We start from the raw sequence: 114,978 nt of genomic DNA on the forward strand, positions 1-114,978 counted from the left end.
AAAAAACCGAGTACGGGAAATATCTGGCCACGCTTTTGAAAGAAAAAGGGTTGGTGGAACATTTTAGCGAGTCTTGAAACAACCCGCACACACCTCACACGAGGCTTGCAACACTGTCCATCAATCATGCCGAGCAACCGCGGTGATTGCCTTTGGGCATCGTCCGCGTCTTGATGGCGCAAACGGAGGCACTCATGACCAATCCCCAAAAGACCATATCCGATCAGGTTGCGCCGCTCACGGATGCGCAATGGCCCAATGACATCGCCGATCTGCGGGGCGGTTTTGCTGGCGCACTTAATGTCTATCGCACGATGGCGCATCACCCGGCCCTCGTGCGCGCTTGGGCACCATTGCGGCAGCATATCGTCAAAGACACAGCGCTTGGGGTTGAGCGCTCCGAGGTGGTGATTTTGCGCACCGGCGTGCGGCTTGGGTCGGCCTATGAATGGGCGCATCATGTGTCGCGTGCGCGCGCCCTTGGGTTTTCTGACGAGAGGATTTTGGCGATCAAAGCCATGCCCGAGGGCGAAGACGGGATGATCGTGCGCGCCGTCGATGCACTGTTGGACGATCACCGTCTGCCCATCCCGCTTGAGCGGGAATTGGCAAAGTGTCTTGGCCGAGAAGCGGTGTTCGATTTGATCGCCACTGTGGGGTTTTATTCCGTTCTCGGGTCGATCTTGATGACCTATGAGACGCCGATTGACGACGACATCGCCGACCAGATGGCGCGAAACCCGCTTTAGGACTGGGCCATCAATCCGGCAAAGACCCGGCGATTTTATCGGCAAGCTCCGTCAAAGCTCCGGTAAAGGTTTCAAGTGCCTTACCGGTGCTCATGGCGCTGCGAATCCAGATGATGGAGACACAGCCCAAAACATTTCCACCCGACCTGACGGGAACCGCAAGCGATGCCGTTTGGGCGCGAAATTCGCCGCTGTCGCGAATGGCGATGCCACGCGCGCGGGTCTGTTCAAACAATTGGTCCAACCAGCGCTGTTCCAAAAACGGAACATCTTCGGGATCATTGAGCCGACGCAGGTGCTCTAGGATCACCCCCCGTTCCTCATCCGAACAAAAACTCAGATAGGCCCGCCCCGCAGAGGTGCGCAACACCGGCAGTTTATATCCCGTCATGCCTCTGTCGATCGACAGGGGAGACCGGCCATGGGTGGTTTCCTGAATCACCATCGCCGCATTGTTGTAAATGGTCAGATCGAGCGGCCAGACAAGCCGTTGGCCATATTGCGCAAACAAAGGCCCCGCCGCCTGTGACAGCTCAGAGGTCAGCGCATAGCCATCTCCCAAAGCGGCGGCAAACCGCGTCACACGTACGTAATTCGAGGTGGCGGAAAAGGCGACGTAGCCCAGTTCCTCCAGCGTCTCCAAAAGCCGGTACACGGTCGGACGCGGCAGATTCAGCGCTTTGGCAATTTCACCGGGGCGGGTTTCGCCCATCCGGTTCACATAGCGCAAAATGGCAAGCCCGCGCGCAAGGGCGCGCACGGACCCACCAGAAGCGGTCGCAGGTGTGTCGGAACCAGAGGCAATCATAGGTTTAGACTGTCACACTCCGCCCCCGCGCGTAAGCCTTAGACTTCGGCTTTGACCGAGTTTGACAAAATGCCAACACTCGACACTTCGACCTCACAAAGATCGCCGTCTTTCATGAACAAGGGTGGCGTGCGACGCGCGCCAACCCCACCCGGCGTGCCGGACACAATCACATCGCCGGGCAACAGCGGCAAGATGGTTGAACAATAGGCAATCAAACGCGGGATCGAACAGACCAGCATATCCAGCGTGGTGTCTTGCACCGTTTCGCCATTCAACCGGGTTTGGAGCCGCATTTTGGTGTGGTCTTCGATCTCATCCGCCGTCACCATCCAAGGGCCAAAACCGCCCGTCCCGGCAAATGTTTTGCCCGGCATGAATTGATGCGTGTGTTTTTGCCAATCGCGCACGGACCCATCGTTGTAACAGGCATAGCCCGCGACATAATCCATCGCATCCGCTTCTGAAATGCGACGGCCCTCTTTGCCGATGATCACGGCGACCTCGCCTCATAGTCGAATTTATCCGATTCAAGCGGTTTGATCAGCGGCGCATTGTGCCCAATCTGCGAACCCTGATAGCGCGCGAACAACACCGGGTTCGGGGTTTCTTCGCGGCCGGTTTCCTCGATATGGGCGTGATAGTTCAGGCCGACACAGATGATTTTATCCGGGTTCGGAATGACCGGATCATGGGTCACATCGTCAAAGCCATAATCCGCCTCGGCAGAGACCAAGGCTGCGGCAGCAGCCATGTCGCCTGTGGCCAAAAAATCGCGCAGCGTCGGCGCGTCAAAACGTTTGCCGAGATCGACGATGCCAACCTCATTGACGAGACCATATGAGGACGTACCGTCCTTGGTAAAAGAGCAAAGCTTCATTGTATCAGACCCGTTCAGGTTGTTGCGTTTCAATTGGATTTGGGAGCACGAGGGTCAAAAGCGCCTCAAGTTCCTCTTTGGTATTGGCCCCGCCCAGCGTGTAACGGTCGGGACGCAAAACAGTGGCGCGGGCACCAAGGCGCGCGAGGTGATCGGCGGCGTTTGATGTGTTCGTGGTGACCAAAGCGACACCATCGGGCAGGCTCAAACCCTGCGCCAAATCCGCCTCAGCGACGACGACAAACTGATGGCGATAGACATCATCCATCAGCCGCCCGTCGGTCAGGCGCGGCTGACCAAACAGACGCCCCGCGAGATCGCCAACACCAATCCCCTCGCCCAAAGGCGGCGCGATGCTTTCCATCCGTGCGGAGCCATCGGTGCTTGGCAAAGCGGCGCGCAGGGCCGCTTCGGTGCCCGCGGTGTTGATCAAGCCACCCAACCGCACGGCAGTTTGGATGTATTCGCGGGCATTGGGTTTGCGCTCGCTCTCGTAGCTGTCCAACAGCACCTCGGCGGCCTTGCCCGTCACCTTGCCCTGACAAGTCAGCGCCAATTTCCAGTACAGATTGGCAACATCTCGGGTGCCCGCGCACATACCCTGCCCCATGAATGGAGGGGTTTGGTGACAGGCATCACCGGCCAACAAAAGCCGCCCCTTGCGCCACTCATCCGCAACCAGAGAGTGGAACACATAGACCGCTGTGCGCTCCAAATCGGCGTCCTCGGGCGTCAACCAATCGGCAAGCAACGCCCACACCCGCTCCGGTTTGGAAATCTCATTTGTATCCTCATCGGGCTTGACCGTGATTTCCCACCGCCGCCGCATCCCCGGCACCCGCACATAGGTGGCGGGACGATCAGGGCGGCAATATTGGATCGAATGATCGCCGAGCTCGGGCTTGTCCTGTTTCAGGATCGCATCGACCACCAGCCAACGTTCGTGAAAGCCGTAATCCTCCATTCCGGTCTCAATATAGCGCCGCACCAGCGAGCGTGCGCCGTCACAACCGACCACATAGCTTGCGGTGACGCGCTCAACCTTGCCGCAGGACATGTCTTCGAACCGCAGTTCCACCACATCGCCTTGATCCTCAATGTTAAACACATCGCAGCGGGTGCGAATGGTGACCTCTTTGCGGACGGTCAGACTGGTGCGCAGCACCTCTTCGAGATCGGGTTGGTGAAAGCGGAAATTCGAGCGCCAGCCTTGCGGCCCTTCGCCCTGTGGGCGGGGCCAGTCCAGTAAAAGTTTGCCGTCAGCATCGACAAATTGCATCCCCGGATGCAGCGCCGTTTTGGGTTCCATTTCGTCGGCGATGCCGATCCACTGAAACACCCGCATCACTTCGGCGTCAAAATGCACCGCGCGCGGCAGGTGATAGGCTGCGCTTTCGCGCTCCAAAACCAGCGTTTTTACCCCGCATTGACCCAAAAGATGAGCCAAAGTTGCGCCCGCAGGGCCATAGCCCACGATGGCGACATCATAGTGTTCCATAGTTATTTTCCCTGTTTGGTCAGTTCGCCGAAAAGCCATGGGCAATCGGCCACGGGTGGCGCACGCCGGCCCCGTGCGGCAGCATCCAGACGCATATCGCGCAGGCGTTTGCGCCCACCTTCTTCGGTGAGATAAAGCCGTTCATGGCCCCAAAAACTCGGGCCATCATGGGTCTGATGCGGCTCCCATGTTTCCGGCTCAATCAAGCGCCCGCCCCAACCGTTTTCGACAAAAAAGCCGGAGGGCGAATGGGCGTAGTAGGAGGTCATGTAATCATTGGTGTGACGGCCCAGTGTGTAGGCGACACGGCCCTCCTCCATCTGCGCCAAATCATAGCCTTGGCCCAGATCATCAAGGTTTTGGAACTCGACCATGAAATGATGAAACCCAAGCTGTCCCGAGCCGACCATGGCAAAGGAATGGTGACGATTGTTGAGGTGGAAAAAGTACAGCCCGTAGGGTTCCAACCCGTAGTCCGAGACGTGAAAGTCCAACAGATCCCGGTAAAACGGCATCATCACGTCGATGTCTTTGACGTGAAGCACCGCGTGCCCCATGCCCAAAGGTCCGGTCATAAAGCCGTCAATCGGACGCCCCGGCACAAACGGATCGGTGGCGATCATCGGTTTGTAAAACAGCTCGACCCGGTTGCCCCCCGGATCTTTGAACCAAATCATGTCTTCGACAAACCGGCGATCCGCGAGCTCTTTTGTGGCCATGGTGACGGCCACGCCCGCGGCATCCAGACGAGCGGCGTAGGCTTGAAAATCCTCTTTGGCTGCGACCTCAAAGCCCAGAAACGCCAGCGTTTCACCGGGTTCGTCAGAAACCAAAAGCCGCTGAACCTTGTCATCCATGCGAAACGCCACGGCTTTGCCGCCACGGTCGATCTTTTGCATGCCCAGCAGTTTGCCGGCAAAATCTCCCCAGTCGTCGAGCTTGTCAGAGCGCACACCGAGATAGCCCAGAGCAATGATTGCCATGGTGTTCTCCATCATTTGTTCAGGAATGCCTCATTTTACAGGCCAAACGACCCAATCCCGAGGCGTCATCTCCGCCCGTCCGCAGTGTGGACAGACGGAGAGAAGATCAGCGCGCAGAAACCTCGCGCGCGCGGGTCAGCACGGTTTCGGCTGCTGCCGGATCGGCCTGCTCGGCCACCCATTTGGCCGGAGCCTCCGCCAATGCCGCATCCCATGCCGCATGGCCTGCCTCATCGAGTTCGACAAAGGTCACCTCACCTGCCGCGCGAAACGCCGCTTCGACTTCGGCATCGGTTTGATCGACAACGGAGGCGATCCATTCGGCAGTGGCCCGACCCGACATCTCATCCAGCACGGCCTTGTCCACCTCCGACAGGCTCTCATAGGTGCGTTTGTTCATCAAAACGGCCATGGGCGACGAGGTGAAACGCGTGGTGGTGATATAGGGGGCCACTTCATTGAGGCGGAAGGTGCGATAGGCATCCATCACCCACACCGCGCCCGAGACCACACCGCGTTCGAGGTTTTCATAGACCTGTGGTGCCGGAATAGACACGCCCGACGCGCCCAGAAGATCAAACAGGGTCGAGCCAAATTTCGACGGGGTGCGCAGTTTCAGACCGTTGAGATCGGTGGGCGTGGCGGCGGCAGCGTCCGTCATGAAAAAGCGGTAGCCCGGCGTGGTGAACAGGGCGATCACTTTGTAATCGGCATACTCCGCGTTCAACGCACCGTCCTCGGCCAACGTGTTGAGGATTTCGGTGCCTTGAGTGGAGGTTGCCACCAGACCCGGCACTTCGGCCACACCTGACATCGGGAACAGACCCGGCGTATAGGTCGGCACAATCAACGCGACATCGGCCACGCCCGCTTTGACCAATTCCGCCTGTGCGGGCGGTGCGCCAAGGATGGAGCCGGGGTAGAGTTTAAAGGACGCGCCTTTGGACAGCTTCGGGTTGACCTCGTCGATCCAGGCTTGCAGCACCTTCGACGAATAGAACCCTTGTGCAGGCTCAAAAGACGACACGCGCATTTCGCGCGCCTCTGCCATAGACGCGGTAAAAGACAGACCCAAGGCAAGCGCCACTGTGGTGGCTTTGAATAGAGTTTTGATCATAGTTTCCTCCCGTTTTTCTGATCAGATCGCATGGTAGGGCAGCCAAATGACAAGCGCGGGCAGAGCAATAATGATCCCCACGCGAATGAAATCGGCTATGACAAAAGGGGCCGCCCCTTTCCAAAGCTCAGTGAGCTTGACGTCCGGTGCGACGGTTTTAAGGACAAAAAGGTTCATGCCGACGGGCGGGGTAATCAGTCCCATTTCCACCACCATCACGGCGAAAATCCCGAACCACACAAGGTCGATCCCCGCCGCCTGCGCCACGGGCACAAACAGTGGCACGGTGAGCAACAACATCGCCAGACTGTCCATCAACGTGCCCAAGACCAGATAGATCGCCAGCATCAACAAGATCACCAAAAGCGGCTGATCCAGGATGCCGGAAAACAATCCGGTGAGGGAAAAGGGCAGACCCGAGAGGGCAAGGAAAAAGTTGAACAGGTTCGCGCCGATCAACACCAGATAGAGCGCGCCACAGGTCATCGCCGTGTCCATGATCGCGGACATGAAGCCCTCAAAGGACAACCGCCGCGCAAGCAATCCATAGGCCAGAACCACGGCGGCCCCGATGGCGGCGGTTTCGTTGGCGGTGAACACGCCCGAATAAAGCCCGCCCATGATCAGGCCAAAAATACCAACCGGGGGCAGCAATTCTTTGATCGCGCTGCGCCGTTCCGGCCCTTCGGCACGCATCCGTTGAGGTGCCACAGACCAACCCATCCAGATCGGCACCCAGATCGCCAGACAGTACAGCAGAACTGCCAAAAAGATCGGTCCGGCCGTGGCCAAAAGCAGGTCACGAATGGATTGCTCGGCGATGAAGGCATAGATCACTAGGACCGTTGACGGTGGGATCAGGATGCCAAGTGTGCCCCCCGCAGCCACAGAACCGGCGGAGAGCGACCGGGAATATCCGGCGGCTTTCATTTCCGGCAAGGCAATCCGGCCCATGGTCGCGGTGGTGGCCAAGGACGATCCGGAGATCATTCCAAACCCCGCCGACGCGCCAATAGTGGCCAGCGCAAGCCCGCCCCGGCGGTGACCGATCAGCACGGACATGGATTGATAGAGCTTGGTCGAAAGACCGCTGCGCGCGGCCAAATTGCCCATCATCACAAACAGCGGCAACATGGTCAGAGTGTAATTCGTCAGACTGTCCCATGTCGTCGTCGCGCCAATCGCCATGGCACCGGGCAGTCCGATGATCATCGCCGATCCAAGCACGCCGACAAGACCAAGGGCCACAGCCACAGGCACTTCGAGAAAGATCATTACGATCGCGGCAAAGAACCCCATGCCACCCAAAAGCATCCCACTCATCACCAATCCTTCTCATTTTTCACGGAGAACCAGAGCGCCGCGAGCGCCGCGATAAGAGCGGCCAAGAGGGTTGCGGTCACCACCATCAGCGCCATCGACACCGGCACGCCCAAATCGGCGGTGGTTTCGGGTGAGCCAAGTTTGGACAGGGTGTTTTCGGCCAAAATCCAAAACAAAAGCCCGGCAAAGATCAGCGAGGCGATGCTACCGAAAATGCCCAAAGGCCGGGTGAAGCGGTTTGGCGACAATTCGGACAAGAGCTTAGCCGTCACATGGGTCCGTTTCGCGTAGCAGACCGGCATCGACAACAGCGCACCCAAACCAATGGACAGGGATGTCAGTTCAATGGCGGCGGGCACATTCATACCCGCAACCGCCCGCAAAATCACATCCATCACGGTCACCCCGGCTCCAAACAGAAAGCAGGATGCAGCGGCAGCCAAGAAGAGGTTTGATATGCGTTTTTTATATTTTCCGTTGATCATGCTGCCCGCCCTTCAGAGCTTTTATATGCAGCAAAAACCCGCCCCCCACGCCGTCGCGCAAAGGGAAACCTGTGCGTTTCCATGGCGTTCCTCCCAACGCTAAGTCATCAAAAACTATATGGCGCGTGAATGTGATAAAACAGGCTCACCGAAGAGGTGTCCGTCAGTCGGACACCTCCAAGCCAACTCAAACAAGGGCCTGTCACCGCCCGTATCATCCAATACTGGCCACAGCATAGGCACATCGCACGCCAGGGGGGATACTCCAACCACTCTATGGGAGGAGAAAAAATGAAACCTACACCAGTGAACCGCCGTGGCTTTTTGCGCAGCGTGGGGGCGGCGGCCTCCGGTGCTGCGCTGTCGCAATTTCCCTTGCCTGCACTCGCCAAAACCAAAACCATCAAACTTGGTCTTGTTCAGCCCGTGACCGGACCGCTCGCGATTTTTGCCGAGCCAACGCAATTTGTGATCGACGCCGTGCGCGCTCAAATCGGCGACAGCGTGATGATCCAAGGCACCAAACATCCGGTCGAAATCATCCTGAAAGACAGTCAATCCAACTCCAACCGCGCCTCTTCCGTTGCTCAGGAATTGATCCTCAACGATGAGGTAGACATGCTCTTGGCCACATCGACGCCTGACACGACCAACCCGGTGGCGGATCAGGCCGAGTTGAACGGTGTGCCCTGCATTAGCAATGACACGCCATGGCAACCGCATTTCTTTGGCCGTCAGGGCGATCCGGCCAAGGGGTTTGATTACACGTTCCACTATTTCTGGGGCCTTGAAGACGTGATCGGCACGTTCATGTCGCAATGGGATCAAGTCGCCACCAATAAGGTGGTCGGTGCACTGTGGCCCAATGACCCGGACGGAAATGCCTGGGGCGACCCTGCGGTTGGCTTCCCAAAACCGATGGCGGACAAAGGCTATTCCTTGGTCGACACTGGTCGGTTTCAGTCCATGACCGACGATTTCTCGGCACAGATTTCGGCCTTCAAAGCAGCGGGGGTCGAGATCGTCACCGGCGTCGTGATCCCGCCAGATTTCACCACATTCCTCAGTCAATCGGCTCAGCAAGGCTTTGCGCCCAAGGTCATCAATGTCGCCAAGGCCAGCGAATTTCCTCAGGCCATGGCCGCCCTTGGCCCCCGCGCAGACGGCTTTCGGTCGAAGTGTGGTGGTCACCGCATCACCCGTTCAACTCTTCGCTGACCGGGCAAAGTTCGGCTGATCTTGCCAGCGCTTATGAGGCCGAGACCGGCAACCTCTGGACCATGCCGCTTGGTTTTAAACACTCGCTGTTTGAAGTGGCTTTGGATGCGTTATCCCGGACCGAGGACCCCACCGACCCCGACAGCATCGCCGCAGCGATCCGTGCCACCAATCTGAACACGATCACCGGCGCGCTCAACTTTGGCGCAGGCCCTGTGCCGAACATTGCCAAAACGCCGCTGGTTGGCGGCCAATGGTCGGTGCGCGATGGCAAACCGGTGCTCGACATCGTCGACAACACCAACGCACCGGACATCCCGCTGAGCGCACAAATGCGTCCAATCGGCTAAAGACAAGGGGCCTCCCCGTTTAAGGCGTCACGCCTTTAACCTGAGACAGGGGAAAGGCGTGACGCTGCCAGACATATCAATGGTGCGGGCGTTCTGCCATAAACCCGTGATTCAGGTTTGTGGCGGAACGCTTTAGCGAGGCCCCTTGTCCTCAGATCAGATGCGTTTTCGTGTGTATTTTTCAATGATGTCAAAGAATTGAAGCGCCTGCGGCTTGCGATTGTCGCGCCGGGCATGCACCGTCAAAGAGGTGCCGGGATTGTTGCCCTCATAAGAGCGATACAACACCCCCGCACGTGGCGAATTTGACACCGATTTGGGCACCATCGCCAAGCCGACCCCAACTGAGACAAGCGAAATGGCGGTTTGGTAATCTTGGGCAAAGATCTGATCCGCAGGTGTAAAGCCTTCGCCCTCACAGACTTTCAAAATATGATCGGCAAACGACGGGCGCGGGCGTCGCGGGTAGAGTACAAAGGTCTCTTTATCCAAATCCGCCAGCTTGATCGGTAGGCTCTGACCGGCCAGAGCCGAGTTGTCGGGCAGGGCAAGAATGAGAGGCTCGTGATGCAAGGCCATGGAGCGGAATTCATCGCCTTGAAGGCTTGGCCGCGCCACCGCGATGTCGATGTCGCGCTGGATCAGAGCGCGTTCCAATTCGGCGTTGTTCATCGAACTGAGTGACAGATCGACATGCGGATAATGCGAGCGATAGGATTTGATCAACGACGGCAAAACCCCATGGGTCGCAGAGCCAACAAAGGCCACGCGCAACCGCCCCGCACCACCGCGCCCGATGAGTTCCACTTCACGGTAGGCGCTGTCGAGATCGTCCAAAATATCGCGCGCCCGATCCAATAAAACCGCACCCGCCTCGGTGAGCCGGATTTGGCTTCGGGCGCGATCAAACAATTGCGCGCCGATCTCTTTTTCAAGCGTCGCGATTTGGCGCGACAAGGGTGGCTGGGCCATTTCCAAACGCGCCGCCGCGCGACCAAAATGCAATTCCTCGGCCACGGCAATAAAATATTTCAGACGTTTGAATTCCAAAGTGGCCCTCCCCAGCCCCTTTTTCATCACCCGATTTTACGCATTCACCCCATTTTTGCGAGGGCATCGACAAAATAGGGCCGGAATACATCGGGGTTCTCGCTCATCGGAAAATGCCCAATCCCATCCATCACCACAAGGCTGGCACCGGGAATGGCATCGGCGGTGCGTTTGGCGTCCTCCGGGGTACAGGTCATATCATATGTGCCCACCATGAGATGCACAGGCGCGCGCCTGTGTCAATGCGGCCAAGTTGCCCGATGAGACTGTCGTCTTGGGTATAAAAACTCAAATCCCCACGAAATACGCCGGGGCCAGATTGCATAAACATCCATTGGGTGTTCCAACGCTCGGACTCGGGGGATTGCGGCGCGATATTGGCGCTGACCAAAGCCGCACCCATTTCGCCGCCATGGGCATCCGGGCGGTGGAACCAGTCGATGTCATACCACGCGGGCTGAAAATCCGAGGCCTCGATGGCAATAAAACCTTTGAACGGATCCGGCGTCTTGAGTGCCAGTTGCAGCGCGATCCGTCCGCCCATGGAACATCCGGCATAGATCGGATTCTCCAGAGTGAGCGCCTCGACCAGTTTGAGCACCGTTTCCATGTAAGCTTCGGTGGTCAAAAGGTATTCTTCCTCATGAAACCCCTCAGGAGGCAAAGATTTGCCATGCCACGGCATGTCCGGTGCGATGAAACGATAGGCTTTGGTCAACTCGGGATCGTTCAGGATATGCCGCCACTGGCGGCTGTCTGCGCCCGCCGTGTGGAAACACAGGACCGGCTGCCCACTGCCCGCTTCTTCAAAATAAATGCGGTTTTTGCGGCCTTGGACCTCAATCGTCACATAGCGGCCAATGATCTGTTCAAGCGCCATTATGCCGCCTCCTTTTGACGGCCCAGCGCCATAAATTCTTTGAAAAACCTCAGGTTTTTGACAAGGGCAAGAATGTCGCCATCAATCCGCCCACGACCGGTTTTGACAAAACCGAAAATGTCGTGAAACCGTGGCGCTGGCATGGGGTGCCAAAAGGCATCCAGCGCCTCACCATCCACACGCAAGGCAAACCGCCACGGGATTTTACTGCTCGGGCCTTCTTCGACCCGCTCAAGCAGGCCGCGATGAAAGTACAGATAGATCTGCTGATCATCGACCTCGATCAAAACCGTCTCGGAAAACAACTGCCCGAGGCGTTTGAGATGCGGCTTTTGCGTGAGCGCCGTGCCCATCTCTTCAAAACGGGCGCGCAGAGATGCGGTTTGCATGGGAACTTCCTTTAGTCTTTGCGGGCATAACGATTGATACAGTCTGGGTCAGGCGTGACCCCAAGTCCCGGACCTGTCGGCAGATGCACTTCAAAATTCTCATAGCGCAGCCCGTCGGAACACAGATCCTCGACCAGAATTTTCGGACCGAAATGTTCGGTGCCCCAGTCCAAATTCGGCAAGGTGGCGAAAGCGTGCAAATGCCCCGCAGCACCCAAGGAGCTTTCCAAAAGACACCCGCCATAAAGCTGAACACCCGCCGCCTGCGCGATGCCCGCGACCCGTTTCAATTGATGCACCCCACCGTGTTTACACAGTTTGAGTGACAGGACTGAGCCCGCACCTGAGCCACAGCCGTCCATGCTTCGCCAAGGGTGGACACGCCCTCGTCCAGCATGATCGGGATCGGAGACCGCGTGGCAATGCGCGCCATGGCAGGCATTTGGGCGGCGGGAAGCGGTTGTTCGATCAAACTCACCCCAAGGTCCACAAGATGTGGCACATAACGGATAAAATCGGCCTCCGACCAGCCTTGATTCACATCCGCGATCATATCCGTGCCCTCGGGCAATGCCACTTTCAAGGCGGTCAGACGCGCCAGATCGGTCAACGGGTCAGCAAAGCCGAGTTTGATTTTAAAGCGGTTGAACCACCCCTTTTCGATCATGCCGTTGGCCTCTTCGACCTCCTGGCCCGCGTCGCCAGACGCCAAGGCCCAAATGGCGGAAAAAGACGCGCGCTGCGCCCCGCCCAAAAGCACATGGGCGGGCACGTTCAGCGTTTTCCCAACGGCGTCCAACATGGCCATGTCGAGAGCGGATTTGGCAGTGTAATTGCGCTTGGCCGCCTGCGCCATTTTGGTGGCGGCGGCCTCAAGGAAACAGGCGGGATGACCGATCAGCGCGGGCGCGAGGTAGGTGTCGATATTGACCTTCATCGCCTCAACACTTTCCTCGGCCCAGCGCGGCCCGCCCAGGGTGGAGCCCTCTCCAAAACCGACAACACCATTCTCCAACACAACCTCAACAAAAATATAGCCTTGGTGGCTCAAAGAGGTGTTCGAAAGCTTATGTTTGCGCCGGGTCGGGGCCTCGATAATGCGTGCAGAGACCGAACGGATCGCCGTCGCTTGGGCCAGATCCATCGTCGTTGCGTCGTCAGAGATGCGAGTCATTGTGGGCATTGCAGAGAAGGGGGTATTCATATCATTTCCGACGCCAGAAAGGGGGTGGAGCGACGGGACGCTGCGCTCCACCCTGTCAATGTTGTGCTTACTCTGCGGCAACAGCGCCGAGTTTGGCATTGTTGCGGATCACGAAATTGAACTCCATCGCGAGGTCCGTATCGGCCCCCTCAGGCGCTTTTTCCAAACGCCCCACGAGGTCTTCTTTCACGGCAAACACAGAGTCATTGTCGAGATATTCCGTCTCGCTGTCGTAGATTTGCGAGATGAGGGTTTTGTAGCCTTCTTTCATGATCATGAAATGGACATGACCGGGACGCCACGGGTGGTGCCCCATGTAGTTGAGCAACTCGCCCGCTGCCCCGTCATAGGGGATCGGGTAAGGCGCGGGGCGATAGCACACGAGATCATATTCGCCATTTTCATCGGTTTCAAACCGACCGCGAAAGTTCATGTCCGGCTGTTCCGGGTCCTGAAGGTCGTAGAGACCGTTCGGAGCATCGTGCCACACATCAAGGATGACATTGGGCACAGGTGCGCCATCGGTGTCGCGAATGGTCCCGGTGATGCGCAGGGTTTCTGTGCCCGGATATTCTTTTTGAATGATCGACGCGCCTTTGGGCAGAACCGGTGAATTTTCGCGGTAGAACGGCCCAAGCACAGTGGTGATCGTTTCGCCATGGGTCGGCTTTTTGTCGAGCATATCGACAAGCACTTCAACGCCGATGATGTCAGAAATCAGGATGAATTCGTTGCGCGCTTCATTGGAAATGTGACCGGCGCGGACAAACCATTTCATCGCCTCAAGCCATTCATCATAGCTCAGATCGACCTCTTTGCAGAAGGCATGGATGTGCTTGATGGCCGCCGACATGATTTCCCGGTTGCGTGCAGGTATATCCCCGCTCATCGCGTTGATGACGGCATCCGTGACGTTTTCCAGTGTGATATTGCGCATAACCTACTCCTCCATGTAATGGCAATTCTTGCGGCGAAACTCGCCCTTGAACAGGTTTCAATCAATGCCTGTGCTGGTATCCGCCAATACCAACAGAGTATCATCAGAAAAAATATGCGCCTTCAAAGGTATTGAAAAACACCCCATGCGGCATTGGCACCTACCCTCCGCCTTGCCACCCTGCCGCAAAAGGGGAGGACACCTTGACACAGATCGTTACGCTGAAGGGCGTGTCGAAATCTTTCGGCACGCTCACGGTCACCGATGCTGTCGATCTTGCCGTGGGGCGCGGCGAGGCGCTTGGCATCATTGGACCGAACGGAGCCGGAAAATCGACCTTGTTCAATTTAATTGGCGGTGCGCTCCAACCGTCTGAGGGGCGGATTTATTGGCAAGACCGCGACATCACCGACCTGCCCGCAGCCCAGCGCTGTCGTCTTGGCATCGGGCGCTCGTTTCAAATCCCACATCCCTTTGTCGGCATGACGGTCTATGAAAATCTCCTGACAGCGGCGATTTTTGGCGGCGATGCACAGAGCGCTCCGCAGACCTGTCGCAGGGTTTTGGAACTGACCGGATTGATGCCAAAAGCCAATCTTCAGGCCGGGACTCTGGGGCTTTTGGAACGCAAAAGACTTGAAATGGCGCGCGCTTTGGCCACCTCACCCAAGGTACTTTTGCTGGATGAGATCGCAGGCGGTTTGACGGAAGCCGAGTGTCGCGCATTGGTCGCCACCATACGCGACATTCACGCCAGCGGCATGGCCGTCATTTGGATCGAACATGTGGTTCACGCGCTTTTGGCCGTGGTCGAACGCTTGGTCGTGATTGATCGCGGCGCTTTGGTCGCGCAGGGCGATCCCAAAGCGGTGATGGCCGACCCGATGGTGCAACAACTCTATTTGGGGATTGATGCCGATGACGCCACATAACGCTTTTCTCGAAATCCGTAACCTCACCGCGTTTTATGGCGATTTCCAAGCGCTGTTTGGCATTGATCTGACTATGGATGAGGGCGACACGATGGCGGTGATCGGGGCCAACGGGGCCGGTAAATCCACCATGCTGCGCACGCTCACCGGGCTTTTGCCCTCGAAAGGCCAGAACATCCGCTTTGCAGGCGCGGCCATCGCCGGCCAGCCCGCGCATCTGATTCACAAGGCCGGCATCGCCATGGTGCCCGAGGGACGGCGGCTGTTTCCCTCTTTGACGGTCGAAGAAAATCTGAGCATCGGGGCAAGTGGCAAACGCAAAGGCCCGTGGTCACTTGCGGCGATCTATGAGTTGTTTCCCGACCTGCATGACAGACGCCACCATGGCGGAACCGCGCTTTCAGGCGGTCAGCAACAGATGGTCGCGATTGGTCGGGCCCTGATGTCCAACCCGAGGTTGCTTTTATGTGATGAAATCAGTCTGGGCCTGTCGCCAAAGGTGATCAAAGACATTTACACCGCCGTGCCGCTCATCCGTGCGCGGGGCACGTCGATGTTGGTGATCGAACAGGACATCGCCCAAGCCATGGCCGTGGCCACCCGCGTAATCTGTCTGCAAGAGGGCCGCGTGTCGCTGTCTGGACGCCCCGAGGACCTCAGTCGCGCGGAGATCACTCGCGCCTATTTCGGACTTGAATCCAACGAACCGGACACCAATGAACCGGCACAGGAGATGCTCTGATGGAATGGGTCAATGTACTGATTCAAGGCGTGCTTTTGGGCGGTCTCTACGCGCTGTTCGCGGCCGGATTATCGCTGATGTTCGGCGTCATGCGCTTTGTGAACATCGCCCATGGCGATTTCATCGTGTTGGCGGCCTATCTGATGTTGTCCTTTGTAACCTTTATGGGATGGCACCCGGCGCTTGGCATTGTGGCGGTGGTTTTGGTGATGGGAACGATCGGCTATCTGGGGCAACGCATCTTGCTCAACCGGGTGTTGGGCAAGGATATTCTGCCGCCCATTCTGGTCACCTTTGGTCTGTCGATCATCTTGCAAAACGGCATGATGGAGGTGTTCTCCGCCGACAGTCGCCGCGTTTCAAGCGGTGCGCTGGATGTCGCCTCCATCTCCCTTCCCGGTGATTTGGCGATTGGCGCCATGCCTTTGCTGATGTTCGTGGTCGCGCTTGGCGTTTTGGCAGGTCTGCATGTTTTGTTTTTCCACACCGCGCTGGGTCGCCTGTTGCGCGCCACGTCAGATGATGCGGAAATGGTGCCGCTTATGGGGGGCAACAAAGCCCATATCTTTGCCTTGGCCACGATGATTGCCTCCGGCGTTGTCGCGGTGGCGGGGATCATGTTGGCGATGAAGACCAATTTTGACCCGAGTGCAGGCCCATCGCGGCTTTTGTTTGCCTTTGAGGCGGTGATCATCGGCGGGCTTGGCTCGCTTTGGGGCACCTTGGCTGGCGGGGTCGTTTTGGGTGTGGCACAGGTCGTCGGCGCACAAATTGATGCGGGATTTCAAATCCTCGCAGGCCACCTGGTTTTCCTCTTGATCTTGGTCGTTCGGCCACAGGGCCTGTTTGCCCGCATGAAAGGATGATCCCATGACAACCGCACCTATGACCCGCCGCAAAGCCCCCGTCTCGCTCATCGCCATTTTTGTGACCATCGTCCTTTTGGCCGCCGCCCCGTTTTGGGCCTCACGCGGCACGCTCAATATGTTGATGGAAGCGTTGGCCTTTCTGGCGCTGGCGCAGATGTGGAACCTTTTGGCGGGATACACCGGGTTGATCTCGGTGGGGCAACAGGCTTGGGTCGGGCTTGGCGGCTACCTGTTCTTTGCGCTCGCCATGTTCTCCGGGTTGCCTTTACTGATCGCCCTGCCCGTCGCCGCCCTCCTGTCGGGCCTCATCGCCTTTCCCATCGGCTGGATCGCCTTTCGCCTGCAAGGCGCCTATTTTGCCATTGGCACATGGGTCATCGCCGAGGTGTTTCGCCTGATTGCAGCGCAGTTTTCGGCGCTTGGCGGCGGTTCGGGCATCTCGTTGCCGATTGATGTGGTCAAATCTCTCGCCGCCTCGCGCGGCGCACGCGACATGGTGATGTATTACATCGCTTTTGGCCTTGGCATTGGATCGGTGGTGATCGTCTGGCTGATGCTGCGCTCCAAATGGGGCCTCGCCTTTACCGCCATCCGCGATTCTGAACCGGCCTCTGAAAGCATCGGCATCCGCATTCGACGGGTCAAATTCATGGTCTATATCGCCACAGCCGCAAGCACGGCCCTGACCGGCGGGTTCATCTTTTTGCAAAAGCTGCGCATCACCCCGGACGCTGCGTTTTCGGTCAACGAATGGTCTGCTTTCATCATCTTTATCGTGGTGATCGGCGGGATTGGCTCCATCGAAGGGCCTATTTTGGGGGTCATTCTGTTCTTTACGCTGCGCAGCTTTGCCGCAGATTGGGGCAGCTGGTATCTGATCACTCTGGGCGCACTGGCGATTGGGGTGATGCTGGTGGATCGTCAGGGAATGTGGAGCATTCTTAAAAGTCGCGGCGTCCCGGTTCTGTTCAAAACAACACGCTGGTTTGAGCCCTGAACACGCGCCTGAACGGGCCGCCCCCCCTCTGATGCCCTCACATCACGCTTGGCAAGACCAAAACATCGCCACGGGTGAACCAAACCTCGGCCATATCCCCCGCGACCGGCAGGGTCGCATCGGCCCGGTTGAACATGTCGACGCTGACCTGCTGGCCTGCGACTTCGATCTGGGCACGGATCACGGAGCCCAAAAACGTGCTGTGCAGCACGCGCCCCGGCAGGGACAGATCATCCCCTGGACGCGGGCGCAGTGACAACGCCTCTGGCCGCAACGCGACGGTGATCGGCGCACCGGGCGTCAGGTCCGTGTGGCGCGGATCGTGGATGTTTTGCCCGGCAAAAAAGATTGACTGAGGGCTTTCGACCCGCGCCTCAAACGTGTTCAGCTTGCCGACAAAATCCGCCACGAACCGTGTCGTGGGCCGGTTATAAATCTGCGCGGGCGTGCCGATCTGATCCGCGCGCCCCTTGTGCATCACGACGACCCGGTCAGAGATCGATAGCGCCTCTTCCTGATCATGGGTCACAAAAACGGTGGTGATCCCCAGCTCTTGTTGGATGCGCCGAATGTCATCACGCAGCGAGGTGCGGATTTGCGCGTCAAGAGCGGAGAGGGGTTCGTCCAGCAACAAAAGATTCGGACGCGGCGCAAGAGCGCGCGCGAGGGCCACGCGCTGTTGCTGGCCACCCGACATTTGGTAGGGGTAGCGATCGGCCAGTGAGCCGAGCGAAATCAGGTCGAGCATCTCGGCCACGCGTGTGTCGATCTCGGCGCGTGGCATCCCCGCGATCTTCAGCCCAAAGGCCACGTTGTCACGCACCGACATGTTGGGAAACAGGGCGTAGGCCTGAAACACCATGCCGATCTTTCGGCGGCTCGCAGGCAAGGCGGTGACATCCATCCCGCCCACATGGATGCTGCCGCTGCTCGGGGTCTCGAAACCCGCGATCATCCGCAGCACGGTGGTTTTGCCACAGCCCGATGGCCCGAGGAAGGACACGAACTCGCCCGAAGCGACATTGAGGTCAAAATCGCGCACGACCGTGTTGGGGCCAAAGGATTTGGTGATGTTTTTCAGGGTGAGAAAGCTCATGACTTGGCCTTTGTGACAGAACGGGGAGCGCGCCATGGCAACAGGCGCTGACCAGGTTTGCGGGTGGCGAAGGCTTCCATCAGAACCATGCAGATCCATGTGAATGCAAAAGCCATGATCGCCAAAGCCGCCGGTTGATAGGCAAAATCCTGTCCCATCTGCACAAGGTAGGGACCAAAGGCTGGACGGTTGAGCAGACTGGTGATGACGAATTCGCCCAGCGAGATCGAGAAGGTCAGAAAGGCCCCCGACACGATGGCAGAACGGATGTTGGGGAAGATGACAAAAACGATGGTGCGTAGGCGCGACGCCCCAAGGCTTTCGGCCGCTTCGGTCAAAGTGGCAATATCGATGGCTGCCATGCCATTGTCGACAGCGCGATACATATACGGCACCGACAACACGACATAACCGATGACCAAGAGCACATTGGTGCCCGCCTCGGTCATGGTCAACGGCAGGATTGAGCTTGATCCATACAGTCGCACATAGCCGAAAACCAACACGACGGGCGGGATGATCAGCGGCATCAAGCTTAGAAATTCGATCACTGGCCGCGCTCGTGGCACGCGCAGGCGCACCCAGTAGGCGGTCGGCACCACGATCAAAACGCCCATAAGGATCGCCATCAAAGAGGCGGTGGCCGAAAAGCCAAGAACCCCAAGAAAAACATCGCTGTCAAACACCGAACGGTAGGCCTCAAAAGACAGCTCTCCGCGCTTCATCCGCAGGGAAAAGTTGAACGTCGCGATCAAGGGCACGATGAAAAAGGCCGCGCCGACCAAAGCGATCAGGGCCGACAGGATAGGGAAGCGACGGCTCATTTCTGCCACCGTTCCGCGCGACGGCGCAGGATGAAATAGAGCGTATTGGACAGGCCCATGATGAGGATCATACCCACGGCCAGCGCATAGCCGAGGTTGGGGTTATACAACACGTTGCCGCGGATTTGCTGGAACAGCACGATCGGCACCACCGGGTAATTGGCCGAGGTCAGTGCATAGATCGTGGCCAGTGTCCCAAAGGCATTAGCAAAGAGCAACAGGAAACACCCGAGCACCGAGGGTGCCAGCAGAGGCAGGGCGACGCGGGCGACATATTGCATACGAGAGGCCCCAAGGCTTTCGGCGGCTTCGCGCCATTCGGGGCGCAGCCCTTCAAGCGCAGGTGTGATCATCAAGACCATCAGCGGCAGTTGGAAATAGAGATAGGTGAGCGTCAGACCCCAAAAGGAAAACAGGCTGAACCCGGCGGCATAGATATTGATGCCCAACACATCGCGCAGCACCAAGGTCACCAAACCAAGCCGCCCCAGCGTGGCGATAAAGGCAAAGGCCAGAGGCACACCGGCAAAATTGGAGGCAACGCCCGAAAAGGTCATAAACGCGCGTCGGACCCAAGAGGGCAACCCGCCCAGCAACAAAGCATAGCCAAGGATAAGCCCGAACACCGTTCCCATGGCGGCTGAGGCAAAGCTGAGCTTGAGCGAGAGACCATAGGACCCGGCAATCTCGGGCGCAGACAGCGACAACATCGTTTCAAAGGAATACCGGCCATCAGGCGTCTGAAACGCGCCATTGACCAGATAAAAGACCGGCAGGATCAGGAACAACAGGGCAAAGCCCAGAAACGGCACAAGGCCCAGCCACGACAGATTGCGCCGCGCGGGTTTGCGCGGGGGTGTCGGGGGGGCGGCCTGTGGAACCGTTTCAGATTGGCTGATCGAAGGGGGAGCAGTGTAGATCAAAGGATATTCCGTCAAACACGTTGGGGGCGGCAGGCCGAAACCTGCCGCCTGGAAGCACGCGGATTGGCGTCAGTTGACGCCCATTTCCTTGCCCCAATTGTCAGCAATGGCGGACTTTGCGGCAGCCTGCTCGTCGAGCGTCGGGAACACAGCCTTGGCGTAGTTTTCAGCCGGCGGCAGCTTATCCATCAGGTCCTGCGGGATCACATCACGCGCCGCCATGTCGTTGAAACGGATCGGGTGGCAATAGCCTTTGAGCCAAAGGGTCTGACCCTCGTCGGAATAGATGTATTCCATCCAAAGTTTGGCGGCGTTGGGGTGCGGCGCATAGGCAGAAATCGCCTGAACATAGACACCGGCAACCACGGCATCGGAGGGTACAACCACCTCGACCGGCGGGTTGCCCGCCAAGGTGTCACGCATCGCGAGCAGGTTGTAATCCCAATCGAAATAGATCGGGGTGGTGCCCTGTGCGAGGTTCTGTGAATTGCCATTGACCGGAACGTAGTTGCCGTTTTCTTTCAGGTCTTTGAAATAGGTGATGCCCGCGTTCAGCGCGTCCCCACCGGCGGCGGCACCCTGTGCAACACCTGCGGCATAGACCGTCATCATCGTGCTGTTGCCGGTGCGTGGATCGCCCGGAATGGCGATGGAATTGGCATAGGCGCTGTCCATCAGATCGGCAAAGCTTGTGGGAGCGTCAGGGATGATGTCTTTGTTCACACCAAAAGCCAAAACGCCGTAATAATCGCCGTACCAATACCCTTCGGCATCTTTGGCGTCATCGGGAATGCTGTCCCAAACGGACACTTTGTAAGGCTGGATCAGGCCTTGGTCTTTTGCAGCGGGACCGAAGGACAGGCCCACGTCGATGACATCAGGTGCTTGCGGGCCGGTGTTGCCCATGTTGGCTTTGATCGCCTCAAGTTCGTCGGCAGACCCTGCGTTGGGGTTCAGTTCGTTGACGTCGAGGCCATATTTCGCCTTGAAGCCTGCGATCACGTCGCCATAGCCACACCAGTTGTGGGGCAATGCGATGGTGGTCAAAGTGCCTTCGGCCTTGGCAGCGTCAATCAGCTCTTGGGTCGGTTCGGCGTGGGCCGCGGTCATGGACAGGACTGAAACGCTGGCCAGCAATGGCAGTGCAAAACGCGTAAGGGATGTCATCTTAATCTCCGTATGGTGGGCACGCATGCCCCCGTGGACGAAAGGTCCACAGCGCGCGCACAGTGCACCCGACAGATTTCAAAAACTTAATATATTCACGACAGATTTGTGACTAAGCGGCTTGATGGCTGCTATGATCCAAAAACCATCACGAAGCGGTGCAATGGGTCCCACCAAAGTCTCCTCCCCAAAAGTGAAACACCCGTGTTACGCTAGGCGCAGGAGGACAACGCTTTGAGCGATCGCCAACATATCGAGGAAATCGAACAAGTTCTGGAAGGCACACAGACTGGGCGCGACACGTTCGTGTCCGCATCTTGGCGGCGTTGCGTTGAATTGTACGGCATGGACCCACTGCGGAACGATCCGGCGCATATTGTCACCGAGGCGGAGTTACGCGATCACCGCAAACAGGCGGAGTGGATGATCGCCGCCGCGCGCACCGGGTTACAAAGCCTGTTTCGTCAGGTGGCCGGACAAAATTACGTCCTTATCCTGACCGACGCGCAGGGTGTCTGCGTCGATTTTTTCGGGGACGAATTGTTTGCAGACGAACTGCGCGGCGCGGGGCTTTATCTTGGTTCGAACTGGGCTGAAGAACTGGCCGGGACCTGTGGCGTTGGCGCCTGTATTTTTACGCAGGAACCCGTAACGGTGCATCAGGACGACCATTTCGGCAATGCTCATACGACGCTCTCTTGCACCGCAGCGCCGATCTTTGACAGCCTTGGACAACTCACCGCCGTTTTGGATATTTCATTGCTGCGATCACCGACCACGAAAAGCAGTCAGAACCTTGCCATGAGCCTTGTGACCACCGCCGCGCGGCGGGTGGAGATGGCCAACCTCATGGCCGAGAGTCGTCAGGATTGGGTGTTGCGCTTCTCATCCAGCCCGGAGTTTTTGGATGTTGATCCAGAGGTCGCGGTGCGGCTGGATGGCTCTGGACAGATCATTGGCTATACGCGCGGCGCACGCCGGTTGTTCCCCGAGGGCGCGCCCATTCTGGGTCAACGGATCGACGAGGCATTGAATCTCTCCGTCGATGATCTTCCCGATCTGATGCGTGACCGCCCGACCGAAGAGCGGATTATCGAACTGCGTGACGGCGGCGCGCTTTTTGGTCATGCTATCGCGCCGCAAGCCCCGCGGACATTGCGGGCTGCACCCCGCCGTGGTGGGGTTTTGACCGGGTTGGCCGGCAGCGATCCCATCATAGCGCGACTGCTGACACAGGCCGAAAAACTGGCGCGGACCTCCGTGCCTTTGTTGATCTGCGGCGACACAGGAACAGGCAAAAACAAGCTGGCGCGGGCCATTCATATGGTGAGTCAGGTGAATGGGTTTGTCCCGCTGGATTGCGCCGGACTCACGCCCATGGCACTCCAAACGGCCTGCGGCGAGGGGGTCGGCCCGACAACGCTTTTGCTGCGCGGCATCGACGCGCTCACCCCAGAGACCGCCGCCGCGCTCACCGTGCTTTTGGATCAAAGACCCGATCTGCGCCCCCTCTCCACAACCTGTCTTGCGCCGGGACAGATGAACCTGTCCCGCCCGCTGTTTCACCGTTTGGCAGGCAGCACCCTGACCCTTCCGCCGCTGCGCCAGCGACAGGATCTTGGCTGGCTGATCGACCGAATGCTGCGGCGTCGGTCGCCCGAAACCATCCGCTTGTCGCCCTCCGCGCGGGCCGATCTGATGGGACGGTCGTGGCCGGGAAATCTGCGCGAACTGGAACAGGTGCTCGACGTGGCAATCGCGCTCTGTGAAGGACCGGTGATCGACCTGCCCGACCTACCACCTCCCGTTGAAGCGCATCAACCGGCCGAAGAAACGCTGGAGCAGGTCTTGGACGCCTGTGACTGGAATATGGCACAGGCCTCGCGACGATTGGGCGTCAATCGCTCGACCGTTTTGCGCCGGATCCGCAAAGCCGGATTACGCCCGCCCGGTTAAGATGTTGCGTGCTGTTGCGCGCGCAACATGCCGCAACGCAGCGCCTGTTTTTTGGTCGTAGTCGGAACGATTGAGCATAGCCCACGCCAAAGCCCTCCTGAAATACTCCTCTCACAAGAAACGCACTTAGGAGGAGATGTGATGCTTGATTCAACCGTGACGATCCGCACGCAGGACGTGCTGGACCGATTGAATGCCGCTTTGGAGGAAGGCGACATCAAAGCGGCCACGGCACTTTTTACCACCGACAGCTATTGGCGCGATTTGGTCGCTGTGACCTGGAACCTTAAAACGGTTGAAGGTCAGGACGCTGTGGGGGAAATGTTGCTTCACCAATTGGATAAAACCCAGCCCAACACGTTCCGTCTACAAGACGGCGAACTGCCGGTCGAGGAGGACGGGGTGACGACAGCTTGGGTGACATTTGAAACCAAGGCCGGACGGGGCTGGGGTCTGATGCGGTTGAAAGACGACCGGATCTGGACCCTGCTGACCGCCTTGCAGGAACTCAAAGGCTTTGAGGAAAACCGTGGCAAACGCCGCCCGATGGGCGCAGAACACGGCGCGCAGAAAAACCGCCTGAGCTGGAAAGAGCGGCGCGAGGCGGAGGAGGCCTCGCTTGGGTACGACACCCAACCCTACACGGTGATCATCGGTGGCGGACAGGGCGGCATCGCCTTGGGCGCGCGCCTGCGCCAACTTGGTGTGCCGACCATCGTTTTGGACAAACACGACCGCCCCGGCGATCAATGGCGCTCGCGCTACAAGTCGCTCTGCCTGCATGATCCGATCTGGTACGATCACCTACCCTACATCAAATTCCCCGACAACTGGCCGGTGTTCACGCCGAAAGACAAGGTCGGTGATTGGCTTGAGATGTACACGAAAGTCATGGAGATCAACTATTGGACCCGCTCCGAAGTGGTCAAAGCCGCCTATAATGAGAGCGCCGGAACATGGACGATTGAGGTCAATCGCGATGGCGAGACCGTCATCTTGAAACCGACACAGCTTGTGCTGGCCACCGGCATGTCGGGCAAGCCCAATGTGCCAAACTTCCCCGGTATGGACAGCTTTAAAGGCGAGATTCAGCATTCGTCCCAACACAAAGGCCCGGACGACTGGACCGGCAAAAAGGTCGTCGTGGTCGGGTCCAACAACTCCGCCCATGACATCTGTGCCGCGCTTTGGGAGGCCGAGGCCGATGTGACCATGGTGCAGCGCTCCTCGACCCATATCGTCAAATCCGACAGCCTGATGGATATTGGCCTTGGTGGTCTCTATTCCGAAGAGGCTCTGGCCAACGGCGTCACCACCGAGAAGGCGGATATGATTTTCGCTTCCCTGCCCTACAAGATCATGCATGAATTCCAAATCCCGCTCTATGACCAGATGCGCGAGCGCGATGCCGAGTTCTACGCCGGGCTGGAGAAGGCAGGATTTCAACTGGATTGGGGCGATGACGGCTCTGGCCTGTTCCTGAAATATCTGCGGCGCGGGTCGGGCTATTACATCGACGTGGGTGCCAGCCAGCTCATCATCGACGGCGAGGTCAAGCTTGTCCAAGGTCAGGTCGATCACTTCGAAGAAGACGCCGTGGTGCTGAGCGATGGCACCCGCCTTGAGGCCGATCTTGTGGTCATGGCCACGGGCTTTGGGTCAATGAATGGCTGGGCCGCCGATCTGATCAGCCAAGAGGTGGCCGATAAGGTTGGCAAGGTCTGGGGCCTTGGGTCTGACACCACCAAAGACCCCGGTCCGTGGGAAGGCGAACAGCGCAACATGTGGAAGCCGACGCAGCAGGAGAACCTGTGGTTCCACGGCGGCAACCTTCACCAATCGCGGCACTATTCTCTGTATCTCGCGCTGCAACTGAAAGCGCGGATGGAGGGCCTTGAGACCCCGGTCTACGGCCTTCAGCCGGTGCACCACCTGTCCTGATGATCGCCCTTTGTTTTGCATCCCTCCCATGATGCAAACCGCGCGCACCCGCTCTCTCCCCGTAGCGGGTGCGCGCCCAAACCTTCAAACGCATGAGGTGCACTATGACTCTCAACGGTAAAACTGCGCTCGTCACAGGTGGCGCGCGCGGCATCGGACTTGGCATCGCGCAACGGCTTGCCGCCGATGGGGCTGCGATCGCATTGGTCGATCTGAACGCCGCCGATCTCTCTGAGGCCGAAAGCCAGCTCTCCAAGAGCGGTGCAAAGGTCATCACCATCACCGCCGATGTCACCGACCGCCAACAGGTCATTGACGCCATCGACAGCACCGTCGATCAGCTCGGCGGCTTTGACATCATGATCAACAACGCTGGCATCGCACAGGTCCAACCCATTTCCGAGATCACCGAAGCGGAGATGGACAAGATCCACGCCGTCAACGTCAAAGGTGTGCTCTGGGGCATTCAGGCCGCCGCCGCCCGGTTCAAAAAGGACGGCACAAAAGGCAAGATCATCTCCGCCTCCTCAATCGCCGGACACGACGGCTTTCCGATGCTCGGGGCCTATTGTTCGACCAAATTCGCGGTGCGGGCCCTGACCCAGGTCGCGGCGAAAGAATTCGCCCCCGACGGCATCACGGTCAACGCCTACTGCCCCGGTGTCGTGGGCACCGACATGTGGACCGAAATCGACGCGCGGTTCTCCGATCTCACGGGCGCGAAAAAGGGTGCGACGTTTGACAAATTTGTCGACTCCATCGCGCTTGGCCGCGCGCAAACCACCGAAGACGTGGCCAGCCTCGTCTCTTATCTCGCGGGGCCGGATAGCGACTATATGACCGGTCAGGCGATCCTCATCGACGGTGGCATGGTCTATCGCTGACCCCACCCTATTCAAAGCAAAGGACATATTATGAAAGCAGCACGTTGGTATGGCGTGAAAGACATCCGGGTCGAAGAGGTGGCAGAGCCAACCACCGGCCCCGGTGACGTCAAGGTCAAGGTCGCCTGGACCGGCATCTGCGGCAGTGATCTACATGAATATCTCGCCGGGCCGATCTTTGTTCCCGTCGGCGAGGATCACCCGCTCAGCCACGATCAGGCCCCGATCACGATGGGTCATGAATACAGCGGCGTGGTGACCGAGGTCGGTGAAAATGTCACCCATGTGGTCAAAGGCGACCGTGTGGCCATCGAACCGATTTTTGCCTGTGGCGACTGTCCCGCCTGTTTGGAAGGCAAATACAATCTCTGCGACAGCTTGGGCTTTGTTGGCCTCTCCGGCGGTCACGGCGGGTTTGCCGCCTATTCCGTGGTGCCTGCGCGGATGGTTCACAAGATGCCCGACGCTCTGTCGATGGAACAAGGCGCGTTGGTTGAACCGGCCGCCGTGGCGCTGCATGCCGTGCGCATGTCTAAGATCAAAGCCGGTGATACGGCAGCGGTGTTTGGTGCCGGACCTATTGGGTTGCTCGTCGTCGAAGCGCTGCGTGTCGCCGGGGCGGCTCAAATCCATGTGGTTGAGCCCTCAGACGTGCGTCGCCAAAAGGCGCTGGACCTCGGCGCAACCTCAGCCATCGACCCGACGTCGACGGATGCCGTCACCGCAATCCGCGCGGCAACTGGCGGGGTTCATGTCGCGTTTGAAGTGACGGGCGTGCCGCAGGTTTTGCCACAATGCATCGACGCCACGCGCCACGAAGGACAGACCTTGATCGTCTCGATCTGGGAAAAAGAGGCGGCGTTTCACCCCAACACCGTCGTACTCAAAGAGCGGCAACTGCTTGGCACCATTGCGTACCGCAATGTCTATCCGGCGGTGATGGAATTGATGACGCAAGGCTATTTCAACGCCGATAAACTGGTCACCAAACGCATCGCGATTGATGACATCGTGCCGGAAGGATTCGAGGCGCTCGTGGCCGAAAAGTCCCACGTCAAGATCCTCGTCAAAGCCCCCGAGTGATCAAACGGGCGCGGGCATTCTTGCTCGCGCCCCTTCCTCATGCACTCGGCACATCGTTCACAAGCGCCTCAGCCAGTGCCAGATCCAGCACCGCATGGGTCACATAGCCCCCGCGCAACGCGGCGTGCGTAGCGGCATGTTTGTTCAATCCGTTGACCACCAAAAGCCCTGACATATTGCGCAACGTCTCCTGATCCGCGCCAATCATCCGCCGGTCCAGATCGCCCAAAACCGGCGCACCCTCCGCGTCGATGAACCGACCCGCAATGATCCCAACCGCACCCTTGACAACATAGTCGGCGATGTCGGTCTTTGTGGCGATGTTGAACTGCACCACATGGGTGTCTTCGGTGCAAGGGCTGAGCGAGTAAATCGCTTTGTTACAGTCTTTCAGGTGGGTCAGTTGTTCGGCGATGATCGGCTCGGCGCGCAACCTTTCGGCCAATCCAGCCTCCGAACAGACCGCCGGCGCATTCAGGTTGATACATTGCGCCGAAAGCCTACGTGCGATCTCTGTGGTACAGCTTTCACAGGTCGGCAAAAGCGGGTTGGCCAAGGAGCCAATGAGTTGACGCACCACCAGATTTTGGATCGGCCACCATGGCACCCGCTCAGACACGAAGGACACGGTCTGGCCCCAACTCACCCCAAGCGTATCACCCGGCGCGACAAAATCCGGCAAAAACTGCGCCGCCGCTTCGCAGACCTGCTGCATCGTCTCGGCTGCATTGATCTCTTCGGGCACCACGAAGGCACTCTCAAGACCAAATTTTTCACAGAGCGCATCGGCCAATTCATTGACCCGAAAATGCATCCCGGAAATTTTCACCCCCACGATCTGCCGCTCCCGCGCCAGCCGTAGATAGGTCACGACCGTGGGCCGCGACAGGTTCATTTTCTTGGCGATTTCGCCTGATTGAACCCTTTGATATAATAAAGCCACGCCGTTTCTGCGACGGTGCGGTCAGAGGGATGATTGGCGCGGGCCATGGGGGCGTGCTCCTGCGAAAATTGCGGGTCGGCGCAAATTAGACGGCCAAAGCGGCGGCGTCAAAGCGCAACACATCCGCCGTGATCTGAATGTCGTCCGCCAAGGGACGGTCTGGTCCTAACCCCAGCGTTTCCAAATCGCCGTGATAGCCTTTGACCGCCTCTTCGGGCGAGACCTCGCCATCGGCAACCACGCGCATCCATTGGATCAGGCGACATTGATCCTCGGCCTGATTGATCTTGCGCCCAAACAGCGCCAAGCGTGCGCCATATCGTTCGGATTGTGCAATCAATTCAAAGGTATCGCGATGGGTCGCGCCCGCCCCGCCCAACACACCAACCACCATAGAGGGATCATGCGCGGCCAGCTCTTCCATCGCTTTCGGACCATTATAGGCGACCTTCAAAAACTCGGGGCGCTCAGCGGAGGTCAGGCTCGACAACAGGCGAATGATGCAATCAGTGACATAGGCCCCAACCTCTGCCTCGCCCACCGCACCCGGCACATTGGGGTTAAACACCTCAAGAAAATGCGCCACACCCGCCGCACGGGCCTCCCGGCGAAAGGCAGCATAGGCCTCCAAGGCGCGCGCATCCGCTTCGGTGTCATTGTTGAAGGTCAGCGAATAAAGGCACAAATTCGCCGGAGCAAAGGCCAGATCGGCCCCCCGATACGGGCGCGACGGCGTTTGGGCATAGCCCGCATGGCGTACATTGGCCCAGACACAGGTGGTTTCATTGGCACGAAACGCCGGTTGAATGGCCCGCCCGTCAAAGGCGCCGCTGGTGGCCAAAATGTCCATATTCCCGGCGGAGGTCAGCATGATGTCAACCACATCCTGATCAATCACCTTGCGGATTTGATCGAGGAATTCTGGCCGGGTGCGCGCGCCAACGATCTTGCCGCTCGCATTGCGGCGCGGTCCGGTCGCGGGCACCCCGCCGGTCACATCGGTATCCTTGGCATCCGCGATCATGTAATCGCCTTTGCGGCCCATGCCCGCGCGCAGGCGGGCCAGTTTTTCACTATAGCGTGTCGTCATATGATCAGTCCTTGCGCAGGCTGCGACCCGTTTTCGGATCAAAAACGTGGATATGGTCGGGGCGAATGGCGAAATGGACCGTGTCACCGATCGACAGATCGCGAAACCTTTGGGTGACAAAGGAAATTTCGGCCCCGTCCACCTCAGTGATCACCTGGCCTTCGGCCCCCATATTTTCGACCAAAACCACCTCGCCGGTGAGTGCATTGGCACTGCCCGGCGCGCAGAGATCCATACGCGCGGGGCGCAGGCCCAATTCGACCTCTTGGCCTGGGTTCAGGCTGGGAAACTCCGCCTCGGACAGCTGCATGCGGATGCTGCCAGCGCAGGCAATCAGCCCCGCTTCGAGCTTGGCGGTGACAAAATTCATTGCCGGCGTTCCGATAAAATCCGCGACAAAGCGCGAGGCGGGCCGTTCAAAAATCTCGTCCGGCGTGCCCATTTGTTCGATCATCCCGTCACGCATCAACACGATGCGGTCGGCGATGGTCATGGCCTCAAGCTGATCATGGGTCACAAAAATCGTTGTGGTTTTGAGCTTGAGGTGCATCCGGCGAATTTCGGTCCGCAGTTTCTCACGCAGCTTGGCGTCGAGATTGGACAGAGGTTCGTCAAACAAAAACACTTTGGGTGTTTTGATCATGGCGCGGGCCATGGCGACCCGTTGTTGTTGCCCGCCCGATAGGTTTTTAGGCCGCCGGTCCAAGAACTGTTCAAGCCCCAAAACCTCCGCCACCTGTTTGAGACGCGGCGCGATGTCGGCCTTGGACACGCCCTGACGACGCAGGCCAAAAGTGATGTTGTCGGCTACGCTCATATGCGGATAAAGCGCGTAGCTTTGAAACACCATCGCCACGCCGCGCTCACCCGGCGGCAGGTCGGTGACATCGGTGCCGCCAATTTCAATGCGCCCGCCGGTGACCTCCTCCAACCCGGCAATCATCCGCAACATGGTGGATTTGCCACAGCCGGAGGGGCCGAGGAACACCACGAACTCATGGTTCGGGATATCAAGGTTGAGACCGCTGATGACGGGATGAGCGCCATAGGATTTTACGATGTCGGTACAGTGGATATGTGCCATTGAAGTGTCCTATTTCGGGCCGCTGCGGACCATGCTGTTGAGCAGACCCATGAGCAAGCCGATGAATACGAGGGGAGGCAAAACAAGCAGAACGGTCGCGGCGTTGATCACGCCCCACGGAACTTCTTTGCCAAGCGATGTGATCGAGGCGGCCACCACCGGAAGCGTGGCGTTTTGGGCGGCCAAAGTGAGCGCCAGCAACAGCTCATTCCAGACCAGCACAAAGGTGAACACCAGCGCGCCAAACAACGACGGTGCAGCCAGCGGCAAGGAAAAGCGCCAAAACACTTCGGCCGGACCACAGCCTTCCATGGCGGCGGCTTCTTCGATGTCATGCGGCACGCGTTCGAAGGCGGGCACGGCCAGCCAGATCACGGTCGAAATTGTGGTGATCAGATAGACCAAGATCAAGCCAAACAGCGTGTCGTAGATGCCCAGATCGAGGTAGATCACGATGAACGGGATCGCGATGGCGACGGGTGGCATGAAGCGCAATGAGAGTACAAAGAATTGCACATCATCGCCCCAGCGCCGCGCATGTCGTGCCAAACTATGCGCCGCCGGAATACCAAGCACCGCGCCGATCAACACAGAGGCCGAAACCACAATCACCGAATGCAGAAGACCGTCGCGGATGGTCGGGTTGCGCAGGATGGTGGCGAAATTGTCCAAGGTCGGTTCAAAGATCAGCTTTGGCACCGGGGTGACGATGTCGCGCAGTTCTTTGAACGCCCCCAAAACGGTCCACAGGATTGGCCCCAAGGCAACGATAATCAACAGCCCAAGTAGGGCCCGCGTCAGAGTGGTGGAAATCAGTTTGCCCATTTTTTCCCCGCTTTCCAGATGATGGTGAAGGCCACTGTCGTCACGATCAGCAACAGGATGGACATCGCTGAGGCATAGGAAATCCGGCCGCCCATATTGATCCCCATCTGATAGGCATAAAGGTCCAGCGTCTCGGTCGCCGTGCCGGGTCCGCCGCCTGTCATCACAAAGATCAAATCAAAGGAGCGCAGGCTTTCGACCGCTTTCACAAGCGCCAAACTGATCAGCGGACCTTTGAGCATCGGCAGAGTGATATAGGCATGGATTTCCCATGTCCGCGCATTGTCGAGCTTGGCGGCTTCAACCGGATCGCGCGGCAGGGTTTCCATCAATTTGAGCAGAATGACGGTGAAAAACAGCCCCCATTGCCAGATGTCGACGATGGCCACTGAGACAAGCGCCAAGGACGGATCGGCCAGGAATTCCACCGGGCCGATGCCCACCAGACTCAGCAGATAATTGATCGCCCCCAAGGAGGGGGAATAGAGAAATCGCCAGATGAACGCCGCCGCCACGCGCGGTAAAAGCACCGGCACAAGGAAGGCGAAACAGATCAAATTGCGCCAAAGCGGCTTTTTCACCGTCTCGAAAATCAACACCGCCAAAAGCACGGCCACAACCAATGTGCCGGTCACTGTCACCAGCTCCCAAAGTGCTGAGATTTCCAACGCATTGAAAAACCGATGATCGCGCAACAGGCGCAGAAAGTTATAGGCGCCGACAAATTCGTAATCGGGCGAGCGCAACGTGCGGTTCATAAGCGCGAACCACACCGCCCCGGCAATCGAGACCACTGCCAGCGTGGCCAACAGGCCGATGGCGGGCACGAGCGACAGGATGACGAACCTTTTTCGGGTCATGACATGTCCTTTAGAGCGTTTCGCGCGTTGCGACATTGATCCGTATCTCAGGGTTAGGTCGAAACGCTTTTGGAAATAAGGGAGCCGCCGCACAGATCGCATGTGCGGCGGCAAGAGACGGCGTTACTGGACGCGCATCAGGCTTTCTTCGGCGAAAAACGCAGCTTCATCCAAGGCCGCCTGAACATCGTCACGGGTGCCCGCAAAGAGTTCCTCAAGCGTCAGGCCAAGCGTGTCGCCAATTTCCGGCCACACCGGGCTTGCCATGATCAACAGGCTGGTTTTCGGGCCTGTGTCCAACAGCGCATCAATGTATTCTTGCGGCACCAGCGCTTTGAACCCATCGCTTTGCAGGGTGGACACACGGCCAATGTCGGAGGCAATCCCGGCGGCAAGCCGGTTTTGTTCCATCTCTTTCGAGGTGGCCCAGCCGACAAAATCGCCTGCGATTGTTTTGGCACAGTCTTCCGCTGCGCCGGATTTCGACACGGCCCAGCCATGCGACCAACCCGCCGACGGCAGCGGATCAGGCGGCGGAGCATAGCCGACTTTGCCAACGATGGACGACTTTTCCGGGTCTTCCATCCACGGGCCAAACACATCAGATTCGATCAAGATCGCCACCTGACCGCCGCGAAACGCCTCAACGGAATCGGACCAGTTGAACGTCGCCACGCCGGGAGGCGAGGACTGCATCATGTCCATGTAAACTTCGGTCGCTTTCACGCCCGTCGCAGAGTTGAACGCAGGCATATCACCGTCAAGCCATTCGCCACCTTCGGCGCGGAAAAACGGCGTCCAGCGCCACACGTTCATGCCGGAGCCGCGTTGTCCGCGTGCCGACCACCCATAGACACCGCCCTCGGGATCGTTGAGCGCCTTGACCGCAGCAACCAGCTCATCAAGCGTTTTCGGCACGGCAATGCCTTTGGCCTCCAACAGGTCTTTGCGGTACATCATGACGTCGCCGCCACCCACGAAAGGCGCGAAATATTGCACGCCATCGACCGTGGCGACATTGCTCAGGTCGGTACGGAAATCGGCCAAATCGTAGCTTTCAGGCACCACATCGGCGAGCGGATAAATCCAATCGGCGGAGACATATTCGGCCAGATTGGCCTCGTCGATATAGACCACCTGATAGGAGCCTGCGCCGGTGGAGGCATCCAAACGTGCTTTGGCGCGCCGCTCGTTTTCCCCCAACATGGTGATTTTCACCTCAGTGCCCCATTTGTCATTGAATTCAGACAGATGAGCATCAAGTGCGGTGACTGCGGGCATGCCCTGAGCAATCACATTGAGCGCTGGCAATGTGCCTTTACAGGCCATGGTATCCTGCGCGTAGCCTTGCGTGGCCAGCGCACAGAGCGCCGTTCCAAACAAAAGATGTGTCTTTCGCATTTTCTTTCCTCCCTGGTGTTTCTTTGTGAACGTCTGACCCGGGTTACGGGTTCTCCTCCTCCAACAGCGCTGCCAGCCCGTGATCGAGCCTGCAAAAGCTGTGAAACCTCTTTTCGTAAAACGACCCCAACGCCGGATCGGGTCGGTGTGTGCGGGCCACGCCAGTCATCTGCGCCGTGGCTTCGGCCAAATCGGCATAGGCGCCACAGGCGACAGCGGCACAGATCGCCGCGCCCAATGCGCCCACCTCAGAGGCGCGCACCGCCTCCACATTGCGTTGACACACATCGGCAAAGACTTGGGCCCAAACCGGCGATTTCGACGCCCCGCCCGCAAGGCGGATCGTCTCTGGAAACGGCAGACCCGCCACGGCAACGGCATCCTCCGCGTGACGCCGCGCCTGAAACACCACCCCTTCAAAGATCGCCCGTAGCATTGTCCCCAAATCATCGCTCGCGCCCAGATCGACAAAGGTCCCATGGCGCGGGTCTGGACCGAAAACATAGGGCAAAAACTGACAGCGCCGGGTTTCAACCGGGCTATTGGCAACCAATGTATTGGCCTCGGCAACGGACACGCGCCCCGCCATGGCGTGATCCAGAAACCAACCCAAATTGGCGGCGGAACAGGGGCTACCCTCGGCAATCAATCGACGATCCCCTCCGCGATAGAGCATATTCAGGATCGGCGTGGCCGTGCCTTTGGGGGGGCCACTTTCCAGACTGTTGATCGACCAAGTCCCTGAAATCATTGTCAAAATCGGCGCATCTACAGCCCCTGCCCCCAAAGAGCTGGCGGCCACATCCATCATCGACCCGGCCACCGGCGTGCCCTCGGGCAATCCGGTTTCCTCAGAGGCCCGGCGCGACACCCGCCCGGCCACGCCGTCGCTCGCCACGATGGGCGGCAAAAGATGCGCATGCGGCGCAAGCCCGAGCGCCTCAAAGACAGACTGCGCATAGGTCCCTGCAGCCACGTCCATCAACCCGCCACCGCTGGCCTCCGTTGGATCGGTCAAGGCCTCCCCGGTCAGGCGAAACCGGATCACATCTTTACACGCCAAAGCCCAGCGGGTGCGCGCCATGACCTCGGGTTCGGTCCGTGCCAGATACGCCAGTTGCATCAAGGTTTGACCACCCCACAACCGGTGCCCGGTCTGTGCGGAAATTTCGGTGGCGCGCCCGGAGGCGGCCAGTTCCTCCACCAAAGGTTGGGCGCGGTGATCGACAGACACGATGCCCGGACGTGTGCCACGCCCCTCCGCGTCCAGGAGGAAAATACCATTGCCAAATCCGGTGCAGCCGACGGCAAGAATCTCGCGCCCGGCGCAATGCGCCGTGAGCCGCCGAAGCGCCGAAGCGGTGCCGGCCCAAAAGGTGTCGACATCGCGCTCGACCCGCCCGTCCGGGTGGTGATCGGTCGGCACATCGGCGGTTTCAATTGCGATTTCAGCGCCCATCAGGTCATAGGCGACAACTTTGACTGCCGTGCCGCCCGCATCGATTGAAATCAGAATCTCACCGCTCATGCGACATTCTCCTGAAGCTGGGCGCGTGTGCCCATCAGACGTGGGTCCTCCAACACGGCTGTGATTTCCAGCGCCAAGTCTTTCGGGTCGCGCCCCGCTTCCTGTGCCAAAATTTCTGCGAGGTCATACAACGTCTCGCGCTGCAGCCCATGACCGAGGCTCAGTTGGGTCCGCCGCAACACCAAATCTTCGATGCAACAGGCGGCGCGGGCGCGAATGGCCCAGATGATTTCACCCCGGCAATAGTGGGGTGCCCCGGCCAAAGGTGTGCTTCCCGGTCCCATACAATGCGGCGCGACCTCTTGGGCCAAAGCGCCATAGCGGGCGATCAAACGTGTGGCGATCTCCCTTGGAACCGTCAGAGCATCACGCGCAAAAGGCGCGGCACCAGGATAGGTGCGCTGCGCGGTGGACATGGTGCGGACCCGACCAAGCCGTTTCAGCACACGATCCGCAGTCTCTTCGCCAAAGGCCCGAAAGGTCGTCCATTTGCCACCCACAAGCGACAAAACCGGAGCCGCACAGCCGGGAAAACGGTCCTCCTCAAGTGCATGGTCACGGGCCGCACTGGTGGCCGATCCACCGCCATCACGCAGCGGACGAATGCCGGTTGTCATCGACACGATATGGCTTCGATCCACCGAAATATCGGTGAAAAGCCCGTCGATGGCGCGCAACAGGTAGGCAATCTCAGTCTCTGAAATGCCGCGATCTTCGGCATCCTTGGTTTCCACTTCGGTGGTCCCGACAAGGATATTTTCGCCCACAGGAAGGGTGATGATCATCCGCCCGGTGCCATCGTCAAAATAAAAGGCGCGCCCGGCCATGCGGTGATGCAATGCGGAGTGATCCAACACCAAATGCGCGCCTTTGACACCGCGCAGATACTTCGTCTTGCCGCCAAGCTTTGCGTTTACATCGTCGATCCACGCGCCTGTGGCGTTGACGATCACCTTCGGCGTGAAGCGGTAGTGCGTGGCGTCAAACCGATCCGTGACAACAATCGCGTCACCGTCTTTATGCCAGTTCACATGGTTGAGCGCCGCAACCCGTGGCCCCTGCCCCATCGCCTCGCGGAGCATTTCAAACATCAACCCTTCGGGCTGGGTGATCTGACCGTCAAAATAGGCCGCCACGGCACGGGTTTGGGGGCGCAGGCCTTTCGGGAAATGGGCGCGGCGCAACACTGTTTTATGATTTGGCAGCGGGTGCTCGCGGCGGCCGAAGGCTTCGTAAAGCCGCAACGCACCCTCCAGAGCCGCCAAGGAGAGCGGCCCACCAAAGCGGGTAAAGCCCAAAAACCGCAGCACAGCGCGGGCGAAGCCGCCCAAAAGATGCTCAAGGGGCACGACAATTTCCAGTGGCTTCACAAGATGCCCGGCATGGGCGATCAGGCGGTTTCGTTCGCGCGCCGATTCCGCCACGAGCCGAAATTCGCGCCCCTCCAGATAGCGTAGCCCACCATGCGCCATGCGGCTTGATGCGCTGCTCGCGCCCTGACAGAAATCATACGTATCTATCAGCACACAGGACACCCCGTTGAGCGCCAAATCGCGCAGCGTGGCCACACCGTTTACTCCGCCGCCAAGAATCAAAACATCCGGCTCCTGCAACATAGCAAGCCGCTCCTTGCTGGTGGAACGCAAGGGTGGGGGAGGAGTGTATGTGGCGCTATTATGTTTCATGAGGAGAGAACAGCCTATTTTTTATTTTTTGTAAATACCGCTTTACAAAAAATAAACAAAATACTGCGCAGTGCATTGCTGAAACGCCGGGCATCAAAAAGACATCGACAGTTCAATCCGCGATCAGTTAAAGATACATTTTCTCAATAAATCAAATGCTTAAAATGACCACATGCGCACTCACATCCCGTGATACGGATGCTCAGAGGCAATTCAGCGGGCGAGCACATCAATCGGCATCAAAGACCGAGACACATCGCTTGACCCCACCTGAAAGCGTTTCAGGTTTACGCCGAGTCTCAACGGAAAGATCAAAAGCGTACCGCCGGGCTTGGTTATCCGCGTGTTTGCAGGAACTCGGTAGTGCTTTTGGTGATGTGCACCGCCGTCAAGCGCCCTGTGGCATAGGCGCCTGTGTCGATTGAAATCACGCCATTGCTCTCTTTCGGCATGTCGACAATGGTGTGGCCGTGCACGACCCAAAGCCCATCTTGGCGCGGGACCTGCCCAAACCGCACATGACCCCATCTGAGGGTTTGCGTTCTTTGGTCCGTTATCGGCTTGGCCGGATCGGCGCCGGCGTGAACCACGGCGACATTCCCACTTTGAAACAGGCCCGGACGTTCATTGAGCCAGGCCTCCAAACCCTCCGGCAGAAGCTCCAAAAGCTGATCTCTGGCCTGCCGCAAAGCCTCAGGGGCATTGTGTTCACTCAGGCGAAACGCGCCGTAGCTGGCCATAGTCTGCAAGCCACCGTGCCGCATCCATCGGTTGCCAGCGCCTTCTGGGTCCTGCAAAAAGGACAGCATCATTTCTTCGTGGTTGCCCATGATGAAAACCGTGTTTGGGCGGGCCACTTCAAGGGCGCGCAACCGCTCCAAAACCTCGGCGCTCTGCTCCCCCCGATCCACGAAATCACCGACAAACACCCAACGGGCGGAGGGTGTTTTTTCCATCAGCATGTCGATCATGGCATCTAGGCATTTCAACTGACCATGAATGTCCCCGACAACCACAAGACTTTCCTCCGGCGTCGGCGGAAGACCGTCAAAGCGGTGAACGGGCGGCACATCCACCGACCGGCGGCGAGGAAACAAACGCTTAAACATCAGCTGACCCTTTTACTGGTGGCGAGGACAAATCGCAGACCCAAAGGCGCGACCTGGTCAGAGGTTTAGCGTGTTTTCAATCCGATTTCCACGCCCGCCACCCCAAAAAATCTCACGATCGCGCCAGAAAGACCCGCAGATGCGCGATCAGATCTGGAAGGCCGTGTTTGCAGGTGCAACACCCATAGGGCGGAGGAGATCCCCCGCCCTTTGCCCCCATAGCGGAACGTCCTTACAGATCCGGAGAGACCTTCCATTCGCGTAGCTTGTAGACCGTACCGGGCCGCGGACGCGGCTTGTCTTCGGGTTCACGCATACGGCGCTTGAAGGAATGGATCGGTGTGGCACGATCATCGATGCGCACCTCGACAACCGAAGGCCCGTCATGGGCAAAGGCCTCGTCCAGCGCCTTGCCGATGTCGTCAGGCTTTTCGACATAGATGCCTTTCAACCCAAGGCCTGCTGCCGCTGCCGCGTATCCGGGAACGTAATCCTGCTTTTCCAAGGCGCAGGACTGCGGGTTCTTGAAAAAGATTTCCTGCCACAGCTTAATCCAGCCCAATGTGCCATTGTTGATGACGATGTTCACGATCGGCATGTTGTACTGCGCCTGCGTGGCCAGTTCGCCAATGGTGTAGGAAAATGCACCGTCACCCGCCAGTGTCACAACGCGCCCGCCCTCTTCGATGACCGACGCAACGCCGATGGCACCGGGAACCGAATAGCCAAGCCCCCCCTGGCCGCGGGCAAAGACGAATTTTCGCCCGGTTTGGCGGGCAGGCAGATAGCCGGAAATCCACCCGGCGGAGAAGGACGCGTCCGAGACCACGATGTCCTTTTCACCCAAGCGTTTGTCGAGTTCGGCCATGACGCGCGGCGGCAAAACCGGAATTTGATCCGATGCCATTTCAACCGCCTTGACCTTATCGCACTCGGCCTTGACCTCGGCGATGCGGGCCATCCATTCCGGGTTGGCGTCCGCGCGGCTTTCGCCAAGGGCGGCATCCAGCGCCTGAACCATGCTGCGCACATCGCCCAAAAGCGGCACCGTGGGCCGGAACGTGCGGCCATGTTCAAGCGGATCGAAGTCGATGGTGATGGTGGCCTGTTCCGGTGTCGGCAAAGACCAGTTCATGCCGGTGTTCTGGCTCACCTTGGACCCGCACCAGATCACCAGATCCGCCTCAGGCACCAGATCAATCGCCGCCTTGGACCCAAGCGGATTGAGCACGCCCGCCACATAGTCGCGGGTTTCGGGCACCGACCCTTTGCCGGACAGGCTGGTGACCACCAACGCGCCCAAACGGTCAGCGAATGCTGTCACCTCGTCGCAGGCATTGGCGCCATGCACACCGCCGCCACAGACCAATACAGGCCGCTTGGCCTTTTTGATCAGCTCAATCGCCTTGTCGATTTCACTGGGGGGCGCAACTGAGCGCAGGTAGGGCGTGCGCACGCTGCGATCATCGACATTGGTCAGCAGAGTTTCCATGTCCCAATCCGCATCAAAGATATCGTGAGGGATGATAAGCGCCACAGGGCCGGGACGCGGAGCGGTGGCGATACGCAACGAGGTGCGGATCAGTTCCGGCAGGGCGGCGATAGAAGGCACCAGAAATGCTTCTTTCGAACAGGTCTTGAAGAAAGAGAGCTGATCGTAGCCCTGGCTGGCGATGCCCTTTTCCTTGAGCGGCAACCAGTCCAGCGGCAATTCCCCAATGATGCCCAGCATCGGGATAGAGGCGTTCAGCGCCTCAAGAAATCCAGCGGGCAACAGATTGGAACCGGGGCCGACGGTCACGTCACACACGCCGGGCTTGCCGGTGATCCGGGCATAGCCGTCGGCGGCATAGGCGGCGTTGCGTTCGTCGCGCATCAGGATGTGTTTTATCCGGTCTTGGCGTCGGGAAATTCCGTCATGCAGGGCCGTCGTTTGCCCGCCCGGCATACCGAAAACATATTCGACGCCGGACTTAGCAAGCATTTCAGCCACGAGGTCGCCGATATGGGGCTTGGGATCAGTCATATGAGTTTCTCCAAAAGGTTCCGGTGCCACAGCGGCCAACCGGGTTTCAGGGTGGACCGACCCGGCGGCGCATAACCGCCGGGTCGCAGAGGTTATTTGCTCCAGGATTTGATCATCTCGTCATAGGCGACGGTCTTGGGTTCCTGACGCTCGTTTGCGAGTTTGGGCTTGGGTGCGCCCGGCTGTTCCAGCCAATACTCAGCACCTTGTTCGGGGTTCATCTTGGGACCGATGTCGCCCTGAATGCCCGCCCGTTCGATACGGGTCATGACCGATTCCATATCGCTGCAAAGACCGTCGAGGGCCGCTTGCGTGGATTTGGAGCCGGACATGGCGTCACCGATGTTCTGCCACCACAGCTGTGCCAACTTGGGATAGTCAGGCACGTTGGTGCCAGTCGGCGACCACTGGATGCGGGCCGGCGAACGGTAGAATTCCACCAGACCGCCAAGTTTGGGCGCGCGATCGGTGAAGCTCTGGTGCTGGATTGTGGATTCGCGGATAAAGGTCAGCCCTTCATGCGCTTTTTTCACATCCACGGTTTTCGAGGTGACAAACTGCGCATAAAGCCACGCGGCCTTGGCGCGATCCACAGGGGTGGATTTCATCAAAGTCCAGGACCCCACGTCCTGATAGCCGACCTTCATGCCGTCTTCCCAGTAGGCACCGTGTGGCGAGGGGGCCATACGCCATTTCGGCGTGCCATCCTCGTTCATCACGGGCAGGTCGGGTAGAACCGTCGCCGCAGTAAAAGCGGTGTACCAGAACATTTGCTGCGCCACATTGCCCTGCGCCGGGACCGGACCCGCCTCAGAGAATGTCATGCCTTGGGCTGAGGGCGGCGAGTAGTCCTTGAGCCACTTGATCGCCTTGTCCACGGCATAGACGGCCGCCGGGGAGTTGGTCGCCCCGCCGCGTGTCATACAGGCGCCGACGGGCTGGGACTGGTCATTCACACGAATGCCCCATTCGTCGACCGGCAAACCATTGGGTTCACCCACATCGCCCATACCCGCCATGGACATCCACGCATCGGTGTAGCGCCAGCCTAGGCTCGGGTCTTTCTTGCCGTAATCCATATTGCCAAAGACTTCGCCTTCGACACCCATATGGCTCAGATCGCGGCCAGTGAAGAATTCGGCGATGTCCTCATAGGCGGCCCAATTGACCGGAACACCCAGATCGTAGCCGTATTTCGCTTTGAAATCGGCCTTGTTCTTGTCGTCGTTGAACCAATCGTAGCGGAACCAATACAAGTTCGCGAACTGTTGGTCAGGCAATTGATAGAGTTCCCCATCAGGGCCAGTGGTGAACTGAGTCCCGATGAAATCGGCCAGATCCAGGCCGGGGTTGGTCACGTCCGCCCCCTCATTCGCCATCCAGTCGGTCAGGCTGCGCGCCTGTTGATAGCGCCAGTGCGTCCCGATCAGATCGGAGTCATTGATATAGGCGTCATAGATGTTTTCGCCCGACTGCATCTGGGTTTGCAGCTTTTCAACCACATCGCCTTCACCGATCAGATCATGGGTGATCTGGATGCCGGTGATCTTGGTGAACGCATCGGCCAGCACCTTGGATTCATAGCTGTGGGTGTCGATGGTTTCCGACACGACCTTGATGTCCATGCCGGCAAAAGGGGCGGCGGCGTCGATGAACCACTGCATTTCTTGTTCTTGTTCGGCACGGCTGAGACTGGACAGATCACCAATTTCGGCGTCTAGGAATGCCTTTGCCGCCTCCATGTCGGCGAAGGCCGGGCTTGCGAAACACGCCAGCGCCGCGACCACCGCCGTGGTGGATTTAAAGTTGAGTTTCATTTTCTTCCTCCCTGAAGATTGCTAGTTTGGCGGCATTGCCCACACATGGCGCGCAACACCTGTTCAGGCCGGATCAAAGCCAGCGGAACACCGCAAAGGCGTAGATCAGGCAGGGGACAACGGCGCCCCACTGAGCAAAGTCGCTCAGTCCCAGCCAGGCCAGATTGATAAAGGCCGAGCCAAGCAAAGTGATGAAAAGCCGGTCGCCGCGCGTCGTTTCGATCCGCAGCGCGCCAAGGCGTGGCGTTTCAGGAAACCGAACCGCCAAAACCGTGAACAGGATGAGCAAGCAGGCGATCGTCCAAAAGAACAGGGCTACGGGGAACGACCAGGCCATCCAGCCGCCCGCAATCATTTGCCCGGTCCAATCCAGTGCGCCATTCCTGCGCGGCACCGACAGGATCAGCGCCCCTAGGGCCCCGCCCATGACAACGGTCAGAATGGTATAAATCGTGATCCAACGGGTCGTGCGCATCACACCCTCCCCAGGGCAAAGCCCTTTGCGATGTAGTTGCGGACAAACCAGATCACCAAAGCGCCCGGAATGATGGTGAGAACCCCGGCGGCGGCCAGCACACCATAGTCAAGACCGGTGGCCGAGGACGTGCGCGTCATGGCGACGCCGATGGTTTTGACGTGGACCGAGGTCAGCGTGCGGCTGATCAGAAGATCGACCCAGGAGAACATGAAACAGAAGAACGCGGCGACGCCGATCCCGCTGGCAATCAAGGGCATGAAGATTTTGAGGAAAAAGCCGCCAAAGCTGTGACCGTCGATATAGGCGGTTTCGTCCACTTCCTTGGGCACACCCCGCATGAAGCCTTCAAGAATCCAGACCGCGAGCGGGACGTTGAACAGGCAATGCGCCAGCGCCACCGCGATATGCGTGTCAAACAGGCCGACACTGGAATAGAGCTGGAAGAACGGCAGGGCAAACACCGCAGCCGGGGCCATACGGTTGGTCAGCAACCAGAAGAACAGGTGCTTGTCGCCCATGAAGCTGTAGCGGCTGAACGCATAGGCCGCAGGCAGCGCCACCGTCACCGAAATCAGCGTGTTCAAAACCACGTAGATCAGCGAATTGACGTAGCCCATGTACCACGTGCTGTCGGAGAAGATGACAGCGTAGTTGTGCCAGGTGAAGTCTTGCGGCAACAGGGATACGCCCGACAGGATCTCGGCATTGGTCTTGAAGCTCATGTTGACCAGCCAGTAGATCGGCACCAGCAGGAACAGGATGTAAAGCATCAGCATCCCGCGCGACACGTTCTTGTGCAGTCTCGCATGATCGCGCGGCCGGCGCGCACGGGGCACCACGGTTAAGGTCGGGTCAATAGCGGTCATTCCGGCACCTCTTCTTTTTCTTGGTCGAGATTTGTCATGACGGTGTAGAACACCCATGAAATCAAAAGGATCACGAGGAAATACATCAGGCTGAAGGCGGCGGCTGGACCGAGGTCGAACTGACCAATTGCCATCTTCACCAGATCGACGGACAGGAATGTCGTGGTCGAACCGGGGCCACCGCCGGTGACGACGAAAGGCTCGGTGTAGATCATGAAACTGTCCATGAAGCGCAGCAGCACGGCGATCAGCAACACCCCCTGCATCTTCGGCAGTTCGATGTAACGGAACACGGCCCAGCGGCTGGCCTGATCGATGCGGCCCGCTTGGTAATAGGCTTCGGGAATGGATTGCAGACCGGCGTAGCACAGCAGCGTGACAAGCGAGGTCCAGTGCCAGACATCCATCACGATCAGCGTCGCCCAGGCGTCGATTGCATCGCGGCCAAGGTTGAAATCGACGCCAAGCGCAGCCAGCGTCGAGCCAAGCAAACCGATGTCGATGCGAGTGAACAATTGCCAGATCGTGCCCACCACGTTCCACGGGATCAGCAAGGGCAGCGCCAGCAAAACCAAGGTCAGGCTGGCCCAGACGCCGCGTTTCGGCAAGGTCAGAGCAATGGCGATGCCCAGCGGAATTTCAATCGCCAGGATGATTGCCGAAAAGATAAGCTGACGTTGCAGGGCATCGTGCATCCGTTCCGAGCGGATCACGTCGCGGAACCATTCCAGACCCACCCAGAAAAACGCGTTGTTGCCGAAAGTGTCGTTGAAGGCATAGTTCACCACCGTCATCAGTGGCAGGATCGCCGAAAATCCGACAAGCAGCAGCACTGGAAGCACTAGAAACCATGCCTTGTTGTTCTGTGTCTTGAGCATTACGAGCCACTCCTGTCTTTGGGATGTTCCGGGGCCATGCGCCAATCGTCGGCAAAGACGCCGATCTTTTCCGGCTGGAATATGAGGCGACAGCTGTCTGCGGGTAGCTCGGCGCCTTCGCGCAAAACGACGGCCACGGGCGCTCCGGCCACATCGGCGCGCAGGATGCGATGACGGCCCACATCATCGACGCGCAGAATGGTGGCGGGCAGTCCGCCGGTTCTGCCGACGGTCACATGCTCAGGACGAATGCCGATCTGCGTGCGCCCCGTCAGGAGGCCAAACGTGCCACCCAGCGGTGCCTCATGGTCGCCAATACGGGCGACATTCCCGTCGATGGCGGCATCCAATAGGTTCATCCCCGGCGAGCCGATGAAATACCCTACAAATGTGTGCGCAGGCCGTTCGAACAGTTCCTCGGGCGTCCCCACCTGAACGATACGTCCGTCATGCATGACCACCACTTTATCGGCAAAGGTCAGCGCCTCGGTCTGATCGTGGGTGACGTAGATCATCGTGTGACCAAAGTCCTGATGCAGTTTTTTCAACTGCGTGCGCAGTTCCCATTTCAGGTGAGGGTCGATCACGGTCAGAGGTTCGTCGAAGAGGATCGCATTCACATCCTCGCGGACCATGCCACGCCCAAGACTGATCTTTTGCTTGGCATCCGCCGTCAGGCACGCGCCTTGCGCGACAGCGTGTCCTCCATGCCGATCATCTGTGCCACCTGATCGACGCGCGACTGAATATAGTCCTTTTTCATGCCACGATTGCGCAGCGGAAAGGCCAGGTTTTCGCGCACCGTCATGGTGTCGTAGACCACTGGGAACTGGAACACCTGCGCGATATTGCGTTCTGCCGTTGGCGCGTCTGTCACATCGCCATCCCCGAACAGAATGCGCCCCTGGCTGGGCCGCCGCAGGCCCGAGATAAGGTTGAGAAGTGTGGATTTCCCACACCCAGACGCCCCCAAAAGCGCATAGGCACCGCCATCGTCCCAAGTCAGGTCAATGGTCTTGAGCGCGTAGTCCTGTTCGCCCCGAGGGTAGGGAAAGTAGGTGTGCGCCAGATTGGAAAGGGTAATTTTTGCCATGATGTCAGAACCTCAGGCTGCTGCGGCATAGGCGGCCTGAACCGCCAATTGCCCATGGGTGTCGAACAGGTGGAAATGCGCGGTGCTGAGCCACAGGCTGACGTCCGTCCCATCGGTTAAATGATGAATTCCGTGGACCAGTGCGACCCAGCGTGACGTACCTTGGCGCACATGCAAAAACGTCTCTGATCCGGTGATCTCGGATGCGACAAGCTGGCATTTCAGTTCCAGCGCCGGGCCGTTCGGTTTTTCGAACCGCAGGTGGTTGGCGCGGAACCCGGCAACGTAGTCTCCGTCCCTGATCGCTGACAGATTGCCACCTGCCGCGACCTTGGCTCCGACCTCGAATGTCAGCGTATCGCCCGCCTTGGTGCAGGCGCTGAAGTTCATCGGAGGGTCACTGAAAACGCGGGCGGTGGTGGTGTCGATCGGGTGGCGATAGACCTCTGTCGCCGGGCCGAACTGGGTCACGCGGCCTTCCCAAAGACAGGCGGTGTTGCCGCCCAAAAGCAAGGCCTCTTCCGGTTCGGTCGTGGCGTAGACAAAGATCGCGCCAGACTCGCGAAAGATCCGCGGAATCTCGTCGCGCAATTCTTCGCGCAGCTTGTAGTCAAGGTTGGCCAGCGGTTCGTCCAAAAGCACCAGCCCGGCGTCCTTGACCAAGGCGCGGGCCAGAGCACAGCGTTGTTGTTGTCCGCCCGACAACTCCAGAGGCATTCGGTCAAGCAGCGGCGTCAATTGCAGCATCGCGGCAGTCTCGCGCACGCGCCTGTCAATCTCGCTACGATCACGACCCGCCAACCGTAAGGGCGAAGCGATATTGTCGTACACGTTCATGGACGGGTAGTTGATGAACTGCTGATAGACCATCGCGATACGCCGATCCTGTACCCGTTGGCCGGTCACATCCTTGCCGTTCCAAAACACCTTTCCTGTGCTGGGGCGGTCCAGACCCGCCATCAGGCGCATCAGACTGGTTTTGCCCGCCGACGTTGGTCCAAGAAGGACGTTCATTGTGCCTTTTTGAAAGGTCAGATCGGTTGCGTTGATATGGGGCTTTCCGGCAACGATTTTGCTCACCCCCTGAAGTTCAAGCATGAAAGGTCTCCGTATCAGCGACCAACGGGGCCGCCGGGATTGCGGCCATTGCGCGTGTCATCGCTACGAACCGTGGGAATTTTGCGATATGGGCGACGTGACGATCTGTGTTGCAGTCGTGGCGGCGTGCGATGCCGGTCATCGCTGCGACCGCATCGGCCAAGGAGGGATAGGCGCCGATGGCCGACGCCGCGCAAATGGCCACACCAAGCGCGCCGAATTCCGATCCTTTGGGCACTTCGATCGGCAACCCCAGAATGTCAGAGAAAAGTTTGGACCAATACGGGCTGCGGGTTGCGCCGCCCGTCAGACGGATCAGATCGACGGGGGCGGCATCGTCGCCTGACAGCACCTTGTCGATGTCCAACTTGTGGGCAAAAACGATGCCCTCGAAGATCGCGATGGCCATGTCGTCAAAGTCCGATTGCGCCGTCATGCCCAACAATCCCGCCGGTGCGCCGTTTGGGCCACCGAACAGAAAAGGAAAGAACAAAGCCGGGCCGGGCTTTCCCAAACGCCGTGCAAGGGCTTCGTTCAGGCGCTCGTAGATGTCGGAAAACCCTTCGTCCGGAAGAGGCTGTCCATGGGCCAGAACGGTTTTGACGACCCATTCAAGATTGCTGGCCGAGGTCGGAGAGCCTTCGACCGCCATATATCCGCCAAGGGGGTAGGGAAATTGCAACATCGGCACATAACTGCGCCGTGGCGTTGTGTTGAGCGTGGCCGCGATGCTGAATGTGCCCGCAATGACGCTCATTTGTCCGGGCTGCGTGATATGCGAGGCCAGTGCGGCCGCGCTCATATCTACCGTGCCGCGCACAACCGGCGTTCCTTCTTGTAGGCCAGTCAGTGCCGCGGCCTTTGCCGTGACCCGACCCACAACCTCATCTGAGGGGCCAAGGTCTGGAAGCTTGTCGCGCAGGTGGGACAGGCCCAAAAGCTCGAAAAGCGCATCGCAATAAGTGTCGGTTTCCGGGTCCAGCAATCCGGCTGACCCGGCATCCGTCAGATCGGTCGACATGTCCCCGCACAGTTGAGCACGCAGGAAATCTTTGCAGAAGGACACGCGATGCGTCCGGTCAAACACGTCTGGCTCATTGCGGACCAGCCATGCCAGCAAAACGAATGTCTGACCGGGCCAGAGGTGTTGGCCGATCAATGCCTCGACCTGATCCGCAATGCCATTGCTCTGCCATTCGGTGATGATGTCGATGGTGCGCGCGTCCGTTGACATAATCCCGTGCCGCACCGGATGCCCGTCGCGGTCCATCAGGTATAGGCCTCCACCATACCCGGCCACGGACACCGCTTCGATGTCTGACGGCGAAACGCCGCTGCATTCTATCACCTGGCGTACGGCCAAGGTCGCAGCCTTCCACATCACATCCGGGTCCCGTTCGGTCCAGCCGGGGTGGGGGGCCTGCATTACGTTCCGGCTATGCGCGCAGGCGATTTCGGCACCGTCCAGATCAAACAGCGCGGCCTTCGTCATTGTGCCACCGGCATCAATGCCGATTACATACTGTCCCATAGTCTCCTCCCTTGGCGGGCGTCACTCCTCAACAACGCACCGCCAACTTGTCATTACATGCTTAACAATAGGGGGCAAAAATTGGCTGTCAATTGCCCTTGTGTTCGACAAGAAGGGAGACAAAGGTCGTATATAATACCCTTTTTGCGTTGTATTTGCACAATTGACGCGCGGTCAGGCGGGCTATATTCACTTGTTATTACATGCTATGCCTGTTGAGGCGTGTAGCAAGGCAATGCGAGAAGGAGAGGCGGATGCGCAGACGAGAAGAGATGATTGAAAGGCTTCGCACCGAAGCGTTGCCTGACATTCTGATCATTGGCGGGGGAATCAACGGCGTCGGGACTTTCCGAGATCTGGCGGCGCAGAACGTCCCCGCACTTCTGGTCGAGGCGGGGGATTTTTCATCCGGCACCAGCGCCGCGCCCTCGCGCCTTATCCATGGCGGCCTACGTTATCTGGAAACAGGCGAGGCCGCGCTGGTGCGTGAATCCCTGACTGAACGCAATCTGCTGCTGAAAAACGCGTGTCATATCGTGCAACCTCTGCCGGTCTGGGTGCCCTTGCGAAGTTGGCTTGGCGGCACGTTCGGGGCGATCGCCCGTTTTCTGAAACTGACACGGACGCCGGGCCGCAAGGGTGCGATCCCCGTCAAACTTGGCCTGATGCTATATGATGCCTTCGGCCGCACACAACAGACCATGCCCGACCACCGTTTGTTGACCAGACGACAGGCCCGCGCCGAAATGCCGGTGCTTGCGCCGGACATTCGTGCCGTGGCTGAGTATTACGATGCGCGCATCACCCATCCCGAACGACTTGTAATGGAACTTGTGGCCGATGCCGAAGCCGAGTGCCCCGAAAGCCTCGCGGTTCCCTACCTCAAGGCCATCGGTCAGGAAAACGGTCGTGTCACCCTGCGCGATATGGCGAGTGGTGAAACCTTTGATGTCGCGCCGCGCCTCGTCATCAACGCCTCTGGCGCATGGGTGGACGAGGTGCAATCCGGCCTTGGGTTTTCCGGTCGCTTGATGGGCGGCACCCGCGGGTCGCATTTGGTGCTGAAGCAGCCCGTTTTGGCGCAGAAGATGAACGGCAAGATGCTCTATTTCGAAACCGACGACCACCGCGCCTGTCTGATCTACCCGATGGGCGAGGATCGGGTGTTCCTTGGCACCACGGACATTCGCAGCGACGATCCGGGCGACAATTTCTGCACCGATGCCGAGATTGATTACCTGTTCAAAGTGTTGCGCCCGATTATGCCCAATGAGGAATTGCGGCGCGAAGACATCATTTTTACCATTGCCGGTGTGCGCCCCTTGCCCCTGCAAGAGGCCGGGGTCACGGGCGCGATCAGCCGCGATCACCGGCTTGATAGCTTTCCCGCAACGGCGGACCGCCCGTTTGACACGCTAACCCTGGTCGGCGGAAAGTGGACGACCTATCGCGCCTTTGCCGAGCAGGTGAGCGATGTCGTCTTGCAGCGGCAGAACCTGCCGCGCCAAGCCAGCACTGCGGATCGCGCGATTGGTGGGGCCGCCGGGTATCCCTTTGATGCCGCGGACCGTCAGGCATGGGCCAACCGCCTGGCCAGGGATACCGGCCTGACGCCTGAGCGGTGCGCCATGCTTGCGCAGCGCTATGGCGCGCGCGCAAGCGCCGTCGCAAAAGCAGAATGCGCCGACCCCCGTCAGTTCGTGTCTATCCGTGATTACAGCCCGGCGGAAATTTCCCTGATCTGCACGCAAGAGCGCGTCACGCGTCTTGATGATATCGTGCAGCGCCGGACGTTGATGGGGTTCGAAGGGGCCCTGAACGAGAACGGGATCAACGAACTTGCAGAAGTGGCTGCCGCAGCTCTGGGGTGGACTGATGACCACCGCACCGCAGAGATCAAGCAAACCACTCAACTGTTGCGGGATCGCCACCGCGCCACTATACGAGGTTCGCTGTGACCTGATGATCAATGGAGGCACGTGCCTTTGCCCGATAGCAAGACCGAGACATTGCAAGGTAGAATTGACCGCATCGAACGCGGCACTGCCATGCCGCTTTGGTCTCAGGTCAAGGCCACACTGACGACGCTGATCCGTGAGGACGGCCTGAAGGAACATGATCGCCTGCCTTCGGAAAGTGAGCTGTGCAAATCCTTTGGCGTGTCCCGCACGGTCGTCCGCGAAGCCCTTTCACAGATGGTGAACGAAGGTCTGATTTATCGCCTTCAGGGCAAGGGGGCCTTTGTGCGTGGTCGCCGCGATGAACAGAATTTCGTCGGAACCACCATGGGGTTCAGCGGCGAGATGGCGGAAAAGAAACAGGACGTCACCCGTAGGATATTGCGCCAGGAAGTCACCCACCCAACACCCCGGATCAGCCGGATGTTGCGGATCGACCCCACCCACCCGATCGTGGTGGTTGATCGCGTCATGTCGGTCGAATCCGTACCGCGCATGATCGTCAGGTGGGCAATGCTGCAGGAATCCGTTCCGGGGCTGGAACGAATTCAGCTTGAAAACCGGTCTTTGTACGACACGATCAACCGGCAGTTCGGGGTCCGCCTCGTGCGTGCAGACCGCTGGATTGAGGCCGTATCCCTATCGGCGGCAGACGCCGAATTGCTGGGAGTCGAGGCTGGCAAGGCGGCGCTTAAGGTCGAATCCGTCTGTGTGAACGAAGACGGGCATCCTATCGAATATTATGTGGCAACCTTCCTGACGGACCGATCCCGCCTGCACTTGTCGGTGTCTTCGGTCGGCTAAAAGTCAGAGGTGCTTTGCCCCTGCCAGCAGGACGGACACATCGGCAATCTTGCCGGGCGTTGTGATGTGCGAAATGCCCTACCCATAGGTGACGTCGAATGTCAGGTCCGCATCCGTCAACCTATCAGCGCCACTTGTCCCAAATCGCATTGGCCCCGGCATCGCTTGCGCCCCTGCACAGACTGCGATGCCTACCGGCGTGACGCTTTTCGGCGATTTACACGGTGTTCATCAAGGAAACCTGATCCTGACTGTTCAGTCCCGGCATTTGTGGGGCAGATTTAGAATGAAACGATCTGGCTCTGAAGCCAGATCTTGCGGATGTGTTCGCATCTGACCATGACCGACATAATAAATTCGCGTCACTGTCGCCTTCTGGATCGTGCGGTTCATTTGTTCGATCTGGCCATTGGTCCACGGATGGTTTGACCTGATCAGGGGCGGTGTCTGATTTTACTTGCCTCGCGGATCATGCCAAACCGCGTCGGCCGTGAATATGCTGTACCCCGGCTTTCGAACGGATCATGGAGCGTTTAGGCAGTAAAGAAGTGAGGTGCCCCCTAGTTTCCTAGACGCCTGCCTCGTTCATTCTCTGGTGTTTGATTTCATGGTCAACGGGCGACGGCATACCGTTGTTCGTGTGCTTGCGGTCTGGGTTATAGAATATCTCGATGTCGTCAAACACGTCCTGCCTTTTGGCATCACGCGCGATGTATCTGCGTCGCCTGAAGGCTGCAATATGCTGAATCAAGGCAACTTTCCCTCGGACTTGATCCAGCACGTCACGAAGATCGGCAGGTGCGCTGATGATCAACACCTTCAAAGTCACCATCTCCTGTGAACGTGATTTAACAGCTGTATCGCGTGCAATCTTCAAATTTGCATGGCGCGTATCGCTACTGACGATTTGGCCGCGTGACCTCAACCACATTGTGGCCTTGAGCCAACAAAGACCCCGAAATCCCAGGAGCCAGTCCCTTCGAGTCCAAATGCCAAAACCTTCACAAAGGGCACGACCAACGCGCCAACTCCAAATAGCCCTTCGGATTGGTCGGAATGGACAGCGCCGCCAAGCGGGCGCCTTGCATATCGATCGCAACAGCCACATGCGGTGCCTTATGCGCATCGATGCCGACAATAACCGGATTTGCGCTCTTCTGGATTTGCGCTCTTTATGATGCCCTCATTGCCAAGAATGCCCGGGCATCAATCCGAGAGGCCAGGACTGTGATCGGGCATCCCCGTCGGGATCCTGTGAGGTCACTCGCCCGTTTCCGGGGCGGCTTGACGGTCGGCACATCAACGCAATGACACACGGTCATCCGCCGTGAGGCGGAGCGGCGGCAGGACGATCTGGTCGAGCATCTTGAAGCGTTGCCCTCCCCGTGCAGGGCGCGCTCGATCAGATCCTCTGGCATTTCGGCAGTGATGCCGTGACCAGAACCGTCACGGCAATGTGTTCACATGGGTCACTTCTCAGCGGAATCAACAGATCAGTAGGCCCGAAGCCGTTCAACACGTTTGGTGGAGGGCAGATCTCCGTAAATTTTTCTATAGTAGGTCGAGAAGCGGCCCAGATGCCCGAAACCGCTTGCCAGGGCCAGTTGCGTCGTCGTGATCGTGCCACCCGACAACAACCTGTGTCCGATATCGAGCTTTCGTGCAATGAGCCACTCGCGCGGCGTCATCGACAGAAGTTCAGCAAAAGCGTTGCGCAAGGTGAGCTGATTGATAGCCAGCCCTTCGCATAGCGATTGGATGGTGATGTCCTCAGGCTCATTTTCAACAAAGAAGCTCTCGGCGCGCAACAGTATATCGGCGGCGGAAGTTCGGTCGCCTAAGAGGCGGCATTCGTTTTGTTTGAATTGATCGACCAAGTACTGCACCTTATCCATGAGGATTTCTACAATCTCCTGCTGCAGGATCGCCGGCGCGATCCGCATGGTCGTGGGCGCCGATTGCAGGATTTGCTCGAAGTAGCGTGAAATATCCAGAATCTGCCTGCTGGACGGGCATGTGACAATGGCTGCCCTCCTGAACAGCCCCGGTGGGAGATCAACGGCCGTCTCGTCGACCTCGATCATCATGCCTCTTTCGGGAAGCGAGGCGTTGCTGTGGCAGAGGATCTCACTCCCCCCGCGCTGCAACATCAGACAATCAGCGACGGCCATGCCATTGAAGCCAAGCTTCTGGTTCGAGGCGACAAAGGCGATGATGATCTTGCCGGGAGGTGGAGCACTCCATTGCAACATGCCGATGCTGCTGCGTTCTTCGGAAATGGTGACCGGCCCAAGGCTGACCTGCGCCACGCTGCCCTCAAAACTGCCGCCGTGGGTGCGCATGTAGCGCTGTTCCCAGCCCGGAAGCCCCGCTTCCTGTTCTGTCGCATCGAAAAAGGTTCTGACGGAATAGGTCAGGCAAGGCGCGGTCATTGCATTCATCCAATTTGGTAGAGCTGCGTTACCGTTGTTTGGGCGGTGCAGCTCAGCAAGATTGGACACCGCACAACAGGCCCGGAATATGGCCCCCTTTGCAAACTGCACAAAACGCAGGCGAAATTTACGGGAAAATCTGGCTTTCGCCGCGCTGCAGTGAAGATGCAAGGTCGAGCAACATTGATCTGCATGGAGATCTCAATGACTCAAAAACTTGCCTTTGGGCTTTTGCTGTTCACCAGCCTCGTTTCCCGCGCCGCCCTGGCCCAGGACGAGCCCAGCCATCCGCCCTTTGAATTCGAAACCCCGACCGCGCTCGCGGCCATCGCGCCCGGCCCGAATGTCTTTGTGAACAGCCAAGGCTGGGACAAGGCCAGCGCGATCAAGGTCTATGGGGCCGATGATCTGGCCTTTAAAGGCACGATGGCGGCGGGCCTTCAGGCCCATTCGGCGATCTCGCGCGATGGGCAGACCGCCTATTACGCCTCCAACTTTCAGGCCCGGATGGTGCGCGGTCCGCGCACGGATGTGCTGACCGTGTTCGATATTCCAACGCTCAGCGTGCGCGAGGAAATTGTTCTGCCCACGCAGATCGCACAATATACCACCAATCAGTCGCTGACGCGGCTGAGCGCGGACGAACGCTTTTTGTTCATCCAGAATTCGACCCCGGCGACATCGGTGACGGTGGTGGATCTGGCCGCCTCCAGTTTTGCGGTCGAGGTGCCGACGCCAGGTTGCTTTGGCATCTATCCGACATTGGAGGGGTCCGGCTTTTCAACCATTTGTGCCGATGGCGCGTTCATGAGTGTGACGCTGGACGAGACAGGCAAGACCTTTACCACAAGCCGTAGCACCCCCGTCTTCGATCCGAACAAAGACCCCCTTTATCTGACCTTCGACCGCTACGAAGGGGACCTTTATTTCATCACCTACAGCGGCGCGATCGTACATCTGTCAGATGAGGGCGGCACGGTAAAACTGGTCGAGACCATCCCCTCGTTCGGTGCCGATCTGAACTGGGCCCCTGGCGGTTACAACCCCTTCACGATCAATGAGGCGCATGGCGTCCTGTTCATGGCGATGAAGGAAATCGAAGAGCCGGGCGCGCATTATCACGCCTCGTCCGAGATCTGGGCCTATGACCTGAAGGCGCGCAAGCTTCTGTTCCGGTCACAGGGCAAGGGATTGTCGTCGGTTTTCGTCTCTGACGCCGAGACGCCGTTACTGTATTCGCTGAGCCTTCAAGAGGATGAGATCGTTCTCTACGAGGCTATCCCCGAAGCACAATTCGCACTGCGCCGCAAGGCGGCAACCACCGGCACGGGCTTCGCGGCAGTGATCGACATGGCGCCGGGGGCCGAGTGAGACACATGGAACAGTCTTTCTCACTGCTTGGCATGGCGGGGGCGACAAGCATTGCCCTGATCTTCGCCCGCGCGGCCTTTCACAAACTGACCGAGTTCACCGAGTTCACGGGCTTTGTCGCCGATTACCGCATCCTGCCCGTGGCACTGATCGGTCCTGCCGCCGCCGCATTGGTGCTGACCGAGGTGGCGGTGGTGATCGGAACGGTGACGCCGGGCGTCATGGCCCCCGCGCTTGCATTGGGAGCGGGGTTGTTCCTGCTTTACGCGCTGGCGATGGGCATCAATGTCCTTCGGGGTCGCACCACGGTGGAATGCGGCTGCGGAGGCGCGGCGCAACCACTTGGCACACCGCTGGTGCTGCGCAACATCGTTCTGGCAGTGATCGCGGGGCTTTCGGCGGTCGCACCAGTGGCCTCACGCGCACCCGGTGCCGCGCTTGCCGCGATTGCGGTGGGTGCAATGCTGACCCTCACCTTGCTTATCGTCGATCGCATCCTGTCCAACGCCGCGCTTGCGCAGCGTACGATCTGATGCTGCAACCATCTGAAAAGAGAATAAAATGACTGCACTCGTCTTTTTGAATGTGGCCATGTTCGTCATGATCCTTGGCCTCGCTTTCGGCCTGCTCGCCATGGGGCGGCAAATCGGCATCCTATTCGAACGGGTCGCCCCGATGGGGGCTTTGGTGAACGATGCCGGCCCACAGGTCGGCATGGCATCGCCGCAATTCACCCTTGAAAGCCGCACGGGCGGCATGGTCACCATCGGCCCGCGTGCCGACAGAAGTACGCTCGTCTTCTTCCTGTCGCCGACCTGCCCGGTCTGCAAGAAGCTGCTGCCGATCGTCAATCACATCCGCAAGGCCGAAGGGGCGTGGCTTGAGGTGGTGCTGGCCTCGGATGGCGGCGATCTGGCGCAGCATGACAGGTTCATCACATCGGCCAAGCTGCAGGACTATCCCTATGTGGTTTCGACCGAACTGGGGCTGGGCTACCGGGTGGCGCGGCTGCCCTATGCCGTGCTGCTGGATCAGCACGGGGTGATCCGCGCCAAGGGCCTGATCAACAGCCGCGAACAGTTCGACAGCCTGTTCAATGCGCTCGATCTCAAGACCCCCTCGATCCAGTCCTACCTGTCCACCCAAGATGTGCAGCCCGCACATTGATCGTCATCACGCAAAGGAGACACCCTGTGAAAAACCTCATCTCCCAATTCTCCGGCTGGCTCGACACGCGGGTCGAGAATACGTCACGCGGGATCGCCCATCGAGCCGGACGTCGGTCATTCCTCAGCCGCGCCGGATGGGCATTGGTCGGTGGCACCGTTTTGCCGATGCTGCCCTTTGATACGTTCGGCGGCGCCGCCATGGCGCGCGGCTTCGGCGAGCCCGAGGAATTGCCCGAGGACTGTGAATACTGGCGCTATTGTTCGCTGCACGGCGGGCTGTGCAGCCATTGCGGCGGCACCGTCACGCAATGCCCACCCGGATCTACCCCGTCCAAGGTTGCCTGGGTCGGCACCTGTCGCAACCCCAATGACAACAAGGATTATCTGGTCAGCTACAACGACTGCTGCGGCACCGGCGGCTGTGAGACCGACGGCTGCTCGCGTCAGGAAGGCGATATGCCGGGGTATCGTATGGGCCTTGCCTCGGAATCAAGCTGGTGTCTGGCAAATACCGACAACAGCATTCATTGTACGCTGGCCATTGTGGTGGGGCTTGCAGAATGATCAACGACGTCAGGGCAATGTTCGTCGTCTGCCTGAGCGCGCTTGCGGTTTCCGCCAGCGCACAGGACCAAAACGCGGGGGCAGCTCTCTTCGATACAAACTGCGCAGCCTGCCATCAGAAGGCAGGCGTCGGCGCCCCCGGACTGGCTCCTCCTCTGGCACATCGCGAGCTCTTCGCGCGCCTTGGCGAAGAGGCTCCCATCTATCTAAGCGGTGTACTGCTTTCGGGGCTGACCGGGCGCATTACCGCAAACGACATGGAATATGTTGGTCTTGTCATGCCATCGCATGTCTGGCTGACCGACGCAGAAGTCCTCGCCATCACGAATTACGTTCTGGGCGACCTAAACGATATAAACCCAAAGCTGTCTCCTGAGGAACTGGGGACCTTACGCGAAGCGCCGCCCGACCACGCGGCCTTAATCAAGATAAGAGAGAGGGTGGCACCGTGAAGTTCAGATCGTTCTTTTTGTGCGGTCTTCTGACCATTCTACCCGGTATCATCCTTGCCGACATCGACAAAACCATGCCGGGACCGCAACGTGGCACTGCCACCAACTATGTCCTGAAGTGCATTGGCTGCCACATGGCCGATGGCAGGGGCCTGCCACAGGCGGGGATTCCAGATTTCGTGGATTCGATCGGATATTTCGCCGGCTCGCCTGAGGGGCGGGCCTATCTGGTCAACGTCCCGAACGTGCGCGGCGATGGTCTGTCGGATGCCGATACAGCGGCGCTGCTGAACTTCATCATTGATGTCTGGGCCGGTCAATCCAAGCCAGCGGACTTTGTCCCTTTCGATGCGGACGAGCTCGTACAATTACGGCAGAAGACGACGAGTAATGTGGTTGATATCCGTCGCGATGTGGTGGAGCATCTTGCCACAGAGGGATACACACCGTCGGCCTACCCTTGGCCCTGACAGGGTGAGCCCTCTGCGCTGCATAAATGGTCCATTTTGTTGATTGCCACTCAGAACTGACGCATGTGCAAGCTTGCCCCGGCTGAATACGCTGGGGAGTATCGGAGGGTTTTGTTGCAGTTTTTCACACGGCTTGCGAGTAGCTTCGCTTCGGACAGAATTATGCTGCGAGCTGGGCGAATTGCCGAAAAGTGGCCAGATCGCGCCACACAGACAACATGAAATCAAGGGTTTGGCCACCCCAATCCGCAGCGCGTACAATGTTTGCCATCGGCGCACCACGTTTCCATCCCCTCCAAATCGGCGATGTCTTTTGCGCGTCCATCGGTAGCGGCTTGGCCATCAACACAGTCCCTTAAACCCAAAGTTCTACACTGTGTCGCAGTGACCGGCTGAAGCCGGTCACTATTATTCGCACGGCTATCAGAAGATCCTGCGCGAACACGGCTTTCAGGTTGCGATAAGCAGCAAGGGAAATTGCCATGATTGCGAATATGGTATTGTGGCTCGAGGGCCATCTGCGAATACATCAACGGCGTCTATAATCCGCGCCGCCGTCACTTGGCATTGGGCTGGAAAGCCCCGTCGCTTTCGAACGGAAAATGGCCTAAACGAGCCACTAGGCCGACACAAAACGCGACAGGTCCAATTCTCAAATTGTCCCGTCAAAGAGCTTCGCCCGCACCAGCTTTGCGACGTCGCGGAGGCTGGGGGAGCGGTCCGATCGCTTGCTGCCCTCCGACAAGCGCTTGATCCTGCGCAGCGAGGTTCCGAAGTATTGGGCAATCTCGTCGTCGCTCAGTCCAAGATCGTGAAAGGTTTCAACCGTCCGTTCGGGATACGGGCCGAGCAGATCGTCGGCAGCGTTTCGGTAATCCTGATATTCGGCTCCCTGCATTGGGTAAAGATGCCAAGGTGTGCTCTCAGGCGCGAGGACCAGTTGCTCGTCCACCTTAGGTGTTGCACCGTCATCGAATCTCGTCATCGCGTTGCCTCCTCTGAAAGCGGAATCCGGTGGAGTATGGAATTTCGTAGATTCGCGACATTGTCAGCCGTCAACTGGGATGGATTCCCGCCCAGTTGACCTTGCTGCATTGGCAAAATTCCACGCATCCGATGCACCAATGGCCAACGGATGATCCCCGTCAATGAAACCTCCCTGCAATGGCCACAGCCTCGGAAACGAACGTAACACAAAACAAGGTGTTTGCATGAAACCGACAAGCCGGATTCTGGCGTCATTGGCCGTCGCGAGTAGTCTGTTGGCCACAGGATTGGCCGCTGATGAGATCACACCGATCAACGGGTTGGTCTACTTGATCAACACCGATACCGAGGAACCCATCGATGGCTTGCTGCGGTGGGAACTGGAGCTTCGCGAGCGCGGGTTGACCGCGATGGTCAAGGCCTCAAACCCCGTGCTGGAAGCCTATCCAGAGATATTTCGCCGCCTGGCCGCTACAGGGCACGAAATCATTGGTGGGTATTCCGGCATCTGTTGGGACAAGCCTTACGAGGAACAGCGTGCGGCCATGCACGAGGTCAAGTCCTACATGGAAGACCTGACTGGTCACCCAATGCGGATCTTCGCCTGTTCCTATTCCTCGTATGACGAGAACACCCTGCGCGCGGCCGAGGATCTGGGCGTTCCCTACGTTCTGGCGCGTGGCACCGAGGATGTCCGCGCTGTGATCTATCGGCCCGAGGAATATGATGTCGGCCTGATAGAAGTGTCGAACGTGGCGTTCGGAGAACTCGGTCGCGGATCGCTCTGCGACATCAGTCTGTTTTCGCGTGGCGCGACCGAAGCCGATTTCGCACAGGTCTTTGCCGAAAGTATCGCCAGGCATCCCGATAGCATGATCCTGGTCTCGCACCCGCATATTGGCGGCACCAAGGCCGGCTACTGGGAGGTCTACGAGGCGGCGCTCGCTGAACCGGGACTTGCCTGGCGACCCTTCGATGCCTGGGTGAAGGCGGTGACCGTCATCAAGCGGCCCCTTGCCCGGATTCCGGAAAACCGCGACCTGCAATACCTTGAGCCGCAGCCAGCGGTTCCGCTTGAGGAAATCGCGGATTTGCCCGAGGTCGGAGACAAGCTCGTGATGTTTCACAATGGTGAGGGCCCGATGTGCCGCGAGGCTGCTGCGTTTATTGCCAGTCTCGATTATCCGGTCGAGGAGCATCTGGTGGGCGAGCGCAATTTCCTGCCCATGCTGGAGACCTACCGGGCGAGATATGCAGCAAGCGAGGGTGTCTCGGAGCGGTTCGAGCTTTTTCCGCTCATCTTCATCGAGGGTCGGGCATTTTCAGGATTTGACGACGTCGTTCGTTCTGCCATCGAGGCGGAGGTGGCGGATTAGGGGCTGGAACATCCGACTGGTTCGGATGGTGCCGCTATGCCCTGTTCACGTCGCGAGTCCGGTGTCGTCGTTCTTGTGCGGCAGCGGCGTGACCACGGATACGATTGGTTTCAGACAGGTCTCGATTTCCTTGGAATCAAGCACCTCCTTGCGTTCCAACGCGTCAATCAGCGCATGGACCTCTTTTTCGTGGCGCGAGATGATGCCGATCGCCTCTGCCTCGGCGTCTTTGAGAAGCGTCGTCACGGCGTTGTCCACCCGGGCGGCGGTTTCGTCGGCATGTTCGCGCGGCTGGGCCATCGACTGACCAAGGAAGGGATGATCCTCGCGCTGGCGCAGATCCACCGGGCCTATGTCCTCGCTCATGCCCCAACGGGCGACCATCGAGCGGGCCAGTTCAGTGGCGCGTTTGATGTCGTCGTCGGCGCCGGAGCTGACGCTCCCGAGCAGGTGTTTTTCGGCCGCGCGCCCGGCCAGCAGGATGGTCAACTGGCTGTGAAGGTAATCCTCGGGCAGGGTGTGATGCTCCTCGCGCTCGAGCATATGCGTACCACCCAGGCTGCGCCCGCGCGGGATGATCGTCACCTTGTAGAGCGGGTCGGCTCCCGGCGCGAAAAATGCCGCCGCTGTATGACCAGCCTCATGCACGGCCAGGCGGTGTTTTTCCTCGGGCTGAATTGCCAGCGTGCGCACGGTGCCCATCATCACCTTGTCGCGGGCCTCCTGAAGATCGGCCTCGGTGATAGACCCGGCGCTGCGTCGGGCTGCCTGGATCGCGGCCTCGTTCAGCAGATTTTTCAGATCGGCGCCTGAAAAGCCCGGGGTGCCACCCGCGATTGCATCCAGATCCGAGGGATCGGTAAGCGGCAGCGCCTTGGCATGAATGTCGAGGATTGCCCGCCGAGCCCGCCGGTCGGGAAGGTTGAGCATGACGTGCCGGTCAAAGCGCCCGGGGCGCAGAAGAGCAGGGTCAAGCACGTCGGGCCGATTGGTCGCAGCCAACACCACGACGGCCTCCTTGCCCTCGAACCCGTCAAGCTCTGCAAGGATCTGGTTCAGCGTCTGTTCGCGCTCATCGTGGCCGCCGCCAAGCCCGGTGCCCCGGGTGCGGCCGATACTGTCCAACTCGTCGATGAAGATGACCGCCGGGGCAGCCTTGCGTGCGGCCTCGAACATCTTGCGCACACGGCCCGCACCGACACCAACGAAAACCTCGATGAACTCGGAGCCCGATGTCGAAAAGAACGGAACATCGGCCTCACCCGCCAGCGCTTTTGCCAGAAGTGTCTTACCGGTGCCGGGTGGGCCCATCAAAAGCACCCCGTGCGGCACTTCTGCGCCCACGCGTTGGAAACGTTCGGGTTCGCGCAGGAACTCGACCAGTTCGGCCACCTCCTTTTTGGCCTGATCCTGACCTGCTACGTCGGCGAAGGTTGTCCGGGTTCCGCTTTCGCTGGGCCTGGAAAACCGTCCGCTGAACAGACCACCCAGTCCGCCCGCACCAAATCCGCCTCCCGTCTGACCCAGCATCCGCCGCTGGAACCAGAAATAGACCGCAAGAATCAGGATCCACGGCAGGATATAGCTGAGAACCGACACGCCGCGGGGCTCCTTGGCGGTGATCTCGACGCCATGCGCTTCCAGCAGCGGCAGAAGCTCCGGATCACCCTGCGATGGCGTGACCGCGCGGAAACGCGGCGTCGCGGCGGCAACGTCATCCTTGCCCGAGACCGTGATCGCGTTTTCCTCCAAAAGGCCCTGCCCGACCTCTCCCTTTCGGATCATCCGTTTGATCTCACTGTAGGAAACGACCTGAACGCTTGAATCAACATTGGTGAAAGACGAAACTACATAAGCCGTAAAAAGTAGCGCCCAGAACATGATGGTTATCCATGGCTTCCGGGAATCGTCATTTGGAGGATCGTTTGGCATTCTCTGTCTTTCCTTGGTGCCGCCGATGTCGCGGCAATGATGGTCGGTCAATCGGCCCCGAGACTCTCTATCAATTCCGCCGCCACGCCCTGATAGAGCCTTGCCCGGGCCGGCCACTTGGCCGGCGTGCGGACCTCCACATCACGCAGGTGGTTGATGGCCAACCGTGCGCGGGTCAGGCAGGTGACAACGCCATAGGTGGTCAGCAAGGTGCGACTTGGGGGCGGGATTGTCTGCGACAATCGGAACAACATGACGGCCCGAATCCATGCCGCACCTGCTGAGGCACATTCGATCCCCAGCTCGTTGAATTCAAAGAATGGATCGGCAAGCCGGACATCGTGATCGAACTCCACGCGGTCGAAGACCACTGGCGGGTCGGTCAGACAGACATGTTCGGGCCGCAGGTCGCCGTGGCCTTCGCTCAAGAGCCCCTGACAAGCCCGCGCGATGATTTCCCCGCGGCAGGATTCCAGCGCCGGGAGCGCGAAATCCAGCACCTCCTCGCGCAGCGCGTTGCCCATATGGTGCCGCATTTCGCGCAGATGGGCCGCGTTGGTCCGACTATCGCGCATAAGACGATGGTAAAACCGGTGGCCCATGTCAGCGGTCCTGTGTTGCTTGCGATAGAACGAAACCAGAAGGTCGCTCAGGCTGACGATTTCCGAAAGTCGCGGGACCGGACCGGCCTTCAATCGGAGATCCAGCATCGAGGTTGCAGGAAGCCGCACCATTTCAACCAGCCAGTCGACAACGCGCCCTTCCCCGCCCAAAGCCGATCCGCCGTCAGGCTGCTGCACAAGGGGCATGACGGCGCGATAGACCGACCCGGCCAATTCCCGGTTCAGTCGGACTTCCTCACGGCACAGATGGGCCCGCGCCGCCAAGGTGCGCTGGTCAATATGCAGGAGGCGCACCGGTTTCTTGAGTTTCCACACCCGATTTCGGGTGAGAAAGACATAGGACGCATGGGTTTCGGTACATTCCGGTGGCGGCTCACCTGGCCAAGGCGACCCGGTCCTGAGGAACGCAAGCTTGCCCGTCAGCGACACGTCAACAGGTTCGCATTCCGGTTGAACGAGGGTGCTGACGGGCAAAGACATGCGATCTACGCCTATTCCCAAAGCTCCTGAACTGGTTTGCGCATGGCGTGCTTGACCTGCTCGAATTCGCCCCAGGAGACATGTCGACGTAAAAGGTCAATGACCGCCGCCACGGCCCGATCCGGTTCATCCAAAGGCTCCTTCTGAAACCGCGATGCAACCCGCGCGATCAAGTCACTTTTACCGCGTGGTTTGGCCGGGGTTTTCGAAGGATTCCAGCCTTCGAAATATACGCCGCGTACCAGCACCGGAAGCTGCGCTGCTAAATCTGCGGCTTCATCAACCGTCAGAAAATCACGAATGGCGTGCAACGTCTCGTGCAAAAGCATGTATGCCCGTGGCTTTGGGAACTCGAGATCATCGCAGAGTTCATTCAGCCATTCGGCAAAAACCTGCGGGGCATGATCGAGTGTGGCGATACCGGTTATGGTCATGAAACACCTGTCGCTTGAATATCGTTGGATTACATGATGGGCGGCAATCCCGAGCAGCGCATTGATGGCCGTCAATGCCGCGACCTGACCAGCCCGCAATGAAGGGGCATGCTTTTCTTTGCACTCAACGGATTCGACAGGCTGACCGTATCGGGGGCTTGAAATCGCCCGCCACAAGGAGCGCGAATTCGACGGCGGGGAGCACAAGGCGCGACCGCCGGTGGGTGTCCGTGGCCCGGTGACGTCGAAGGGCATACCATCGCGACGCATGATCTGCTCACGGATGCGGCGGTCTCGGCCTTCTCCCGGACCACTCTGCGCGACACCATCCCCCAAACCGACAGCGTTGCTGTTGTTGCGGCAATCAATGGTTACGTCGACGACCGGCTGCACATCCTGACCTGTGCCTCCTGATTGCCGATGTGATCAAGAGAATGCACCATCCGCTTGACGGCAGTCAATGAAACCGGCGCGCCATGCCCCCTATCATGTGTCCAAAGCGAAGCTGAAAGGAGTCTCTCAAATGGAAATTACCGCGGCAATGCACCAACAGGTCGATTGGGCCAGCGCCGACATGCCCGTCAGCGAGATGGCGAAGATGATGCGAAAGGATGACATCGGCGCGATTCCGGTCGGCAAGGATGACAAGCTGATCGGCATGGTCACCGACCGTGATATCGCGCTCCGGGTGGTGGCGGAGGGACGCGATCCGGCAAAGACAACCGCCGAGGAGATCATGACCAAGGGCATCGTCTATTGCCGGACGACCGAGACGGTGGAAGACGCCGTCCATCTCATGGACCAGAAGAAGATCCGCCGTCTTCCGGTCATCGACGATAACAAGCGGCTGGTGGGCATGCTGAGCCTAGGCGACATTTCCCACGCGGTCGGCAGGGAATTGTCCGGCGAGCTTCTGCATGCCGTGGCGGATCATCACAAGTGACCAAAGGCACACAAGCGGTGTCTGAGGGTTTATGCAGGACCAGATAATATGAGGAAAAGTCTATGACGTATTACTATGCAAATGTGTTGGCCGTCGCAGGTCTCCTTGCACTGACAGGTTGCGAAAACCTCACTTCAGAACAGCGGACGGTGGTCGGCGTCACGTCCGGTGCCGCCGCTGGTCTGATTACAGCCGAGGCGTTCGATGCCGATGACAACTGGCGTCTTATCGCCGCGCTCGCCGGGGCGGCGGCCGGTACGCTTGTCGCACAAAATTCGGCGACCGATGATTGCGCCTATGCCCGCGGCGACGGAACCTATTTCACCGCGCCATGCCCATAGGGACCAGAACGAGGACTGATCGAATGCAGATCGAACCGATCATCTCTTATCACAATGTCGACCACTCACTGGCGGTCGAGAATCTCGTGCTCCGACGCGTCAGGATGCTGGAACGGCGCGAGGACCGGATCACCGGATGCGAGGTGACGATGGCGGCGCCGCAGGAAAGGAAACGGCACGGGCGCGTCTTCAAGGTTCGGCTCAACCTGCATCTGCCCGGTCCTGATGTGTCGATTTCCCGCGAAATCGCCCAAGGCAGCGCGCAGAACGATTTGATCCTCGCCGTGAATCGCGCGTTCACCGCCGCCGAGAAGGCATTGAGGTCGCGCAAAAAGAAGATGGGCGGCATCGAGGTAAAGCATCACCCGCCCGTGCTGCACGGCGAAATCGCCGAACTGGTGCCTGAACTTGGATATGGCTGGGTTCAGGCCAATGATGGCCGCTAGGTATATGTCCAGCGCGACAGCCTGACCTCTGACGACTGGGAGCGTCTGGACAAAGGCACCCGGTTCCGGTTCCGCGAGATGCAGGGTGACAAGGGGATTTACGCCGTATCGGTGGCGATCGCGGATTGAGGGAAATCAGCGGTGGGGGAAACCCGGAACACCCGAAAATCCACCGCGATCCGGGCCGACTTCTCGACATCGGTCAGGATTCGGTACGATGGTTCTTCAAAAGTTCCTGAAGGATGGCTATGGCTTCGATTTCGTCTTCGTCGGCCGCTAACGCCAAGGCTTTCATGTCCCGGATCAAAATGCGGTCAGGTTCGAGTATGTCGATAACCCCTCGGTCGCTGAGCGAATGCAGGGAGCGAGAGATCGATTCCGGCCGTGTGCCCAACAGATGGGCCAGATCACCCCGGCTGATCGGAATCTTGACTTCGACACCTTCCGGTCTGGGCTGCAGAATATGGTCGATACCACGAAAGCGCGAACACATCAGCAACAGGAAACCGGCAATGCGGCCGACGATCTTCTGGTTTGAAAGAATGATCAACCACTCTCGCGCCCGGTCCAATTCGTTGGCGGCATTCAACAGCACCGCGGGTTCAAGGTCCGGCGATTGCGTCAGCAGGGCCTCGAATTCCGCCCGGGGAAACGCGCAGATTTCCGTGTCGGTCGCTGCCTCGATGGAAAACTCTGCTGTGCCGTCGAAAACCCTTCCAAAAAAGTCCCCCTGGACAAGAAGCCCGACGATCTGTGCCCTTCCATCGGCCAATGTCTTTTCCATCCGCAAAACACCGGACAGAACGCAGCCGATGAAATAGGATCTCTCCTGCGCATGAACGACGGTTTGATTGGCGCGATAGCTTTTCACACGGCACATCACCTCCAGCGCGTCCCATGTTTCGGGGCGAAGCTGAGAAAACGGTGTCGACTTGACTAAACTCAGGCGTGTCTCTTTGCGATGCTCTTCCACTATATCTACGCACCTTCGATTGTCTGACCATGCTATCGCATTGTGCCGCTTTCGTGTCGATCAACAGTTTGTGAGCAGTATCATCATTGCGCTACCATTGCCACCAGCGGCAAACCGCTGAGCCGGGGGCGGCATTGACATGTATCAATGACCTTCCGGTGCCAATCAGTTTTCATCTCAAGTGTGCAAGGTGTTTAAAGTGGGGGGAGGAGATGCATCACAAAACATGGGCTTTGGTGAGCGATGGCGTTCGTGCCCGCATTCTGCGGGATCTCGAAGATGGCGCTGCGCAGGACCCGATAGAATTCATCAGCAAGGCAAAATCAATCCATCTGCGCGATCATCTCTCGGACAAGCCGGGCCGCAGCGTCGCATCGGGTGCCGGCGGGCGGCGCTCTGCCATGGAACCCGGATCCGACCCGGTCCTGCGCGACATGCAGGATTTTGCCCAGGAAACCCTCAGCGTTCTGGAAGACCACTTTCGTAAGGGGCATCTGACCCGGCTGGCGATTTTCGCCGCACCAAAGATGCTTGGGGTCTTGCGCCGCGAAATACCCGCGTCTCTGAACAGTGCCGTGATCCTCGAACGCGATCTCAATCTCGTCAATCTGTCCGACGCGGATCTGCGCGACGCCGTGATCCAGGCGCTTGGTAAGGAGTCATAGACATGATTCAGACTGCGCGTGATTTGGACATGAGTGTGCCTTGGCCCCGAACCGATCTCCACGCAGCTTTTGCAGCGTGTCGCGGATGCAAGTTACGGGGCTCTCAACTCTGCCGCATCGTCAAGGATGAGCCTGTTTTCGACATTCATCCGCCAATTATCCGCCATTTCAGCCGCGGAAAACGAATTTTCGAACAAGATAGAAGCAGCGGCTTTCTCGGAGTTGTCCGACGCGGTTATGCACGAAGATCGGTGATAAAGGTGAGCGGCAAACGCATTCTGGTGGGTCTGGCGATGCCCGGAGATATCGTTGGAGGACTTCCCGGTCAGGAGCGCGACTATGATTTCGAGGCCGCCACCGACATCGAAATCTGCTGTTACGACAGAGCGACGGTCAAGCGGCAACTGGAAATCAATCAACGCTTCCGAAGGCTGATGCTGCGAGAGATAGACCATCAGCACCATAGCCTTCTCGGCCTGCTCTGGCGCAATGGCACATTGAACAGCCGCGAGCGGATCATCGCCTTCCTCGTCAAGGCGGCCGAGTTCATGCCGAGCGAGCCGCTCCCCGACGGGAGTCTCGTCGTGAGCATGGAAATCGATCGGGGCGACTGGGCCGACCTGACCAACACCGCGGTCGAGACGATCTGCCGGACATTGCGGTATCTCGAAGAAAAAGATCTGGTGACCAGCCTTACTCCATACCGGTTCCTGATCCGCGATCTCGGCTTGCTCGCGAGCATTGCGGGCGTGGAGCCACCCGCACGTTGCGTGGGAGAGAATGGTCGATCAAAGCGGATGGAAAGCCGCTTCGGGTTACTGAAATCTGACGACAGGATGACCGCCGTCAATGCACTGCAGCGCGGTGCAAATAGACTCAACGCTGTCATGAAACCTGTGGCCGTGCAGAAGGGCGGCCTTGCCAGAAGGAGACCTGAGGATGCCCAAGAAGAAGTCCGAAATTGAAGTTCGCAGAGAGACGCCACCAGCCGCCGCCGAAGGGTGGCCATCCATGCTTTCGCTCAGAAACGAGATCGACCGATTGTTCGACGATTTCGGCGCAGGACTCTGGCGGCAACCGCTGTCGTGCCGGGTACATTCGTTGTTCCCCGCAAGTTCCGAATGGGTGCTACAGCCAGCGACGGAACTCGTGGAATGTGACGGTGAATACCGGATCACGACCGAACTGCCCGGCATGGCCGCCGAGGATATCGACATCAAGATGAGCGATGGAACGATTACCATTCGCGGTGAAAAATCGGAGGAAAAGAAAGAGGAGAAGGAGGACTACCTCGTCAGTGAACGCCACTATGGGGAATTCCAGCGCACCCTGTCCCTGCCCTCCGGCGTCGACGCCGAGGCCGTTTCTGCAGATTTCGCCAACGGCGTGTTGACCGTGACGTTACCGAAGACCCCGGAAGCGAAACAGAAGGAACGCAAGGTGGAGGTGAAATCCGCCGCCTGAGCCGACGACGCAGTCGAAATCCCTGCACCTCCATCGGGTGGAGGCGCAGCCTTGCCCCTGACCTGTCCCTCAACGGCCTGCTGCCGGGGTTTATTTCTTGATCGCCGCCTTGCGGATCTGGTGGATCTGGTCAAAGGCCATGGTTACGAATTCAGCCGTGGCCGAGCCGGGGTTTTGTGCCGCAGGGGCATTCAAAACGGCGGTACCACCAGATTTTCATCCCCATCCAATAGCCAATTCAAATCAGGGAAAAGCCGGACGCATGCCGGCGGCCAACGTCTCGAACGTCAACGATCAACCCGGCAGAACATGCTCTCGTTGCGGTGGGCATGACTTCGTCGCATCCGAAACCACAACATCAATCTGAAGCGGGAAAAGCCTTATGCCATACAACGGATACCCGCCTTGCATTAACCCTGAAACAGCTCGGCATGAGGTTCTGAACGGAGCATGACCGAGCGCAAGATCGCGGTGTCGATGATTGCCTTCCCGGTGTCATCCTTCTAGGGCATGTAAATCCGGTTCCCACTTTTGCGCGGCATGCTCTAAGCGACGCAGATTTCCGCCACACCGACGACGTAGTTCTTGCCATAGGCTTTCGCGCAACGCGGGCAGGTGGTGTAGAAGAAATAGATATCGCCCGACGTTCCGCCGCGCTTGCGGACCAGTTCCTGCATCTCCCGATACCAGTTGCGGGCCTCACGATAGGGTCCCTCAAAGACCTTGGTGACGAAGTCCCCGGACAGCGTTGTCATTTCTTCGTTTTCGACCGGCTTGCCGACGGAAAAGTAGTGCTCGCTGGCCCAAGGCGAGGTGTCCCGGGTCAAAACGATGCAGTCGTCCGAATCGAACGCCCCGGCATCCTCGATGTGGCCTTGCACACGGGAAAACACCCGGCCCATATTCAACGGCACATGCATGGCTGACATCGTCACTGCCCGCACCATGGGTTTGTCGCGGAAATGCAAATCCTGCCCGTCCCATCCCTCGGGATTGAACTTCGGACAACACCCTGTCGTGTTGATCGACATGTCGTAGTGTGGCAATTCGTTGATCCGCATCGGCCTTTCTCCTTCATCATCTTTTGCTTCAGAATAGACAGATCGGCACATCCGGCATTGATGGCACGCAAGCGGGCGTTCATGATCTCGCGTTGGCCTGTCGCCCACGCTCGGTGCTGCCACGGCGGACTTGCACGCGAACCAGGCGGGTCGATCCGTCGGTTGGAAACTCAACGATCGTGCCGTCTTCACCGCTCCCGTCCTGTGCCTTGGCGACACTTCCATCGCTGCAATCGACTTGCAGCACTTCTATTGCAATGGATCCGGCCTGTCCCCGCACCGTCGCGCGGTAACCGGTCCAGTCCGCCGGAAGGCAGGGTGCGATGCGCAAGGCGCCTGCCCGCAGTTCCAGTCCAAGGATTCCTTCGACCGCCAGGCGCCACGCCCAGGCCGCGGCACCGGTATACCAGGTCCATCCGGCCCGGCCTTCGAACGGGGGCGTGCCACCGACATCCGCCGGAATGACGTAGGGCTCACCGCGGTAGGCGCGCATGTCCTCAGGGTGCGCGCTGCGGCGCGCGGGGTTGATCAGGTCGAATATCCGGTACGCCTCATCGCCGTCCCCGAGCCGCGCAAAGGCCAGCCCGAGCCACGTGGCCGCATGGGTATACTGGCCGCCGTTCTCGCGAACACCCGGCGGGTAGGCGCGAATGTAACCGGGATCGCGTAATGTCTTGTCGAAGGCCGGTGTCAAAAGCCGGACAAGCCGGTGTGCAGGATCAATCAAATGGGTGGCGGCTGACCGGAGTGCCTGTTCGGCGCGTGCCCGGTTTGGAGCACCTGCCAGAACTGCCCAGGACTGGGCGATGCTGTCGATCCGACACTCGTCATTCTGCGCCGATCCCCATGGGACACCGTCATCGTCAAAGGCGCGTAGATACCATTCGCCGTCCCAGGCGCAGGTTTCCGCAGCCTGTCGCAGTTCCTCCGCACGCTTGCGCCAGAACCCCGCCTCATCCGCCCGGCCGGACAGATCGGCCAGATCCGCACAGGCATCGCCGCAATACGCCGCGAACCATGCCAGCCAAACACTTTCACCGCGCCCGTGACAGCCAACCCGGTCCATGCCGTCGTTCCAATCTCCGCTTCCGATCAATGGCAGACCGTGCGCCCCCCTGGTTGCGCCGCGCTGCATCGCACGAAGGCAGTGATCAAACAGCGTGGAGGGTTGTCCGATCTCGAACGCGGCATAACGGTCCTCCTCGTCCTCGGCCAACGGCGGGGCGGAAAGAAAGGGCACCTCCTCCTTCAGGATGGAGATGTCGCCGGTCGCGCGGACATAGGCATGGGTCGCGTAGACCAGCCAGAGCATGTCGTCTGAACAGCGGGTCCTGACACCGCGGTCCTCTGGTGGATGCCACCAGTGCAACACATCGCCCTCTTCAAATTGATGGCGCGCACAATCGAGGATATGGGCGCGCACGCGATGCGGCTCGGACAGAAGGAACGCCATCATGTCCTGCAACTGATCGCGGAACCCGAGTCCGCCGCTGGCCTGCTGGAACCCGGCACGTGCGAGGATGCGGGAGGCGAAGGACTGGTAGGGCAGCCAGCGGTTCACCATCAGGTCGAAGGCCCCATCCGGTGTCTCGACCTGGATCGCCCCAAGACGGTGCTGCCAGACATCCGACACAGCCTGAGTGGCCGCAGCCGCCTTTTTCGGTGAAGCGAATGTCTTGGCGAGTGTTTCGATCTCGGCCACGCTGGTGGCAGCCCCGAGCACGAAGACCACCTTTTCCACAGCACCTGGCGCGATATCGAGGTGCACTTGGTAGGCCGCGCAGGCGTCCTCCACCGAATCTGTTCGCCCCCAGGGGCTCCAGCGCCGCAGACCTTCAGGCATTGCAGTGCCGCCGGGGCCCAGGAATGCCTCACGGTCGCACGTCATCGCATGTGCCTGTCGACTGGCAGTCAGGAACGCGATCTGACCGGCAAATGCCGGTGACCAGCTGCTTTGCGCAATCAGCGCCCGCGCCGTCCCGTGAAAGCCTGTCCTGACATGCGGCTTGGCGATCGACGGCGTCGCCCCGAGTTGCCAGTCTGCATAACAGGTCGCAGTGATGCGCCGCGGGCGGGCGGTGGTGTTCGTCAACTCCAAGCTGAACAGCTTGACCGGCGCATCCTGTGGCACCGAAATCGAAAGCCGTTGCCCCAGCCCCTGCGATGATCGTTCCCAAACCGTCTCGCCCGCCCGGTGCGTGATGCGGCATTGTGCCGGATCGCCCGTTGGCAACGGTGTGACCGTCCAGACCCGCGCTGTTTCCTCGTCTCGCAGATAGATCGCTTCGCCTTGCATGTCCGCGACCGGATCGTTTGACCATGGCGTCAGGCGGAATTCTCCGCTGTTGAGGCTCCAGGTGAAACCCAGCCCGGATTCCGTGACGATCGTGCCGAACCTGTCGTTGGCAATGACATTGCACCACGGCACCGGGGTGGTTAAACCCGGCTCGGTCTGTATGAGATAATCCCCATTGTCGGGGATAAAGCCCCCAAGGCCGTTGTCACAAATCAGGTCCTCGGGCCGTTCCAGTGGCTTGAACGCCTCGGTCACCGGTCGGCCGCCGGGGTCGAAGACCGGTGGTTTGACGTAGTTTTCCTGCCTTGTCGGCAGCGCCGCATCCAGCGTCGGCGCGGCACCATCAAGCGTCACCCGCACAAGGGTCTCAAGAGCGCGCACTTGGGATGGAGAGATTCGGTCAACGCTGTGCAGATGAATTCCGCCGTCGCCGCCAAGCCCCTCGGCAAGCCCGGCATCGCGCAAAGCGTCGCGCAGCCTTGCGGCGATCGGCGCTTCGTAGCTTGAGGCCTTTGTGCCAAGAATCACAAGATCGGAGCGCAGGCCATTTCGTCTGAGCCAGCGCTGCGCGCGCACGATGGAGGGGAGCAGATCGGCACCGTCAGCGTCCGCAACTTGAACGAGTATGATCGGGTGATCGCCGGAAACGCCAAGCCCCCAAAGGTCAGGCTGTCCCGGCCCCGCGGTCTCTCCGTCAGCGGCAGTCCGTGCCGCTGACCTGAGCAGGCGGGTGGCGAGGCGCTGTGAACCGGCCATATCCGATGGTGTCAGGCCGACACGATTTGCCTCATCTGCGGCAGATCGGGCTGCATCCTCAAAGGCCCAGTCCAGTGCGGCGACGGTCGCGTAGCGTTCTGCGGTGTCGATTGCCGCCTGCCGCGACCCCGCCGCAATTGTGAGATATGCAAATGTCGCACGCTGTCCCGGCGCAAGACTGACTCGCGCCCGCAGCGCGGCAACCGGATCGAGGGTCCAACCTGCCGCCCCCGTCATTTTCGCGTTTGCGGCGTCGAGATACGTTCCGTGGCGACCGATCAGCGCCCGCCTGTCCGTTTCGGCGCCAACAGGGACCACGTCCCGATCCTCACATAAAAGCCGGTGCAGCATCACCGGAGGCGCATCTTCGGGCCGACGTGGACGCCGGGTGAAAAGCAAAGCATTCATTTCCGGCAAGATCTCGCTCCTGACAAAGAGCTTGCTGAAGGCAGGATGGCGTTCATGCGCCGCATGCGGTGCAAGAACCGGTTCAGCATAGGTTGTAACGTCGACCACGCGGCGCCGGTCGTCATGATTGACCAGCGTAACGCGCCGAATCTCCACGTCATCGGCTGCAGCGACGCAAATCTCCTGGGTTGCGGCGATGTTATGGTGCTGCAGGTGGAAGGTCGCTTTCTCGGCGTGAAATATCACATCCACCCAGTGTTCGGGCGTGCGCCGAAATTCCCATATCCCGTCATCCTCGGCATCGCGCAGCAAAAGCCGCGCCGCGCTGTTGTCGACAACCTGATCACAGGCCCAACTGGTCAGCGACTGCCCGTGCCGCCAGATACTCGCCGTTGCCGCGCTCGACAGCCAGACCGAGAGACTACCGTTCCCGAGTGTGTGGACCTGCGGCGCATCCGTGTCCTCGGCGGGCCAGCCATGCAGCGGGCGAACACGTCGTTCAATCTGCTCCGGCAGCGTCGACCCTGCGTTCGGCAACGGCTCTGGGATATACTCCCACGGCACCCGTTCATGCATCAGCAGATCAATGGCTGAAATGCGCGGGTCCCGGTTGAAGCGACGCACGAAAACGCTGTCGTTGAGCGCGTTGCCAATGGCGGACAAAAGCATGCCCTGATGGTGTGCCATATAGGTGAAAACCGGCACATGGGCGCCGGTTTCAGGTAACCGCGAAGGTGTGAAGTCAACTGCATCATAGAACCCGTAGCGCCCCCGGATGCCAAGCGCGTCGAGCCGGCGCAGATTGCTCACGGCGGCCCCCGGTCGGACTGACAGCGCGAGCGCACTGGCGTAGGGGGCAACCACATAATCCTCAGCAAGTCCCTGGCGCAGGCCAAGCCCGGCCACGCCGAACGCGCGGTATTGGTAGTTCTGTGCCGTGTCCCGTGCGGCGAATGCGGCTTCCGACACGCCCCAAGGCAAACCGAGCCTGTCCCCGTAGCGACGCTGAATATCGACGGCGGCCTGCTCGCTCTGGCCAAGCAACTGACCCGGCGCACTGCGGATCAGAAGCGCCGGCATCAGGAACTCGAACATCGACCCGTTCCATGACAGGACCGTCAGGGGGCCGGAGGACCGCGAGATCGGCCGCCCCAGGTGGAACCAGTGTTCTGCCGGAACATCGCCCTTGGCAATGGCGATGTAGCTGGCCAGCCGCGCCTCGGACGCGAGCAGATCGTAGCGATGATCATCCATCCGGTCGAAACTGAGATTGTATCCGATAAAGAACGTCCGGGTTTCGCGGTCGTAGAGGAACGAGAAATCCATTCCCATCGCGAGCGTGTCGGCCTTCTCAGCAAGGGCCAACAGGTTGTCGCGCAAAGCCACCCCTGCAGTCTGTCCAGCGGAAATGGCGGTCCGTAGCTCCGCGCCTTTGACGCCGGTTTTCGTGTGGCTTTCAATACGATCCTGCATGCATTCGAACACCTCATCAAGCTGCCCGAGCGGCAGGTTCAGGCACAGCCTTTTGGCCATCTCGGCGGCGCGGTCATCGACCTCCATCCAACCGTCGATCGCCAGCCACGGGCAAAGGGCATCGAGATCACGCAGGAAACTTGCCGCGTGATGGCGGCAGCGCTCGAACCAGAAATGCAATTCGCCCGGATCGGCACCGGGCGTGGCGTCCAGGGCATTCAGAATAGCCCCGGATAGCTTGGGCAAGTCTTCTTCGAGACTCCGACAGAGGGCACTACGCCAGCCAGCCGGATCACCCCGAGCCGCTTCGGCACTGTCGCTGAGGGTGCGGATCAGCCCGCGTATCACTTGCGAATGCTCGGTCGGCAGGTCTCCGGTGGCCTCTGTCAACACGCCAAGCGTGTCGATGAACCCGTCCCAGAGTGCCCGCGACAGCGCCGGGCCATTCGCGGCCTCGACGAGGCTTTCGCGCAGGGTCAGAAGTGCCACCGCTAGGTTGCCACTGTCCACCGTCGAGACATAGCGAGGCTCCAGCGACAGAAGGGCGCGCGTATCGAACCAGTTCACGAGATGCCCTTGGTTGCGCTCAATCCGCAACAATGCCTCAAGCGCATACTCTGTCCGCTGTGCGAGGTCGCGCAGCCCGATATGTCCGAGATCAAGTGCCGTGATGGACGACAGAAATTGCATCCCGACATTCGTGGGCGATGATCGGTGGGCGATTTTCGCCTCGGGATCGGTCTGGTAGTTGTCGGGCGCAAGCCAGTTGTCCTCGGGGCCGGCGAAAGTCTTGAAATAAGCCCATGTGCGCCGCGCGATGTGGCGGAGCCACCTACGGTCTATGTCCGAAAGGCTGTCCTTCGCGGGCTGCCATGGCCGGCAAATCAGGTACGCGATTTCTGGCGACAGAATCCAGAGCACCAACAGCGGCAGTGCTCCGGGCAAGGCGGCAGGAGCCAGAACGGCCAGTGTGGTCGTGATGGTGAGACCAAGCAGAGGTGCGCCCGCCATGTCGATCCAAAAGCGGGCTCGCGTATCGGCCCCGGTCGCGGCAACCTGGGCGGCTGTCGACCATTCCAGCATGTTGCGCCGCGACACGGTGAGCCGCCACAGAGCACGTCCGATGGCGTCGAGGCAGATCACGGCCTCGTTCGCCATGAATGCGATTTCCAGAAGCCATCGGCCAGCGTGGTCGCGCAATTGTCGCCAGCGGTCCTGCACGGTACCGCGGCGACGCCCGCGCGAGATACCCGTGACGATATAGGTCACGAGATAGGTGCCGGGGGCCGCCACGGTCAGCAGGGTCCAAACCAGCGCCGCCTCGGGAATCACGAGCCAGCCGCAAAGGGCCAGCAGCACAAGGGACGGAGCGATCAGACTCCGGCGGAGATTATCAATGATCTTCCAACGATCGAGTGCAGATAGAGGATTGCGCAACCGATCGCCGCTGCGCCCCGGCACCTGTCGGCCAAGCCAGGGCGACAATTGCCAGTCCCCGCGAATCCAGCGGTGCATACGGCGTGCGAAATCCGGATAGCGCGCCGGAAATCCTTCGTAGAGCACGATATCGGATGCCAGAGCCGCCCGCCCGTGGAGTCCCTCGAACAGGTCGTGGCTGACCAGCGCGTTTTCCGGAACCCGGTTCCCGAGGCTGCGCCGAAAGGCCATTGCGTCATAGCCCCCCTTTCCGGTGAAAATCCCTTCGCCGAAAAGGTCCTGGTAAACGTCGGATACTGCGCGGCTGTAAATATCGATGGCAGTGTCGCCGGTGTAGAGCCGGGTGAACGGCGAAACGGCCCCCGCTTGCGGGGATATCTCGATTCTGGGCTGGATGACCGTGTAGCCCGCGATAACACGCTCTCCCTCCGCGTCGAATTCAGCGCGGTTGAGCGGATGGGCAAGCGCGCCAAGAAGGCTGTGCACCGCGCCCGGGGGCGCAATCGTGTCGGCATCGAGCGTCACGATAAACCGCGCGGCGCGCAATCCTTCGACATCCCCCTCGGTCAGGGGGAAGGCATCCCCTGACCCGTCATGCAGGAAGTCGTTGAACGCCTCGATCTTGCCGCGTTTGCGTTCCCAACCCATCCAGATGCCGTCCACCTGGTTCCATCTGCGGCGGCGATGGAGCAGGACGAAGGGCGCGGAGGTCGCGTATCGACGGTTCAACTTGCGAATTCCGTTGATAAGCGCCGCCTCAAGCGCTTGGTCCTCGTCCGTCACTTGTTGCGCGGCATCGGCAGGGTCGCTCAAAAGCGCGTAGTGCATCCGCCGATCCGGGTTTGTCAGCATGTGACGTTCAAGCTGCGCAAGAACGGGAGCAACCTCGCCGGGACGTCGAAAAATGGCCGGGACGATGACGGCCGCCTCGACGCCTTCGGGCAGTCCCTTTCGGAAATCCATCTTGGGCAGAACTCTGGGCGGCACGATCTGCGTGACGAGCCAATTGGTCACCGTCATCGCAATGATCAAAGCCGGCATGGTCAGCAGCAGACCACCAAGCGCAAGCGCAACGCCACTTGCATCCCTAGCGATGAGCAGCGCCAGCGGGACGGCAAGCGCCAATGCGGCAACTCCGACAAGGCCCGTAACGTAGACCCATCCCGGTCGGCGGAGCGCCAGACGGCGCAAGGCTCCGGCGTGCTTGCCGCGGTAGCCCGTCAGAGCCTCGAACTCACCACGACCGCCATCGACCAACCACCATCCGACATGGCTCTGGCGCGGTGATCCAATATGTCCGCGCGACATGCGAACCGCCTCGCGCGCGATGTTCGGCTCAGACTGTCCGGTCCCTTCGGCGAGGTCCTCGATCGCCTGCCGATACCGGTCTCGCGTTTCAAAATCCATCTCGGGGTATAACCCGTTAGGTGACCTACGCAGGATTGCCTCGACATGGCTTGTCGCTTCGACAAATGCTTTCCAGTCGATCCGCTCAATTGCGGCAAGCGCCACGATCGCCCGCGACAGGGCGTCGGTGGAATCCCGGTCTTGCCAGTTCCCGGGCCTCTCCAACCCTTGAAAGGGTGGCGCGAGGTCCGGGACAAGACAACAGAAGGTCGTCACGATTTCTTCAAGCGCCACGAGCCGAAGCATCGCGGGGACTGCCCAAAGTTCGGCGAGGGAGAACCCTTCCCTGCCTTGGAACTCATTCACGAAAGCTGTGACGGTGGCTGCGTCGATTTGCGCATGCCTTTCGTCAATGTAGCTGCGTGCCGCGAGAAGCACGCGCGGGCTCCCCCGCGCTTCAGGCCACGCGGATCGGGCAAGGCGTCGATAGAAAGCCGGTGGCATATCCTCGCGCACCTGACGCACCGCCCGACGCACATGATACTCGTTGTCAAGCAGCCACTCTGCCGCCTTCGAGACTTCGGACGGTGGCGCGCGGCAGATGCGCCGCGCCTCATCCAGCCACGCGGACATCCTGTCGAGGTGCTTCCATACCGGTACGGCCCTTGGAAGACCAGGATGCACGCAATTGTGCTGTCCTTGGTCTTCGGACGCAGCGGCGACCGGTTCCTGCAGCTGCGAGGAGGGCACCGTCATGGATCTTGCCGCAAAGCGGTAGGCCATCTTGGTGCGGTACCGCCAGCGCGATGATTGCCCAACTCTGCGTTCCGGATCAGCAGGATCGGGGTCACGGCACGAGAGAGAAGATACTCCGCCGTGCTCCCGATGGGCAGATCGGGATCGTTTCCCAGCCCGCGGGCCGAAAGCACGACGAGTTCGCCCCGTTCCTCGCAAATAGCCTTCATCAAAGCCCTGCGTGGCTCATCGCCACTGAGCCGACGGACGCGGTTGCCATGTCTGTGGACCGGGAGCAATCGACGCAAACGCTGAAGCCGATCTTCGACCGTATGTGCCGCCTCTTCCTTGAGTTCACGCCAGAGCGCCTCATCTCCCTGTCCCGTTCGTCCCGTGCCGAACGCGCCAACATGCGAAACAGCATGAAGGATGACGAGTTCTGCCGCGCGGGCCCGCGCAATCGCGGCGGCGAAGCGAAGCGCGGCTTCCGAAGGCGCCGAACCGTCCATTGGGACAATGATACGGCGGGTTTTGGGAGGCTCACCTGCAATCTCGCCCGGAACGATCAGAACCGATCCCTGAAAGACCTCCGCAAGATGCCTGGCCGTCCCTCCGAGGCCCCATCGGCTCGGGGGGCCGAAAGTTCCCGTGCCCAAGACCAGAAGATCCACATCGCGTCGAAGCGCCTCGTCGTGGATGCACCGCGCGGCCGAACCGCAGGCCACGACCGCACATATGTCGGTGGTTGCCCCGGTCGTGTCGGACATCCGCAGGAGATCGGCAGTCTCATCTCGTCTGGTCAATTCCCAGTCGACGGGATCGGCGCACCGAATTGTGGACGGCCCGGCGGGCACAACTCGCATGGCCGTCAGGTCTGCCCCCGTCTGGTTTGCCAGCAATACAGCTTGTTCCAATATGCGCGCGGCATCAGGGGACCGGTCGAGGCAAGCCATCACATGGCGAAACAGGCGAGCGTCGCTCTCCCGTTCATCTGGCCTGTCCTCGGTGGCCGGTCCGGAATGAATATCAGGCATGGCTCCCCCCCCCCCGTCCATGAGACACTTCGTTAGTACTTGAAGCATGGGCCTAAATGCTATCGGCAAAGGCGTGGCGCTCATTGACGGCGCGCAATTCGCTCGCCTTGTGCCTAACACCGCCATGACGCGGCCAAAGAAATCTGACGTCATTGACATCTGTCGATGACGCGGTTTGGACTGTGTTCAGAATGACACGGATAGTGAGTGCAGACGTTGCTGTCGTGTTTTGCCCGAATGCATTGTCGAGTCAGATTATTTCAGTGGCGCTCAGATACTCGGTGTGCGTCTTGGAGCGCGGTTCGTGAACGCTGGAGCGGCCGTAAGAGGTATCAGATCTGGCAAAATGTCGGCCATTGACCGCCATCATCGACAGTACGATTTCGCGGCACCAGATTGGTCCGAGGGTCGCCGCACCGTCATGGCCGAACGCACGAGGTCGCTGGCCGGGCTGCGTGTCGTCCGTGGTGGTGAGGACGAATGCAAACGGCACTACGCGACGTCCCCGACCGGCGGCGATGCTGCTGTAAAGAACACGCCACCCCTTGAAACGGGGTAACGTTTTCAGCGGGCAGGGTTCTGTTCATGTCCCAAAGGGATAGGTATCGGGCAGGCCCCGAATCTGTCCCGTCGCCAGCGGCATCACCGCGCTGGTTTTGTCGACCCAGATATATTCGTCGAACTGGCGGGGAAGCTCGGCTTCGAAATAGTGGCTGGCAAGCTCGGTCTCGGGGCGATAGATTACCCCGATCGCCCGCTCCAACCTCGGCTTCGACAATTCCGTCGCGACGTCCAGTTCGTGTCCCGCCCGCAGCGGCAGGATAAGTCCCGGCAGGCCGGAAAGGTGGAATTGCCGCTCATAGCTTTGCAGATGGGATGGCCTGACCTGCTTGACCTCCATGGGACCGTTCCAGTCGCTGGCCGCGGCGACCGTACCACGATCTGTACCCATCCCGATCCGGTAGCTTTCGTTGCCGAACCCGCGCGCACAAAGCTCGCCCAGGTTGCGCTCCCCCCGACGTGACATTTCGGTCGCCCGGGCATCGCCGATATGGGAATTATGTGCCCAGACCACCGCGCGTGAACCTTCTCCGTGGAATTTCATGACGTTCAGAAGGGTTTCGAACATGTGATCGTCGCGCAGGTTCCAAGAAGCGCGCGAGCCGTAATACATGATCCGGTAATATTTCTCGGCATTGGCCACCAGTGCCGCGTTTTGCGCCGCGTCCAGAAATCTCTCGCCATCGCTTAGCGCATATTCCTGACGTTTGCGCATCAGATCAATGAGCATCGCGGTCACATCGTCCTCGCAGTTGCGATAAGCCCCTGTGAGGGCCGCGTGACCGTAAGCCGCCGGATCGGCCTCCCACGGGCTGAGGCATCCATAACGGTGGCGGGCGATCCGGGCGAGATCGGGGTCAACATCTTCCAGATAGTCGATGATCGCCAGCGTTGAGTTGAACAGGCTATAGAGGTCCAGACCGTAGAAGCCGACGCGGGTCAGCGGAGCACGCGGCGCATTCCAATCGTGCAGCCAATCGGTAAAGGCACGGACCTCCTCATTGCGCCACATCCATGTGGGGAAACGGGCGAAAGCTTGCCACTCCGACGGCGGCATCTCGCGGTGGCGCACATAGTGATCGATGCGGGCGGCGTCGGGCCAGTCGGCCTCGGCGGCAACAATGGTGAAGCCCTTTTCCTCGATCAATCTTTTCGTGATGAGCGCGCGCATGCGGTAGAACTCGGACGTCCCGTGGCTTGCCTCGCCAATCAGAACGACGCGGGCATCGCCGATGCGATCCATCATCATGTCGAGCGGTGCATTCTCCACATCCTCGAATGGCTCGGCGAAGGTGCGAATGAGCCTCGGCAATGCCTCGGACTGGCGTGGACGGTGCTGGATCAGGCGCGGAGGTGCTGTTTGCGTGTCCTCCGGCTCGCCTTCCCAGCCCTGTTCGCCGATCAGGGGCACGAAGCGCACATCGGCCAGATCCTCGCGGTCGAACTGCCCCTTGTCGTGCCGCGTGACGCGAACCAATTCCTGGGCACGCGGGTCGCTGCCCACGGGCACCACCATCCGCCCGCCTCTGGCCAATTGGGACTTGAGCGTTTCGGGCACGAAGGGTGCTCCAGCCGATACAAGGATCGCATCGAACGGCGCCTCGTCTTCCCAGCCCTTGGTGCCGTCACCATGAAAGACGTGAACATTTGCATAACCAGCGTCCTGCAGCGCCGTCGACGCCTTCGCGGCCAGCGTTCCATGGCGTTCGATGGTATAAACCTCGCTCGCAATTTCGGCCAGAACAGCGGCGGCATAGCCCGAACCCGCGCCGATCTCGAGCACCTTTTCGCCCCCCTTGAGTGCCAGGGCCTCGATCATGTAGGCCACGATATAGGGTTGCGAAATGGTCTGACCGACGTCGATGGGCAGGGGACGGTCCCAATAAGCCTGACCTTTCAGGTGGTCCGGCACGAAACGTTCGCGCGGCACTCGTCCCATCGCATCCAGAACCAGCGGATCGCGCACCCCGCGCGCCTTGATCTGACGTTCGACCATTTCCTTGCGAAGATCATTATAGCCAGACATGTCAGGTCTCCTCTCAGGCCCTCCTGTGACTGGAGAATTTCCGCTATACCGATCCAAGCGTATCCTTGATCACTCCACCGCAGCTTCCGGGCAGAGCCTCGGGTGGCGGTGCAGGTGGCAATTCGCTGGGCGGTTCGGGATACTCCTCCGGTGAAGGTTCTGGCGTCTCCTTTGGCGGTGTCCCCGGTTCTTCTGATGGCACCGGCTCAGAAGGCTCACCACCTACCGCGAGCGTTGCGTCCTTTTGTTCAGCACTTTCAAGTTGTATCACCACAACGGATATTTCTCTTTGTCAATTTCATTACATACCTGCATCACGTGCGCACCCTCACCATTGACGGCAATCAACTGATCCACCCTGCTCTCCTTACGAGCGGTTCTCCAACCAAGCACATATCGAAACAGGCATCCCCCGCCCAATCCTCGTACATCGGTTGAACGCATGAACTGGACCCAAGACCTGACTGGGGGGTGAACTGCTTGCAAGGTATGGACGGTCCGTCACCTCGCCGCGCCGTCCGGTTTGAAATCGGGCGGTCACAGCACCGCCAGATGATCAATGACGTTCGTCACCCCGGGAGCCGCCCACGCCGCGCGCTCCGCACTCCTGCGTTCGCCCAGATAACGGACTTTCCCCTCAAGCGTCACGGTCCCATCATGAACCGCCACGCGGATTCCTGTGGCATCGAGTTCCGCATCGCGCACGAGGGTCTTCTTGATCCGCTCCGACACGTCCGAAGCCTTTACCGCAGGTCGAACCTTGAGATGGTTGTTGATGCCGATGACGCCCGTCAACCGGCCGATAGCCCGTACCGCAGCATCAGCCTGATATCGCCATTCCACATCGCCCTCCAAGGTGACCCGGCCCTTGGCGATGGTGGCATGAATTTTGTCTTCCGGCACCGATATGTTCCAATTCAGCAAATTGGCGACGCGTTTCGCGATCTCATCGTCGGCTGTGATATGGGCACCAATTGGTCGAACCTCAAGTTCGTCGGCGATCGCACGGACACCCACGACGTTTTCAACGATGTCCAGCGTTGTGAGCTTGTCGCTGTAGCTGCGGACATGCCCTGTCAGCGTCACGACGCCCTGATCGACTGCCACGCCAATGTCGGCAGCATCAATGCTTGGCTCGAAATCAAGCTCGTCGATGATATCCAGTCGTAGTTGCTTGTCAGTCATTTCTTCCTCCACTTTGCAAACCACATTAGCGATGATATCTACGCGTATCCCTATTGGCATTGACGGCTCGCAACGACCATTCCGAAAGGCGCTGGACGAGGGCCCGACCTCTCCGAGCCAGCGTGTTCTCGAGGCCAGAACACGCGACGATTATCCTTCGTAGCAGCTCATTCCATCTCAGGAATGGATTTCTCCCGAAATCAGGAACTCGCCCATTTTCTTTAATCGGACGATGTAGTTGCACGCCACATCCGATACCGCCGCTGCCCGGTCACCTCGTGGATCAGACCCCGCGTTTCCATCCACGCAAGGTTGCGCTGGATGGCGGAAACGAGTGGCCAATCGTTCAGCACCGCGCACAAGCGTCGGTTCCAACACCTCAACCTTGGTCAGGTCGATGAGGTAAACGGCCATGAATCCGTTCTTGCAGGGGCACGCACCTGTCTCAATCAGGATGCCTTCCTTAAGGAACTCGCGGACGATTCACTTGACTGTGGTCTCGCCCAACTCAGTGTGTCGCTGTATCGTGCCCTTATCCATGATCCGCAGCTCGATGTCATCGAGAAGGTCGAGGGGAGTGTCGATGCCCTTCTCATCGCGCATGACATCGAAGGAATAATCGTCGATGGCGTTGCGCATGTTGTTCTGCGCCATCTCGTTTTGCCAGATATCGACGATGTGGTGATCCTTGACGATCCCGATGATCGACTGCGCGACATCAGCTGTCACCGTATTCGACCACAGCATTTATCTTGAGACACCTTTGGAGGTTCTTGAAGAGCGTCTTGTTCAAAGATGGCTGGACAATGACCACACGCCCGAAGACGCCCATGCGCGGGCACTCTCGAACGACATTCCCAATGCCAAACGCGTTACGAAAAACACGGACGGCGCCGACCAAATAATCAGGCAAGAGAAACCGAAACTGACATGACCAGTCCAACAATCAAGGAATGAGCGAACGTTACGTCGTCCACGAATCTGACGGTTCACGGGACATCACGTTTGTCGCCACGGGCCCCGAGGTCGCTCTCGCAATTGAGGCTGCGAAATTGCTGCAGGATCGGAATATTAACGTGACCGTTGTCTCAATGTCGTGCTGGAACCTGTTTGACCAGCAGCCCTACAACCACCGCGCCGAGACACTTGGCAACGGCCCGCAAATTGCCATCGAAGCCGCCGGCCCCTTCGACTGGGAGCGATATGTTGGTGCAAGTGAGAATGCTGTTGGGGTCAACAATCTTGGCGCATCAGCGAGCTCCGAAGAACTTTATGAGCAATTCGGGCTTACTCCAGAGAAAATAGTAGAGCGGGTCAGGATTAAATTGAACCTTCCCACAGTCGCAACACTTTAATCTTTTTTGAAGGATGGAGTGTTGATCATGAGGGAAGCGGAATACGAAATACGGCTCTCTCGCCCCACGTTGCTGTCAGCAGAGCGCTCTGATCCGGCGTGATGACAAGGCCGACAGGACTTGAAAATCCATCCGCAACAGCCCTTGAACCACCATCCATCAGGATTTCACGCACAGTCGTTCCGCCATAGTCGACAACAAAAACGCGACCGGTCTGTGTTATTGTGATCCCCGGTCCCGGAGTATTGAACTCCCCACCTGCTTCGACCCTGGTTCCATCCGGACGCAGGATCGTGACACCGCCACCGATATTTGAAACGACAAAGCCACCATCAGGGGTTTGAACAGCACCTACGGGCGTGTTCAGGCCCTTGATGACAGAAGTAAGCGCGCCGTTTTCGACCGTCAGAATCTCATTGCTTCGTCGGTTCGCAACCATGAGCCGCCCCGCGCGGTCAAAACTCAGACCAGCAGGCGTTGCCAGCCCGGTCACATAGGTACTGCGCTCACCTTCGGGCGTGAATCGCCAAATCAGATCGCTCGAATAGGAGGCGACAAAGATCGCCCCGTCTGGCGCGATGGCAAGGCCGGACGGGCCGGAAAGCCCCTCTGCAAAAGTTGTGCGCGCGCCATCTGGTGCGAAACGACTGATGCGCCCTGCGCCCCACTCGGCCACGAACAGGTTGCCTCGCGCGTCGAAGTCCATGCCGACGGCGGAGTTCACCTTGTCAAACAGAGGTTGTGGGGTGGCGGCGCTCGCCCTGCCAGAAACGGCGAAGGACAGCGCTATTGCTTGGGCAAGAACGGTGCGGCGGTTCGGTTTCATGTTCGTTCCTCCGCTTGTTCTGGCGCTCGTGCGGCAAACACCTCTTTCGCCGCAAACAGCCCGTTCAGCGCGGCCGGAAAGCCAGCATAAACCGCCATCTGCATCAGGATTTCAGTGATCTCTTCTTGCGAAATCCCTACGTTCAAGCCCGCTTCGAGATGCACTTTGAGCTGTGGCTGGGCGGTTCCCATTGCGGCCAGCGCCGAGATGGTTGCAACCTCCCGGTCGCGCAGCGAAAGCCCAGGGCGGGAATAGATATCACCGAAAGGAAATTCGAACAGGTAGGTGGCGAAATCCGGTGCGATATCGGCCAACGCGTCGATCACGTTCTGTCCGGCTTGACCGTCGATGGTTTCAAGAGCGCGCTGCCCGCGCTCCAATCTGGTTTCTTCGGATTTGAGTTGAATTGTCATGGTTTTGCGTCCTTTTCTCGGCTTCGACATAGGTGTCGATTTTGGTGTCGAGGACGAGAAGGGAGGCTTCCAATTCGGCTAAATGCTCACGCACCCGCTCGCGATGCAGTTCCAATAGCTTACGTCGCTGAGGTCCAGTTTGATCCCCCTGCGCGCGAAGTTCGGCATAGAGCAGCATTTCACGTATCGGCATACCGGTGGTTTTCAGGCGTTTGAGAAAACCAATCCAAACGAGGATGGCTTCGTCATAATCGCGCTGTCCGCCAGCATCACGATCAGCAAAAGGTAAAAGCCCGATCCGCTCATAATAGCGGATCGTATGAGCCGATAGCCCCGTGCGTTTTGCGAGTTCGCTGATCTTCATGGCACTCTGATTCTCATCCAGACGCCTCCAAGGCTAGGGGTTTGAGCGCACTCTAAGTCAAGGTATTTTCTGACATCGCAATTGGTAGAATGGGCACTTTCCTGCCGTTAGATGCTCCATCTTCGAACGGCCGCTTTTGCGGAGCTCCCAATATGCACAACGAGGTTTGGTAGGCACAGGCGAGCGCAGTGGTATACCGCGATATTGACATATCCCTATCGCCCAGTCACTCAACACAGGCCCGCCGGAAACCCCACAATCACTCGATACTTGTCGTCTCACTCATGTGGATTTTCCGGCTTCCTTTGCACATCCGGCCCCGCCTGACATCGCCCCCCCAATAAGGCAGGGGAAGGCGGGGCCGGTAGCGAGCTATGACCGAAAAGCCGTCTCACGAATTGCCGCGCTGGTGATCCGCACTTTCAGGCGCTTCTGTTTCCTCTGCCCGCGGAGCTCCCTCCGCCTCGGGCAGTTCTGCCAGCTCATCCAGAAAGCCCTGCATCTTCCATTTCGCCAAAGGCGTCCTGAATCTGGTCGATGATGCTTTTTCCGGAGTTCACGACCGTTTCCTCTCCGTTTGCTTAGAATTTGGGGCCATAGTCGGACAGGGATCGCTCCTGGGCACGGGCTTTGCGCAACCAGGCGGCACGCTCATCCTCTGAGCACCGCACCCGCAAAACCAGTCCGCGCACGTGCGGTCCGGATGGTGTTCGAGCATCAAGGCTCATGCGAAACGCAGGCGGGCGCGATCGCGGCCATTGCACCCAAGATTGGCTGTATCCCCAAACTCTGCGCGAATGGGTCAAGCAGGCCGAGAAAGTCAGCGGCATGCGCGATGGCGTGACCACTGAGGAGCGGGACCGGATCAAGGCCCTGGAACGTGAGGTCCGGGAGCTGCGCCAGGCGAACGAGATACTCCGCAAGGCGTCAGCGTTGACCTTGTCACTCGGACCGGTAGCATTTCGGCGGCCAACTTTGCGCAGGCGGAACTTGATCGCCCACGGAAGCGATGATCGCCTTCATTGAAGATCAGCGCATTGTTTACGGCGTCGAGTCAATTTGCAGGGTTTTGCCGATTGCGCCGTCAACGTTTTATCACCGCCTCACATGTCGCGCTGATCCTTCCAAAGCATCGGTGCGACAGCAGCGGGATGCGGAATTGCGGCCACGGATCAAAAGGGTTTGGGATGAAAACTATCAGGTCTATGGCGTCCGCAAGGCGTGGCACCAGATGAAGCGCGAGCGCTTTGAGGTGGCCCGCTGCACGGTTGCACGCTTGATGAAGCAGATCGGCATCCGTGGAGCTGTGCGCGGCAAGGTGGTCAAAACAACGGTTCCAGACACGTCAGCGCCTTGTCCGCGTGACAAGGTGAACCGTCAGTTCCGGGCACCGGCACCAAACATGCTGTGGGTCAGTGATTTTACCTACGTGTCAACATGGCAGGGCGTCCGGCATGGTCCTCGGACCGATGGCGGCCTCATGCCGAACTCTATGTGGCCGCTCGACCATTGTTCTGGAGCCAATGGCGAACAAGGTCTCGCTCATCGACACATTTGCTGATCGCATCGTGGGATGGCGGGTGTCACGCTCGGCCAAAACGGACTTTGTTCTCGATGCTCTTGAGCAGGCCCTGCACGATCGACGGCCCGTCCAAAAGAGCGGATTGGTCCACCACTCGGATAGCAAGTGTGTTCTTGCCTGTTTGGCGTGGGCGGCCTGACCCTCACAGCGATGGTCCGTTATCGTCACTGGTGCTGCAGGGCACTTGGTTGTGGTGTGACCCACACTCGGATTGATTTCGTGTCTTTCCTCGGAACCGTCGACCGCCCAGTTAGTCCTGCAGCGAGGATTTCCTCGCCGAGCCCCTGTGACCCGAGAAGGGCCTGACATTTGTCACGTTGCTGTCTTGTCCTGGAACTTGCCGTGGAAGATCCGTTTCACAGCAACACAGGAGTTCGCATGAGCAAAGAACACAATGATCAGAACCACATCATCGGCGGTGTCGATACACACAAGGATTTGCATGTCGCGGCGGTCGTCGATTCAAAAGACCGTTTCATTGCAAGCGAGTGCTTTGCAACCACCCGCCAAGGCTATCGGCTTATGTTGGAATGGATGCTGTCTTTTGGTGAAGTGCAGCGTGTCGGTGTTGAGGCGACGGGCACATATGGAGCTGGCGTCCTGAGATACTTTCAGAAAGCCGGGGTTCAGGTGTTGGAAGTGACTGGCCCCGACAAGCATGATCGACGCGCACGTGGAAAATCAGACACGCTTGATGCCGAAGCTGCGGCTCACGCTGCTTTCGCAGGCAAAAGGACCGTTACGCCTAAGACGCGAGATGGAATGGTTGAGGCTTTGCGGGTACTTAAGGCCTGCAGAAAGACGGCTGTGCAGGCGCGTAGAATTGCGCTTCAATTGATCGGCAATACAATTGTGTCAGCGCCCGACGATCTGCGTGACACCGTCAGACACCTTACACGGATGAAGCAAATCCGAACCCTCGCGGCTTGGCGGCCAGACATGACGAGTTATCGTGAAATGGATACTGCATACCGCATTGCATTGAAGTCGTTGGCGCGCCGCTTTCTTGAATTACATGACGAAATCGCAGATCTGGATGTGATGATCAAAGCCATCATTGATGACCTCGCGCCTGAACTCGTCGCACAACACTCTATCGGTTACAATTCCGCTGCCCAACTGCTGATCACAGTTGGAGCCAATCCTGAGAGATTGAAATCAGAAGCCAGTTTTGCGGCTCTTTGCGGCGTCAGCCCCGTTCCTGCATCATCAGGCAAAACCAATCGCCACAGGCTGAACAGGGGTGGAGACCGTGCAGCCAACAGCGCACTCCATATCATAGCAATCTGTCGTCTACGATGTGATGAGCGAACACAGAAATATGTAGCGCGCCGGATCACTGAAGGCTTATCCAAACTTGAAGCAATACGCTGTGTCAAACGTTACATCGCCCGCGAGGTCTTCAGCATTATCCAAAATCGAAACCGGACAATCAATCAGAGCCAGATTGCGGCTTGACAAACAGAAGGGCGTCCGCGGCGGGCAATATTTGTCCATGCGATACACCGAGCGTTTGGCCGAAGCGGGCATCGAACCATCGGTCGGCAGCGTCGGTGACTCATATGACAACGCACTCGCGGAAACTATAAACGGCCTCTACAAAACCGAGCTGGTTCACCGCCAGGGACCGTGGCGCAACATGCGGGATCTGGAAATGGCAACCCTCGGCTGGGTCGATTGGTTCAACAACAGACGTCTGCTCGGACCCATTGGAAACATCCCGCCAGCAGAGGCCGAAGAGAACTTCTATGCACAGCGCGACATGCTCGATATGGTCGCGTGAAATGAAGCTATAGGTCTCCGATGAAACCGGGGCGTTTCAGAAACGACCGCAGCGCTGCAAATTTTGCAAAACGAAGCTGACCGGTTGAAATCGCTAATTGCTAAGTTTTCTTTGGGGGCTGCTGCGGATGCGGGAGGGCATCAGGCCAAAGTTGCTTAGGGGATGTGGCGTGGAAATGCCCCCCACGTCTGCTTTGAGGACGCGGGAGTACGGCTTTCACTCCTTAGACTACTGGCAGTTCCAGGGTCAGTTGCGGAATCCTGCGCTAAGGGGTTTTAGGGGTGATTTTAGGCCATCTCTACTCGCCTGTGATCAGAATATGCGCCCATCCAAGCGGAGAGACATGTGAGAGCAGGTCTTCTGGGTCGTCAAGTCCAGCCCGTCTGCGATTGGCAATGATTTTGCCGAGCTGTTTCGTATTCCAATAAATGATGATTGTGGCCAATAGATTGAGTCCCGCCAGGCGGTCATCTTGTGCTCGGCTGGACCGATCCCTGATTTCGCCTTGGCGACCAATCCGCAGGGCGTTTTTCAAAGCGTGGTGCGCTTCACCTTTGTTAAGGCCGATCTGGGCGCCCGGGCTCTTCGTTGTCTTTCTCATTGTCCACTCCTCGGTGGCTACGATGAGCAACAAACCCTCTCTTAGCAAATCGCCCTATTTGGTCCCATAAACGCTAACATTAGACAATCGCAGAGAACCGAAGCTAGGATACCAGACGGACCTCGGGCAGGTGTTGCTCCATAGTTTCGCTGACTTGCGTTTGACGCGGGCGCGCGACCTTGATGGTCGTATCGTCGCGCAGGGTGAGAAAGAGCTCGCCCTTCTCGCGGCGGGCTCCGACAACCTGCGTGAAGGCAACCCAAAGCGAACGGTTCACCAGCACGCCGATATCGGGATCTATGCTTTCAATTACGGAGCAGAAGGGCCCTTGAACGAAATGGCTGTCCTCCTCGGCAAAGATGGTGACATAGTTTCCGTCCGCCTGCACCAAGCGCAAGGAGCACATGGGCACGCTCACCTCGCGCCACACAAACATATGCGACGCTTCTTCTTCGGGTTCAGTCTCCTTTGGAAGCATGTCGTGGGATGGGCTGGAGCCATCGCGCGCAACTGCCTTCTCATCCGGTGCGAAAACACGAGGAGCCTCATCCTCGATCCCCAGTGTTTTGAAGTGACCAGCGTCGGGCTCTTTTGAGCGGATTTCCCGCAAGATCGTTGGCATAAGAAAGCGAACGGAGAAGGCCAGAGAAAGTTCAGCCAGAAGAAGGTTCCAAAAGAACAACAAGACGGCTCGTATCAGAGCATCCGCGTAATACACGGAGTACAAAGCCGAGTAGACCTCGGTCAGGAGCAACTGAGGGATGAGGATCGCGATCGCCATAATTGCCGTAAAATGCACGCGAACGCGGGGTTTCCCTTTTGACACCAGAGCGACGAGCCAGAACTGTCCGAGAAATAGCGCAACGCTGAGAATGGGTTGCAGGAGCTGAAAGGCGATGTCGCCAAGACTAAACCGCCGCAGGAAGAGGGCGGGTTCGACGACGATCGGCAAGGTGACGACGCAAATCAACACAACGATGAAACGATGGCGCAATATTTGCGATATTTCGCCTAGGCGCAGCAACAATGGAGCGCAACTCATCATCTCGATTTGCAGTTCGACATTCCGCATCTGGATTCATTTCCCGTAGTTAGTATTCCCTTATACCAACCGGTATCGAGTTCGCCGTGTTCGTGCTGCACGCTGAGCATAGGTAAAATCGAGATTGGCCGCAACACACTACAGCCACTGGGTTTCCACTCAGCCAAGGCCTGTAAGTTGTGGTTTTCCGGAGCATATTGGGGGTTTGCGGAGCAATTCGGGACACCCTCCAATGGCGGTTCTGATCGGCCGCCCCCCTTTTGGTGATCTGAAAGGGTTCATACCGTTCGTCTGGCTATGGGGGCTGAGGGCGACGGGAAAGGTCGGGAAGAGACTGTAACTGGCTGTCGACTTAAGTCGTGTGGGTAGCAAGGCCGAGTAGAGGTGAGCTTCGCGTTTCCGTCGTGTGCGGGCGCAGAGGCCCAATCCTTTGCGGCCTGGCGTTTCCGGTGTTGCCGAAACACGCACCCAACCTCTGATCCATCGGCTTGCCACAATCTGCCGCCGACTTTTTGTCGATTCTCGGCGCGCTGCCACGCATGAGGACAAGAGATGACCAACTACTACATTGTTTCCAGTAATCCCGAGGTCCATGACGATGGAAACGTCAACAACTACACGCAGGTTCAGGCGGGTGCACTGACGCCACAAGAGGGGGACGCCTACTATCTGGACGGGAACCTGAGCAGTTCGCTGTGGTTTTACGGGTCGGCCAGTTTTACCGTCAACATCGAGCAGTCTCTGGTCACGAATAACCTTGTCGGCGGCGCCACGATGTGGATCCAAGGGACCACAAATGCCACTGTCAATATCGGCGCGGGCGTGGATGCCGATTACCTCAACATCTCTTCATCCGGCGACACGCTGACCATCAACGTCGATGATGGGGCCACGCTAGGTGCGATCACCGCGCCGCTGACCGATCAGATGACGATTGTCGCAGGCAACGATGTCACGATGAACGGTGCACTGATCGGCTCGAACGGAGACTCGACCGTAGCCTTCGGTTCGGGCGCAACATTCAATTCGACGGTCAACTTCGACGGCTGGGGCACGCTTTCTGAAACCGGAAGCCAGACCTTCTCGGTCGGCGACAACGCCGTATTTGAGTACGGCGTGTCGATGGACGGCAGCTATACCCACAACAGCTTCTCCGCTGGTGTAAACAGCACCATCGGCGGCGATATTGTAATGAACGGCAGCGGCTATATTAATCTCACGGACGATACGTCAGGGTATTCCGGCTCGGTCACCGTTGGTGACGGTAGCACCGTTCAGGGCAATGTTTACATGGGGGGCAGCTATGGCGACATGACTGTTGCCGTCGGCAACGACGTTTCGGTCGGGGACATCGCGGTCGGCGGTTCCTTCAACGATATCGACATCACGGTGGGGGATCGCGTCGACACCGGCTACATCGGTATGGGCGGGTCAGACATCGACGGGCGTATCCTTGTGGGCAGCGAAGGTAATGTCAGTGCGATTTACGCCGGGGGCTCGTCCTCGGATATCTGCGTGGGGGTGGGCGACAATACGAACATCGATCTGTCCATTGCCATGGGTGGCTCGAACGACTCTTATGCCCTGTCGCTGGGCGATGGGGTGAGCATCGGTCTCGACCTCTCGATGGGCGGTTCGAACAACGTCCAGAACGTGGTGATGGGCGATGATGTCTCGGTGGGCACCTATGTTTTCATGGGTGGCGTGGACAACACCAACCACGTTGAAATCGGCAACAATTTCACGCTGGGCAGCCACTGGACCGGCTCGATTTCGGGCTCGGACTATCTGGAGATCGGCGACAACTGGGATATCGGCACGGGCATCTATCTTCAGGGCGGGGACGACACGCTGATTCTGGGAACGGTGGCCGATGGCGTAACTGCCTATATCGACGGCGGCCTCGGAACCGATGCACTGTCGCTGCGCGTCGCGGCGGGCGATACGGGCTTTGTCTCCGCCGCCACGGAGGCTGGCTGGACCTATGACAGCGACACCGGCACTTGGTCCTCGAACGGTAACGACCTGACCTATAACGGCGTCACCTACACCAGTTTTGAAACCGCCGCCGTGGTGGATGAAGACTGGGAACTGGTCTGCCCCGTGGCCAATAACATTGTCGATGGCACGGCGGGCGATGACGTCATGGATATCGGTTACACCGATGCGCAGGGCGACCAGATCGACGGTACTGACGGAGACACAGATGTGATCTTCGGCTACGCTGGCGATGACACGATCAATGGTGGCGCCGGCAACGACACGATTCATGGCGGCCTCGACAATGACACCATTACCGGCGGCGCGGGCGACGATTCCGTGACGGGCGGCGCGGGTTCCGACACGCTTGCGGGGGGCGTGGGGGCCGATGTGCTGGACGGCGGTTCGGGCGATGATAGCCTCGATGGCGGCGAAGGCGATGACGAGCTTCTGGGCGGTCTGGGTGCCGATACGCTAATCGGCGGCGCCGGGGCCGATACCTGACGGGAGGCGATGGCGCTGACCTGTTTATTGTCGATGACGGTGGTGACACGATCACCGATTTTGATGCGACTTCGGGCATCGGCGACGATGACGAAAGCGACAACGATGTCGTCGATCTTTCGGCCTTTTACAACGAGACCACGCTCGCAGAATGGAACGCGGCGAACCCGACGCAAACCTATGCCTCGCCGCTGGGGTGGCTGCGCGCCGACCAGGGCAATGGCGTGCTTGATGCGGCGGGTGGGCTGGAGCTTTACAGCCCTGATGGCAACCCTGTCACGTCCGCAGATTTGAATGCCGAAAACACTCGGGTGATCTGCTTTGCCCGCGGCACGCGAATTATGACCCCCCGCGGCGAGGTTGAAATCCAGAACCTCAAGGTGGGCGACGATGTGCTAACGCTCGACAACGGATTCAAACCGATCCGCTGGATCGGCCACCGCAGACTGGGTGCCGAGGCGCTGGATGCCATGCCGAAGCTACGCCCGATCCGCATTAGGGCCGGCGCTCTGGACACCGACCTGCCGGTGCGCGACCTCGTGGTTTCGCCACAGCACAGGGTGCTGTTCCGCTCGCCCCATGCCGAACTGATGTTCGGCACCCATGAGGTGCTATTGGCGGCGCGGCAGTTGCTTGGCCTCGAAGGAGTTTGCGTGGAGCGCGAGGCGCGGGAGGTGGAATACTGGCACTTCCTCTTCAATCGACACGAGATCGTCTTCGCCGAAGGCGCGGCGTCGGAATCGCTCTACACCGGGGTCGAGGCGCTCAAATCGCTCAACCCGGAGGCGCGGGAAGAAATCTTTGCGCTGTTCCCGGAACTGGGCGCCGACGAGACAACCCGCAAGCCCGATCTGGCGCGGCCCGTGGTCAACGGGGCGGTGGCACGGCTGCTGGTTTCCGTGAACGGAAGCGGGCAGACCGCCAACATCCTGCACTGAGGCAGGCACGCATACCTCCCGTGTACCATCGGGAGGCAGGTCCGGGACCCCCCCCTCAGTCGCGGACCAGGGGGTATCGGCGGCGGCACCGATACCCCTCTAAGTTCCGTCTGGCCCGCCACGAGCGCGGGACGGACACCTTTGTCACGATGGGTGTTGTCACATTAACTCGCCCAGTCCGCAAGATTGGGTGCTGATAGGACATCAAGCGACGTTTGCCGCGGATTTCCACGCCTCGAAAGCTTCGAGCCGATGGTAGCAGATGGTCAAGTGAAGTCTGCAAATCTCTCAAAATTTCAGCCAATACCGCTACGCCGGAAAAGCAAAAGCGCCAATCGACGTGTCGATAGGCGCCTAACTTCTGTCGAAAGCGACAAACTTACTGTCGTTCGTCACAATGATGAAAGTGGTGAGCCGGTCGGGATCCGAACCCGAGACCTACTGATTAAAAGTCAGTTGCTCTACCAACTGAGCTACCGGCCCACTCTCTTTGCCTTTCGGCTGTGCCGGGGGAACTACAGTTGCAGCGCGGGGGCGTCAAGCAGAAATCAGAGATTTTCTTGGAAAAGGTTCGAACAAGGTTTATATGCCCGCACATGCAACATGAGCACCCCCCTTCCCGCCTCCCCTTTCTGAAAATGCATGGGCTTGGCAATGACTTCGTGATCTTTGATTCTCGGGGCAGCACTGCTGTGGTCACACCGGAGCTTGCGCGCGCCATTGGCGATCGCAACCGGGGCGTGGGATTTGATCAACTGGCAGAGATCAGATCGTCGGACATGGCGGATATTGATCTCGACTTTTGGAATTCGGACGGCTCGCGCGCAGGTGCCTGTGGCAATGCCACGCGCTGTGTCGGGCGGTTGATCTTGGATGAGACCGGCAAAGACGAGGTCACGATTCGCACCGAACGCGGGATTTTGATTGCTCGGCGTGCGGGCGATGAGGTGTCGGTCAACATGGGCCATCCGCAACTGATGTGGGATGAGGTGCCTCTTTCGCGCCCGGTGGATGTGGAACATCTGCCGCTTGACGGCGATCCTGTCGCCGTCGGCATGGGCAACCCTCATGCGGTGTTCTTTGTGCCAAATGCCGAGGAAACCGATGTCGCCGGATGGGGCCGCAAGGTCGAATTCGACCCGCTGTTTCCGCAACGTACCAATGTGGAATTTGCCGAAGTGCGCGCGCGCGATGAAATCAGGATGCGGGTCTGGGAGCGCGGCACGGGAATCACGCTGGCCTGTGGGTCGGGCGCCTGTGCCACAGCCGTTGCCGCGAACCTGCGCGGCCTCACCGATAAAAAGGTGCGGATGGAGGTCGATGGCGGCTGGTTGACGCTCGATTGGCGCGACGATGGCGTTTGGATGACCGGACCCACGCAATTGGTGTTCAAAGCAGAATTTGATGCCTCCTTTCTGGAGCGTATTTGATGTCCACAAAAGCACCTGTATTCGCGACACTTGGCTGTCGCCTCAACGCCTATGAAACCGAAGCGATGAAAGACCTCGCCGCGAAAGCGGGGGTTGAAAACGCCGTGGTGGTCAACACTTGCGCCGTGACCGCAGAAGCCGTGCGCAAAGCCCGGCAAGAGATTCGCAAACTCAGACGCGACAATCCCGACGCCAAAATCATCGTCACGGGCTGTGCCGCCCAGACGGAACCAGAGACCTTTACCAAAATGGCCGAGGTCGATTTGGTCATCGGCAATACGGAAAAGATGCAGCCCGAAACATGGTCTCGCATGGGCCCGGATTTCATTGGCCAGACTGAGCGCGTTCAAGTCGATGACATCATGTCGGTGACGGAAACTGCCGGACATTTGATCGACGGTTTCGGCACCCGCTCTCGCGCCTATGTTCAGGTGCAAAATGGCTGTGATCACCGCTGCACCTTTTGCATCATCCCCTATGGTCGCGGCAATTCCCGCTCTGTGCCCGCCGGGGTCGTGGTCGATCAGATCAAACGACTGGTGGACAAAGGCTATAATGAGGTGGTGCTGACCGGGGTCGATCTGACCTCTTGGGGGGCAGATTTACCGGCAGAACCGCATCTCGGCGATCTGGTGATGCGGATTTTGAAACTGGTGCCGGACCTGCCGCGCCTGCGGATCAGTTCGATCGATTCCATCGAGGCCGACGAGATGCTGATGCAGGCGATTGCAACCGAGCCGCGTTTGATGCCGCATTTGCACCTGTCGCTTCAGCATGGCGATGACCTGATTCTCAAACGTATGGCTCGCCGCCATTTGCGCGACGATGCGATCCGGTTTTGCGAAGAGGCCCGCAAACTGCGCCCGGATATGACCTTTGGCGCCGATATCATCGCCGGATTTCCGACCGAAACCGAGGCGCATTTTGAGAATTCGCTGAAATTGGTGAGCGAATGCGATCTCACTTGGTTGCATGTCTTTCCATATTCCAAACGCGAAGGCACCCCGGCCGCGAAGATTCCCAATCAGGTGAACGGGACTGTCATCAAAGCCCGCGCCGCACGGTTGCGGGAGGCCGGAGATGTTCAGGTGCAACGCCACCTTGAGGCGCAAATTGGGCGGGACCACATCATTCTCATGGAAAACCCGCATATGGGTCGGACCGAACAATTCACCGAAGTCACCTTCGCCACTCCACAAACCGAAGGCGCGATCATCAGAGCCACGATACGCGGCGTCAAAGGCACGCAACTCTTAGCCTAAGTGAAGTCAAACATGAGGCCGATCCTATACTCCTTTCGCCGCTGCCCTTATGCCATGCGCGCACGTCTTGCGATTTTGAGTGCCGGGATTGAGGTCGAACTGCGAGAAATCCTGTTGCGCGACAAGCCGCAAGAGATGTTGGCCGCCTCGCCCAAAGGCACTGTACCTGTGCTGATCCTCAAAGATCGCGTGATCGACGAAAGCCGCGACATTATGGACTGGGCCTTGGCACAAAATGACCCTGAGGGGCTTTTGGATATGCCGCCAGAAGGGCGGGATTGGATCGCTACCATCGAAGGCCCGTTCAAATCCGCGCTGGATCGGTACAAATACGCCCCGCGCTATAACGGCGCTGATCCAGTGGCCGAACGCGACACGGCGGCACAGATTTTGTACCGCGCCGAGGCGCAACTGCAAAAGGCCCTGTGGCTCTATGGCCCCCATCCGAGCTTGGCCGATCTGGCGACGATCACCTTCGTGCGGCAATACGCGAATGTGGATCGCGCATGGTTTGACGCGCAGGACTGGCCGGGGGTGCGCGGATGGCTTGACCGCTTTCTCGCATCAGATCGCTTTGCAGCCATCATGACGCGGTATCCCAAATGGGAAACCTTAGCGATTCCGGTGGTTTTTCCTTAAGTTATGGCATTTTCGGTTTCGTTAGCGGTCACAGATCATGCGAAACCCAAAATGTCGTTCCTCTTGCGCCACACCGCGACAGATCGCGCGCCCCTGCGCCCCATTGTATGCTGGACGTGAGCGCATCGCCTCGCTAAAAGCGGCCCGGAAGGGCTGCATCCAATTGCGGCCTCTCATGCATTCGCCGGACGGACCCGGCTTGAGACAATGGAGATTTGCTCGTGTCCCATGTAGAAGAACACGAAGGCACCCGCCGCGATTTCCTGTACTACGCCACTGGTGGCGCAGGTGCAGTCGCCGCAGGCGCCGCCGTCTGGCCGCTGGTCAATCAAATGAACCCCTCTGCCGATGTTCAGGCGCTGTCGTCGATCCGTGTTGACATCAGCGGCGTCGAAGTTGGCACACAGCTGACCGTCAAATGGCGCGGCAAGCCGGTGTTCATCCGCCGCCGCACCCAAGACGAGATCGACATGGGCCGCGCAGTTGAGCTGAGCGATCTTGTTGATCCAAAAGCTGAAAACGCCAACATCGCCGCTGACGCAACCGCCATCGACGAAAACCGCACGCTTGATGAAGCGGGTGAATGGTTGGTGATGATGGGTGTTTGCACCCACCTTGGCTGTGTGCCTCTGGGCGATGGCGCCGGTGATTTCGGTGGCTGGTTCTGCCCCTGTCACGGGTCGCATTACGACACCGCTGGCCGTATCCGCAAAGGTCCGGCTCCGCGCAACCTCGATATTCCTGTCGCTGCTTTTGATGGCGACACCGAAATCGTTCTGGGCTGAGGGAGGAACTTATGTCTGGTATTCCGCACGACCATTATGAGCCGAAAACGGGCTTCACCAAGGCGGTCGAGTCTCGCCTTCCGATCATCGGCCTGATCCACGGCACCTTGATGATCCCGACCCCGAAAAACCTGAACTGGATGTGGATCTGGGGCATCGTCCTCGCGTTCTGCCTTGGGCTTCAGATCGTCACCGGCATTGTTTTGGTGATGCATTACACGCCGCATGTCGATATGGCCTTTGCCTCTGTCGAACATATCATGCGTGACGTGAACGGCGGTCATATGCTGCGCTACTTGCACGCCAACGGCGCGTCGATGTTCTTCTTTGCCGTGTATCTGCACATTTTCCGTGGCCTCTACTACGGGTCTTACAAAGCCCCACGTGAGATCACTTGGATCATCGGCATGATCATCTACCTGTTGATGATGGCAACCGGCTTTATGGGTTACGTTCTGCCTTGGGGTCAAATGTCCTTCTGGGGCGCCACCGTGATCACCGGCCTGTTTGGCGCGATCCCCTTTGTGGGCGAACCGATCCAAACCTGGCTCTTGGGTGGGCCGGCTGTGGACAACGCCACGCTGAACCGCTTCTTCTCGCTGCACTATTTGCTGCCCTTCGTGATTGCGGGCCTTGTGATCGTTCACATCTGGGCCTTCCACACCACCGGCAACAACAACCCGACGGGTGTTGAAGTGCGCCGCACCTCGAAAGCCGAAGCCAAGAAAGACACCCTGCCCTTCTGGCCGTATTTCGTGATCAAAGACCTCTTCGCGCTCGGCGTGGTTTTGGTCGTGTTCTTCGCGGTTGTTGGCTTTATGCCGAACTTCCTCGGCCACCCGGACAACTACCTCGAAGCAAACCCGCTTTCGACACCTGCGCACATTGTGCCGGAATGGTACTTCCTGCCGTTCTACGCCATCCTGCGTGCCTTCACGGCGGATGTTTGGGCCGTGCAAGCGGTCTCCTTCATCACCGGCGGCATCGTTGATGCGAAATTCTTCGGCGTCTTGGCCATGTTTGGCGCGATCATCGCCATGGCTCTCGTGCCTTGGCTCGACACATCGTCGGTGCGTTCGGGCAAATACCGCCCGATGTTCAAATGGTGGTTTGCACTGTTGGCTGTCGATTTCGTTGTGCTGATGTGGGTGGGCGCCATGCCGACCGATGGGATTTACCCGTATATCTCGCTGATCGGTGCAACCTATTGGTTCGCCTACTTCTTCGTCATCCTCCCGCTTTTGGGTGTGATCGAGAAACCGCTGCCGACTCCGGCCACGATCGAAGAAGACTTTGCCGCCCATTACCCGGGCGCGGCCGAGTGAGAAAGGAAACAGGGACGATGATGAAGAAACTTACCCTCTCCGCCCTCACCGCGCTGGCTTTGTCCACCGGTGGGGCGATCGCCGCAGGCGAAGGCGGACATGTCCATGATGTGGATTTCTCCTTCGAAGGACCGTTCGGTAAATTTGACCAGATGCAGCTTCAGCGCGGTCTGCAAGTTTACACCGAGGTCTGTTCGGCGTGTCACGGCATGAAATTCGTGCCGATCCGCACGCTGGCCGACGAAGGTGGCCCGGCACTCCCCGAAGATCAGGTCCGCGCTTATGCGGCCCAGTTGTCGGTGAATGACGAAGCCTCCAACATGCAGCTTTTCGACTATAACGAAGGTGCTGCGCGCCCGTTGACCGCGAACGACCACTTCCCTGCCAACAATTCGCAAAACGCACCTGACCTGTCCTTGATGGCAAAGGCGCGTGCGGGGTTCCACGGCCCTTACGGCACTGGCATCAACCAGTTCCTCAAAGGCATTGGTGGCCCGGAGCACATCGTCTCCATCCTGACCGGCTACACCGGTGAGGAAAAGGTCGAAGCTGGCACCACCTATTACGAGAACACCGCGTTCTCGACCGGTTGGATCGCCATGGCTCCGCCCCTTTACGGGGAAGATGTCGAATATGCTGATGGTCACTCCAATGAGCTGCACCATGAAGCCGAAGACGTGGCTGCCTTTTTGATGTGGGCTGCTGAGCCGAAGATGATGGCACGCAAGCGGGCTGGCTTTATGGCCGTGACCTTCTTGGTGCTGCTGACCTCTTTGCTCTACCTGACCAACAAAAAACTCTGGGCGCCGCATAAAGGCAAAAAGACGTCGCTTTAAGCGACCGAAGAGTTAGAAGTGATGAGAAAGCGCCCCAATTTGGGGCGCTTTTTTCATGGGCCGATGTAATCCAAAAGTCCCTGTGGCGGGTCCGCTTTCATCTCTGCCCATGGCCGTGGCGGTTGACAGGTCCCGCCCTCCACCCAAATCACCAGATCGGCGAAACGGTCCACATCCGACACATCATGGGTGACCATCAACATCGTCGCCCCTAAGCGCTCCGACACGTCTTTTGCCAGATCAATCATCTCATGTCGCATCGCCGGACCAAGCGCCGAAAACGGCTCATCCAACAGGATCAACGGCTTTTGCTGCACAAGGACGCGCGCCAAAGCCACACGGCTTTGTTGTCCGCCCGAAAGTGCACCCGGACGCCGGGTTTCTAAACCCTCAAGTCCCACGGCCCGCAGCGCCTCGGATACTGCGCTCTGCTCAGATTTGGACAGGCGCAAACTTGGCCTAAGCCCAAGCCCGACATTCTGCGCCGCGGTCATATGAGCAAAAAGCGTGTTGTCCTGAAACAGATGTGAAATCGGGCGTTCAAAAGGCGCGGATAGGCCAAAGGGCCTGCCCCGCCAAAGAATGTCGCCGTCATCAGGGGTCTCAAATCCCCCGATGAGCGACAGAAGCGTCGATTTTCCCGCCCCCGAGGGTCCAATCACCGCCACCCGCGCGCCTTTTGGCACTTGGAAATCGGCGGTGAGGGTAAAATCGCCCTGCGTTAAGTGCAAATTTCGGAACTCAAGCACGGCGTCTCCCCCAGAGATCGAAGATGTAAAACAGAGCCAAACTCAGCCCAAGAAGCAGTAAAGCCGCCCCCATCGCCTGATCCATCCGGTAAGACCCCATCAAGCGGTAGATTTGCAGCGGGAGTGTTGCGGAGTCGGGGCGCGCAAAAAGGGCGATCACCCCAAGATCCCCCATCGACAGCGCCGCAGCCAACCCGGCCGAAAAGCCCACAGGCCCGCGCAACCTGGGCCACAGCACAAGCCGCACGCGGGTCCATCCCGTCAGCCCAAGACTGTCAGACAAGCGCCCATAGGTCCGCTCCGTTGTCGCCAAAGCGGGCCCAATCGCGCGCAAGATAAACGGCAAGGACATCACCGCATTGACCAAAGCAGTGATGAACAAAGCCCAATCCGCCGGATCGGCCACAGCAAAAAGCACAATGTAAAGCCCTGTGCCCATGACCAGTGGCGAGGCTGCGATGGCCGTCATACCAACACCTTCCAACCATCGCCACCGTAGCGCCGAGAGACTAAGAGACAGGGACAAGATGATCGCCAATGCGGCCGATCCAAGGGCCGTCACAAGGGAACGCAGGGCCGCAGACCAAACGGAGATGGGCAGATCAAACACCCCATATGCGCCACGCAGGACGATGGCCAGAAGCGGTAGGAGCAAGAAGAGACTGACCATCATGATCCAAAACAAATCCACCCCCCGTGCGCTCAACTTATGAACATCGAACCGCTGCACAGGGCGATCCAAACCAGCCCCTCCCACCTGGGGAACCCGAAATTTCAGCGATACAAAGGCAGCAACCGCACAGATCACCACTTGGATCAGCGCCAAAAGTGAGGCTTTACCGAGGTTGAAATCATAGCGAAACGCTTCGTAGATCGCGAGTTCAACGGTGGTGGCTTTGGGTCCCCCACCAAAGGTCAGGGCGACGGCGAAGGAGGTGGTGCAAATCAGAAAAATGACGGCAAACGCGCCGGGCACAATCTCTTTGAGCATCGGTCCTTCGATGTGGCGAAACATGTCGCGCGGAGCGAAATTAAGCGAGGCCGCAAGGCGGAACCTCTCGGACGGGATAGCGCCCCAACCCTGAAGCAACAACCGTGTTGCAAGTGGCAAATTAAAGAACACATGCGCAAGGATCACACCATGGAATCCGTAGATCGAAACAGGCTCTAATCCAGCCCAACTGAGCACAATCGAGATAAATCCCGTTTTGCCAAACACCGCCGTTAATCCGAGAATGGCGACAATCGTCGGCAAGATAAATGGTGCGCCCAAGAGGGTGATCAAAAGGCGACGCCCAGGGAAATCACGCCGCGCTAAGCCGCGTGCGACCGGAACCGCCAAGACCACCGACAGGCCCGCAGAGATCAGTGCCTGAACAACGGTGAAACGGACCGCCATCCAGTCAAATTGCGACAGTGTTGAAAAGCTTTCAGCCCGAAGCGCAACAACGCCCAGAGTGCCAAGGCTCAAGGCGGCGACCAAAGCCGCCGCTATGAGCCCCGGCCAAAGTCTTATTGCGAAAACGCGGTGCGCCATTCGGCAATCGCCTTGTCCCGCAACGCATCCGCTTCATTTTCATCAAGGAAAATGGCCTTTTCCGGGTAGTTCAATTCAGAGAATGCCTCGGGCCATTGATCACGCGGCAAAGCGGCGGGGTAGGACCAATTGGCCGTCGGAATGATGTTTTGAAACGTCGGTGAGAGGATGAAGGCCATGAACGCATCCGCAAGCTCCGGCTGATCGGTGCCTTTCAGTTTTGCGGCGAGTTCGACCATGAAATAGTGGCCTTCGTCAAACAGCGCGGCGGATTTCGTTTCATCTTCTTCAGCAATGATGTGATATGCGGGTGAGGTCGTGTAGGAGAGAACCATGTCCACCTCGCCATCGGTAAACAGGCCGTAGGCTTCGGACCAGCCCTTAGTCACTGTCGTGACTTTCGGCGCCAATTTTGCCCATTCCGCTTCGGCGTCGTCCCCAAACACCTCTTTGCCCCACAGCACCAAAGCCAGCCCCGAGATCGACGTGCGCGGATCTTGGATTGCGATGGACCAATCTTCAGTCGAATTCACCAAGTCATGGAAGGACGCGGGCGGATTTTTAATCTTGGTGTTGTCATAGACAAAGGCCGTATAGCTCCAGTTGAACGGCAAGAACGTGTCGTCCGTCCACTCAAGCGGCAGGGTCAACGGCGACAGGTCCAGCCCATGCGGCACAAAAAGCCCGGTTTCACGTGCCTTCTTGGTCACATCTGAATTGAACCCGATAACCACATCCGCCTTGGTCCGTTCGCCTTCCAACAGAATACGCGGCAACACATCACCTGTGACATATTCAATCTCACAGTCACATTCGGCCTCAAACGCCGCCTTGATCGCCGGGCCCGGACCCCACTCAGAGGCAAAATAATCGGGGGCATAGATGGTCAGAGGGTCTGCGTGAGCCGCCGAGGCCGCAACCAGTGCCGCAAGTGTAAATCCATATTTCATGGCTCGCTCCATTCAAAAATGGGCGAAGAAAAAGGTGGCGAATGGTGATCGCTAATACCTTCCCTCCGCCGGTGTTAGCCGGTTCAGGTTCAACGGGTCCGCTTTCGCATCTCAGCCGTGTTGCACACGGGCACCCCGAGGTGTCCGTGACGCTATTGCCCCTTTGAAGGAAGTTCAAGCCCCTCCTACAGTGCGGGAGAGACCGGTTGGTTCAGGATGTGCTTTATGAGCGCCATAGAATGATTTCCCTTGATTGCTCAAACAAGTGACATCGGGTAAAGCAGGGGAAACCTGAGGAGCACCCGATGAGCATGAACACATTCGGACATCTTTTTCGTTTCACGACATGGGGTGAAAGCCACGGTCCGGCGCTTGGCGCGACGGTGGATGGTTGCCCTCCGGGTATCGAAATCAATGAGGCGATGCTTCAGGTCTGGCTTGATAAACGCAAGCCGGGAACATCGAAATACACCACTCAGCGGCGCGAACCGGACCAAGTGGAAATCCTGTCTGGAGTGTTTGAGGGTAAGACCACGGGTACGCCGATCCAATTGATGATCCGCAACACCGATCAGCGCTCAAAGGATTATGGTGAGATCGCGCAAGCCTTTCGTCCGGGCCATGCCGATATCACCTATTTCCAAAAATATGGCATCCGCGATTATCGCGGGGGCGGCCGCTCCAGTGCGCGCGAAACCGCGGCGCGTGTGGCCGCTGGCGGTATTGCACGCGCGGTTTTGGCCGAATTGGTGCCGGGCCTTGAGATCAAGGGCTACATGACCCAGATCGGCCCGCATGGGATCGAAGGCGAACGCGATTTCTCTGAGATCGACAACAACCCGTTTTGGGTGCCCTCCGCCAAAACCGCCGAAAACTGGGCCGCCTATCTGACTGGCATTCGAAAAAGCGGGTCCTCTATTGGAGCCATTATCGAGGTGGTCGCGAAAGGCGCGCCAGCCGGGCTTGGAGCGCCGATTTATGCCAAGTTAGACACGGATTTGGCCGCGGCGATGATGTCGATCAACGCGGTGAAAGGTGTCGAAATTGGCGAAGGTATGAATGCCGCCTGTCTGTCTGGTGAAGAAAACGCCGATGAGATGCGGATGGGGCCAAATGGGCCTGAGTTTGGGTCTAATCATGCGGGTGGCATTCTCGGTGGGATTTCGACCGGGCAAGACCTTGTTGTGCGGTTTGCGGTGAAACCCACCTCTTCGATCCTCACGTCGCGCAAAACGATCAATCAGGCGGGCGAAAACACCGACCTGATCACAAAGGGGCGTCATGACCCCTGTGTCGGTATCCGCGCTGTGCCTGTGGGCGAGGCAATGATGGCTTGCGTCATCTTGGATCACCTGCTGCTGCATCGTGGTCAAGTTGGCGAAGGGTTGCGAGGTAGATTTGGGGCCAAATAAGACCCCAATCATGCCTTAGACATCTGAACCGCTAAAATGCCCGCCATGATGGTCAAAACGCCGTAAATGTCCCATTGGCTGACATGTTCGCCCAGCAACAGCGCCGCGATCGCGACGCCAAAAAACGGGTTGAGAAAGTGGAAGGCTGCGGATTTGACGGTTCCAATGCGCTCAACCAGTTTGAACCAAATCCAAGTGGCCATGAGCCCCGGAACGAAGGTTGTATAGAGCATCGCCCAGACCAATTTGGCGGACATGGTGAGCTCATATGTGTCAATCGCCGGGGATAGCACAGCAAGCACAATCGATCCGATCAGACTTTGCACACCAACCACCATCAAAACATTGCCTCCGGCATTCGTCGACCGCACAGCCAGCGTCGCAATCGCAAGCGCGACAGTGCCGACACTACACATGGCAATCCCCACAAGATCACTGCCACTCGACAAGCGCGTGCTCATGATGATCAACACCCCCATGAACCCCAACACGAGGCCAAAGATCGCCATAGGTTTAGGAGTTTCGCGCAGGATTAGGGTTGAAAGCAAAGCCACGACAAGCGGCATGGATGAGGCAAGAACCGCCGCAAGGGAGGCCTCAACCGTCCGCATCGCCAAAAAATACAGGCCCAGATAGGCAACGTTTTGGCACAGACCAAAGAGGACGATGCTTTTCCATTGTGTACGGGTAAAATTCCACGATTGACCAAGCAGTTTGGCCAGCGCCACCCCCGCCAAACCAGAAAGGGCAAACCGCACAGACAAGGCCGCAAGCGCTGGCGCATCTGCAACGATAATCCGAGCCGATGTGAAGGCCGAGGACCACATCAGCACGAAGGCCAACCCCATTACGATCGCTCTGATATCCATATCATGCCCCCAAACGAAGAAGGGCCGCGACTGTGCGCGACCCCTCCCAGAAATAACTCAATCGACCGATTAGCCGTTTACGCTGTCTTTCAACGCTTTGGCGATGGTCATTTTCACAACCTTGTCGGCGTCTTTCGGCATCTGGTCACCCGTTTGCGGGTTGCGGACCATGCGTGCAGGACGTTCACGGCAATAAATTTTGCCAACACCCGGAAGGGTCACAGCGCCACCGCCGGAAACTTCTTTGGTGATGAGCGCAGTGATTGCATCAAGAGCAGCCCCTGCAGATTTTTTGTCGGAGCCCATCTCTTCGGCGAGAGCAGCAACGAGTTGGGTCTTGGTCATCGGTTTCGACATGTCTGTATCTCCTCGTAGTCCCCCATGCAGTAGAGGGTTATTGCGCATTTCTAAGCGAATATTGAGGGGCCGCACAACGCCTAGTGTAACAGAGCGGTATGTTTTCGCGCATTTTGGGTGAAAAAACCTCCCTTAAAGGAAAGCGGTCTCCTCAAATGACCGCAATTTGCGGCTGTGAATGCGCTCGATCGGCATTTCACGGAGGATTTCCATCGAACGAATGCCGATCAAAAGATGCCTCGCAACCTGTGATTTGTAGAAATCAGAGGCCATACCGGGTAACTTTAGCTCACCATGAAGCGGCTTATCAGACACGCAAAGCAACGTGCCATAGGGCACCCGGAACCGGAATCCGTTGGCGGCAATGGTGGCAGATTCCATATCAAGGGCGATGGCCCGCGACTGACTGAGACGCTGAACCGGTCCGGATTGATCGCGCAATTCCCAGTTGCGGTTGTCAATCGTCGCCACCGTGCCGGTGCGCATGATCCGCTTTAACTCGTAGCCCTCCAATTTGGTCACCTGTTCGACAGCGGTTTCCAAAGAGGTCTGAATTTCCGCCAAGGCTGGGATCGGCACCCAGACCGGCAGGTCCGCATCCAGCACATGATCTTCACGCAGATAGGCGTGCGCCAAAACGAAATCACCCAGCCGCTGAGAATTGCGAAGACCGGCGCAATGTCCGACCATGATCCAGGCATGAGGCCGCAGCACCGCGATATGATCGGTTGCGGTTTTGGCATTCGACGGACCCACGCCGATATTGACCAAAGTGATCCCCGACCCATCCGCACGCTTCAAATGATAGGTCGGCATTTGCGGCGTTTTGGTCGTGGGCGGAATCTCCGTCTCGGCATCAAAAATCTCGACATTCCCGGTTGAGACGAAACTTGTGTAACCGCTGTTCGGATCGGCCAGGACCTGACGGGCATAGGCCTCAAATTCCGAGACATAGAATTGATAGTTGGTGAACAACACATGGTTCTGAAAATGGCTCGCATCCGTCGCAGTATAATGGGACAGACGGGCCAGTGAGTAATCAATCCGCTGCGCCGTAAAGGGCGCAAGCGCGGCCGAGCCGTCCTCATGCAGAAAGCCAAACCCGTTGACGATATCGTCATGGGTGGTGGTCAAATCCGGCACATCAAATACATCGCGCAGCGGGTAGGACATGACTCCCTCTTGCGGGACGGTCACGGATTCGTCGTTGGCGACAGCAAAATGCACCGGCATCGGCGTGTCAGAGATGCCAATTTCGACGCTTACACCATGATTGCGCACGATCTGTTTGATTTGTTGGGTGAGGTAATTGCGAAACAAATCCGGGCGCGTGATCGTTGTGGAATACATCCCCGGCTTGGCGACATGCCCAAACGACAAGCGGCTGTCCATTGCGGCATAGGAGGTCGTCACAACGCGGATTTCGGGATAACAGGCCCGGTAGCGCGCGGTGGGTGCCTGCCCGCTGGCCACTTGGGAGAACTTTTCCGCTAAAAACGATGTGGCCTCGAAATAGAGTTCTTCGAGGAAAGCGACCGCTGCCGCCGGATCGGTAAAATTGCGCGGCGCGATTAAGGGCGGTGTCTCAAGGGCGAGGCTTTTGCTTGTCGTATTCACTCTTATATCCTCTTACGGTAAGACGGTCCCTCATTACTCTTGGGGTCCGTTTTGTCGAATGCTGAGAAATCAGCCTTGCTGTCCAATTGAGACCAAGTGGGCGACGGGCGCAAGGCCCAGAGATGTGACCTGAGATCAGACACGAGAGGCCAACAATGACCCAACCGCACCTGTTTTCCTTCGGCCATGGCTATAGCGCCCAGGCTCTTGCGCGCCGTCTTTTGTCCCAAGGCTGGGCAATCACAGGTACAACCCGTAGCGCAGACAGAGCACAAGAATTTGACAGCGCAGGCGTGACCCCACTGGTGCTCGGACAAGACCCGATTTCGTCACAACTGTCCCAAGCCACACATCTTTTGGTATCCGCCGCGCCCGGCCCTGACGGTGACCCGATGTTGCACCATTATCGAGAAGCCTTGGTGGAAGCTGCACCACATTTGACGTGGGTTGGGTATCTGTCGACCACCGGCGTTTACGGTGATCACGGGGGGAATTGGGTGACAGAGGACACGGCCCTCACCCCCGCCACAAAACGCGGGATCGCTCGGGTCGAAGCCGAGGCCGCTTGGCAGTCTTTTGCGCGGGATTTGGGTCTTAATCTGTCGATTTTCCGCCTTGCTGGCATTTATGGCCCCGGACGTGGTCCGTTTGCCAAAGTCCGCTCCGGCACAGCGCGTCGGATCATCAAACAAGGCCAAATTTTTTCACGCATCCATGTGGAAGACATCGCTCAAGTGCTTGAGGCCGCGATTCATCGACCCGAACTTAGCGGAATTTACAATGTCTGCGATGATCTGCCCGTGCCACCAGAAGATGTGATCGGCTATGCAGCCGAACTTTTGGGTCTGCCTTTGCCACCACAAGAAGATTTTGAAACCGCCGACATGACGCCGATGGCCCGTAGCTTTTATGCCGAGAGCAAAAAAGTCAGCAATGAAAAGATGAAGCGAGATTTGGACGTGAAACTGATCTATCCCGATTACAAAACGGGTCTAAAGGCGCTTTTGGCGCAGGATCAGTGACTGTTTTGCCAGTTCCGGCGATGGTCGAACACCGTCACCGCATAAAGGATGACGCCTGCAAATGTAAGCACGGCACCGACATAGCCTGACGAGGGAAACCCATAGCCTTTGGCAATAAAGAGGGAGGCTGCGAAAGGCCCCAGAGCATTGGCAGCATTAAAAGCCGCGTGATGCAAAGACGCAGCAAGCGATTGCGCGTCGCGTGCCACATCCATCAATCGGGTCTGGAGCAGGATCGGATACCCGTTCGCGATGCCCAAGGCGAGCACCAGAACCGCCATCGCATAGGCCCGATCAGCGATCATCGGATAGATCAACAGCAACGCGATGTTGATGAACAAGGTGGCAAAGACCGAGACATTGAGCGCTCGATCTGCCGCCCACCCGGCCAAAAGCGCGCCAATTGTCATCCCTGCACCCATCAGAGCGAGATAGAGTGGAATGCTGCCCTCGGTGACATGGGTCACGTCGATAAGCGTTGAGGTCAGATAGGTATAAAAGGCAAAAAAGCCACCAAATCCAATGGCTCCGCTCAACAGCGTCAAAAGTACCTGGCGGTTCTTAAGTGCGTCCAGCTCACTCAACGCACTGGAGCCCGTGCCAATCTCAGTTTTCGGAGCAAAGATCAGGATCATCAGCGCCGTAATCGCAGCTAAAACCCCGACCAAAGCAAAGGCCCAACGCCAGCCCACCGTTTGCCCCAACACATTCGCGACGGGCACACCGACAACCGTCGCCACGGTCAGCCCTAACATAAGCCGTGCCACCGCCTTGCCGCGATTTTTCGACCCCGCCAAGGACGCCGCCATAAGAGCCGCAACACCGAAATAGGCCCCATGCGGTACACCGCTGAGAAACCGCGCGGCCAACATCATCGGATAATTGGCGGCAAGCGCAGACAAAATATGCGTCAGACAAAAGGCCACCATAAGACCGATGAGCAAAAGCCGCCGCTCAATCCGCGCTGCGGCCACAGCGATCAAAGGCGCGCCGACGACCACGCCCAATGCATAGGCCGAAATCAACCGGCTTGCCGTGGCTTCCGTTATGTCCAACCCCTCTGCCATGAAAGGCAAAAGGCTCATCGAAGCAAATTCGGTTGTTCCAATCGCAAACCCACCCATCGCGAGCGCAAAAAGGACGATCCCCGGGTGCGTAGCAGAGGGGGCGAAGGAGGCGGTTGCCATTGTGGTGAGTCCTGAACAGAGTGCGCATCACACTTCCCCTATTCAGCCCCGCGGTTCAACAAGAAGGGCGCGATGCTTTGCTCATAGCCGCCTTGCAAATCTGGCAAAGCCACCCCCTAGGCGCGTTTGCTCGACAGATCGGTCACACCAAGAGCGGACAGCACTTTGGCCTCAATGTCCGGCGTGTTGAGACCTGCCATGGCATACATCGCCTCAGGGCTTGCCTGATCAATGAATGTGTCCGGCAAGGTCATCGAGCGGAATTTGAGGCCGCGATCAAACAGACCCTCATTTGCCAGAAAATCGGCCACATGTGACCCAAATCCACCGACAGCGCCTTCTTCAATGGTGATCAGGGCCTCATGGTTTGCGACCAGATCACGGATCAAATCATGATCGAGAGGTTTGGCAAAGCGCGCGTCGGCCACGGTACAGGAAGCGCCTTTGGCGGCAAGGTTTTCAGCCGCTTTTAGGCTGGATTCGAGACGTGTTCCAAAGGACAAAAGCGCCACGCGCGTGCCCTCAACCACAACACGACCTTTGCCAATCTCAAGCGGCACACCGCGTTCAGGCATCTGCACGCCCACGCCTTCGCCACGCGGATAGCGAAAGGCGATGGGACCGTCATCATGCGCGGCAGCAGTGGCAACCATATGGACAAGCTCCGCCTCATCGGCGGCCGCCATCACCACCATGCCGGGCAGGTTGGCGAGAAACGCCACGTCAAAAGATCCCGCATGGGTTGCCCCATCGGCGCCAACAAGTCCCGCGCGATCAATCGCAAAGCGCACAGGCAGCCGCTGAATGGCTACATCGTGGACGACCTGATCATAGCCACGCTGAAGGAAGGTCGAATACATCGTGCAAAACGGCTTCATTCCGCCCGCAGCCAGACCGGCGCAAAACGTCACGCCATGCTGTTCGGCGATGCCCACATCAAAACAGCGAGTCGGGAATCGTTCGGCAAAGAGATTAAGCCCTGTGCCATCCGGCATGGCCGCCGTCACGGCGACGATTTTATCGTCGAACCCGGCCTCTTGGATCAGCGCTTTGGCAAACACAGAAGTGTAAGACGGCGCGTTGGATTTGGCCTTTTTCTGCTCTCCCGTGACCATGTCGAATTTGCCGGTGGCATGACCTTTGTCGGGGCGACCTTCGGCAGGGGCGTAGCCTTTGCCTTTCTGGGTGATCGCATGAATCAGGATCGGCCCGGTCGCACGCGCTTTCACGGTGCGCAACACCGACAGAAGCTGATCCAGATCGTGACCATCAATCGGCCCGACATAGGAAAATCCCAGTTCTTCAAACAAGGTGCCGCCGACAGTCATGCCCTTAAGCATTTCCTTGGCGCGTTTGGCCCCTTCCTGGAACGGATGCGGCAAAAGCGAGACAGCGCCTTTGGCTGCGGCCTTGAGTTCTTGGAACGGCGCCCCCGCATAGAGACGGGTCAGGTAGGACGACAGCGCGCCCGTGGGCGGCGCAATCGACATTTCATTGTCGTTGAGGATCACAATCAACCGTTTGCCCAAATGACCCGCGTTGTTCATTGCCTCAAAGGCCATACCAGCGGACATCGAGCCATCCCCAATCACCGCAATAGCATCGCCGATCCCGTTCTCGGGCGCACCGCCCAGATCGCGCGCCACGGCAAAGCCCAGAGCAGCGGAAATCGAGGTCGAACTATGCGCCGCACCAAAGGGATCATAGGGGCTTTCCGAGCGCTTGGTGAAGCCGGACAGGCCACCTTCGGTCCGCAAGGTGCGGATACGGTCACGGCGTCCGGTGAGGATTTTATGCGGGTAGCATTGGTGCGACACGTCCCAGATCAGACGATCTTTTGGCGCATCAAACACCGCATGCAGTGCCACGGTCAATTCGACCACACCCAGCCCAGCGCCCAGATGACCGCCCGTCACAGAGACGGCGGAAATGGTTTCCTGCCGCAACTCATGCGCCAGACGCTTTAGCTCCGGATCAGAGAGAGCCTTGAGATCGGCCGGAACATGAACACGGTCTAGGGTGGGTGTGGCTGGACGGTCAGACATAGCGTCTCGCTTTCTCAGGTTTCCCGCGAAATAACGAAGCGGGCAAGGTCTCGCAAGGGTTCGGCGCGGCTTCCATAGGGGCTCAATGCCGCACAGGCTTGTTCCACAAGGCGTTCAGCACGGGCTTTGGCCTCATCAAGACCGAGCAGAGACACGAATGTCGCCTTCCCGGCGTCGGCATCTTTGCCCACGGCTTTGCCGGTTTTGGCAACATCGCCCTCGACATCTAAAATGTCATCGTGGATTTGAAAGGCAAGTCCCAGCGCCTTAGCATAGGCACGCAGCGACGCAGGATCGGCCCCACCAAGGATGGCCCCGGCGCAAGCGGACCATTCAATCAACGCGCCGGTTTTATGGCCTGAAGCTCGGTGATCTGCGCCAGACCGAGCGGTGTCTTTGAGGTCTCAGCAGCGATGTCTTGGGCTTGGCCCAAAACCATGCCTTGAACCCCCGATGATTTGGCCAAAGAGGCGATCAATTCGACCCTAATCTGGCTTGAAACCACCATTTCAGGGCGGGTCAATAACTCGAACGCAAGGCTCTGAAGCGCATCTCCGACAAGCACAGCTGTCGCCTCATCCCACCGTTTATGCACCGTCGGCTGGCCCCGGCGCAGGTCGTCGTCGTCCATACAAGGCAGGTCATCATGCACAAGACTATAGGCGTGGAGCGCCTCAATCGCGGCGGCGGCCCAAACGGAGTGCTCAGGCGGCACGCCATGTAGGGTCGCACCCTCCATGACCAAAAACGCCCGCAACCGCTTGCCACCATTCAAGGCATAGCGCATCCCCTCCTCGACCGGCATGGACCCAAGCGGGGCCAAAGCCGTCTCAAGACAGGCCGCAACAGCCGCTTTGCAGCGTGCGAGATCGTCTTGCATCAGAGGCCTTCGGCTTTCGTGGTGCCCGCAGCGGTGCCATCAGGCCCAACAGTGATCTTTTCGACCTTTTCTTCGGCTTCTTTCAGCTTGGTCTCGCAATGCGCTTTCAAAGCAGCACCACGCTCATAGAGTTTGATGCTGTCTTCCAACGCAACATCACCATGCTCCAGCTTGCCCACAACTTGATCAAGTTCGGCCATAGCGGATTCAAAGGACATCTCGGATACTGGCGTTTCGCTCATTTGATGTGCTCCCGATTGCTTTGTGACCTGCATATAGGGAAACCGCCCCAATTGACCAGTTCCCGTTTGGCTTTTGGTCTCATTCCGGGGTCAGCATATAGCCCGATCCGCGCACGGTTTGCAAATAGCGCGGTTGACGTGGATCATCCTCGATCTTGCGTCTCAGGCGAGTGATTTGAACATCAACGGCGCGCTCCTGCGCCTGACCGCCATCGCGCCCAAGCCGTTCGACCAAATCATTGCGCGTCACGGGCTCGGCGGGGGCAGCGGCAAAAATCCGCATCAACTGGGATTCGGTCGCGGTCAGACGCACGATCTGATCCCCCTCCCAAAGCTCCCCGCGCTCCACATCGTAGCGGAATCGGCCCAAATGAATATATTTCGGCGCCGTTTCAATCTCTTCGATCTGAGGCATCCGACGCAGAACCGCATTGATCCGCAACAAAAGTTCCTTTGGCTCAAACGGTTTCGGCAGATAGTCATCGGCCCCCGCTTCAAGCCCGGCAATGCGGTCTTCGGTTTCGCCCTTTGCGGTCAAAAGCATGATCGGCGTGGCGATTTTACTGCGCAGATCGCGGGTCAGGCTGATCCCATCTTCGCCGGGCATCATCACGTCCAAAACGATCAAATCGAATTCAAGCCCCGCAAGCAATCGACGCGCATGAGCGGCATCGCGCGCGGCGGTCACGCAAAAGCCATGACGGATCAGAAACTTTTGCAAAAGCCCCCGGATTCGTTCGTCGTCATCGACGATCAAAAGGTGAATTTCACCACTCACCCTTTGTCCTCCTTCGTTGCCATCGCATTAAAATATGCGGCCTGATCTGGGTCCATCATTGCCTCAAGAACTCGACGAAAGCCAGCGACAGCTTCGTGTCCCGCCTCGCGGTAGGCCACCCGCATCCGGGCGCGTTGCGCTTCTGACAGTTCGGCTTCCAAAGCCTTACCGCTCTCCGACAGGTAGAGGTGGCGTTCACGTTTGTCCTGAACCCCCACCCGGCTTTCGACCAAACCGTCCTCAATCAAAGCGCGCAGCACACGGTTCAGAGATTGTTTGGTGACGCCAAGAATGCCAAGCAAGTTGTTCACATTGGTTCCGGGCGCGCGGCTGATAAAATGGATTGCCCGGTGATGAGCGCGGCCATAGCCGTATTTCTCCAAAATGCGGTCTGGGTCGGCGGTGAATCCACGGTAGGCAAAGAACATGGCTTCGATCCCCTTTCGAAGCTGCTCATCTGTGAGAAACAAAAGCGCTTGTCCGCCCTTTGTCCCGCCTGCCTTGCCATCCGCCATGTCATGCCCCGTTCACAAATTGCATATTTTGAGACCACTTTAAGTCAGTGTTGTTGACATTCCAAGTTTGAATTGATAGCGAAACCGGGATTTCGCGCAATAATAAGTCTTTTGAGCGACCTTATTGCGCAACTATCGTGAACTCAAGCGGCGGATAAAAGGGAGATACCTCATGGCGGGAAGCTACGAAGACCGGGACGGCAAAATCTGGATGGATGGCGGATTGGTCGATTGGCGAGACGCCAAGGTCCATATCCTGACCCATGCGATGCATTATGCCTCGTCCGTATTCGAGGGTGAGCGCTGCTATAATGGCAAGATCTTCAAATCCGTCGAACATTCCGAACGCCTTCTGCGCTCCGGCGCGCTGCTTGATATGCCGATCCCCTACACCGTCGAAGCGATTGAGGCGGCGAAATATGCTGTGCTTGAGGCCAATGGTTGGGACGACGCCTATGTCCGTGTGATCGCATGGCGCGGTGCCGGCGAAGACATGGGCGTGGCGTCGAACAAGAACCCCGTGCGCATGGCGGTCGCGGCTTGGGAATGGGGCGCGTATTACGGTGACGCGAAAATGAAGGGCGCAAAACTCGACATCGCAAAATGGAAACGCCCCTCGCCCGAAACCATCCCCACCGCCGCAAAAGCCGCAGGCCTTTACATGATCTGCACCATGTCCAAACACGCTGCCGAAGCCAAAGGCTGTTCTGACGCACTGTTTATGGATTATCGCGGCTATGTGGCCGAGGCGACTGGCGCGAACATCTTTTTCGTCAAAAACGGCGAAGTTCACACGCCAATCCCCGACGCAATCCTCAATGGTATCACCCGCCAGACCGTGATCGAGATGCTCAAACAAAAAGGCATCACTGTGCATGAGCGTCGCATCCTGCCCGAAGAACTCGAAGGGTTTGAACAATGCTGGCTGACCGGGACCGCAGCGGAGGTCACACCTGTCGGTCAGATCGGGGGCTACACATTCGAAGTGGGCGCTTTGACCCGCGACATCGCGGAAAGCTACGAAACGCTGGTCCGCAGCTAAATTTAACCAAGAAATAAGGCCTTTCTGCCAATCTGTCTCTGAACGGATTGGCGGGAGGCGCTTGTGCTCAAAAAAGACACCATTGTTATTCTTTTGATCACGGTGTTCATCGTGACTCCGGCCATTCTTGCGCTTGGGGCCTATTTTGTGACGAAAAACCCGTCACTGCGCCCTCTTGGCATCACGGTCGAACGCCTGTCAGAAGCGGGTCAGCTTGAAAACAAAGGCCTGATCATCGCAGTGATCGACATCGGGACTGAGGCCAAAGGCACCACCAGCAAACAGTCCTATAAGCAAGCGATCGAAACCAC

Annotated in this window: 100 protein-coding genes, 1 tRNA gene, 10 pseudogenes, 1 riboswitch and 1 other annotated feature (1 of these 113 only partly in view); of the genes and pseudogenes, 43 read left to right on the forward strand and 68 right to left on the reverse strand. The window is 58.6% G+C overall.

What is annotated here, in order from left to right:
* The first annotated feature begins 194 nt into the window (after nt 1-194).
* Nucleotides 195-749, forward strand: a complete 555-nt coding sequence (locus C8029_RS08350; protein WP_152002700.1) for a carboxymuconolactone decarboxylase family protein — start codon at nt 195-197, stop codon at nt 747-749.
* A gap of 10 nt (nt 750-759) precedes the next feature.
* Here the strand turns inward: C8029_RS08350 and C8029_RS08355 are convergent, their stop codons facing one another.
* The 7 genes and pseudogenes from C8029_RS08355 to C8029_RS08385 form a co-directional block, all read right to left on the reverse strand.
* Complete coding sequence (locus tag C8029_RS08355) at nt 760-1,557, reverse strand: DNA-binding transcriptional regulator (RefSeq protein ID WP_074646106.1); 798 nt, start codon at nt 1,555-1,557, stop codon at nt 760-762.
* Nucleotides 1,558-1,595: 38 nt separating this feature from the next.
* Nucleotides 1,596-2,437: pseudogene (locus tag C8029_RS22945) on the reverse strand (fumarylacetoacetate hydrolase family protein).
* A 4-nt stretch (nt 2,438-2,441) separates the two neighbouring features.
* A complete protein-coding gene (mhpA, locus tag C8029_RS08365; protein WP_152002701.1) occupies nt 2,442-3,935 on the reverse strand; it encodes a bifunctional 3-(3-hydroxy-phenyl)propionate/3-hydroxycinnamic acid hydroxylase MhpA in 1,494 nt (497 codons plus the stop codon).
* A gap of 2 nt (nt 3,936-3,937) precedes the next feature.
* Nucleotides 3,938-4,918, reverse strand: coding sequence for a VOC family protein (locus C8029_RS08370; protein WP_152002702.1), 981 nt, complete (start codon nt 4,916-4,918; stop codon nt 3,938-3,940).
* 106 nt (nt 4,919-5,024) lie between these two features.
* Entirely contained in the window at nt 5,025-6,035 is a 1,011-nt protein-coding gene (locus tag C8029_RS08375) for a TRAP transporter substrate-binding protein (protein WP_152002703.1), read from the reverse strand.
* Nucleotides 6,036-6,056: 21 nt separating this feature from the next.
* On the reverse strand, nt 6,057-7,358 hold the full coding sequence (locus C8029_RS08380; RefSeq protein ID WP_152002704.1) for a TRAP transporter large permease: 1,302 nt from the start codon (nt 7,356-7,358) through the stop codon (nt 6,057-6,059).
* Nucleotides 7,358-7,843 (reverse strand): TRAP transporter small permease, encoded by a 486-nt coding sequence (locus C8029_RS08385; RefSeq protein ID WP_152002705.1) that lies wholly within the window; start codon nt 7,841-7,843, stop codon nt 7,358-7,360. The genes C8029_RS08380 and C8029_RS08385 overlap by 1 nt, the downstream gene beginning before the upstream one ends.
* Nucleotides 7,844-8,134: 291 nt before the next feature.
* On the opposite strand from C8029_RS08385, the gene C8029_RS08390 reads away from it, so the two are divergent.
* Nucleotides 8,135-9,061 (forward strand): ABC transporter substrate-binding protein, encoded by a 927-nt coding sequence (locus tag C8029_RS08390; protein WP_226946282.1) that lies wholly within the window; start codon nt 8,135-8,137, stop codon nt 9,059-9,061.
* Nucleotides 9,022-9,411, forward strand: a complete 390-nt coding sequence (locus C8029_RS22350; protein WP_226946283.1) for a type 1 periplasmic-binding domain-containing protein — start codon at nt 9,022-9,024, stop codon at nt 9,409-9,411. The genes C8029_RS08390 and C8029_RS22350 overlap by 40 nt, the downstream gene beginning before the upstream one ends.
* Before the next feature lie 156 nt (nt 9,412-9,567).
* Here the strand turns inward: C8029_RS22350 and C8029_RS08395 are convergent, their stop codons facing one another.
* The 5 genes and pseudogenes from C8029_RS08395 to C8029_RS08415 form a co-directional block, all read right to left on the reverse strand.
* Nucleotides 9,568-10,461, reverse strand: a complete 894-nt coding sequence (locus tag C8029_RS08395; protein ID WP_193217621.1) for a LysR family transcriptional regulator — start codon at nt 10,459-10,461, stop codon at nt 9,568-9,570.
* Nucleotides 10,462-10,505: 44 nt separating this feature from the next.
* Nucleotides 10,506-11,341, reverse strand: a pseudogene (locus C8029_RS08400) (alpha/beta fold hydrolase).
* Nucleotides 11,341-11,730, reverse strand: coding sequence for a hypothetical protein (locus C8029_RS08405; RefSeq protein ID WP_009570211.1), 390 nt, complete (start codon nt 11,728-11,730; stop codon nt 11,341-11,343). Before C8029_RS08405 ends, C8029_RS08400 begins: the two are co-directional and overlap by 1 nt.
* Before the next feature lie 11 nt (nt 11,731-11,741).
* Nucleotides 11,742-13,033: pseudogene (locus C8029_RS08410) on the reverse strand (muconate/chloromuconate family cycloisomerase).
* Nucleotides 13,002-13,871, reverse strand: coding sequence for a dioxygenase family protein (locus tag C8029_RS08415; protein WP_009570213.1), 870 nt, complete (start codon nt 13,869-13,871; stop codon nt 13,002-13,004). The pseudogene C8029_RS08410 and the gene C8029_RS08415 overlap by 32 nt, the downstream one beginning before the upstream one ends.
* 203 nt (nt 13,872-14,074) lie before the next feature.
* Between C8029_RS08415 and C8029_RS08420 the strand changes: the two genes are divergently transcribed.
* From C8029_RS08420 to C8029_RS08435, 4 genes are read left to right on the forward strand one after another with little or no spacing between them, the layout of a single operon-like run.
* The gene (locus tag C8029_RS08420; RefSeq protein WP_152002707.1) at nt 14,075-14,803 is read left to right on the forward strand and encodes an ABC transporter ATP-binding protein; all 729 of its coding nucleotides are present in this window, start codon (nt 14,075-14,077) and stop codon (nt 14,801-14,803) included.
* The gene (locus C8029_RS08425) at nt 14,790-15,545 is read left to right on the forward strand and encodes an ABC transporter ATP-binding protein (RefSeq protein WP_152002708.1); all 756 of its coding nucleotides are present in this window, start codon (nt 14,790-14,792) and stop codon (nt 15,543-15,545) included. The genes C8029_RS08420 and C8029_RS08425 overlap by 14 nt, the downstream gene beginning before the upstream one ends.
* Complete coding sequence (locus C8029_RS08430; protein ID WP_152002709.1) at nt 15,545-16,411, forward strand: branched-chain amino acid ABC transporter permease; 867 nt, start codon at nt 15,545-15,547, stop codon at nt 16,409-16,411. The genes C8029_RS08425 and C8029_RS08430 overlap by 1 nt, the downstream gene beginning before the upstream one ends.
* A gap of 4 nt (nt 16,412-16,415) precedes the next feature.
* A complete protein-coding gene (locus C8029_RS08435) occupies nt 16,416-17,411 on the forward strand; it encodes a branched-chain amino acid ABC transporter permease (RefSeq protein WP_152002710.1) in 996 nt (331 codons plus the stop codon).
* 37 nt (nt 17,412-17,448) lie between these two features.
* Here the strand turns inward: C8029_RS08435 and C8029_RS08440 are convergent, their stop codons facing one another.
* From C8029_RS08440 to C8029_RS08455, 4 genes are all read right to left on the reverse strand, one after another.
* Entirely contained in the window at nt 17,449-18,507 is a 1,059-nt protein-coding gene (locus tag C8029_RS08440) for an ABC transporter ATP-binding protein (protein WP_152002711.1), read from the reverse strand.
* Complete coding sequence (locus tag C8029_RS08445) at nt 18,504-19,331, reverse strand: ABC transporter permease (protein ID WP_152002712.1); 828 nt, start codon at nt 19,329-19,331, stop codon at nt 18,504-18,506. Before C8029_RS08445 ends, C8029_RS08440 begins: the two co-directional genes overlap by 4 nt.
* Entirely contained in the window at nt 19,328-20,254 is a 927-nt protein-coding gene (locus C8029_RS08450) for an ABC transporter permease (protein ID WP_152002713.1), read from the reverse strand. Before C8029_RS08450 ends, C8029_RS08445 begins: the two co-directional genes overlap by 4 nt.
* A 69-nt stretch (nt 20,255-20,323) precedes the next feature.
* Nucleotides 20,324-21,421, reverse strand: coding sequence for an ABC transporter substrate-binding protein (locus tag C8029_RS08455; protein WP_152002714.1), 1,098 nt, complete (start codon nt 21,419-21,421; stop codon nt 20,324-20,326).
* A 234-nt stretch (nt 21,422-21,655) separates the two neighbouring features.
* On the opposite strand from C8029_RS08455, the gene C8029_RS08460 reads away from it, so the two are divergent.
* The 4 genes from C8029_RS08460 to C8029_RS08475 all read left to right on the forward strand — a co-directional run bounded on the left by C8029_RS08460 (nt 21,656) and on the right by C8029_RS08475 (nt 27,285).
* The gene (locus C8029_RS08460) at nt 21,656-23,377 is read left to right on the forward strand and encodes a sigma-54-dependent Fis family transcriptional regulator (RefSeq protein ID WP_152002715.1); all 1,722 of its coding nucleotides are present in this window, start codon (nt 21,656-21,658) and stop codon (nt 23,375-23,377) included.
* Nucleotides 23,378-23,518: 141 nt separating this feature from the next.
* Complete coding sequence (locus C8029_RS08465) at nt 23,519-25,318, forward strand: NAD(P)/FAD-dependent oxidoreductase (RefSeq protein ID WP_152002716.1); 1,800 nt, start codon at nt 23,519-23,521, stop codon at nt 25,316-25,318.
* A gap of 104 nt (nt 25,319-25,422) precedes the next feature.
* A complete protein-coding gene (locus C8029_RS08470) occupies nt 25,423-26,202 on the forward strand; it encodes an acetoin reductase (protein WP_152002717.1) in 780 nt (259 codons plus the stop codon).
* A gap of 30 nt (nt 26,203-26,232) precedes the next feature.
* A complete protein-coding gene (locus tag C8029_RS08475) occupies nt 26,233-27,285 on the forward strand; it encodes a 2,3-butanediol dehydrogenase (protein WP_152002718.1) in 1,053 nt (350 codons plus the stop codon).
* A gap of 37 nt (nt 27,286-27,322) precedes the next feature.
* On the opposite strand, the gene C8029_RS08480 is transcribed toward C8029_RS08475, so the two are convergent.
* From C8029_RS08480 to C8029_RS08560, 17 genes and pseudogenes are all read right to left on the reverse strand, one after another.
* Nucleotides 27,323-28,180 carry a sugar-binding transcriptional regulator gene (locus C8029_RS08480; RefSeq protein WP_226946284.1) on the reverse strand — a complete coding sequence of 286 codons (858 nt, stop codon included), beginning with the start codon at nt 28,178-28,180 and terminating at the stop codon, nt 27,323-27,325.
* 133 nt (nt 28,181-28,313) lie between these two features.
* A complete protein-coding gene (locus C8029_RS08485; protein WP_152002719.1) occupies nt 28,314-29,318 on the reverse strand; it encodes a hypothetical protein in 1,005 nt (334 codons plus the stop codon).
* A 4-nt stretch (nt 29,319-29,322) separates the two neighbouring features.
* On the reverse strand, nt 29,323-30,402 hold the full coding sequence (locus C8029_RS08490) for an ABC transporter ATP-binding protein (protein WP_152002720.1): 1,080 nt from the start codon (nt 30,400-30,402) through the stop codon (nt 29,323-29,325).
* 9 nt (nt 30,403-30,411) lie between these two features.
* Nucleotides 30,412-31,227: a carbohydrate ABC transporter permease gene (locus tag C8029_RS08495; RefSeq protein WP_152002721.1), complete on the reverse strand. Its 816-nt coding sequence runs from the start codon at nt 31,225-31,227 to the stop codon at nt 30,412-30,414.
* Nucleotides 31,215-32,087, reverse strand: coding sequence for a carbohydrate ABC transporter permease (locus C8029_RS08500; RefSeq protein ID WP_152002722.1), 873 nt, complete (start codon nt 32,085-32,087; stop codon nt 31,215-31,217). Before C8029_RS08500 ends, C8029_RS08495 begins: the two co-directional genes overlap by 13 nt.
* Nucleotides 32,088-32,210: 123 nt before the next feature.
* Nucleotides 32,211-33,488, reverse strand: coding sequence for an ABC transporter substrate-binding protein (locus C8029_RS08505; RefSeq protein WP_152002723.1), 1,278 nt, complete (start codon nt 33,486-33,488; stop codon nt 32,211-32,213).
* Nucleotides 33,489-33,531: 43 nt separating this feature from the next.
* Nucleotides 33,532-35,016 carry an FGGY-family carbohydrate kinase gene (locus tag C8029_RS08510; RefSeq protein WP_152002724.1) on the reverse strand — a complete coding sequence of 495 codons (1,485 nt, stop codon included), beginning with the start codon at nt 35,014-35,016 and terminating at the stop codon, nt 33,532-33,534.
* Nucleotides 35,013-36,632 (reverse strand): glycerol-3-phosphate dehydrogenase/oxidase, encoded by a 1,620-nt coding sequence (locus C8029_RS08515; RefSeq protein WP_152002725.1) that lies wholly within the window; start codon nt 36,630-36,632, stop codon nt 35,013-35,015. The genes C8029_RS08510 and C8029_RS08515 overlap by 4 nt, the downstream gene beginning before the upstream one ends.
* A gap of 404 nt (nt 36,633-37,036) precedes the next feature.
* A complete protein-coding gene (locus C8029_RS08520) occupies nt 37,037-37,810 on the reverse strand; it encodes a metallophosphoesterase family protein (protein WP_009570236.1) in 774 nt (257 codons plus the stop codon).
* A 232-nt stretch (nt 37,811-38,042) separates the two neighbouring features.
* Nucleotides 38,043-39,836: a thiamine pyrophosphate-binding protein gene (locus tag C8029_RS08525; RefSeq protein ID WP_009570237.1), complete on the reverse strand. Its 1,794-nt coding sequence runs from the start codon at nt 39,834-39,836 to the stop codon at nt 38,043-38,045.
* 92 nt (nt 39,837-39,928) lie between these two features.
* Nucleotides 39,929-41,653, reverse strand: coding sequence for an ABC transporter substrate-binding protein (locus C8029_RS08530; RefSeq protein WP_152002726.1), 1,725 nt, complete (start codon nt 41,651-41,653; stop codon nt 39,929-39,931).
* A 73-nt stretch (nt 41,654-41,726) separates the two neighbouring features.
* On the reverse strand, nt 41,727-42,128 hold the full coding sequence (locus tag C8029_RS08535; protein WP_152002727.1) for a DUF2160 domain-containing protein: 402 nt from the start codon (nt 42,126-42,128) through the stop codon (nt 41,727-41,729).
* Nucleotides 42,128-42,907, reverse strand: coding sequence for a carbohydrate ABC transporter permease (locus C8029_RS08540; protein WP_152002809.1), 780 nt, complete (start codon nt 42,905-42,907; stop codon nt 42,128-42,130). Before C8029_RS08540 ends, C8029_RS08535 begins: the two co-directional genes overlap by 1 nt.
* 86 nt (nt 42,908-42,993) lie before the next feature.
* Nucleotides 42,994-43,875: a carbohydrate ABC transporter permease gene (locus tag C8029_RS08545; protein WP_009570241.1), complete on the reverse strand. Its 882-nt coding sequence runs from the start codon at nt 43,873-43,875 to the stop codon at nt 42,994-42,996.
* A pseudogene (locus C8029_RS08550) lies at nt 43,875-44,968 on the reverse strand (ABC transporter ATP-binding protein). Before C8029_RS08550 ends, C8029_RS08545 begins: the two are co-directional and overlap by 1 nt.
* Nucleotides 44,969-44,980: 12 nt before the next feature.
* Nucleotides 44,981-46,066, reverse strand: a complete 1,086-nt coding sequence (locus tag C8029_RS08555) for an ABC transporter ATP-binding protein (RefSeq protein WP_152002728.1) — start codon at nt 46,064-46,066, stop codon at nt 44,981-44,983.
* Complete coding sequence (locus C8029_RS08560; protein WP_152002729.1) at nt 46,059-47,597, reverse strand: FGGY-family carbohydrate kinase; 1,539 nt, start codon at nt 47,595-47,597, stop codon at nt 46,059-46,061. Before C8029_RS08560 ends, C8029_RS08555 begins: the two co-directional genes overlap by 8 nt.
* 254 nt (nt 47,598-47,851) lie before the next feature.
* On the opposite strand from C8029_RS08560, the gene C8029_RS08565 reads away from it, so the two are divergent.
* A complete protein-coding gene (locus C8029_RS08565; protein WP_152002730.1) occupies nt 47,852-49,555 on the forward strand; it encodes a glycerol-3-phosphate dehydrogenase/oxidase in 1,704 nt (567 codons plus the stop codon).
* A gap of 21 nt (nt 49,556-49,576) precedes the next feature.
* The gene (locus tag C8029_RS08570; protein WP_226946285.1) at nt 49,577-50,359 is read left to right on the forward strand and encodes a GntR family transcriptional regulator; all 783 of its coding nucleotides are present in this window, start codon (nt 49,577-49,579) and stop codon (nt 50,357-50,359) included.
* Between the two features lie 312 nt (nt 50,360-50,671).
* Here the strand turns inward: C8029_RS08570 and C8029_RS22355 are convergent.
* From C8029_RS22355 to C8029_RS08580, 3 genes and pseudogenes are all read right to left on the reverse strand, one after another.
* Nucleotides 50,672-50,797 (reverse strand): annotated as a pseudogene (locus C8029_RS22355) (IS481 family transposase); the annotation flags it as partial.
* 130 nt (nt 50,798-50,927) lie between these two features.
* A complete protein-coding gene (locus tag C8029_RS22360) occupies nt 50,928-51,182 on the reverse strand; it encodes a hypothetical protein (RefSeq protein ID WP_226946286.1) in 255 nt (84 codons plus the stop codon).
* 670 nt (nt 51,183-51,852) lie between these two features.
* A complete protein-coding gene (locus C8029_RS08580) occupies nt 51,853-52,791 on the reverse strand; it encodes a helix-turn-helix domain-containing protein (protein ID WP_009570248.1) in 939 nt (312 codons plus the stop codon).
* 204 nt (nt 52,792-52,995) lie between these two features.
* Between C8029_RS08580 and C8029_RS08585 the strand changes: the two genes are divergently transcribed.
* From C8029_RS08585 to C8029_RS08610, 6 genes are read left to right on the forward strand one after another with little or no spacing between them, the layout of a single operon-like run.
* Nucleotides 52,996-54,162 (forward strand): amine dehydrogenase large subunit, encoded by a 1,167-nt coding sequence (locus C8029_RS08585; protein WP_193217622.1) that lies wholly within the window; start codon nt 52,996-52,998, stop codon nt 54,160-54,162.
* A 5-nt stretch (nt 54,163-54,167) separates the two neighbouring features.
* Nucleotides 54,168-54,695, forward strand: coding sequence for a MauE/DoxX family redox-associated membrane protein (locus C8029_RS08590; protein WP_152002732.1), 528 nt, complete (start codon nt 54,168-54,170; stop codon nt 54,693-54,695).
* Between the two features lie 28 nt (nt 54,696-54,723).
* Nucleotides 54,724-55,329: a thioredoxin domain-containing protein gene (locus C8029_RS08595; protein ID WP_009570251.1), complete on the forward strand. Its 606-nt coding sequence runs from the start codon at nt 54,724-54,726 to the stop codon at nt 55,327-55,329.
* 26 nt (nt 55,330-55,355) lie between these two features.
* Entirely contained in the window at nt 55,356-55,895 is a 540-nt protein-coding gene (locus C8029_RS08600) for a methylamine dehydrogenase light chain (protein WP_152002733.1), read from the forward strand.
* Complete coding sequence (locus C8029_RS08605; RefSeq protein WP_152002734.1) at nt 55,892-56,347, forward strand: cytochrome c; 456 nt, start codon at nt 55,892-55,894, stop codon at nt 56,345-56,347. Before C8029_RS08600 ends, C8029_RS08605 begins: the two co-directional genes overlap by 4 nt.
* A complete protein-coding gene (locus C8029_RS08610; protein ID WP_009570254.1) occupies nt 56,344-56,817 on the forward strand; it encodes a c-type cytochrome in 474 nt (157 codons plus the stop codon). The genes C8029_RS08605 and C8029_RS08610 overlap by 4 nt, the downstream gene beginning before the upstream one ends.
* Before the next feature lie 160 nt (nt 56,818-56,977).
* Here C8029_RS08610 and C8029_RS08615 read toward each other — a convergent pair whose 3' ends face one another.
* On the reverse strand, nt 56,978-57,160 hold the full coding sequence (locus C8029_RS08615) for a hypothetical protein (protein WP_152002735.1): 183 nt from the start codon (nt 57,158-57,160) through the stop codon (nt 56,978-56,980).
* A 309-nt stretch (nt 57,161-57,469) separates the two neighbouring features.
* On the reverse strand, nt 57,470-57,802 hold the full coding sequence (locus C8029_RS08625) for a hypothetical protein (RefSeq protein ID WP_152002736.1): 333 nt from the start codon (nt 57,800-57,802) through the stop codon (nt 57,470-57,472).
* A gap of 226 nt (nt 57,803-58,028) precedes the next feature.
* Between C8029_RS08625 and C8029_RS08630 the strand changes: the two genes are divergently transcribed.
* The gene (locus C8029_RS08630) at nt 58,029-59,180 is read left to right on the forward strand and encodes a polysaccharide deacetylase family protein (RefSeq protein WP_193217623.1); all 1,152 of its coding nucleotides are present in this window, start codon (nt 58,029-58,031) and stop codon (nt 59,178-59,180) included.
* Nucleotides 59,181-59,225: 45 nt separating this feature from the next.
* Here the strand turns inward: C8029_RS08630 and ftsH are convergent, their stop codons facing one another.
* The 3 genes from ftsH to C8029_RS22365 are packed head-to-tail and all read right to left on the reverse strand — an operon-like array spanning nt 59,226 to nt 63,042.
* Nucleotides 59,226-61,163: an ATP-dependent zinc metalloprotease FtsH gene (gene ftsH, locus C8029_RS08635; protein WP_226946287.1), complete on the reverse strand. Its 1,938-nt coding sequence runs from the start codon at nt 61,161-61,163 to the stop codon at nt 59,226-59,228.
* A complete protein-coding gene (locus C8029_RS23095) occupies nt 61,160-62,215 on the reverse strand; it encodes a hypothetical protein (protein WP_286189787.1) in 1,056 nt (351 codons plus the stop codon). Before C8029_RS23095 ends, ftsH begins: the two co-directional genes overlap by 4 nt.
* An 11-nt stretch (nt 62,216-62,226) precedes the next feature.
* Nucleotides 62,227-63,042, reverse strand: coding sequence for a DUF2267 domain-containing protein (locus C8029_RS22365; RefSeq protein ID WP_226946288.1), 816 nt, complete (start codon nt 63,040-63,042; stop codon nt 62,227-62,229).
* A gap of 130 nt (nt 63,043-63,172) precedes the next feature.
* Between C8029_RS22365 and C8029_RS08650 the strand changes: the two genes are divergently transcribed.
* The 3 genes from C8029_RS08650 (at nt 63,173) to C8029_RS08660 (ending at nt 64,379) form a co-directional block, all read left to right on the forward strand.
* Nucleotides 63,173-63,592, forward strand: a complete 420-nt coding sequence (locus tag C8029_RS08650) for a CBS domain-containing protein (RefSeq protein ID WP_152002738.1) — start codon at nt 63,173-63,175, stop codon at nt 63,590-63,592.
* 62 nt (nt 63,593-63,654) lie between these two features.
* Entirely contained in the window at nt 63,655-63,933 is a 279-nt protein-coding gene (locus C8029_RS08655; protein ID WP_009570262.1) for a YMGG-like glycine zipper-containing protein, read from the forward strand.
* Between the two features lie 23 nt (nt 63,934-63,956).
* Nucleotides 63,957-64,379: an HPF/RaiA family ribosome-associated protein gene (locus C8029_RS08660; RefSeq protein ID WP_152002739.1), complete on the forward strand. Its 423-nt coding sequence runs from the start codon at nt 63,957-63,959 to the stop codon at nt 64,377-64,379.
* A 202-nt stretch (nt 64,380-64,581) separates the two neighbouring features.
* Here the strand turns inward: C8029_RS08660 and C8029_RS08665 are convergent, their stop codons facing one another.
* Entirely contained in the window at nt 64,582-65,352 is a 771-nt protein-coding gene (locus tag C8029_RS08665; protein WP_152002740.1) for a Crp/Fnr family transcriptional regulator, read from the reverse strand.
* Nucleotides 65,353-65,564: 212 nt separating this feature from the next.
* Between C8029_RS08665 and C8029_RS08670 the strand changes: the two genes are divergently transcribed.
* Genes C8029_RS08670 through C8029_RS08680 form a run of 3 tightly spaced genes read left to right on the forward strand, consistent with a single transcriptional unit; the run spans nt 65,565 to nt 67,481 of the window.
* On the forward strand, nt 65,565-66,017 hold the full coding sequence (locus C8029_RS08670) for a host attachment protein (RefSeq protein ID WP_152002741.1): 453 nt from the start codon (nt 65,565-65,567) through the stop codon (nt 66,015-66,017).
* A gap of 2 nt (nt 66,018-66,019) precedes the next feature.
* The gene (locus C8029_RS08675; protein WP_009570266.1) at nt 66,020-66,982 is read left to right on the forward strand and encodes a Crp/Fnr family transcriptional regulator; all 963 of its coding nucleotides are present in this window, start codon (nt 66,020-66,022) and stop codon (nt 66,980-66,982) included.
* Complete coding sequence (locus tag C8029_RS08680; RefSeq protein WP_226946289.1) at nt 66,957-67,481, forward strand: Hsp20/alpha crystallin family protein; 525 nt, start codon at nt 66,957-66,959, stop codon at nt 67,479-67,481. The genes C8029_RS08675 and C8029_RS08680 overlap by 26 nt, the downstream gene beginning before the upstream one ends.
* Nucleotides 67,482-68,026: 545 nt before the next feature.
* Here the strand turns inward: C8029_RS08680 and C8029_RS08685 are convergent.
* The 3 genes from C8029_RS08685 to C8029_RS08695 all read right to left on the reverse strand — a co-directional run bounded on the left by C8029_RS08685 (nt 68,027) and on the right by C8029_RS08695 (nt 78,028).
* Nucleotides 68,027-68,542 (reverse strand): hydrolase, encoded by a 516-nt coding sequence (locus C8029_RS08685; RefSeq protein WP_152002742.1) that lies wholly within the window; start codon nt 68,540-68,542, stop codon nt 68,027-68,029.
* A gap of 79 nt (nt 68,543-68,621) precedes the next feature.
* Nucleotides 68,622-76,892, reverse strand: a complete 8,271-nt coding sequence (locus C8029_RS08690; RefSeq protein ID WP_152002743.1) for a GH36-type glycosyl hydrolase domain-containing protein — start codon at nt 76,890-76,892, stop codon at nt 68,622-68,624.
* Nucleotides 76,893-77,011: 119 nt separating this feature from the next.
* Nucleotides 77,012-78,028, reverse strand: coding sequence for a universal stress protein (locus C8029_RS08695; RefSeq protein WP_193217624.1), 1,017 nt, complete (start codon nt 78,026-78,028; stop codon nt 77,012-77,014).
* 346 nt (nt 78,029-78,374) lie between these two features.
* Here C8029_RS08695 and C8029_RS08700 point away from each other — a divergent pair, with 346 nt between their 5' ends.
* Nucleotides 78,375-78,587, forward strand: a complete 213-nt coding sequence (locus tag C8029_RS08700) for a hypothetical protein (protein ID WP_152002745.1) — start codon at nt 78,375-78,377, stop codon at nt 78,585-78,587.
* Nucleotides 78,588-78,611: 24 nt separating this feature from the next.
* Here the strand turns inward: C8029_RS08700 and C8029_RS08705 are convergent, their stop codons facing one another.
* The 4 genes from C8029_RS08705 to C8029_RS08715 all read right to left on the reverse strand — a co-directional run bounded on the left by C8029_RS08705 (nt 78,612) and on the right by C8029_RS08715 (nt 82,547).
* Entirely contained in the window at nt 78,612-80,615 is a 2,004-nt protein-coding gene (locus tag C8029_RS08705) for a protein-L-isoaspartate(D-aspartate) O-methyltransferase (RefSeq protein ID WP_152002746.1), read from the reverse strand.
* Nucleotides 80,616-81,152: 537 nt separating this feature from the next.
* Entirely contained in the window at nt 81,153-81,800 is a 648-nt protein-coding gene (locus C8029_RS08710; RefSeq protein WP_152002747.1) for a BON domain-containing protein, read from the reverse strand.
* A 177-nt stretch (nt 81,801-81,977) separates the two neighbouring features.
* On the reverse strand, nt 81,978-82,214 hold the full coding sequence (locus C8029_RS22000; RefSeq protein WP_193217629.1) for a hypothetical protein: 237 nt from the start codon (nt 82,212-82,214) through the stop codon (nt 81,978-81,980).
* Nucleotides 82,215-82,283: 69 nt separating this feature from the next.
* Nucleotides 82,284-82,547 carry a hypothetical protein gene (locus C8029_RS08715; RefSeq protein ID WP_009570274.1) on the reverse strand — a complete coding sequence of 88 codons (264 nt, stop codon included), beginning with the start codon at nt 82,545-82,547 and terminating at the stop codon, nt 82,284-82,286.
* Nucleotides 82,548-82,753: 206 nt separating this feature from the next.
* On the opposite strand from C8029_RS08715, the gene C8029_RS08720 reads away from it, so the two are divergent.
* Nucleotides 82,754-83,155, forward strand: coding sequence for a transketolase-like TK C-terminal-containing protein (locus tag C8029_RS08720; RefSeq protein WP_152002748.1), 402 nt, complete (start codon nt 82,754-82,756; stop codon nt 83,153-83,155).
* A gap of 25 nt (nt 83,156-83,180) precedes the next feature.
* On the opposite strand, the gene C8029_RS08725 is transcribed toward C8029_RS08720, so the two are convergent.
* Genes C8029_RS08725 through C8029_RS08735 form a run of 3 tightly spaced genes read right to left on the reverse strand, consistent with a single transcriptional unit; the run spans nt 83,181 to nt 84,758 of the window.
* Nucleotides 83,181-83,981 (reverse strand): NHL repeat-containing protein, encoded by an 801-nt coding sequence (locus C8029_RS08725; RefSeq protein WP_152002749.1) that lies wholly within the window; start codon nt 83,979-83,981, stop codon nt 83,181-83,183.
* Entirely contained in the window at nt 83,978-84,394 is a 417-nt protein-coding gene (locus C8029_RS08730) for a carboxymuconolactone decarboxylase family protein (RefSeq protein WP_152002750.1), read from the reverse strand. The genes C8029_RS08725 and C8029_RS08730 overlap by 4 nt, the downstream gene beginning before the upstream one ends.
* Complete coding sequence (locus C8029_RS08735; protein WP_009570278.1) at nt 84,336-84,758, reverse strand: MerR family transcriptional regulator; 423 nt, start codon at nt 84,756-84,758, stop codon at nt 84,336-84,338. The genes C8029_RS08730 and C8029_RS08735 overlap by 59 nt, the downstream gene beginning before the upstream one ends.
* Before the next feature lie 703 nt (nt 84,759-85,461).
* Between C8029_RS08735 and C8029_RS08740 the strand changes: the two are divergent.
* The 3 genes and pseudogenes from C8029_RS08740 to C8029_RS08750 all read left to right on the forward strand — a co-directional run.
* Nucleotides 85,462-86,440 (forward strand): annotated as a pseudogene (locus C8029_RS08740) (IS3 family transposase); the annotation flags it as partial.
* Nucleotides 85,726-85,842, forward strand: a sequence feature (AL1L pseudoknot). Its footprint overlaps the pseudogene before it by 117 nt.
* A gap of 278 nt (nt 86,441-86,718) precedes the next feature.
* Nucleotides 86,719-87,798, forward strand: coding sequence for an IS110 family RNA-guided transposase (locus C8029_RS08745; protein ID WP_152002751.1), 1,080 nt, complete (start codon nt 86,719-86,721; stop codon nt 87,796-87,798).
* A 16-nt stretch (nt 87,799-87,814) separates the two neighbouring features.
* Nucleotides 87,815-88,123 (forward strand): annotated as a pseudogene (locus tag C8029_RS08750) (integrase core domain-containing protein); the annotation flags it as partial.
* Nucleotides 88,124-88,421: 298 nt separating this feature from the next.
* On the opposite strand, the pseudogene C8029_RS08755 reads toward C8029_RS08750, so the two are convergent.
* Nucleotides 88,422-88,697, reverse strand: a pseudogene (locus tag C8029_RS08755) (Tn3 family transposase); the annotation flags it as partial.
* A 130-nt stretch (nt 88,698-88,827) separates the two neighbouring features.
* Complete coding sequence (locus C8029_RS08760; RefSeq protein ID WP_152002752.1) at nt 88,828-89,796, reverse strand: LytTR family DNA-binding domain-containing protein; 969 nt, start codon at nt 89,794-89,796, stop codon at nt 88,828-88,830.
* 522 nt (nt 89,797-90,318) lie between these two features.
* On the opposite strand from C8029_RS08760, the gene C8029_RS08765 reads away from it, so the two are divergent.
* Both C8029_RS08765 and C8029_RS08770 read left to right on the forward strand, forming a co-directional pair.
* Nucleotides 90,319-92,250, forward strand: a complete 1,932-nt coding sequence (locus tag C8029_RS08765; RefSeq protein WP_152002753.1) for a calcium-binding protein — start codon at nt 90,319-90,321, stop codon at nt 92,248-92,250.
* Between the two features lie 224 nt (nt 92,251-92,474).
* Nucleotides 92,475-93,188: a Hint domain-containing protein gene (locus C8029_RS08770; protein WP_152002754.1), complete on the forward strand. Its 714-nt coding sequence runs from the start codon at nt 92,475-92,477 to the stop codon at nt 93,186-93,188.
* A 204-nt stretch (nt 93,189-93,392) separates the two neighbouring features.
* Here C8029_RS08770 and C8029_RS23100 read toward each other — a convergent pair.
* Nucleotides 93,393-93,467: pseudogene (locus C8029_RS23100) on the reverse strand (IS6 family transposase); the annotation flags it as partial.
* Between the two features lie 128 nt (nt 93,468-93,595).
* A tRNA-Lys gene (locus C8029_RS08775) sits at nt 93,596-93,671 on the reverse strand.
* 113 nt (nt 93,672-93,784) lie between these two features.
* Here C8029_RS08775 and dapF point away from each other — a divergent pair.
* From dapF to C8029_RS08805, 6 genes are all read left to right on the forward strand, one after another.
* Complete coding sequence (gene dapF, locus C8029_RS08780) at nt 93,785-94,618, forward strand: diaminopimelate epimerase (protein ID WP_152002755.1); 834 nt, start codon at nt 93,785-93,787, stop codon at nt 94,616-94,618.
* Nucleotides 94,618-95,880 carry a tRNA (N(6)-L-threonylcarbamoyladenosine(37)-C(2))-methylthiotransferase MtaB gene (gene mtaB, locus C8029_RS08785; RefSeq protein ID WP_152002756.1) on the forward strand — a complete coding sequence of 421 codons (1,263 nt, stop codon included), beginning with the start codon at nt 94,618-94,620 and terminating at the stop codon, nt 95,878-95,880. Before dapF ends, mtaB begins: the two co-directional genes overlap by 1 nt.
* Before the next feature lie 12 nt (nt 95,881-95,892).
* Nucleotides 95,893-96,519, forward strand: coding sequence for a glutathione S-transferase (locus tag C8029_RS08790; protein WP_152002757.1), 627 nt, complete (start codon nt 95,893-95,895; stop codon nt 96,517-96,519).
* 221 nt (nt 96,520-96,740) lie between these two features.
* Nucleotides 96,741-97,304 carry a ubiquinol-cytochrome c reductase iron-sulfur subunit gene (petA, locus tag C8029_RS08795; RefSeq protein ID WP_009570286.1) on the forward strand — a complete coding sequence of 188 codons (564 nt, stop codon included), beginning with the start codon at nt 96,741-96,743 and terminating at the stop codon, nt 97,302-97,304.
* 11 nt (nt 97,305-97,315) lie between these two features.
* A complete protein-coding gene (gene petB, locus C8029_RS08800) occupies nt 97,316-98,629 on the forward strand; it encodes a cytochrome b (RefSeq protein WP_009570287.1) in 1,314 nt (437 codons plus the stop codon).
* A 17-nt stretch (nt 98,630-98,646) separates the two neighbouring features.
* Nucleotides 98,647-99,465, forward strand: a complete 819-nt coding sequence (locus C8029_RS08805) for a cytochrome c1 (protein ID WP_009570288.1) — start codon at nt 98,647-98,649, stop codon at nt 99,463-99,465.
* Between the two features lie 53 nt (nt 99,466-99,518).
* On the opposite strand, the gene C8029_RS08810 is transcribed toward C8029_RS08805, so the two are convergent.
* Genes C8029_RS08810 through thiB form a run of 3 tightly spaced genes read right to left on the reverse strand, consistent with a single transcriptional unit; the run spans nt 99,519 to nt 102,701 of the window.
* A complete protein-coding gene (locus C8029_RS08810; RefSeq protein WP_152002758.1) occupies nt 99,519-100,214 on the reverse strand; it encodes a thiamine ABC transporter ATP-binding protein in 696 nt (231 codons plus the stop codon).
* Nucleotides 100,207-101,751 carry a thiamine/thiamine pyrophosphate ABC transporter permease ThiP gene (locus C8029_RS08815; protein WP_152002759.1) on the reverse strand — a complete coding sequence of 515 codons (1,545 nt, stop codon included), beginning with the start codon at nt 101,749-101,751 and terminating at the stop codon, nt 100,207-100,209. Before C8029_RS08815 ends, C8029_RS08810 begins: the two co-directional genes overlap by 8 nt.
* Nucleotides 101,727-102,701 (reverse strand): thiamine ABC transporter substrate binding subunit, encoded by a 975-nt coding sequence (thiB, locus tag C8029_RS08820; RefSeq protein WP_152002760.1) that lies wholly within the window; start codon nt 102,699-102,701, stop codon nt 101,727-101,729. The genes C8029_RS08815 and thiB overlap by 25 nt, the downstream gene beginning before the upstream one ends.
* Before the next feature lie 43 nt (nt 102,702-102,744).
* Nucleotides 102,745-102,849: riboswitch (TPP riboswitch) on the reverse strand.
* A 157-nt stretch (nt 102,850-103,006) separates the two neighbouring features.
* Between thiB and aroC the strand changes: the two genes are divergently transcribed.
* A complete protein-coding gene (gene aroC, locus C8029_RS08825; protein ID WP_152002761.1) occupies nt 103,007-104,113 on the forward strand; it encodes a chorismate synthase in 1,107 nt (368 codons plus the stop codon).
* Between the two features lie 8 nt (nt 104,114-104,121).
* Here the strand turns inward: aroC and C8029_RS08830 are convergent, their stop codons facing one another.
* From C8029_RS08830 to C8029_RS08840, 3 genes are all read right to left on the reverse strand, one after another.
* Entirely contained in the window at nt 104,122-104,982 is an 861-nt protein-coding gene (locus C8029_RS08830; RefSeq protein ID WP_193217625.1) for a DMT family transporter, read from the reverse strand.
* A gap of 69 nt (nt 104,983-105,051) precedes the next feature.
* Nucleotides 105,052-105,339 carry an HU family DNA-binding protein gene (locus C8029_RS08835; protein ID WP_009570294.1) on the reverse strand — a complete coding sequence of 96 codons (288 nt, stop codon included), beginning with the start codon at nt 105,337-105,339 and terminating at the stop codon, nt 105,052-105,054.
* 132 nt (nt 105,340-105,471) lie between these two features.
* Nucleotides 105,472-106,956, reverse strand: a complete 1,485-nt coding sequence (locus C8029_RS08840; protein WP_193217626.1) for an AMP nucleosidase — start codon at nt 106,954-106,956, stop codon at nt 105,472-105,474.
* A gap of 155 nt (nt 106,957-107,111) precedes the next feature.
* On the opposite strand from C8029_RS08840, the gene C8029_RS08845 reads away from it, so the two are divergent.
* Nucleotides 107,112-107,978 carry an SDR family oxidoreductase gene (locus tag C8029_RS08845; RefSeq protein ID WP_152002762.1) on the forward strand — a complete coding sequence of 289 codons (867 nt, stop codon included), beginning with the start codon at nt 107,112-107,114 and terminating at the stop codon, nt 107,976-107,978.
* Here C8029_RS08845 and C8029_RS08850 read toward each other — a convergent pair.
* The 6 genes and pseudogenes from C8029_RS08850 to C8029_RS08875 all read right to left on the reverse strand — a co-directional run bounded on the left by C8029_RS08850 (nt 107,972) and on the right by C8029_RS08875 (nt 113,625).
* On the reverse strand, nt 107,972-109,165 hold the full coding sequence (locus C8029_RS08850; RefSeq protein ID WP_152002763.1) for an MFS transporter: 1,194 nt from the start codon (nt 109,163-109,165) through the stop codon (nt 107,972-107,974). The genes C8029_RS08845 and C8029_RS08850 overlap by 7 nt on opposite strands.
* A gap of 116 nt (nt 109,166-109,281) precedes the next feature.
* Nucleotides 109,282-111,210: a 1-deoxy-D-xylulose-5-phosphate synthase gene (gene dxs, locus C8029_RS08855; RefSeq protein WP_152002764.1), complete on the reverse strand. Its 1,929-nt coding sequence runs from the start codon at nt 111,208-111,210 to the stop codon at nt 109,282-109,284.
* 14 nt (nt 111,211-111,224) lie between these two features.
* Nucleotides 111,225-112,090: pseudogene (locus C8029_RS08860) on the reverse strand (polyprenyl synthetase family protein).
* Nucleotides 112,090-112,332, reverse strand: a complete 243-nt coding sequence (locus C8029_RS08865; protein ID WP_152002765.1) for an exodeoxyribonuclease VII small subunit — start codon at nt 112,330-112,332, stop codon at nt 112,090-112,092. The pseudogene C8029_RS08860 and the gene C8029_RS08865 overlap by 1 nt, the downstream one beginning before the upstream one ends.
* A gap of 79 nt (nt 112,333-112,411) precedes the next feature.
* Nucleotides 112,412-113,110 carry a response regulator gene (locus C8029_RS08870; protein WP_009570301.1) on the reverse strand — a complete coding sequence of 233 codons (699 nt, stop codon included), beginning with the start codon at nt 113,108-113,110 and terminating at the stop codon, nt 112,412-112,414.
* Nucleotides 113,107-113,625 carry a MarR family winged helix-turn-helix transcriptional regulator gene (locus C8029_RS08875; RefSeq protein ID WP_074643995.1) on the reverse strand — a complete coding sequence of 173 codons (519 nt, stop codon included), beginning with the start codon at nt 113,623-113,625 and terminating at the stop codon, nt 113,107-113,109. The genes C8029_RS08870 and C8029_RS08875 overlap by 4 nt, the downstream gene beginning before the upstream one ends.
* A gap of 172 nt (nt 113,626-113,797) precedes the next feature.
* Here C8029_RS08875 and C8029_RS08880 point away from each other — a divergent pair, with 172 nt between their 5' ends.
* Both C8029_RS08880 and C8029_RS08885 read left to right on the forward strand, forming a co-directional pair.
* On the forward strand, nt 113,798-114,667 hold the full coding sequence (locus C8029_RS08880; RefSeq protein ID WP_152002766.1) for a branched-chain amino acid aminotransferase: 870 nt from the start codon (nt 113,798-113,800) through the stop codon (nt 114,665-114,667).
* A gap of 63 nt (nt 114,668-114,730) precedes the next feature.
* Nucleotides 114,731-114,978, forward strand: partial view of a hypothetical protein gene (locus C8029_RS08885; RefSeq protein WP_152002767.1) — the beginning only. The gene runs 250 nt beyond the window's last position; 248 of the gene's 498 nt are visible here — the first part of the coding sequence; the start codon lies at nt 114,731-114,733; its stop codon lies off the right edge, out of view.

The sequence above is a fragment of the Roseobacter sp. TSBP12 genome (assembly GCF_009129705.1).
Taxonomy (GTDB): domain Bacteria; phylum Pseudomonadota; class Alphaproteobacteria; order Rhodobacterales; family Rhodobacteraceae; genus Celeribacter; species Celeribacter baekdonensis_A.

Bases quoted from the DNA above. Each gene is read 5' to 3' on its own strand.
- C8029_RS08350 (WP_152002700.1), top strand. From the start codon at position 195: ATGACCAATCCCCAAAAGACCATATCCGATCAGGTTGCGCCGCTCACG.
- C8029_RS08355 (WP_074646106.1), bottom strand. From the start codon at position 1,557: ATGATTGCCTCTGGTTCCGACACACCTGCGACCGCTTCTGGTGGGTCC.
- mhpA (WP_152002701.1), bottom strand. From the start codon at position 3,935: ATGGAACACTATGATGTCGCCATCGTGGGCTATGGCCCTGCGGGCGCA.
- C8029_RS08370 (WP_152002702.1), bottom strand. From the start codon at position 4,918: ATGGCAATCATTGCTCTGGGCTATCTCGGTGTGCGCTCTGACAAGCTC.
- C8029_RS08375 (WP_152002703.1), bottom strand. From the start codon at position 6,035: ATGATCAAAACTCTATTCAAAGCCACCACAGTGGCGCTTGCCTTGGGT.
- C8029_RS08380 (WP_152002704.1), bottom strand. From the start codon at position 7,358: ATGAGTGGGATGCTTTTGGGTGGCATGGGGTTCTTTGCCGCGATCGTA.
- C8029_RS08385 (WP_152002705.1), bottom strand. From the start codon at position 7,843: ATGATCAACGGAAAATATAAAAAACGCATATCAAACCTCTTCTTGGCT.
- C8029_RS08390 (WP_226946282.1), top strand. From the start codon at position 8,135: ATGAAACCTACACCAGTGAACCGCCGTGGCTTTTTGCGCAGCGTGGGG.
- C8029_RS08405 (WP_009570211.1), bottom strand. From the start codon at position 11,730: ATGCAAACCGCATCTCTGCGCGCCCGTTTTGAAGAGATGGGCACGGCG.
- C8029_RS08415 (WP_009570213.1), bottom strand. From the start codon at position 13,871: ATGCGCAATATCACACTGGAAAACGTCACGGATGCCGTCATCAACGCG.
- C8029_RS08425 (WP_152002708.1), top strand. From the start codon at position 14,790: ATGACGCCACATAACGCTTTTCTCGAAATCCGTAACCTCACCGCGTTT.
- C8029_RS08430 (WP_152002709.1), top strand. From the start codon at position 15,545: ATGGAATGGGTCAATGTACTGATTCAAGGCGTGCTTTTGGGCGGTCTC.
- C8029_RS08435 (WP_152002710.1), top strand. From the start codon at position 16,416: ATGACAACCGCACCTATGACCCGCCGCAAAGCCCCCGTCTCGCTCATC.
- C8029_RS08440 (WP_152002711.1), bottom strand. From the start codon at position 18,507: ATGAGCTTTCTCACCCTGAAAAACATCACCAAATCCTTTGGCCCCAAC.
- C8029_RS08445 (WP_152002712.1), bottom strand. From the start codon at position 19,331: ATGAGCCGTCGCTTCCCTATCCTGTCGGCCCTGATCGCTTTGGTCGGC.
- C8029_RS08455 (WP_152002714.1), bottom strand. From the start codon at position 21,421: ATGACATCCCTTACGCGTTTTGCACTGCCATTGCTGGCCAGCGTTTCA.
- C8029_RS08465 (WP_152002716.1), top strand. From the start codon at position 23,519: ATGCTTGATTCAACCGTGACGATCCGCACGCAGGACGTGCTGGACCGA.
- C8029_RS08470 (WP_152002717.1), top strand. From the start codon at position 25,423: ATGACTCTCAACGGTAAAACTGCGCTCGTCACAGGTGGCGCGCGCGGC.
- C8029_RS08475 (WP_152002718.1), top strand. From the start codon at position 26,233: ATGAAAGCAGCACGTTGGTATGGCGTGAAAGACATCCGGGTCGAAGAG.
- C8029_RS08480 (WP_226946284.1), bottom strand. From the start codon at position 28,180: ATGAACCTGTCGCGGCCCACGGTCGTGACCTATCTACGGCTGGCGCGG.
- C8029_RS08485 (WP_152002719.1), bottom strand. From the start codon at position 29,318: ATGACGACACGCTATAGTGAAAAACTGGCCCGCCTGCGCGCGGGCATG.
- C8029_RS08490 (WP_152002720.1), bottom strand. From the start codon at position 30,402: ATGGCACATATCCACTGTACCGACATCGTAAAATCCTATGGCGCTCAT.
- C8029_RS08495 (WP_152002721.1), bottom strand. From the start codon at position 31,227: ATGGGCAAACTGATTTCCACCACTCTGACGCGGGCCCTACTTGGGCTG.
- C8029_RS08500 (WP_152002722.1), bottom strand. From the start codon at position 32,087: ATGACCCGAAAAAGGTTCGTCATCCTGTCGCTCGTGCCCGCCATCGGC.
- C8029_RS08505 (WP_152002723.1), bottom strand. From the start codon at position 33,488: ATGCGAAAGACACATCTTTTGTTTGGAACGGCGCTCTGTGCGCTGGCC.
- C8029_RS08510 (WP_152002724.1), bottom strand. From the start codon at position 35,016: ATGAGCGGTGAGATTCTGATTTCAATCGATGCGGGCGGCACGGCAGTC.
- C8029_RS08515 (WP_152002725.1), bottom strand. From the start codon at position 36,632: ATGTTGCAGGAGCCGGATGTTTTGATTCTTGGCGGCGGAGTAAACGGT.
- C8029_RS08520 (WP_009570236.1), bottom strand. From the start codon at position 37,810: ATGTTTAAGCGTTTGTTTCCTCGCCGCCGGTCGGTGGATGTGCCGCCC.
- C8029_RS08525 (WP_009570237.1), bottom strand. From the start codon at position 39,836: ATGACTGATCCCAAGCCCCATATCGGCGACCTCGTGGCTGAAATGCTT.
- C8029_RS08530 (WP_152002726.1), bottom strand. From the start codon at position 41,653: ATGAAACTCAACTTTAAATCCACCACGGCGGTGGTCGCGGCGCTGGCG.
- C8029_RS08535 (WP_152002727.1), bottom strand. From the start codon at position 42,128: ATGCGCACGACCCGTTGGATCACGATTTATACCATTCTGACCGTTGTC.
- C8029_RS08540 (WP_152002809.1), bottom strand. From the start codon at position 42,907: ATGCTGATGCTTTACATCCTGTTCCTGCTGGTGCCGATCTACTGGCTG.
- C8029_RS08545 (WP_009570241.1), bottom strand. From the start codon at position 43,875: ATGCTCAAGACACAGAACAACAAGGCATGGTTTCTAGTGCTTCCAGTG.
- C8029_RS08555 (WP_152002728.1), bottom strand. From the start codon at position 46,066: ATGCTTGAACTTCAGGGGGTGAGCAAAATCGTTGCCGGAAAGCCCCAT.
- C8029_RS08560 (WP_152002729.1), bottom strand. From the start codon at position 47,597: ATGGGACAGTATGTAATCGGCATTGATGCCGGTGGCACAATGACGAAG.
- C8029_RS08565 (WP_152002730.1), top strand. From the start codon at position 47,852: ATGCGCAGACGAGAAGAGATGATTGAAAGGCTTCGCACCGAAGCGTTG.
- C8029_RS08580 (WP_009570248.1), bottom strand. From the start codon at position 52,791: ATGACCGCGCCTTGCCTGACCTATTCCGTCAGAACCTTTTTCGATGCG.
- C8029_RS08585 (WP_193217622.1), top strand. From the start codon at position 52,996: ATGACTCAAAAACTTGCCTTTGGGCTTTTGCTGTTCACCAGCCTCGTT.
- C8029_RS08590 (WP_152002732.1), top strand. From the start codon at position 54,168: ATGGAACAGTCTTTCTCACTGCTTGGCATGGCGGGGGCGACAAGCATT.
- C8029_RS08595 (WP_009570251.1), top strand. From the start codon at position 54,724: ATGACTGCACTCGTCTTTTTGAATGTGGCCATGTTCGTCATGATCCTT.
- C8029_RS08605 (WP_152002734.1), top strand. From the start codon at position 55,892: ATGATCAACGACGTCAGGGCAATGTTCGTCGTCTGCCTGAGCGCGCTT.
- C8029_RS08615 (WP_152002735.1), bottom strand. From the start codon at position 57,160: ATGGCCAAGCCGCTACCGATGGACGCGCAAAAGACATCGCCGATTTGG.
- C8029_RS08625 (WP_152002736.1), bottom strand. From the start codon at position 57,802: ATGACGAGATTCGATGACGGTGCAACACCTAAGGTGGACGAGCAACTG.
- C8029_RS08630 (WP_193217623.1), top strand. From the start codon at position 58,029: ATGAAACCGACAAGCCGGATTCTGGCGTCATTGGCCGTCGCGAGTAGT.
- C8029_RS23095 (WP_286189787.1), bottom strand. From the start codon at position 62,215: ATGTCTTTGCCCGTCAGCACCCTCGTTCAACCGGAATGCGAACCTGTT.
- C8029_RS08650 (WP_152002738.1), top strand. From the start codon at position 63,173: ATGGAAATTACCGCGGCAATGCACCAACAGGTCGATTGGGCCAGCGCC.
- C8029_RS08655 (WP_009570262.1), top strand. From the start codon at position 63,655: ATGACGTATTACTATGCAAATGTGTTGGCCGTCGCAGGTCTCCTTGCA.
- C8029_RS08660 (WP_152002739.1), top strand. From the start codon at position 63,957: ATGCAGATCGAACCGATCATCTCTTATCACAATGTCGACCACTCACTG.
- C8029_RS08670 (WP_152002741.1), top strand. From the start codon at position 65,565: ATGCATCACAAAACATGGGCTTTGGTGAGCGATGGCGTTCGTGCCCGC.
- C8029_RS08675 (WP_009570266.1), top strand. From the start codon at position 66,020: ATGATTCAGACTGCGCGTGATTTGGACATGAGTGTGCCTTGGCCCCGA.
- C8029_RS08680 (WP_226946289.1), top strand. From the start codon at position 66,957: ATGCCCAAGAAGAAGTCCGAAATTGAAGTTCGCAGAGAGACGCCACCA.
- C8029_RS08685 (WP_152002742.1), bottom strand. From the start codon at position 68,542: ATGCGGATCAACGAATTGCCACACTACGACATGTCGATCAACACGACA.
- C8029_RS08690 (WP_152002743.1), bottom strand. From the start codon at position 76,892: ATGTCCGCGTGGCTGGATGAGGCGCGGCGCATCTGCCGCGCGCCACCG.
- C8029_RS08695 (WP_193217624.1), bottom strand. From the start codon at position 78,028: ATGCCTGATATTCATTCCGGACCGGCCACCGAGGACAGGCCAGATGAA.
- C8029_RS08700 (WP_152002745.1), top strand. From the start codon at position 78,375: ATGTCGGCCATTGACCGCCATCATCGACAGTACGATTTCGCGGCACCA.
- C8029_RS08705 (WP_152002746.1), bottom strand. From the start codon at position 80,615: ATGTCTGGCTATAATGATCTTCGCAAGGAAATGGTCGAACGTCAGATC.
- C8029_RS08710 (WP_152002747.1), bottom strand. From the start codon at position 81,800: ATGACTGACAAGCAACTACGACTGGATATCATCGACGAGCTTGATTTC.
- C8029_RS22000 (WP_193217629.1), bottom strand. From the start codon at position 82,214: ATGGCCGTTTACCTCATCGACCTGACCAAGGTTGAGGTGTTGGAACCG.
- C8029_RS08715 (WP_009570274.1), bottom strand. From the start codon at position 82,547: ATGCTGTGGTCGAATACGGTGACAGCTGATGTCGCGCAGTCGATCATC.
- C8029_RS08720 (WP_152002748.1), top strand. From the start codon at position 82,754: ATGAGCGAACGTTACGTCGTCCACGAATCTGACGGTTCACGGGACATC.
- C8029_RS08725 (WP_152002749.1), bottom strand. From the start codon at position 83,981: ATGAAACCGAACCGCCGCACCGTTCTTGCCCAAGCAATAGCGCTGTCC.
- C8029_RS08730 (WP_152002750.1), bottom strand. From the start codon at position 84,394: ATGACAATTCAACTCAAATCCGAAGAAACCAGATTGGAGCGCGGGCAG.
- C8029_RS08735 (WP_009570278.1), bottom strand. From the start codon at position 84,758: ATGAAGATCAGCGAACTCGCAAAACGCACGGGGCTATCGGCTCATACG.
- C8029_RS08745 (WP_152002751.1), top strand. From the start codon at position 86,719: ATGAGCAAAGAACACAATGATCAGAACCACATCATCGGCGGTGTCGAT.
- C8029_RS08760 (WP_152002752.1), bottom strand. From the start codon at position 89,796: ATGCGGAATGTCGAACTGCAAATCGAGATGATGAGTTGCGCTCCATTG.
- C8029_RS08765 (WP_152002753.1), top strand. From the start codon at position 90,319: ATGACCAACTACTACATTGTTTCCAGTAATCCCGAGGTCCATGACGAT.
- dapF (WP_152002755.1), top strand. From the start codon at position 93,785: ATGCAACATGAGCACCCCCCTTCCCGCCTCCCCTTTCTGAAAATGCAT.
- mtaB (WP_152002756.1), top strand. From the start codon at position 94,618: ATGTCCACAAAAGCACCTGTATTCGCGACACTTGGCTGTCGCCTCAAC.
- C8029_RS08790 (WP_152002757.1), top strand. From the start codon at position 95,893: ATGAGGCCGATCCTATACTCCTTTCGCCGCTGCCCTTATGCCATGCGC.
- petB (WP_009570287.1), top strand. From the start codon at position 97,316: ATGTCTGGTATTCCGCACGACCATTATGAGCCGAAAACGGGCTTCACC.
- C8029_RS08805 (WP_009570288.1), top strand. From the start codon at position 98,647: ATGATGAAGAAACTTACCCTCTCCGCCCTCACCGCGCTGGCTTTGTCC.
- C8029_RS08815 (WP_152002759.1), bottom strand. From the start codon at position 101,751: ATGGCGCACCGCGTTTTCGCAATAAGACTTTGGCCGGGGCTCATAGCG.
- thiB (WP_152002760.1), bottom strand. From the start codon at position 102,701: ATGAAATATGGATTTACACTTGCGGCACTGGTTGCGGCCTCGGCGGCT.
- aroC (WP_152002761.1), top strand. From the start codon at position 103,007: ATGAGCATGAACACATTCGGACATCTTTTTCGTTTCACGACATGGGGT.
- C8029_RS08830 (WP_193217625.1), bottom strand. From the start codon at position 104,982: ATGGATATCAGAGCGATCGTAATGGGGTTGGCCTTCGTGCTGATGTGG.
- C8029_RS08835 (WP_009570294.1), bottom strand. From the start codon at position 105,339: ATGTCGAAACCGATGACCAAGACCCAACTCGTTGCTGCTCTCGCCGAA.
- C8029_RS08845 (WP_152002762.1), top strand. From the start codon at position 107,112: ATGACCCAACCGCACCTGTTTTCCTTCGGCCATGGCTATAGCGCCCAG.
- C8029_RS08850 (WP_152002763.1), bottom strand. From the start codon at position 109,165: ATGGCAACCGCCTCCTTCGCCCCCTCTGCTACGCACCCGGGGATCGTC.
- dxs (WP_152002764.1), bottom strand. From the start codon at position 111,210: ATGTCTGACCGTCCAGCCACACCCACCCTAGACCGTGTTCATGTTCCG.
- C8029_RS08865 (WP_152002765.1), bottom strand. From the start codon at position 112,332: ATGAGCGAAACGCCAGTATCCGAGATGTCCTTTGAATCCGCTATGGCC.
- C8029_RS08875 (WP_074643995.1), bottom strand. From the start codon at position 113,625: ATGGCGGATGGCAAGGCAGGCGGGACAAAGGGCGGACAAGCGCTTTTG.
- C8029_RS08880 (WP_152002766.1), top strand. From the start codon at position 113,798: ATGGCGGGAAGCTACGAAGACCGGGACGGCAAAATCTGGATGGATGGC.